This is a genomic window from Methylobacterium sp. C33D (assembly GCF_053345825.1).
In genome coordinates this window covers 55,820-167,832 of the sequence record NZ_JBKFAV010000005.1, presented here as the reverse complement: position 1 = coordinate 167,832, position 112,013 = coordinate 55,820, and the positions used below count along the sequence as shown (strand labels likewise).

Annotated in this window: 100 protein-coding genes, 1 tRNA gene and 2 pseudogenes (2 of these 103 running past the window's edge); 53 read left to right on the top strand and 50 right to left on the bottom strand. The window is 70.1% G+C overall.

Annotated features, from left to right (window positions below; genetic code table 11):
- The 3 genes and pseudogenes from ACLBXO_RS05400 to ACLBXO_RS05390 all read right to left on the bottom strand — a co-directional run.
- Positions 1 to 698, bottom strand: the 5' portion of a protein-coding gene (locus ACLBXO_RS05400; protein WP_447684699.1) for an MFS transporter. 652 nt of this gene lie to the left of the window's left edge; the window shows 698 of its 1,350 coding nt (coding positions 1-698); it begins with the start codon at positions 696 to 698; its stop codon lies beyond the left edge, outside the window.
- Between the two features lie 166 nt (positions 699 to 864).
- Entirely contained in the window at positions 865 to 1,890 is a 1,026-nt protein-coding gene (locus tag ACLBXO_RS05395; RefSeq protein ID WP_447684698.1) for a histone deacetylase family protein, read from the bottom strand.
- A gap of 376 nt (positions 1,891 to 2,266) precedes the next feature.
- A pseudogene (locus tag ACLBXO_RS05390) lies at positions 2,267 to 3,367 on the bottom strand (HD domain-containing phosphohydrolase); the annotation flags it as partial.
- 442 nt (positions 3,368 to 3,809) lie between these two features.
- On the opposite strand from ACLBXO_RS05390, the gene ACLBXO_RS05385 reads away from it, so the two are divergent.
- Positions 3,810 to 4,694, top strand: a complete 885-nt coding sequence (locus ACLBXO_RS05385) for a LysR substrate-binding domain-containing protein (RefSeq protein ID WP_447684697.1) — start codon at positions 3,810 to 3,812, stop codon at positions 4,692 to 4,694.
- Between the two features lie 176 nt (positions 4,695 to 4,870).
- Here ACLBXO_RS05385 and ACLBXO_RS05380 read toward each other — a convergent pair whose 3' ends face one another.
- The gene (locus ACLBXO_RS05380) at positions 4,871 to 5,158 is read right to left on the bottom strand and encodes a hypothetical protein (protein ID WP_447684696.1); all 288 of its coding nucleotides are present in this window, start codon (positions 5,156 to 5,158) and stop codon (positions 4,871 to 4,873) included.
- A gap of 122 nt (positions 5,159 to 5,280) precedes the next feature.
- On the bottom strand, positions 5,281 to 5,703 hold the full coding sequence (locus tag ACLBXO_RS05375) for a DUF1236 domain-containing protein (RefSeq protein WP_447684695.1): 423 nt from the start codon (positions 5,701 to 5,703) through the stop codon (positions 5,281 to 5,283).
- A gap of 204 nt (positions 5,704 to 5,907) precedes the next feature.
- Between ACLBXO_RS05375 and ACLBXO_RS05370 the strand changes: the two genes are divergently transcribed.
- Positions 5,908 to 7,596: a thiamine pyrophosphate-binding protein gene (locus ACLBXO_RS05370; RefSeq protein ID WP_331318759.1), complete on the top strand. Its 1,689-nt coding sequence runs from the start codon at positions 5,908 to 5,910 to the stop codon at positions 7,594 to 7,596.
- A gap of 20 nt (positions 7,597 to 7,616) precedes the next feature.
- Here ACLBXO_RS05370 and ACLBXO_RS05365 read toward each other — a convergent pair whose 3' ends face one another.
- Complete coding sequence (locus ACLBXO_RS05365) at positions 7,617 to 8,945, bottom strand: Nramp family divalent metal transporter (protein WP_331318757.1); 1,329 nt, start codon at positions 8,943 to 8,945, stop codon at positions 7,617 to 7,619.
- Positions 8,946 to 9,116: 171 nt separating this feature from the next.
- Here ACLBXO_RS05365 and mntR point away from each other — a divergent pair, with 171 nt between their 5' ends.
- A complete protein-coding gene (gene mntR / locus ACLBXO_RS05360) occupies positions 9,117 to 9,578 on the top strand; it encodes a manganese-binding transcriptional regulator MntR (RefSeq protein WP_012318602.1) in 462 nt (153 codons plus the stop codon).
- 137 nt (positions 9,579 to 9,715) lie between these two features.
- On the opposite strand, the gene ACLBXO_RS05355 is transcribed toward mntR, so the two are convergent.
- The gene (locus ACLBXO_RS05355) at positions 9,716 to 10,912 is read right to left on the bottom strand and encodes a zinc-binding metallopeptidase family protein (protein WP_447684694.1); all 1,197 of its coding nucleotides are present in this window, start codon (positions 10,910 to 10,912) and stop codon (positions 9,716 to 9,718) included.
- Positions 10,913 to 11,106: 194 nt separating this feature from the next.
- On the opposite strand from ACLBXO_RS05355, the gene ACLBXO_RS05350 reads away from it, so the two are divergent.
- Genes ACLBXO_RS05350 through ACLBXO_RS05340 form a run of 3 tightly spaced genes read left to right on the top strand, consistent with a single transcriptional unit; the run spans position 11,107 to position 17,853 of the window.
- Positions 11,107 to 14,406, top strand: a complete 3,300-nt coding sequence (locus tag ACLBXO_RS05350) for a transglutaminase family protein (protein ID WP_447684693.1) — start codon at positions 11,107 to 11,109, stop codon at positions 14,404 to 14,406.
- Positions 14,407 to 14,419: 13 nt separating this feature from the next.
- Complete coding sequence (locus ACLBXO_RS05345; protein WP_447684692.1) at positions 14,420 to 16,957, top strand: circularly permuted type 2 ATP-grasp protein; 2,538 nt, start codon at positions 14,420 to 14,422, stop codon at positions 16,955 to 16,957.
- Positions 16,954 to 17,853 carry a transglutaminase family protein gene (locus tag ACLBXO_RS05340; RefSeq protein ID WP_331318950.1) on the top strand — a complete coding sequence of 300 codons (900 nt, stop codon included), beginning with the start codon at positions 16,954 to 16,956 and terminating at the stop codon, positions 17,851 to 17,853. The genes ACLBXO_RS05345 and ACLBXO_RS05340 overlap by 4 nt, the downstream gene beginning before the upstream one ends.
- A gap of 45 nt (positions 17,854 to 17,898) precedes the next feature.
- Here the strand turns inward: ACLBXO_RS05340 and ACLBXO_RS05335 are convergent, their stop codons facing one another.
- The 5 genes from ACLBXO_RS05335 to ACLBXO_RS05315 form a co-directional block, all read right to left on the bottom strand.
- Positions 17,899 to 18,510 carry a pyridoxamine 5'-phosphate oxidase family protein gene (locus ACLBXO_RS05335; RefSeq protein WP_331318766.1) on the bottom strand — a complete coding sequence of 204 codons (612 nt, stop codon included), beginning with the start codon at positions 18,508 to 18,510 and terminating at the stop codon, positions 17,899 to 17,901.
- 7 nt (positions 18,511 to 18,517) lie between these two features.
- Positions 18,518 to 20,224: a lysine--tRNA ligase gene (locus ACLBXO_RS05330; protein WP_331318764.1), complete on the bottom strand. Its 1,707-nt coding sequence runs from the start codon at positions 20,222 to 20,224 to the stop codon at positions 18,518 to 18,520.
- A gap of 123 nt (positions 20,225 to 20,347) precedes the next feature.
- Complete coding sequence (locus ACLBXO_RS05325) at positions 20,348 to 20,626, bottom strand: type II toxin-antitoxin system RelE/ParE family toxin (protein WP_331318763.1); 279 nt, start codon at positions 20,624 to 20,626, stop codon at positions 20,348 to 20,350.
- Positions 20,623 to 20,850, bottom strand: a complete 228-nt coding sequence (locus tag ACLBXO_RS05320; RefSeq protein ID WP_447681772.1) for a hypothetical protein — start codon at positions 20,848 to 20,850, stop codon at positions 20,623 to 20,625. Before ACLBXO_RS05320 ends, ACLBXO_RS05325 begins: the two co-directional genes overlap by 4 nt.
- 79 nt (positions 20,851 to 20,929) lie before the next feature.
- The gene (locus ACLBXO_RS05315) at positions 20,930 to 21,877 is read right to left on the bottom strand and encodes a transporter substrate-binding domain-containing protein (protein WP_447684691.1); all 948 of its coding nucleotides are present in this window, start codon (positions 21,875 to 21,877) and stop codon (positions 20,930 to 20,932) included.
- Positions 21,878 to 21,922: 45 nt separating this feature from the next.
- Between ACLBXO_RS05315 and ACLBXO_RS05310 the strand changes: the two genes are divergently transcribed.
- Positions 21,923 to 22,147, top strand: coding sequence for a hypothetical protein (locus ACLBXO_RS05310; protein WP_447684690.1), 225 nt, complete (start codon positions 21,923 to 21,925; stop codon positions 22,145 to 22,147).
- Positions 22,148 to 22,384: 237 nt separating this feature from the next.
- Here the strand turns inward: ACLBXO_RS05310 and ACLBXO_RS05305 are convergent, their stop codons facing one another.
- Together ACLBXO_RS05305 and ACLBXO_RS05300 are read right to left on the bottom strand one after the other, a co-directional pair.
- The gene (locus ACLBXO_RS05305) at positions 22,385 to 23,737 is read right to left on the bottom strand and encodes a hypothetical protein (protein WP_447684689.1); all 1,353 of its coding nucleotides are present in this window, start codon (positions 23,735 to 23,737) and stop codon (positions 22,385 to 22,387) included.
- On the bottom strand, positions 23,738 to 24,520 hold the full coding sequence (locus ACLBXO_RS05300; RefSeq protein ID WP_447684688.1) for a hypothetical protein: 783 nt from the start codon (positions 24,518 to 24,520) through the stop codon (positions 23,738 to 23,740).
- A 171-nt stretch (positions 24,521 to 24,691) separates the two neighbouring features.
- Between ACLBXO_RS05300 and ACLBXO_RS05295 the strand changes: the two genes are divergently transcribed.
- Complete coding sequence (locus ACLBXO_RS05295; protein WP_447684724.1) at positions 24,692 to 25,237, top strand: recombinase family protein; 546 nt, start codon at positions 24,692 to 24,694, stop codon at positions 25,235 to 25,237.
- Between the two features lie 157 nt (positions 25,238 to 25,394).
- On the opposite strand, the gene ACLBXO_RS05290 is transcribed toward ACLBXO_RS05295, so the two are convergent.
- Positions 25,395 to 26,261, bottom strand: coding sequence for a hypothetical protein (locus ACLBXO_RS05290; RefSeq protein ID WP_447684687.1), 867 nt, complete (start codon positions 26,259 to 26,261; stop codon positions 25,395 to 25,397).
- Between the two features lie 109 nt (positions 26,262 to 26,370).
- Here ACLBXO_RS05290 and ACLBXO_RS05285 point away from each other — a divergent pair, with 109 nt between their 5' ends.
- Positions 26,371 to 26,985 carry a cyclin-dependent kinase inhibitor 3 family protein gene (locus ACLBXO_RS05285; RefSeq protein WP_447684686.1) on the top strand — a complete coding sequence of 205 codons (615 nt, stop codon included), beginning with the start codon at positions 26,371 to 26,373 and terminating at the stop codon, positions 26,983 to 26,985.
- A gap of 567 nt (positions 26,986 to 27,552) precedes the next feature.
- Here ACLBXO_RS05285 and ACLBXO_RS05280 read toward each other — a convergent pair.
- From ACLBXO_RS05280 to ACLBXO_RS05270, 3 genes are all read right to left on the bottom strand, one after another.
- Positions 27,553 to 28,782 (bottom strand): hypothetical protein, encoded by a 1,230-nt coding sequence (locus ACLBXO_RS05280; RefSeq protein WP_447684685.1) that lies wholly within the window; start codon positions 28,780 to 28,782, stop codon positions 27,553 to 27,555.
- A gap of 91 nt (positions 28,783 to 28,873) precedes the next feature.
- On the bottom strand, positions 28,874 to 29,386 hold the full coding sequence (locus ACLBXO_RS05275; RefSeq protein WP_447684684.1) for a hypothetical protein: 513 nt from the start codon (positions 29,384 to 29,386) through the stop codon (positions 28,874 to 28,876).
- A 2,567-nt stretch (positions 29,387 to 31,953) separates the two neighbouring features.
- The gene (locus ACLBXO_RS05270; protein ID WP_447684683.1) at positions 31,954 to 33,219 is read right to left on the bottom strand and encodes a tyrosine-type recombinase/integrase; all 1,266 of its coding nucleotides are present in this window, start codon (positions 33,217 to 33,219) and stop codon (positions 31,954 to 31,956) included.
- A gap of 87 nt (positions 33,220 to 33,306) precedes the next feature.
- On the opposite strand from ACLBXO_RS05270, the gene ACLBXO_RS05265 reads away from it, so the two are divergent.
- From ACLBXO_RS05265 to ACLBXO_RS05245, 5 genes are all read left to right on the top strand, one after another.
- Entirely contained in the window at positions 33,307 to 35,040 is a 1,734-nt protein-coding gene (locus tag ACLBXO_RS05265) for a glycosyltransferase family 2 protein (protein ID WP_447684682.1), read from the top strand.
- A 516-nt stretch (positions 35,041 to 35,556) separates the two neighbouring features.
- Entirely contained in the window at positions 35,557 to 35,793 is a 237-nt protein-coding gene (locus ACLBXO_RS05260; RefSeq protein ID WP_447684681.1) for a hypothetical protein, read from the top strand.
- 72 nt (positions 35,794 to 35,865) lie between these two features.
- Complete coding sequence (gene mazG / locus ACLBXO_RS05255) at positions 35,866 to 36,795, top strand: nucleoside triphosphate pyrophosphohydrolase (RefSeq protein WP_447684680.1); 930 nt, start codon at positions 35,866 to 35,868, stop codon at positions 36,793 to 36,795.
- 154 nt (positions 36,796 to 36,949) lie between these two features.
- Complete coding sequence (locus ACLBXO_RS05250; RefSeq protein WP_331318747.1) at positions 36,950 to 37,327, top strand: hypothetical protein; 378 nt, start codon at positions 36,950 to 36,952, stop codon at positions 37,325 to 37,327.
- 333 nt (positions 37,328 to 37,660) lie between these two features.
- Complete coding sequence (locus tag ACLBXO_RS05245; protein ID WP_331318745.1) at positions 37,661 to 37,990, top strand: hypothetical protein; 330 nt, start codon at positions 37,661 to 37,663, stop codon at positions 37,988 to 37,990.
- 29 nt (positions 37,991 to 38,019) lie between these two features.
- Here the strand turns inward: ACLBXO_RS05245 and ACLBXO_RS05240 are convergent, their stop codons facing one another.
- The 6 genes from ACLBXO_RS05240 to pabB all read right to left on the bottom strand — a co-directional run bounded on the left by ACLBXO_RS05240 (position 38,020) and on the right by pabB (position 42,315).
- Entirely contained in the window at positions 38,020 to 38,565 is a 546-nt protein-coding gene (locus ACLBXO_RS05240) for a YciE/YciF ferroxidase family protein (RefSeq protein ID WP_447684679.1), read from the bottom strand.
- A 115-nt stretch (positions 38,566 to 38,680) separates the two neighbouring features.
- On the bottom strand, positions 38,681 to 38,854 hold the full coding sequence (locus ACLBXO_RS05235; RefSeq protein WP_331318741.1) for a hypothetical protein: 174 nt from the start codon (positions 38,852 to 38,854) through the stop codon (positions 38,681 to 38,683).
- Positions 38,855 to 38,980: 126 nt separating this feature from the next.
- On the bottom strand, positions 38,981 to 39,499 hold the full coding sequence (locus tag ACLBXO_RS05230) for a DoxX family protein (RefSeq protein ID WP_447684678.1): 519 nt from the start codon (positions 39,497 to 39,499) through the stop codon (positions 38,981 to 38,983).
- On the bottom strand, positions 39,496 to 40,347 hold the full coding sequence (locus tag ACLBXO_RS05225) for an aminotransferase class IV (RefSeq protein ID WP_447684677.1): 852 nt from the start codon (positions 40,345 to 40,347) through the stop codon (positions 39,496 to 39,498). Before ACLBXO_RS05225 ends, ACLBXO_RS05230 begins: the two co-directional genes overlap by 4 nt.
- Complete coding sequence (locus tag ACLBXO_RS05220) at positions 40,334 to 40,948, bottom strand: anthranilate synthase component II (RefSeq protein ID WP_447684676.1); 615 nt, start codon at positions 40,946 to 40,948, stop codon at positions 40,334 to 40,336. The genes ACLBXO_RS05225 and ACLBXO_RS05220 overlap by 14 nt, the downstream gene beginning before the upstream one ends.
- A complete protein-coding gene (gene pabB / locus ACLBXO_RS05215) occupies positions 40,945 to 42,315 on the bottom strand; it encodes an aminodeoxychorismate synthase component I (protein ID WP_331318736.1) in 1,371 nt (456 codons plus the stop codon). Before pabB ends, ACLBXO_RS05220 begins: the two co-directional genes overlap by 4 nt.
- Before the next feature lie 371 nt (positions 42,316 to 42,686).
- On the opposite strand from pabB, the gene rimO reads away from it, so the two are divergent.
- The 3 genes from rimO (at position 42,687) to ACLBXO_RS05200 (ending at position 45,697) form a co-directional block, all read left to right on the top strand.
- Complete coding sequence (gene rimO, locus ACLBXO_RS05210) at positions 42,687 to 44,033, top strand: 30S ribosomal protein S12 methylthiotransferase RimO (RefSeq protein ID WP_447684675.1); 1,347 nt, start codon at positions 42,687 to 42,689, stop codon at positions 44,031 to 44,033.
- A gap of 206 nt (positions 44,034 to 44,239) precedes the next feature.
- Complete coding sequence (gene dinB / locus ACLBXO_RS05205; RefSeq protein WP_331318733.1) at positions 44,240 to 45,322, top strand: DNA polymerase IV; 1,083 nt, start codon at positions 44,240 to 44,242, stop codon at positions 45,320 to 45,322.
- A 150-nt stretch (positions 45,323 to 45,472) separates the two neighbouring features.
- Positions 45,473 to 45,697, top strand: a complete 225-nt coding sequence (locus tag ACLBXO_RS05200) for a hypothetical protein (protein WP_447684674.1) — start codon at positions 45,473 to 45,475, stop codon at positions 45,695 to 45,697.
- A gap of 48 nt (positions 45,698 to 45,745) precedes the next feature.
- Here the strand turns inward: ACLBXO_RS05200 and ACLBXO_RS05195 are convergent, their stop codons facing one another.
- The 3 genes from ACLBXO_RS05195 to ACLBXO_RS05185 form a co-directional block, all read right to left on the bottom strand.
- Entirely contained in the window at positions 45,746 to 45,946 is a 201-nt protein-coding gene (locus tag ACLBXO_RS05195; RefSeq protein ID WP_020093291.1) for a hypothetical protein, read from the bottom strand.
- A gap of 99 nt (positions 45,947 to 46,045) precedes the next feature.
- The gene (gene pncA, locus ACLBXO_RS05190; RefSeq protein WP_331318732.1) at positions 46,046 to 46,672 is read right to left on the bottom strand and encodes a bifunctional nicotinamidase/pyrazinamidase; all 627 of its coding nucleotides are present in this window, start codon (positions 46,670 to 46,672) and stop codon (positions 46,046 to 46,048) included.
- A 9-nt stretch (positions 46,673 to 46,681) separates the two neighbouring features.
- Positions 46,682 to 47,659: a quinone oxidoreductase family protein gene (locus ACLBXO_RS05185; protein WP_331318730.1), complete on the bottom strand. Its 978-nt coding sequence runs from the start codon at positions 47,657 to 47,659 to the stop codon at positions 46,682 to 46,684.
- Positions 47,660 to 47,849: 190 nt separating this feature from the next.
- On the opposite strand from ACLBXO_RS05185, the gene ACLBXO_RS05180 reads away from it, so the two are divergent.
- The 7 genes from ACLBXO_RS05180 to ACLBXO_RS05150 all read left to right on the top strand — a co-directional run bounded on the left by ACLBXO_RS05180 (position 47,850) and on the right by ACLBXO_RS05150 (position 57,112).
- Entirely contained in the window at positions 47,850 to 48,146 is a 297-nt protein-coding gene (locus ACLBXO_RS05180; protein ID WP_331318728.1) for an FAD assembly factor SdhE, read from the top strand.
- A gap of 25 nt (positions 48,147 to 48,171) precedes the next feature.
- Positions 48,172 to 48,402, top strand: coding sequence for a hypothetical protein (locus tag ACLBXO_RS05175; protein ID WP_192709131.1), 231 nt, complete (start codon positions 48,172 to 48,174; stop codon positions 48,400 to 48,402).
- A 399-nt stretch (positions 48,403 to 48,801) separates the two neighbouring features.
- On the top strand, positions 48,802 to 52,398 hold the full coding sequence (gene mfd / locus ACLBXO_RS05170) for a transcription-repair coupling factor (RefSeq protein WP_331318724.1): 3,597 nt from the start codon (positions 48,802 to 48,804) through the stop codon (positions 52,396 to 52,398).
- Between the two features lie 59 nt (positions 52,399 to 52,457).
- Positions 52,458 to 53,798, top strand: coding sequence for an AmpG family muropeptide MFS transporter (locus ACLBXO_RS05165; protein WP_331318722.1), 1,341 nt, complete (start codon positions 52,458 to 52,460; stop codon positions 53,796 to 53,798).
- A gap of 187 nt (positions 53,799 to 53,985) precedes the next feature.
- Entirely contained in the window at positions 53,986 to 55,362 is a 1,377-nt protein-coding gene (locus ACLBXO_RS05160) for a DUF2778 domain-containing protein (protein ID WP_447684673.1), read from the top strand.
- Between the two features lie 142 nt (positions 55,363 to 55,504).
- Positions 55,505 to 56,554, top strand: coding sequence for an HpcH/HpaI aldolase/citrate lyase family protein (locus ACLBXO_RS05155; RefSeq protein ID WP_331313847.1), 1,050 nt, complete (start codon positions 55,505 to 55,507; stop codon positions 56,552 to 56,554).
- Positions 56,555 to 56,758: 204 nt separating this feature from the next.
- Positions 56,759 to 57,112, top strand: a complete 354-nt coding sequence (locus ACLBXO_RS05150; protein ID WP_331313848.1) for an endonuclease domain-containing protein — start codon at positions 56,759 to 56,761, stop codon at positions 57,110 to 57,112.
- Between the two features lie 12 nt (positions 57,113 to 57,124).
- On the opposite strand, the gene ACLBXO_RS05145 is transcribed toward ACLBXO_RS05150, so the two are convergent.
- Positions 57,125 to 58,068, bottom strand: a protein-coding gene (locus tag ACLBXO_RS05145; protein ID WP_331313849.1) for an IS630 family transposase whose coding sequence is annotated in 2 segments (ribosomal slippage) — positions 57,125 to 57,732 and positions 57,732 to 58,068 — 945 coding nt in all. Because the reading frame shifts where the segments join, the coding sequence is not laid out codon by codon here.
- Between the two features lie 259 nt (positions 58,069 to 58,327).
- Positions 58,328 to 59,311 carry a GlxA family transcriptional regulator gene (locus ACLBXO_RS05140; RefSeq protein ID WP_447684672.1) on the bottom strand — a complete coding sequence of 328 codons (984 nt, stop codon included), beginning with the start codon at positions 59,309 to 59,311 and terminating at the stop codon, positions 58,328 to 58,330.
- 53 nt (positions 59,312 to 59,364) lie between these two features.
- On the opposite strand from ACLBXO_RS05140, the gene ACLBXO_RS05135 reads away from it, so the two are divergent.
- From ACLBXO_RS05135 to hspQ, 3 genes are read left to right on the top strand one after another with little or no spacing between them, the layout of a single operon-like run.
- On the top strand, positions 59,365 to 60,087 hold the full coding sequence (locus ACLBXO_RS05135) for a DJ-1/PfpI family protein (protein ID WP_331313851.1): 723 nt from the start codon (positions 59,365 to 59,367) through the stop codon (positions 60,085 to 60,087).
- A 10-nt stretch (positions 60,088 to 60,097) separates the two neighbouring features.
- Complete coding sequence (locus ACLBXO_RS05130) at positions 60,098 to 60,496, top strand: nuclear transport factor 2 family protein (protein WP_331313852.1); 399 nt, start codon at positions 60,098 to 60,100, stop codon at positions 60,494 to 60,496.
- A gap of 47 nt (positions 60,497 to 60,543) precedes the next feature.
- Complete coding sequence (hspQ, locus tag ACLBXO_RS05125; RefSeq protein WP_012318638.1) at positions 60,544 to 60,882, top strand: heat shock protein HspQ; 339 nt, start codon at positions 60,544 to 60,546, stop codon at positions 60,880 to 60,882.
- Positions 60,883 to 61,220: 338 nt separating this feature from the next.
- Here the strand turns inward: hspQ and ACLBXO_RS05120 are convergent, their stop codons facing one another.
- A complete protein-coding gene (locus ACLBXO_RS05120; RefSeq protein WP_447684671.1) occupies positions 61,221 to 61,991 on the bottom strand; it encodes an invasion associated locus B family protein in 771 nt (256 codons plus the stop codon).
- A 475-nt stretch (positions 61,992 to 62,466) separates the two neighbouring features.
- On the opposite strand from ACLBXO_RS05120, the gene ACLBXO_RS05115 reads away from it, so the two are divergent.
- Both ACLBXO_RS05115 and ACLBXO_RS05110 read left to right on the top strand, forming a co-directional pair.
- On the top strand, positions 62,467 to 63,789 hold the full coding sequence (locus ACLBXO_RS05115) for an AMP-binding protein (RefSeq protein ID WP_447684670.1): 1,323 nt from the start codon (positions 62,467 to 62,469) through the stop codon (positions 63,787 to 63,789).
- A gap of 161 nt (positions 63,790 to 63,950) precedes the next feature.
- Positions 63,951 to 64,295, top strand: coding sequence for a hypothetical protein (locus ACLBXO_RS05110; protein WP_447684669.1), 345 nt, complete (start codon positions 63,951 to 63,953; stop codon positions 64,293 to 64,295).
- Positions 64,296 to 64,582: 287 nt separating this feature from the next.
- Here ACLBXO_RS05110 and ACLBXO_RS05105 read toward each other — a convergent pair whose 3' ends face one another.
- Both ACLBXO_RS05105 and ACLBXO_RS05100 read right to left on the bottom strand, forming a co-directional pair.
- Positions 64,583 to 65,797 (bottom strand): UbiH/UbiF family hydroxylase, encoded by a 1,215-nt coding sequence (locus ACLBXO_RS05105; RefSeq protein WP_447684668.1) that lies wholly within the window; start codon positions 65,795 to 65,797, stop codon positions 64,583 to 64,585.
- Positions 65,798 to 66,079: 282 nt separating this feature from the next.
- Positions 66,080 to 66,988 (bottom strand): alpha/beta fold hydrolase, encoded by a 909-nt coding sequence (locus ACLBXO_RS05100; RefSeq protein WP_331313853.1) that lies wholly within the window; start codon positions 66,986 to 66,988, stop codon positions 66,080 to 66,082.
- A gap of 87 nt (positions 66,989 to 67,075) precedes the next feature.
- Between ACLBXO_RS05100 and recG the strand changes: the two genes are divergently transcribed.
- Entirely contained in the window at positions 67,076 to 69,292 is a 2,217-nt protein-coding gene (gene recG / locus ACLBXO_RS05095) for an ATP-dependent DNA helicase RecG (RefSeq protein WP_447684667.1), read from the top strand.
- Between the two features lie 309 nt (positions 69,293 to 69,601).
- Entirely contained in the window at positions 69,602 to 69,925 is a 324-nt protein-coding gene (locus ACLBXO_RS05090) for a hypothetical protein (protein WP_012318646.1), read from the top strand.
- A 211-nt stretch (positions 69,926 to 70,136) separates the two neighbouring features.
- Here the strand turns inward: ACLBXO_RS05090 and ACLBXO_RS05085 are convergent, their stop codons facing one another.
- Both ACLBXO_RS05085 and ACLBXO_RS05080 read right to left on the bottom strand, forming a co-directional pair.
- Positions 70,137 to 70,976, bottom strand: coding sequence for a DUF502 domain-containing protein (locus ACLBXO_RS05085; RefSeq protein WP_447684666.1), 840 nt, complete (start codon positions 70,974 to 70,976; stop codon positions 70,137 to 70,139).
- Between the two features lie 121 nt (positions 70,977 to 71,097).
- Entirely contained in the window at positions 71,098 to 72,033 is a 936-nt protein-coding gene (locus tag ACLBXO_RS05080; RefSeq protein WP_331313855.1) for a sugar kinase, read from the bottom strand.
- Positions 72,034 to 72,839: 806 nt separating this feature from the next.
- On the opposite strand from ACLBXO_RS05080, the gene ACLBXO_RS05075 reads away from it, so the two are divergent.
- On the top strand, positions 72,840 to 73,793 hold the full coding sequence (locus ACLBXO_RS05075; RefSeq protein WP_331313856.1) for a PAS domain-containing protein: 954 nt from the start codon (positions 72,840 to 72,842) through the stop codon (positions 73,791 to 73,793).
- Between the two features lie 215 nt (positions 73,794 to 74,008).
- Here ACLBXO_RS05075 and ACLBXO_RS05070 read toward each other — a convergent pair whose 3' ends face one another.
- Entirely contained in the window at positions 74,009 to 74,437 is a 429-nt protein-coding gene (locus ACLBXO_RS05070) for a MucR family transcriptional regulator (protein WP_447684665.1), read from the bottom strand.
- Between the two features lie 617 nt (positions 74,438 to 75,054).
- On the opposite strand from ACLBXO_RS05070, the gene ACLBXO_RS05065 reads away from it, so the two are divergent.
- Positions 75,055 to 76,470 carry a DUF4105 domain-containing protein gene (locus ACLBXO_RS05065; protein WP_331313857.1) on the top strand — a complete coding sequence of 472 codons (1,416 nt, stop codon included), beginning with the start codon at positions 75,055 to 75,057 and terminating at the stop codon, positions 76,468 to 76,470.
- 48 nt (positions 76,471 to 76,518) lie between these two features.
- On the opposite strand, the gene ACLBXO_RS05060 is transcribed toward ACLBXO_RS05065, so the two are convergent.
- Entirely contained in the window at positions 76,519 to 77,748 is a 1,230-nt protein-coding gene (locus tag ACLBXO_RS05060; protein WP_447684664.1) for a serine hydrolase domain-containing protein, read from the bottom strand.
- A 337-nt stretch (positions 77,749 to 78,085) separates the two neighbouring features.
- On the opposite strand from ACLBXO_RS05060, the gene ACLBXO_RS05055 reads away from it, so the two are divergent.
- Both ACLBXO_RS05055 and ACLBXO_RS05050 read left to right on the top strand, forming a co-directional pair.
- Positions 78,086 to 78,412: a DMT family transporter gene (locus ACLBXO_RS05055; protein WP_331313710.1), complete on the top strand. Its 327-nt coding sequence runs from the start codon at positions 78,086 to 78,088 to the stop codon at positions 78,410 to 78,412.
- 139 nt (positions 78,413 to 78,551) lie between these two features.
- Complete coding sequence (locus tag ACLBXO_RS05050) at positions 78,552 to 79,178, top strand: cell wall hydrolase (RefSeq protein WP_331313711.1); 627 nt, start codon at positions 78,552 to 78,554, stop codon at positions 79,176 to 79,178.
- Positions 79,179 to 79,253: 75 nt separating this feature from the next.
- On the opposite strand, the gene ACLBXO_RS05045 is transcribed toward ACLBXO_RS05050, so the two are convergent.
- Positions 79,254 to 79,550 carry a hypothetical protein gene (locus ACLBXO_RS05045; protein WP_331313712.1) on the bottom strand — a complete coding sequence of 99 codons (297 nt, stop codon included), beginning with the start codon at positions 79,548 to 79,550 and terminating at the stop codon, positions 79,254 to 79,256.
- An 87-nt stretch (positions 79,551 to 79,637) separates the two neighbouring features.
- Here ACLBXO_RS05045 and ACLBXO_RS05040 point away from each other — a divergent pair, with 87 nt between their 5' ends.
- Positions 79,638 to 79,829 carry a hypothetical protein gene (locus tag ACLBXO_RS05040; RefSeq protein WP_331313713.1) on the top strand — a complete coding sequence of 64 codons (192 nt, stop codon included), beginning with the start codon at positions 79,638 to 79,640 and terminating at the stop codon, positions 79,827 to 79,829.
- A gap of 197 nt (positions 79,830 to 80,026) precedes the next feature.
- Complete coding sequence (locus ACLBXO_RS05035) at positions 80,027 to 80,431, top strand: hypothetical protein (protein ID WP_331313714.1); 405 nt, start codon at positions 80,027 to 80,029, stop codon at positions 80,429 to 80,431.
- Between the two features lie 256 nt (positions 80,432 to 80,687).
- On the opposite strand, the pseudogene ACLBXO_RS05030 reads toward ACLBXO_RS05035, so the two are convergent.
- The 3 genes and pseudogenes from ACLBXO_RS05030 to ACLBXO_RS05020 form a co-directional block, all read right to left on the bottom strand.
- Positions 80,688 to 81,232, bottom strand: a pseudogene (locus tag ACLBXO_RS05030) (transglycosylase SLT domain-containing protein).
- Entirely contained in the window at positions 81,192 to 81,596 is a 405-nt protein-coding gene (fliK, locus tag ACLBXO_RS05025; protein WP_331313715.1) for a flagellar hook-length control protein FliK, read from the bottom strand. Before fliK ends, ACLBXO_RS05030 begins: the two are co-directional and overlap by 41 nt.
- A gap of 1,092 nt (positions 81,597 to 82,688) precedes the next feature.
- Entirely contained in the window at positions 82,689 to 83,819 is a 1,131-nt protein-coding gene (locus tag ACLBXO_RS05020; protein ID WP_331313716.1) for a chemotaxis protein, read from the bottom strand.
- Here ACLBXO_RS05020 and ACLBXO_RS05015 point away from each other — a divergent pair.
- The gene (locus tag ACLBXO_RS05015) at positions 83,805 to 84,632 is read left to right on the top strand and encodes an EscU/YscU/HrcU family type III secretion system export apparatus switch protein (protein ID WP_331313717.1); all 828 of its coding nucleotides are present in this window, start codon (positions 83,805 to 83,807) and stop codon (positions 84,630 to 84,632) included. The two genes, ACLBXO_RS05020 and ACLBXO_RS05015, sit on opposite strands and share 15 nt — an antisense overlap.
- A 572-nt stretch (positions 84,633 to 85,204) precedes the next feature.
- On the opposite strand, the gene ACLBXO_RS05010 is transcribed toward ACLBXO_RS05015, so the two are convergent.
- Entirely contained in the window at positions 85,205 to 87,367 is a 2,163-nt protein-coding gene (locus tag ACLBXO_RS05010; protein ID WP_331313718.1) for a malate synthase G, read from the bottom strand.
- A gap of 140 nt (positions 87,368 to 87,507) precedes the next feature.
- Between ACLBXO_RS05010 and ACLBXO_RS05005 the strand changes: the two genes are divergently transcribed.
- Positions 87,508 to 88,407, top strand: a complete 900-nt coding sequence (locus tag ACLBXO_RS05005; protein WP_331313719.1) for a LysR family transcriptional regulator — start codon at positions 87,508 to 87,510, stop codon at positions 88,405 to 88,407.
- Positions 88,408 to 88,630: 223 nt separating this feature from the next.
- Here ACLBXO_RS05005 and ACLBXO_RS05000 read toward each other — a convergent pair whose 3' ends face one another.
- The 7 genes from ACLBXO_RS05000 to ACLBXO_RS04970 form a co-directional block, all read right to left on the bottom strand.
- Positions 88,631 to 89,431: a class II aldolase/adducin family protein gene (locus ACLBXO_RS05000; protein WP_331313720.1), complete on the bottom strand. Its 801-nt coding sequence runs from the start codon at positions 89,429 to 89,431 to the stop codon at positions 88,631 to 88,633.
- 249 nt (positions 89,432 to 89,680) lie between these two features.
- Complete coding sequence (locus tag ACLBXO_RS04995; RefSeq protein WP_012318703.1) at positions 89,681 to 89,935, bottom strand: hypothetical protein; 255 nt, start codon at positions 89,933 to 89,935, stop codon at positions 89,681 to 89,683.
- Between the two features lie 408 nt (positions 89,936 to 90,343).
- Positions 90,344 to 91,627, bottom strand: coding sequence for an amidase (locus tag ACLBXO_RS04990; protein ID WP_447684663.1), 1,284 nt, complete (start codon positions 91,625 to 91,627; stop codon positions 90,344 to 90,346).
- 66 nt (positions 91,628 to 91,693) lie between these two features.
- Complete coding sequence (locus ACLBXO_RS04985; protein ID WP_331313722.1) at positions 91,694 to 92,473, bottom strand: SDR family oxidoreductase; 780 nt, start codon at positions 92,471 to 92,473, stop codon at positions 91,694 to 91,696.
- 206 nt (positions 92,474 to 92,679) lie between these two features.
- Positions 92,680 to 92,817, bottom strand: a complete 138-nt coding sequence (locus tag ACLBXO_RS04980; protein WP_447684662.1) for a hypothetical protein — start codon at positions 92,815 to 92,817, stop codon at positions 92,680 to 92,682.
- A 268-nt stretch (positions 92,818 to 93,085) separates the two neighbouring features.
- Positions 93,086 to 93,577 carry a hypothetical protein gene (locus ACLBXO_RS04975; protein WP_447684661.1) on the bottom strand — a complete coding sequence of 164 codons (492 nt, stop codon included), beginning with the start codon at positions 93,575 to 93,577 and terminating at the stop codon, positions 93,086 to 93,088.
- A complete protein-coding gene (locus tag ACLBXO_RS04970) occupies positions 93,574 to 94,083 on the bottom strand; it encodes a hypothetical protein (RefSeq protein ID WP_447684660.1) in 510 nt (169 codons plus the stop codon). The genes ACLBXO_RS04975 and ACLBXO_RS04970 overlap by 4 nt, the downstream gene beginning before the upstream one ends.
- A 270-nt stretch (positions 94,084 to 94,353) precedes the next feature.
- On the opposite strand from ACLBXO_RS04970, the gene ACLBXO_RS04965 reads away from it, so the two are divergent.
- The 3 genes from ACLBXO_RS04965 (at position 94,354) to ACLBXO_RS04955 (ending at position 95,631) form a co-directional block, all read left to right on the top strand.
- Entirely contained in the window at positions 94,354 to 94,719 is a 366-nt protein-coding gene (locus ACLBXO_RS04965) for a hypothetical protein (protein ID WP_447684659.1), read from the top strand.
- A gap of 39 nt (positions 94,720 to 94,758) precedes the next feature.
- A complete protein-coding gene (locus ACLBXO_RS04960) occupies positions 94,759 to 94,977 on the top strand; it encodes a hypothetical protein (protein WP_447684658.1) in 219 nt (72 codons plus the stop codon).
- A 153-nt stretch (positions 94,978 to 95,130) separates the two neighbouring features.
- Positions 95,131 to 95,631, top strand: coding sequence for an STM3941 family protein (locus ACLBXO_RS04955; protein ID WP_331313723.1), 501 nt, complete (start codon positions 95,131 to 95,133; stop codon positions 95,629 to 95,631).
- A gap of 356 nt (positions 95,632 to 95,987) precedes the next feature.
- On the opposite strand, the gene ACLBXO_RS04950 is transcribed toward ACLBXO_RS04955, so the two are convergent.
- Positions 95,988 to 96,062: transfer RNA gene (locus ACLBXO_RS04950), tRNA-Val, on the bottom strand.
- 487 nt (positions 96,063 to 96,549) lie between these two features.
- On the opposite strand from ACLBXO_RS04950, the gene ACLBXO_RS04945 reads away from it, so the two are divergent.
- The 10 genes from ACLBXO_RS04945 to ACLBXO_RS04900 all read left to right on the top strand — a co-directional run bounded on the left by ACLBXO_RS04945 (position 96,550) and on the right by ACLBXO_RS04900 (position 110,689).
- Positions 96,550 to 97,593: a hypothetical protein gene (locus ACLBXO_RS04945; RefSeq protein WP_331313724.1), complete on the top strand. Its 1,044-nt coding sequence runs from the start codon at positions 96,550 to 96,552 to the stop codon at positions 97,591 to 97,593.
- Positions 97,593 to 99,779, top strand: a complete 2,187-nt coding sequence (locus tag ACLBXO_RS04940) for a glycosyltransferase family 2 protein (RefSeq protein ID WP_447684657.1) — start codon at positions 97,593 to 97,595, stop codon at positions 99,777 to 99,779. The genes ACLBXO_RS04945 and ACLBXO_RS04940 overlap by 1 nt, the downstream gene beginning before the upstream one ends.
- Before the next feature lie 167 nt (positions 99,780 to 99,946).
- Complete coding sequence (locus ACLBXO_RS04935) at positions 99,947 to 101,278, top strand: MFS transporter (RefSeq protein WP_331313726.1); 1,332 nt, start codon at positions 99,947 to 99,949, stop codon at positions 101,276 to 101,278.
- Between the two features lie 139 nt (positions 101,279 to 101,417).
- Positions 101,418 to 102,647 carry a ubiquinol oxidase subunit II gene (gene cyoA, locus ACLBXO_RS04930; protein ID WP_331313727.1) on the top strand — a complete coding sequence of 410 codons (1,230 nt, stop codon included), beginning with the start codon at positions 101,418 to 101,420 and terminating at the stop codon, positions 102,645 to 102,647.
- A 75-nt stretch (positions 102,648 to 102,722) separates the two neighbouring features.
- Complete coding sequence (cyoB, locus tag ACLBXO_RS04925; protein ID WP_331313728.1) at positions 102,723 to 104,723, top strand: cytochrome o ubiquinol oxidase subunit I; 2,001 nt, start codon at positions 102,723 to 102,725, stop codon at positions 104,721 to 104,723.
- A gap of 4 nt (positions 104,724 to 104,727) precedes the next feature.
- Positions 104,728 to 105,360 carry a cytochrome o ubiquinol oxidase subunit III gene (gene cyoC, locus ACLBXO_RS04920; RefSeq protein WP_020093234.1) on the top strand — a complete coding sequence of 211 codons (633 nt, stop codon included), beginning with the start codon at positions 104,728 to 104,730 and terminating at the stop codon, positions 105,358 to 105,360.
- Complete coding sequence (gene cyoD / locus ACLBXO_RS04915; RefSeq protein WP_331313729.1) at positions 105,357 to 105,752, top strand: cytochrome o ubiquinol oxidase subunit IV; 396 nt, start codon at positions 105,357 to 105,359, stop codon at positions 105,750 to 105,752. The genes cyoC and cyoD overlap by 4 nt, the downstream gene beginning before the upstream one ends.
- Before the next feature lie 14 nt (positions 105,753 to 105,766).
- The gene (locus tag ACLBXO_RS04910; RefSeq protein ID WP_331313731.1) at positions 105,767 to 106,552 is read left to right on the top strand and encodes an SURF1 family protein; all 786 of its coding nucleotides are present in this window, start codon (positions 105,767 to 105,769) and stop codon (positions 106,550 to 106,552) included.
- A gap of 105 nt (positions 106,553 to 106,657) precedes the next feature.
- Positions 106,658 to 108,823: a methylmalonyl-CoA mutase gene (gene scpA, locus ACLBXO_RS04905; RefSeq protein WP_331313732.1), complete on the top strand. Its 2,166-nt coding sequence runs from the start codon at positions 106,658 to 106,660 to the stop codon at positions 108,821 to 108,823.
- A gap of 231 nt (positions 108,824 to 109,054) precedes the next feature.
- A complete protein-coding gene (locus ACLBXO_RS04900; protein ID WP_331313733.1) occupies positions 109,055 to 110,689 on the top strand; it encodes an alpha-D-glucose phosphate-specific phosphoglucomutase in 1,635 nt (544 codons plus the stop codon).
- A 127-nt stretch (positions 110,690 to 110,816) separates the two neighbouring features.
- Here ACLBXO_RS04900 and ACLBXO_RS04895 read toward each other — a convergent pair whose 3' ends face one another.
- Positions 110,817 to 111,296, bottom strand: a complete 480-nt coding sequence (locus ACLBXO_RS04895) for a GNAT family N-acetyltransferase (RefSeq protein ID WP_331313734.1) — start codon at positions 111,294 to 111,296, stop codon at positions 110,817 to 110,819.
- Between the two features lie 193 nt (positions 111,297 to 111,489).
- Here ACLBXO_RS04895 and rpsD point away from each other — a divergent pair, with 193 nt between their 5' ends.
- Positions 111,490 to 112,013: the 5' portion of a 30S ribosomal protein S4 gene (rpsD, locus tag ACLBXO_RS04890; protein WP_010686187.1), read on the top strand. 94 nt of this gene lie beyond the right edge of the window; 524 of the gene's 618 nt are visible here — the first part of the coding sequence; it begins with the start codon at positions 111,490 to 111,492; its stop codon lies beyond the right edge, outside the window.

The window sequence follows — 112,013 nt, the reverse complement described above, 5'->3', positions numbered from 1 at the left end:
GCATCCTCCGCGGTGGCCGCCCAGCGCTGCGCCTTGAGCGCCCGCATCCACTGCTCGGATTCCTCCAGCGCCCGGCGCAGGTACAGGCACACGAAGGCCGGCAGCGCGCCCAGCGCGAACAGGATCCGCCAGGATTCCGCGCCCAGGGGCTCGGTGGCCGCGAGCACGGCCCACACGATGGCGGCGAGCACGGCGCCGCCGCCGAAGCCCGATTGCAGGAAGCCGCAGCCCTTCGGGCGCGCCCGGTTCGGCCAGGTCTCGGCCACGAGGGCGATGCCGGTGGACCATTCCGAGCCGATGGCGAGCCCGGTGATGAAGCGCAGCAGCGCGAGCTGCGTGAAGCTCTCCGCGAAGGCGGTGAGCCCCGTGAACAGCGCGTAGCCCAGGATCGACAGCATCATCATGCGCTTGCGGCCGATATAGTCGGCCGCGATCCCGCCGATCAGGCCGCCGATCCCCCAGCCGAGCAGCGTGATGCCGATGGCGAGACCCACGTAGAAGGCCGGCGCCTGGGCCTGCTCGGGGGTGAGGATCGAGGCCAGGGCCGGGCGCAGGGCGTAGACCAGGGCCACCGCCTCGTAGCCGTCGAAGATCCAGCCGAGATAGCTGCCCCACAGGATCCGCCAGTGGCGCCGGGTGAGACCCGCGTGCCACGGTGCGCCGGCCGCCTCGCGCATGCCCACGTCGCCCGCGTCCATCGCCCGCTCCTCCCGCCCGGGACGCGTCTGCGGCGCCCGGCCCGCCCTGATAGGTCGGTTGTGGCATCGGGTCGACCATATCCGGGCAGCCGATCCGGCGCCCCGGCGATCACGATCGCATCACGCCTTCACATCGCGCCTTCACATCGCGCCCGCGGCGCGCGGCTCAGCGCGCGGCGTCGAAGGCGGCGAGGAAGGCCGCGAGGTTGTCCGGCAGGGCCGCGCAGAGGTAGCCGCCCTCTTGGACCAGCGCCGTGGGCAGCCCGGCCCGGGCGATCCGCTCCGCCGCGCCGGCGAAGCCCGCCCGGGTGACCGCGAGGGCGCCGATCGGATCGTCGGCCGCGGCGTCGAGGCCCAGCGCCACCACGAGGGCCCGGGGCCGGTGCGCGGCGATCGCCGCGAGGCCCGCCGCCATGGCCTCGAGCCAGGGCGCGTCCCCCGAGCCCGGCGGCAGCGGCAGGTTGCGGTTGAACCCCGCCCCCGCCCCGGCGCCGGTCTCGTCGGCGTAGCCGGCGAAGAACGGGAAGTAGTCGGACGGGTCGGCGTGGACCGAGACGGTCAGGACATCCGGTCGGGCGTAGAAGATCCCCTGCGTGCCGTTGCCGTGATGGACGTCGATGTCGAGGATCGCCACCGGGCCGCCGGTCGCGGCGCGCATCCGCTCGGCCGCGATGGCGCTGTTGTTGAGGAAGCAGAAGCCGCCGGCGGAATCCGCGTAGGCGTGGTGGCCGGGCGGGCGGCACAGGGCGTAGGCGTGCCCCGCCGCCAGCGCCGCGTCTGCGGCCGCGACCGCGCACTGCGCCGACCCGTAGACCGCCGCCCAGGTGCCGGCGCGGATCGGCGTCGAGGTGTCGGCGGTGTAGAGGCCCAGGCGCCCGAGGAGGCCGGGGGGCTTCCGGTGCATCTGCGGCCGGGCGAAGGACCCGGTCAGGATCTCGTCGCCGATGCCGGGGATCTCGTCCCGGCGCGCCCAGGCCTCGGCGAGGAACGCCACGTAGTCCGGGTCGTGCACCGCCCGGATCGGGCCGAGGCCGTGATCGGCCGGCTCGGCGAGGTCGTGGCCGCCCCGGACGGCCGCGTCCCGCAGGATCGCGTAGCGGGCCGCCTGCTCGGGATGCGGGATCGGCGCGCCGCGCCGCATGTAGCGTTCGGGATCGTGCCGGCTCGAATCGGGCGTGTGGACGATGCGCATGCCGGCAGGTTAGGGCCCGCCGGGACGCGCGTCATCCGCCCGGGACGGACTCGCGGGACGCACCCGCACGGGGCGCACTCAGATGAGGTAGACGGTGCCGTCCGCGCGGAACACCTTCGGACAGTTGGCCCCGTCCACGAGGCGCTGGGCATCCTCCAGGGAGATCCCGTGCGCCAGGGCGATCTCCGGCAGCGTCTTCCAGGTCGGGGTCATGGTCCGGCTCCGTCCGTGATCCGTGCGGGTCGGGGAACAACGGCGCAAACGCCTCCGGGTTCGCCGGCTGGTCCGGGGAGGCTGCCGGAAACGCGGCCGGGGACGCTCGCAGGAGCGTGTCGAGGGTGTCGGCGCCCCGCCCCGCGGGGACCGGCGCGGCCGGGGCGGCCTCGCGCAGCAGGGTCGGGACCCGGGCCCAGGGTTCCGTGACCGGCCCGGCGCTCGGCCGCACCGCCGCCCGGTTCCGCCCGCCGGCGACGCGGATGTCCGCGAAGCGCGCGCAGAACGCCGCCACGCAGTCCGGGTCGAAATGGCGGCCGCTCTCGGCGCGGATGCCGTCCAGGGCCGCGTCGAAGGGCATCGCGTCCTTGTAGGGCCGCGCCGTCGTCAGGGCGTCGAACACGTCCGCCACCGCGACGATCCGGGCCGACAGGGGGATGGCGGCGCCCGCCAGCCCGTGCGGGTAGCCGCCGCCGTCCCACCTCTCGTGGTGGAACTCGGCGATCTCCGCGGCGAGCCGGATCAGCTCGGAGGCGCTCCCGCCCAGGATGCGCCGGCCGATCGCCGGATGCGTCTTGACGAGGTCGAACTCGTCGCGATCGAGCCGGCCGGGCTTCAGCAGCACGCCGTCCGGGATGCCGACCTTGCCGACGTCGTGCAGCGGCGCCGCGAGGTAGAGGTTGCGGCAGGTCTCCGGCGCCAGCCCGAGCCCCTCGGCCACGATCTGGCTGTAGCGGGCCACCCGCCACGTGTGATCGCCGGTGTCGTTGTCGCGGTACTCGACCGCCAGGGCGAGGCGGAAGATGATCTCCTCCTCGCGCTCGCGCATGTGGCGCAGGGCGGCCTCCACCTCGCCGTCGAGCCAGGCCGCCTGCTCGGCCAGCCGCCGCACCGCCCGAGCGAGCCGGATCATGTTGCGCAGGCGGACCGTGAGCTCGACGCCCTGCATGGACTTGTCGAGGAAATCGGTCGCCCCGGCCTCCAGGGCGGCGAGCCGCACCGCGTCCGAGATGTCGCTGGTGACCATCACGATCGGCACCTGCGCGTAGTGCGGGATGGTCCGCATCTGCCGGATGAAGGCGATCCCGTCGATGTCGGGCATGTGACAGTCGACCAGGACGAGGTCGAAGGCCCGCATCCGCGCCTCGACCATGGCGGCGACCGGGTCGCCGTGATCGGTCACGGACACGTCGGGCTTGGCCTCCAGCAGGAGGCGCAGCCGCATCCGCATGGTGGCGCTGTCGTCGACGAGGAGCGCGTCCATCAGCGGCTCCCGGGCCGGCGCAGGCGATCCCGGGACGGTCGCCGGACCGGGTATGTCGACACAGGAACCATCGCCGCGACGCCTCGCAAGACTGTCGAGCAGCATTGGGGGATGCGGCATTAACGGGCGGTAAATCGTCGTCCAACGCTATATTGAGTAGATTTGCTTTATTCAGTGAAGTGTTGCGCGTGAATTCGTGTCCTCGTTTGTTGGAGACAGGTCGAGCCGCGGCGATCGACGCGCGGAGAGGCGGCCTCGTCCGGTCCCGGGCGCCTGAAGGATCGGCGCGTCTGTCACCGCGCGCGCCGCGGCCGCCCCGGCCCGGCCCGGGGACGAAGGGTTGACGCGGCCGCGCAGCCCCCCGACGGAGACCCAGACCAGGACGGGTCCCGGGCAGCCCGGAGCGCGCCGGCCGGCCGGCGCGACGGGAGGCGCCTTCGCGATGATGCGGTTCGATCTCGTCGATCTCGGCCTGTTCCGGCACGTGGTCGCGGCCGGCTCGATCACCCACGGGGCGGCGCGGGCGAACCTCGCCCTGGCGGCGGCCTCGACGCGGATCCGGCTGATGGAGGAGTCCCTGGGCGCCGCCCTGCTGACCCGGGGCCGGCAGGGCGTCAGCCCGACCCCGGCCGGGCGCGCGCTCCTCGTCCATGCCCGGGAGGTCCTGGCCGGGGTGGAGCGCCTGCGCGAGGAGATGGCGGCCTTCTCGGGGAGCGCCTTCGGGCAGATCCGGGTGCTGGCCAACACCAACGCGCTGACCGAATTCCTGCCGGCGGCGCTCTCGGCCTTCCTGGCCGATCACCCCGGGATCGGCGTCGAGATCGACGAGCGCACCTCCGAGGAGATCGTCGGGCTGGTGGCCGAGGGGGCGGCCGATCTCGGCATCCTGTCCGGCACGGTGGATACCGGCTCGCTGCGGACCTTCCCGTTCCGGGAGGACCGGTTCGTGCTGGTGGCGGCCCGGGATCATCCCCTGGCGGCGCGCGGGACGATCCCGTTCGCCGAGGTTCTCGGCCACGACCTCGTCGGCCTGGACCGGCGCAGCGCCATCAGCCGCTTCCTCGTCGCCCAGGCGGTGCGCGAGGGGCGGCCGATGCGCCTGCGGGTCCAGCTCCGGGACTTCGACGCCGTCTGCCGGCTCGTCGAGGCGCGGGTCGGGCTGGCGATCCTGCCGGAGAGCGCCGCCGCCCGCGCCGCGCAGGGCCTCGCCCTGGCGGTGGTGCCCCTCGCCGACGCCTGGGCGCGGCGCGACCTGACCCTGTGCCTGCGCGACCTCGACGGGTTGCCGCCGTTCATCCGGGCCTTCGTGGCGGAGCTGCGCGCCTGAGCGGAGCCCGTCCCGGGCCCGCGCGATCCTCGGGGCCACGGTCCACCCCGCCGCGGACGGGCCGCGGACGGGCCAGGGACGGGCCAGGGACGGGCCAGGGACGGGCCACGGCGTCCCCGGCGCTCAGCCGCGCGCCGGGGCGGCCCGACCGCCGGGCCCGCCCGCGCGCGGCGACGTCAGCGCCACCGCTCGTCCGTGCAGGCCAGCAGGTAGACGACGTGCATACAGCGCGCCTGGGCGGCCTGCGAGGGCGCGTCGCCCATGCAGGCGCGCATCCCGACGGAGAGCAGGTCGCGATCGACGTCCTGATCCCGCGCGCAGGTGAAGATCGGCTGGAAGCCCTCGAACCGGCTCACCTGCCAGAAGATGACCATGACCGCGAGCAGGCAGAACGTGCAGACCAGGATCCGGCTGTCGTAGAACCAGTGCCGCCGACCGGCCTCCGCGGCGTCGCGGGCGCTCATCGCGTCACCGGGCGCGTCACCGGGGCCGCCGGCAGGGTCGCGGTCCGGACCCCCTTCGCTCTCCGCATCGGCTCGCCCCCTCCGTCGCGCCGGAGTCCCGGCCGCGCCGCCCGCCCGGGCCGTCAGTCGATCACCTCCACGACCCGGCGGGACCCCGGATCGACGAGAACCGGGTGGTCGTTGACGATCGTGTAGCTGTAATCCGGCAAGGCGAACTCCCGCGGGACATCGTAGTACACGATCCCGTCCTCCGGGAGCACCGTCCCGACCCGCACGGGGCCGGCGAGCGCGACGGAGGGGCGGCGCTCGCCGAGGGCGTAGATGCGGAACCGCTCCCGCCGGTCGACGCCGAGGATGCCGTTGGCCGTGCCCACGGCCGCACCGATCGCGCCGCCGACGATCGCCCCGAGGGGCCCCGCCATTTCCTCGCCGCGCGAGGCGCCCTCCTGGGCCCCGCGCTCGAGCCCCTGCGCCCGCGCGCCCGCGGCGAGGCCCAGGGGGGCCGCAAGTGTGGCGAGGAGCGCCAGAGAGGCCGCGATCCGCATGCTGTGTCGTCCTGGTCGGTGGCGTGGATCGTCGGGCCTGCGCCCGGGGGCGCGGGCGCGTCCCGGCCGGAGGCTACGCCGAAAAGGCTGCCGATCGGTTGCCGCCCGACGCGGGGCGGTGCCGCCCGACGCGGGGCGGTGCCGGCATTGCCCCGGTCCGCCCATGGGGTAGCCTCCGGCTGATTCCGTCGGAGAGGACAGGGCATGCCGATCGAGACCGTGGAGACCGCCGGCCGGCGCCGGGGCGCCGACCTGCTGGTGGAGGTGCTGCGCTCGGAGGGCGTGCGCTACATCTTCGGCAATCCCGGCACCACCGAGCTGCCGCTCATCGACGCGCTCACCGAGGCGCCCGACATCGCCTACATCCTCGCCCTGCAGGAGGCGACCGCCGTCGCCATGGCGGACGGCTACGCGCAGGGCGCCCGCCGGCCCGCCTTCCTCAACCTGCACACGGCGGGCGGCCTCGGCCACGCCATGGGCGGGCTGGTGAATTCCCAGGTCTCCGGCACGCCGCTGGTGGTCACCGCCGGGCAGCAGGACCTGCGCCACGCGCTGACCGACCCGCTGCTGATGGGCGACCTCGTCGCCATCGCCGACCCGGTGATGAAGTGGGCCCGCGAGGTGACGAGCCCGGACCAGATCCCGATCCTGCTGCGCCGGGCCTTCCACGACGCGGGCGCCGCCCCCTCCGGGCCGGTCTTCCTGTCGCTGCCCATGGACGTGATGGAGGCGATGAGCGCGGTCCCCGCGGGCGAGACCTCGACCATCGACCAGCGGGCGGTGGCGGGCTCCCTCGACCGGCTGGCGGAGAAGCTCGCCGCCATCGCGCCGGGCCGCCTCGCCCTGATCGCGGGCGACGAGATCGACGCCTCGGACGCCTCGGCGCAGATGGTGGCGCTCGCCGACCTGCTGGCGGCGCCGGTCTACGGCTCGTCCTGGCCGGCCCACATCCCGTTCCCGACCGCGCACCCGCTCTGGGCCGGGAACCTGCCGACCCGGGCGGACGCCATCGCCGACATCCTCGGGCGCTACGACGCGGTGTTCGCGCTGGGCGGCAAGTCGCTGATCACCGTCCTCTACTCGGAGGTCTCGGCGGTGCCGCCGGGGGTGCAGGTGTTCCAGCTCTCGGCGGACGTGCGCGACCTCGGGCGGACCTACGCCACCTGCCTGTCGACGGTCGGCGACATCCGCGCCTCGCTGGACGCCCTGCTGCCGCTGCTCGGTCCCCGCCTCGCCGACCGGGCCGACGCCTTCGGGCAACTGCGTGCCCGGGCGGTGACCGCCCGGGCCGAGCGCCGGGCGAAGCTCGCGGCCGCCGCCGACGCGGCCTTCGAGGATCCGGTGATCGCGCCGCTGGTCGCCGCCCGGGAGGTCGCCCGCGCGGTCGGCGCCGAGACCACCATCGTGGACGAGGCGCCCGCGACGCTCACTCACCTGCGCACCTTCCTCGACAGCCCCTCGGCCCATCAATACGCGGCGATGCGCGGCGGCGTGCTCGGCTGGGGCATGCCGGCCGCGGTCGGCTTCTCCCTGGGTCTCGACCGGGCGCCGGTGGTCTGCGTCGTGGGCGACGGGGCCGCGCTCTACTCGCCCCAGGCCCTCTGGACGGCCGCGCACGAGAAGCTGCCGGTCACCTTCGTGGTGATCAACAACGCCGAGTACAACATCCTCAAGACCTTCATGAAGGGCCAGGCGCACTACGCCTCGGTGCGCGCCAACCGCTTCATCGCCATGGACCTCACCGACCCGCGGATCGACTTCCCGGCGCTCGCCGCCTCCATGGGCGTGCCCGCCCGGCGGGTGACCCGCGCCGCCGACATCGCCCCGGCGATCGAGGCCGGGATCCGCTCGGGGGGCGCCAACCTCGTGGAGGTGGTGGTGCGGGCGACCTGAGCGGGGCCGTCGGCCGGGGGTCACTCCAGCCCCGGCACCGGCACCCCGAAGGCCGCCGCCAGCAGCACCATGTTGAGCCCGAGCACCACGGCCGCCCCCGCCACGGCGGCGGCCTGGGTGAGCGGCCCGTTGGCGAACGGCCCCATCACGCTGCGGCGCCGGGTGAACACCACCAGCGCCACCATCGGGACCGGCAGGGCCAGCGACAGCACCACCTGCGACAGGACCAGGGCCCGGGTCGGGTCGACCCCGATCGCCACCACCGCGAAGGCCGGCAGCATGGTCACGAGCCGGCGGGCGAGGAGCGGGATGCGCCAGCCGGTGAAGCCCTGCATCACCAGCTGCCCGGCGAGCGTGCCGACCACCGAGGAGGAGATCCCGGAGGCGAGCAGCGACACCAGGAAGGCCGCTCCCGCCGCCGGGCCGAGCAGCGGCGTCAGGGTCCGGTAGGCCTCCCCGATCTCGGCGACCTCGCTGTGGCCGAGATGGAAGGCCGCCGCCGCCATGATCACCATCGCCATGTTGACGAGGCCCGCGAGCATCAGGGCCACCACCACCTCGCGGTTCGAGTAGCGCACCAGCAGGCGCCGGTCGGCCTCGCTGCGCGGGTTGCCCCGCCCCTGGGTCAGGCCCGAATGCAGGAACAGCGCGTGCGGCATCACGGTGGCGCCGATGATCCCGACCGCGATGGTGAGCGCCTGCGCGTCCGGGATCCGCGGGGTGACGAGGCCCCTGGCGGCCTCGCCCCAGGCCACCGGTGCGACCAGGAGTTCGACCGCGTAGCAGAGGCCGATCGTGCCGACCATCGCGCCGATGGCGATCTCCAGCGGCCGGAAGCCCTCGTGCTCCAGGAGCAGGATCGCGTAGGTGACCACCGCGGTGATGCCCATGCCGGCCATCAGCGGCATGCCGGTGAGCAGCGACAGGCCGATGGCGCCGCCGAGGAACTCCGCGAGGTCGGTCGCCATGGCGGCGACCTCGCTGATGCCCCACAGGGCGAGGCGCACCGGCCGCGTCGTCGCGTCCCGGCAATGCTCGGCGAGGTTCTTGCCCGTCACGATCCCGAGCTTGGCCGAGAGCGCCTGGAACAGCATCGCCGTCAGGTTCGCGAGCAGCACCACCCAGAGCAGGCCGTAGCCGTAGCGGGCGCCGGCCTGGATGTTGGTCGCGAAATTGCCGGGGTCCATGTAGGCGATCGACGCCGTCACGGCGGGGCCGGCGAACAGCAGGAACCGGGCCCGGCCGCCGGGACGGCCGTCGAGGACGTCGCGGATGGCGCCCTCGGTCCGCCGGCTCATCGCCCCGGGCGCGGCGCGCCCGGGGGCCGTCGCGGCGTTCGGCGCCACCATACTCACCCTCTCCTCAAAGATATAGCGGATGCTATATTCAGGGTTCGTCTCCGGGTTTCAAGGGGCTGGCAGCGGCCGCCGGTATCGATCCCGCGGGACTCCCCTCCCCGGGGCGGTGTTTGCTAGACAGGGGGCGGGGCGGCCCGCGCGGGCCGTGGTGGGGGAGAGCCGATGCAGGAACCGTCCGAGCCGGGCTCGCCCGAGACCGTGCTGGTCGATCCCGAGCGCCACGTGGAGAGCTTCCGCCAGGCGCGCGAGGCCCGGCGCTCGGAACTCGTGGAGGACTACGTCGAGCTGATCGACGACCTGATCGGCGACGGCGGCGAGGCGCGGCAGGTGGACATCGCGGCCCGGCTCGGCGTGGCGCAGCCGACCGTCGCCAAGATGCTGAAGCGCCTGTGCGAGGACGGGTTCGTCCAGCAGCGGCCCTATCGCGGCGTGTTCCTGACCGAGGCCGGCCGCCGGCTCGCCGCCCAGGCCCGGGAGCGCCACCGCATCGTCGAGCGCTTCCTGTGCGCGCTGGGGGTGAGCCCCGAGACCGCCCGGCGGGACGCGGAGGGGATCGAGCACCACGTCAGCGCCGAGACGCTCGCGGCGTTCCGCGCCTTCGCGGAGCGGCACGGGGGGGCGTAAAGGCGGCCCGCCCGCCTCTGGTCGTCATCGAGCGCAGCGAAGCGACCCAGGGCAGCGCGACGTCTGCGAGCGTGGCGCCGACTGGATGGCTTCGCTGCGCTCGCAAAGACGGCGCGTCTGCCGCAGCCACCCCGCCCTCACACCGTCGGCGCCGCCACCTTCTGGCGCAGGCCCATGATCACCGCCCGGAGCATCTCGGCCCCGGCCTCGCCGGCATCCGGCAGGGTACCGGTGCGCGAGGCGTAGATCCGCTCGTGGACGAAGGCGAGCTTGGCGATCACGGTGGGCGTCAGCTTGAACGGGTAGAGCGCCGGCTGGCCCATGCTGTGGGACAGCGAGTTGATCGCGTAGGTCAGCGGCAGCCACGCGGCGATCAGCCGGTCGAGGTCGAGGGTGTTGTAGGGGTCGAAATCGATCACGGTCGGCGCCGCCGGCCCGGACTGCCCCCGCTGGCGCAGGCGCGGGCGCACGTGCAGCTCGAAGGTCGAGGCGGTCTCCACCGTGTCGACGATGTGCAGGTAGTGCGCGAAGGTCTCGGCGAAATCCTCCCAGGGATGGGCGGTGGCGTAGGCCGAGACGTAGGATTCGTCCCAGTCGGCCGGCGCGCCCTTCGCGTAATGGTCCTGCAGGGCCTGGACGTAGTTCTGGCGCTCGTCGCCGAACAGCGCCCGGAAGGGCTCCCAAGAGGGGCTGTTCAGCACCAGCAGGTACCAGAAGTAATGCCCGATCTCGTGCCGGAAATGGCCGAGCAGCGTGCGGTAATGCTCGCCGAACAGGATCCGGCGGCGCTCCCGCTCGACGTCGTCGGCCTCCGCGATGTTCATGGTGATCAGGCCGTTGATGTGGCCCGTGAGCACCGGCGGCCCGCCGGAGAAGCTCTCCGACGGGTCGACCAGGAAGTCGAAGGCCAGCCCGTCCGTGTACTGGGCGCGGGTGGCGAGCGGCAGTTCCAGGCGCAGCAGCGAGTAGAACAGCCGGTGCTTGGCCGCCTCGATCGGGCGCCAGCGGGCGAGGTTCCAGGGCTGCGACAGGTCCGGCACCACGCGGTTGTGGCGGCAGGCGGTGCAGTAGATGTCGGGGCTGTCCTCCGGCACCAGCCAGTTGCAGGCCTGCGCGAGGGCGTTGTTGCACAGCCGGTAGCGCCGGCCGGGATCCGCGTAGGCGTGGAAGACCTGCGCTCCGCCCATCAGCGGGTGGGCCGAGAGCCCCTGCGGCTCCAGCGCCGAGACCTCGTGGACCGCGCAGGCGTAGCCCAGCGGCCGCGCGCAGCTCTCGCAGGCGGTCGCCTCGAAGGTGACCGGCTGGTCGCAGGCCTGGCACTGGAAGATCTTCATCGCGCGGTCCCGGGCCGGCGGCCGACCCACTGCCGGTCAAGCGGGGCCGGGCGGCAAAGTTCCTGCCAGGCGACCGGGGGACGGCGCCGCACGGAAATTGCTTGCCGGCGGGGCAGTATCGCATAACCGTGCGGTGGGCGCCGGCGCCAGGGACCGGCAGCGCGACCGCGTTCGATCCTTCCGACGGAGTCATCGTGTCGATCAGAGCCGCCCTGCACCACGTCACGCACTACCGCTACGACCGGCCGATCAGCCTGGGACCCCAGGTGATCCGCCTGCGCCCGGCCCCCCACGCCCGCACCAAGGTCCCGGCCTACGCGCTCACGGTGACGCCGGCCAACCACTTCCTGAACTGGCAGCAGGATCCGAGCGGCAACTGGCTCGCCCGCCTGGTCTTCCCCGAGAAGACCGACGAGCTGCGGATCGAGGTCGACCTCACCGCCGACATGGCGGTGATCAACCCGTTCGACTTCTTCGTGGAGGAATACGCCCAGGTCCGGCCGTTCGCGTACGACCCCGCCCTCGCCGAGGAGCTGGCCCCCTACCGCACGCCCGTCGACGCGGATTGTCCCGAGATGGAGGCGCTGCTGGCCCGTCTCCCGGAGGAGCCCAACACGGTCCAGTTCCTGGTGGCGCTGAACGGCCTGATCGCCCGGGAGACCGCCTACGGCGTCCGCATGGAGCCGGGCGTCCAGACCCCCGCCGAGACCCTGCGGCTGAAGAGCGGCTCCTGCCGCGACTCGGCGTGGCTGCTCGTGCAGGTGCTGCGCCGGATCGGCCTCGCCGCCCGGTTCGTCTCCGGCTACCTGATCCAGCTCGTGCCCGACACGACCGCGGTCGATGGGCCGACCGGCGCGTCGTCGGATTTCACCGACCTGCACGCCTGGGCCGAGGTCTACCTGCCGGGCGCCGGCTGGGTCGGTATGGACGCCACGTCGGGCCTGCTCACCGGCGAGGGCCACATCCCGCTCGCTGCGACGCCGCACTACCACTCCGCCGCGCCGATCTCGGGCGCGATGGAGCCGGCCGAGACCGCGTTCGACTTCGCGATGACGATCACCCGCGTCGCCGAGACGCCGCGGATCACCAAGCCGTTCTCGGAGGACGTCTGGGCCGCCATGGACGCCCTGGGCGAGCGGGTCGACGCCGACCTCGCCGCGCAGGACGTGCGGCTGACCATGGGCGGCGAGCCGACCTTCGTGTCGGTGGACGATTTCGAATCGCCCGAGTGGAACATCGCGGCCGTCGGTCCGACCAAGCGCGGGCTCGCCGACCAGCTGATCCGGCGCCTGCGCGACCGGTTCGGCCCGGGGGGGCTGCTCCATTACGGCCAGGGCAAGTGGTACCCCGGCGAGAGCCTGCCCCGCTGGGCCTTCGCGCTCTACTGGCGCAAGGACGGCGAGCCGATCTGGCGGAACCCGGACCTGATCGCCCCGGAAGCCGCCCCCGGGGAGGCCGGCACCGCCACCATCGCGCAGGCCCAGGCGCTCGCCGACGCGCTGGCCCGCCGCCTCGGCCTCGCCGACTACGTCTTCCCGGCCTTCGAGGACGGGGAACTCTGGGAGCGGAAGACCGCGGAGCTGCCGGTCAACGTCACGCCGGCCGACGCCAAGTCGGGCTCGGTGGAGTTCGACGCCCGGATCCGGCGGGTCTACGCGCGGGGCCTCGGGGAGGCGGCCGGCTACGTCCTGCCGCTGGCGAGCCTGCCCACCGGCAAGGATGGCAGGGACGGCGGGGCCGACCGCGTCTGGATCTCGGAGAAGTGGGACTTCCGGCGCGGTGCCGCCTTCCTGGTGCCGGGCGATTCGCCGGTGGGCTTCCGCCTGCCCCTGTCGTCCCTGCCCTACGTGCCGCCGGAGCACTATCCCTACTACCAGCCGCAGGACCCGCTGGAGCCGCGCCCGCCCCTCCCCGACGGGCACCCCGAGGGCCATCCCGGCGCCGCCGTGGTCAACGGCTCCGGCATCACCGGCGTCGCGGTGCGCACGGCCCTGTCGTTCGAGCCCCGGGACGGGGTGGTGCGGGTGTTCATGCCGCCGGTGCAGCGCGCCGACGAGTATCTCGAACTCGCGGGCCACCTGGAGGCGGCCGCCGCCGCGCTGAAGCTGCCGATCCACCTCGAGGGCTACGAGCCGCCCTACGACCCGCGGATCGGCGTGATCAAGGTGACGCCCGATCCGGGCGTGATCGAGGTGAACGTCCACCCGGCCGCCTCGTGGCGGGAGGCGGTCGCCATCACCACCGACTTGTACGCTGAGGCGAGGCAAACCCGGCTCGGCGCGGAGAAGTTCATGACCGACGGGCGCCACACCGGCACCGGCGGCGGCAACCACGTGGTCATGGGCGGCGTCACGCCGGACGATTCGCCGTTCCTGCGCCGGCCCGACCTGCTGAAGAGCCTCGTGCTCTACTGGCAGCGCCACCCGGCGCTCTCGTACCTGTTCTCGGGCCTCTATATCGGCCCGACCAGCCAGGCGCCGCGCATGGACGAGGCCCGCCACGACGGCCTCTACGAGCTGGAGATCGCGCTGGCCCAGGTCCCCGCCCCCGACGCGCCCAACATCCCGCGCTGGCTGGTCGACCGGATCTTCCGGAACATCCTGGTGGACGTCACCGGCAACACCCACCGGGCCGAGATCTGCATCGACAAGCTCTACTCGCCGGACGGGCCGACCGGGCGCCTCGGCCTGCTGGAGTTCCGCGCCTTCGAGATGCCGCCGGACGCGCGGATGAGCCTCGCGCAGCAGCTCCTGCTCCGCGCCCTCGTGGCCTGGCTGTGGCGGGAGCCGCAGACCGGCGGCTGTGTCCGCTGGGGCACGAACCTCCACGATCGGTTCATGCTGCCGCATTTCCTCTGGTCCGACTTCCTCGCGGTGCTGGAGGATCTCCGGGCGGCGGGGTACGATTTCGATCCGGTCGCCTTCGAGGCGCAGGCCCTGTTCCGGTTCCCGGTCTTCGGCACGGTCGAGCAGGGCGGGGTCCGGATGGAGCTGCGCCAGGCGCTGGAGCCCTGGCACGTGATGGGCGAGGAAGGGACCAGCGGGGGCACCGTGCGCTTCGTCGACAGCTCGGTCGAGCGGCTGCAGGTCAGGGTCGAGGGCTTCGTGCCCGAGCGGCACGTCATCGCCTGCAACGGCCGCCGCCTGCCCATGACCTCCACCGGCCGCGGCGGCGAGGCCGTGGCGGGCCTGCGCTTCAAGGCGTGGCAGCCGGCCTCCTCCCTGCACCCGACCATTCCGGCCCACTCGCCGCTGACCTTCGACATCCTCGACGCCTGGAGCGGGCGCTCCCTCGGCGGCTGCCGCTACCACGTCGCCCATCCGGGCGGGCGCAACTACGAGACCCATCCGGTCAACGCCTACGAGGCGGAGGGAAGGCGCCTCGCCCGGTTCCAGCCGAACGGCCACACGCCGGGCCGGGTGGACATGCCGCGCCCGGAACCGAGCGCCGAGTTCCCGCTGACCCTCGACCTGCGGACGCCGGCCCCGCAATGACCGGGGATCCGTGATGGAGGCGGCGCTCGCGGGCAGCCGCGGCCGGGCCGAGCGGCCGGAGGGCGCGCGGGAGCGCGTCGCCCGCTGGTGCGCGGGCTACCGCCCCGCCCCCGGAAGGCCGGACGAGTTCCTGGGCCCCGACGGCGCGCCCCGCGGGGCGTGGCCGCGCCTGCTCGACCGCCTCGGCGGCCTCACCGAGCCGGAGATCATGGCCCGCTTCGTCGCGGCGGAGCGGCACATCCGGGACGCGGGCATCTCGTTCCGCATCGCCGGCGACCAGCGCGAGCACCCCTGGCCGCTGGGCTGCCTGCCCCTGGTGATCGAGGGACAGGAATGGGCGGCGCTCAGCGCCGGCATCGTCCAGCGCGCGGAGCTGATGGAGGCGATCCTCGCCGACGCCTACGGCGCGGGCCGGCTGGTCGCCGAGGGGCTGCTCCCCGCCGCGATCGTGGCCGGCACGCCCGAGTTCCTGCACCCGCTCCACGGGGTCGCGCCCCCCGGCGGCCACTACCTCAAGCTCTACGCGGCCGATCTCGGCCGGGGTCCGGACGGGCGCTGGCAGGTGCTCGCCGACCGGACCCAGGCGCCCTCGGGCCTCGGCTGGGCGCTGGAGAACCGCATGGTCCTGGCCCGGACCTTCCCGGACTTCTTCCAGGACCTCCACGTCGAGCGCCTGCCGGCCTTCTTCCAGGCGTTCCGCGACGGCCTGGCGCTCGGTGCCGAGCGCGCCGACCCGCGGATCTGCCTGCTGACCTCCGGCCCCTACAGCAGCACCTACGTCGAGCAGGCGGCGCTCGCCCGCTACCTCGGCCTGATGCTGGTGGAGGGCGACGACCTCGTCATGCAGGACGGGCGCCTGCACGTGCGCACCGTCTCGGGCCTGAAGCGGGCCGACGCCCTGTGGCGGCGGATCGACGCCGACTTCCTCGACCCCCTGGAGCTGAACCCGGCCTCGCGCCTCGGCGTGCCCGGCATCCTCGACGCCCTGCGCAACGGCTCCCTGGTGATGGCCAACATGCCGGGCGCGGGCCTCGTCGAGTCGGCCGCGCTCGCCCCCTATCTCGACGGCATCGCCCGGCGCGTCCTCGGCGAGCCCCTGCGGCTCGGCCACCCGCGGACGTGGTGGTGCGGCGACCTCGAGGGCCTGGCGCACGCGCGGGCCAACCTCGACAGCCTGACCCTGCGCCCGGCCGCCACGCCCCAGCGCGGGGCGGGGCGCGACGCGATCCTGGCCGGTCCGGTCCTGGCGGCGGAGCGGGAGCGGGTCGTGGCGGCCCTGCGCGACCGGCCCTTCGACTACGTCGCCCAGGAGGCGGCGCCACTCTCGACCATGCCGGGCTGGGAGCGCGGCCCGGACGGCCTGTTCCTGACACCCCGCCCCTTCGTGGTCCGCGTCTTCGCCACGCGCACGCCGCTCGGCTGGCAGGTCATGCCCGGCGGCTTCTGCCGGGTCTCGGAGCGCGAGGACGTCGACCCGATCGAGCTGCGGCTCGGCATCCGCTCCGCCGACGTCTGGGTCCTGTCCGAGGAGCCGGTCGCCGCGCCCCTGATCGGCGCGCAGGCGGCCCCGCGGGTGCGGCGGGTCGGCGGCCACCTCCCCGCCCGGGCCGCCGACGGCCTGTTCTGGCTCGGCCGCTACCTCGAGCGCGGCGAGGCGGTGATCCGGCTGGTGCTGGCCCACCTGCGCAGCGTCGGCGACGCCGTCGGGACCGACATCTCGGGCGCCCTCGACACGCCGGCGGCCCTGGCGCTGCGGGCCCTGCTGCACGAGTGGGGCGCCGTCAGTGCCGCCGACCTGCCCACCGCCCGCCTCGCCCAGGAGGCGCTCTCCGGGCGCGACCGGCCGGGCTCGGCCCGGTCCCACGTCCTCGCGGCCCGCCGCAACGCCGCCGCGCTCCGCGCCCGCCTGTCGGGCGAGGCGTGGCGGGTGCTCGCCGACCTGTACGAGTTCCTGTCCCTCGACCCCGAGCGGGCCTGCACCGAGTCGCAGCTCGCGGGCCGCGCCGAGCGGGCCCTGAGCCAGCTCGCGGCGCTCGCCGGCCTCGCCCACGAGAACATGAGCCGGGCCGAGGGCTGGCACTTCATCGAGCTCGGGCGGCGGATCGAGCGGGCGATCAACACCGGCGCCTTCGCGCTGGCCTTCGCCAACGACGAGGCGACCCCCGGCTGCCTCGGGGTGATGCTGTCCCTGTGCGACTCGCAGATCAGCTACGGCCGGCGCTACCTGCAGGGGGCGGCCCTCGATCCGGTCCGCGACATGGTGCTGCTCGATCCCTACAACCCGCGCTCGATCGCCTTCCAGGCCGAGGCGATCAGCCGGCACCTCGCCGACCTGCCGGCGCTGGCCGCGGACGGGATCCCCGAGCCGCAGTGCCGCCTCGCCACCCGGATCCTGGCGGAGCTTCGCAGCGGCGAGGCCGCGGATTTCGACGCCGTGCGCCTCACCGCGCTCGCGACCGACCTCGAGCGCCTCGCCGACGGCATCGCGGCCCGCTACTTCCCCACCGGGCCGAACGCGCTGCGCCCCGAGAAGCTGACGGGGCTCGCGTGATCTACACGCTGCGCCACCGCACCGCCTACCGCTACGGCCGGCCGGTGCACTTCGCCCGCTGCACCCTGCGGCTCAAGCCGCAGGACGGCGAGGGCCAGAGCGTGCTGGCGAGCGCCGTCACGATCGACCCGAGCCCCGCCCGCGCGGTCATGCGGCGCGACTATCTCGGGATCGACGCGGTGGCGATCACCCTGGAGACGCCGCACACCGCCTTCAGCGTCGAGGCGCTCTCCACCGTGCGTGTCGAGCGCCCGGCCCCGCCGCCGCCGGAATCCGGGATGGCCTGGGAGCGGGTCCGCGACGCCGTCCTGGCCGGGCGCGACCTCGGCGGCCGGGCGCCGGTGCACTTCCTGTTCCCGAGCACCCGGGTGCCGCTGCTGCCCGCGATCACCGACTACGCGCGGCCGAGCTTCGCCGCGGGCCGCAGCGCCTACGGGGCGGCCCACGACCTGATGCTGCGGATCGGCCGGGATTTCCGCTTCGATTCCAAGGCCACCACCGTCTCGACGCCCCTCGCCGAGTCCTTCGCGCTCCGGGCCGGGGTCTGCCAGGACTTCGCCCACGTGATGATCGCGGCCTTACGCGGCATGGGCGTGCCGGCCGCCTACGTCAGCGGCTACCTGCGCACCGTGCCGCCGCCGGGCCGCCCGCGCCTGCGCGGGGCGGATGCGAGCCACGCCTGGGTGGCGGTCTGGTGCGGCGCGGGCTGGCTCGGCCTCGACCCGACCAACGGCGTCGCGGTCCGGGATGACCACATCGTGGTGGCCCGCGGCCGCGACTACGGCGACGTGGCGCCGGTCGACGGCATCGTCAGCGGCTCGGGCAAGCAGCGCCTCAAGGTCGAGGTCGACGTCATCCCCGACACCGAGACGCAGGATCTCGCGCTGGTGGGGTGAGGTGGCGCTCCGCTCGCGAAGGTGGGGGTGTCGTGGACGCCACGCTCACCACATCGTCTTGGCCGCCCGCTCCGGCCAGTCCGCGTCGTAGCGCTCACCGCCGACCGCGCCCGCGGTCAGCGCCGCCAGGATCGCCCCCGGGCTCGGCAGGCTCGCCGGGTCGACGCGGGAATCCGGGTCCCACAGCCCGGCCCGGATGATCGCCCGCGCGCACTGGAAGTAGATCTCCTCCACAGTGATCACGACCGCGGTGCGCGGCGCGTGTCCGTCCACGCTGAACGACGCGAGGAGATCCGGGTCCGCCGAGATCACCGCCCGCCCGTTCACCCGCAGCGTCGTGCCCGAGCCGGGGATCAGGAACAGCAGCGCCACCCGCGGGTCGCGCACGATGTTGCGGAGCGAGTCGATCCGGTTGTTGCCGCGCCGGTCCGGCAGGATCAGCGTGCGCGGGTCGGCGACCCGCACGAAGCCCGGCCGGTCCCCGCGGGGGCTGCAATCGAGCCCTTCCGGGCCGGCGGTCGCCAGCACCGCGAAGGGCGCGGCCGCGATCAGCGCCGCGTAGTCGGGCGTGACCGCGGCCGCCACCTTCGCCGTGGAGGCGGGCGCCAGGGGCGCGCGGTAGAGCGCCTCCAGCGCGGCGAGGCTGTCGACGATCATCGCGCCCTCACGCGGCCGGGGCGGCCTTGCCGGCCGCGAAGGCTGCGTGCTCGGCGACCAGCGCCCCCGACAGCGCCGCGGCGATCAGGCCCCGGGTCTCGTCGACGCCGTAGAGGGCCACGAAGGAGCCGAACCGGGGGCCGCGCGCCTCGCCGAACAGCACGTTGTAGAGGCTCGTGAACCACGCCTGCGACACGCCGGGCCGCCCGTCCGGGCTCTTGGCCTTGCCGGACGTGTCGGGGAAGTGGCGCCGGCCGACCTCGTAGACCGCCGCCTGCAGCGCCTCCGGGTCGGTGGAGCCGGCATGCTCGGCCAGCGTCTCCGACAGGTCCTCCAGGGCCGCCCGCTCCTCGGGCGTCGGCGCCCGGTAGGTCTTGGCCGGCCGCACGAAGTCCGAGAAGTACTTCAGGGCGTGCTTCACCAGCCGGTCGAGGCCCGGATGGGTCTCCGGCCCGGTCCGCGGCGCGTAGCGGCGGATGAAGCCCCACAGCACCGCCGGATCCTCGGTGTTGGCGACCGCCGCGAGGTTGAGCAGCATCGCGAAGGTCAGGCTCGCGCCCTCGACCCGCTCGGGCTCCGGCGGGGTGCCGGCATGGAGGTGCCAGACCGGGTTGCCCAGACGCAGCTTCGCGTCCTGGCCGGCGTAGCGGTCGAGGAAGCCGATATACTCGTCCACGTGCCGCGGGATCACGTCGAAGAACAGGCGCTTGGCCTCGCGCGGCTTGTTGTACATGAACAGGGCCAGCGATTCCGGCGTGCCGTACCTGAGCCACTCGTCGATGGTCAGGCCGTTGCCCTTCGACTTCGAGATTTTTTGTCCCTTTTCATCCAGGAAGAGCTCGTAATTGAACCCTTCCGGCGGCTCGCCGCCGAGCGCCCGGGCGATCTTGCCCGAGAGCTTGACCGAGTCGATCAGGTCCTTGCCGGCCATCTCGTAATCGACGCCGAGCGCCACCCAGCGCATCGCCCAGTCGGGCTTCCACTGCAGCTTGGCGTGGCCGCCGGTCACCGGGGTCTCGTAGCGCTCGCCCGTGGCGGGATCGCGCCACACGATCGTGCCGCTCTCCGCCCGCACCTCGTCGATCGGCACCTGCATCACGTGGCCGGTGACCGGGTGGAGCGGCAGGAACGGGGAGTAGCTCGCCGAGCGCTCGGCCCGCAGCGACGGCAGCATGATCTCCATCACGGCATCGTAGCGCTCGAGCACGCGCAGCAGCACCGTGTCGAACACGCCCGCGCGGTAGCACTCGGTCGCCGAGCGGAACTCGTAACTGAAGCCGAAGGCGTCGAGGAAGCGGCGCAATTCGGCGTTGTTGTGCGCCCCGAAGCTGTCATGGGTGCCGAATGGGTCCGGCACGCGGGTGAGCGGCTGGTTGAGATGGTCGGCCAGCATCGCCCGGTTCGGGACGTTGTCGGGGACCTTGCGCAGCCCGTCCATGTCGTCCGAGAAGGCGATCAGCCGGGTCGGCACCGCGTCGCGGGTGAGCACCCGGAAGGCGTGGCGCACCATGGAGGTGCGGGCGACCTCCCCGAACGTGCCGATATGCGGCAGGCCCGAGGGGCCGTAGCCGGTCTCGAACAGGACCTCGCGCTTGCCGGATTTCTCCAGCCGGGCCACGAGCTTGCGCGCCTCCTCGAAGGGCCAGGCGGCGGCGTTGGCGGCGGCCTCGACGAGGTCGGGGTCGAGGGTCAGGGCTGGGGGGGCGGCTGGCATGTCTTCTGGGATGTACGCGAATTGGACGCGCGCACCCTAGAGCGGTTCGCACCGGAGCGGAACGCCCGGTCGTGCAAGGCGCTGATCCATTCGTCCGCACGCGCTCCATTGCGGGCATGTCGCTCAGGCTAGAGGCCGCTGCGCCGCGTGCCGGATGGTGCGCACGACGACCTCATCGGCAGTGACGCGATAGGTCATGATGTAGGGGTAAGGCGACACCGCGATGCGCCGAATGCCGCGCCGGTCGGTCATCTGGCCCGCATAGGGATGGCGGAGAAGGAGTTCCAAACACGCGCCGATCCGCAGCAGGACCGCGTCGGCACCCGATGGGTTATGGCGCGTGATGTCGGCCAGCACGTGGTCGAGCTGGCGCGCGGCGGTGCGGGTCAGCCGCAGCCTCACAGGCCATACTTCGCCCAGATGGCGCGCACCTCCGCCTCGGTGGCATACTCACCACGCGCCTCCTCGGCGTCGGCTTCGTCCTGCTCCGCCGCCTCCTCCGGGCTGAACCGGTAGACCGATCCCTCATCCCCCACGAAGGCCAGCATGAGGCGGGCAATCTCGTCCTGCATCTCCGGTGCGAGGACCCGTGCCTTCGCCACGGCCTTCTCGAGCAGATCGGTCATGCGCCGCTCCTGATCCATGGAGATCCGACGCCGTGCAGGATCCCCGATTCGCGCGTCTGGTGGAAGCCTTTCGCCCCTGTCAGAACGGGCTGACGGGGAAGAACCGCAGGTACAATTCGGTGTACTTGCCGTCGTCCCAGACACGCTGGAGCGCGTCGTCCAGCGCCCGGGAGAGGGCCGCGTCCTCCGGGCGGGTGATCAGGCCGATCCCCTCCCCGAAATAGCGGTTCTCCAGGTAGTCGCCGCCGGTCAGCGCGCAGCAACTCTCCGCGTCCTGGCCGCCGACGAAGAGGGCGAGGTTGAGGCCGTCGGCGAACAGGTAGTCGATCTCGCCGCGCTTGAGCGCGCTCTCGGCCGCCGTGAGATCGGTGAAGTCCTTCGGCACGGCCTTCGGGAAGAACGCCTTGAGGTAGGCCGCGTGGGCGCTGCCGGCGATGACCCCGACGCTACGGCCGGCGAGCGCCGCCGCGGAGGGGACCGGCAGGCCCTTGTTGGTCCGGGCCGCGAAGCGCGCCGGCCAGCGGAAATACGGCCGCGTCGCCAGGAATCTCGACCGCAGGGACGCGGTCAGCGGGATGGCGGCCGCGACCACGTCGCCCTGCTTGCCGTCGAGGGCGTCGAGCAGGGTGTCGAAGCGGCGCGCCTGCACCGTGCAGGTGATCGTCAGCTTCTCGCAGACCGCCCGGGCGAGCTCGACCACGAAGCCCGTCGGGTTGCCGTCGGGGCCGGCGAAGTGCAGCGGCGGGAACTCGTCGTCCGTGAGGAAGCGGACCGCCCGGCCGGTCTGCGGCGCCTCCACGCGCTCGCCCCGGCTGCGCGGGTTCCAGAAATCCGGGATCGTGACGGCGGGCGTGGCGGTGACGCCCGTGGCCGGCGCGGCCGGGGGCGCCGCGGCGGCGGCCGGCCCCGCGAGGAGCGCCGCGACCGCGGCCGCCGCGATCCGGGATGGGATGGCTGTCCTATCGCCTCTTGACGACGGGGACGGGGCGGTGCTCCTCTCGGAGCGCGGGGGCGGGGACTGGCTCACCCCCCTCCTCTACCACGTCCTCGGGCCGCCGGGGGAGCGCGCGGCGTGTCGTCCCAGCGCCCGCCCGCGGGGCCGGAGGGCCTGCCGCCGGAGATCGCCTTCCTGCTGGACGAGGGCGTCGACGCGACGCGGCTGCTCCGGGCCGCCGCCGCGGCGGCCGCGGCCGGGACCGACGCGGCGACCGCGCTGATGAATGCCGGCCTGATCGCGGAATCCGCCTACTACGGGGCTCTATTCTTAATGGCCGCAATGACTTATTGTGCGAAATAGCGGCAGTAGAGACATTCAATAGAGGCAGTAACCCGCCAGGATCGTCAGAGACATATTGCCGCACATACGAGGGTGCGGTAGTCTGGATCAGACAGCGAGAGTGATGTCAGCAAACGATAATGGTACGTCGATTAAAGCCAAGATTATCGGCGCCCGTGATGCCGGAGCGCCCGAATGAATAGTTATGAGAAAAAGCAGAAACGCTAGTATTATCCGAAGAAAATTTTCGGTTTTGCTTTATAACAGATACTCGCCACTTGACTGGTTGGATATCTCCAACGCCAATTCTACGTCAAGCCCTCTGTCAAAGTCTGCGCAATAGTCTAGCCACTTCTCCCGTACAGTTTTGATTATGAAGTATGGGACAAATCTTCCAGACCTCCTGAATTCAAAAATCTCCAAGGCGTCGGACTTTTTTATAATTTCATGATTTACCATGAAAGTTACCATTGATATTGGCATCAGAAAGTCGACGCCATATGCGCCTTGCGATGAGAATAGAAATTCTCTGACGGCAGCGGCAGCCGTGGTATCGAACATTTCGATCTTGATATGGTAACAACAAACATGAAGCTTAAATTGTGACGACAATCTCGCTTCGTATACATCGCCAAACGTCCAGACACGGAAAAGCATAGCGCTAATTGTCGAGACTGTTTCGAGTTCCACGATCTTACGGGCCGTCGGCATTGAAAGCGGCTCGAATGGAAGCTTGGTACTTGTTAGATGGCTAACTGCCCATGATGCATTCCGCCTTACACGGTAATAATACCTCGCAGCTTCGGGCACGACTATAAGAGATTCGCGCATGGATATGTTCTGCCAATGATTTGGCAGATCAAACATTTCCGGATCAAATTCAAATTTTCCTGATTTTATGGTCGTTAATTCCGCCGCAATTTCATCAAGCTGTCTCGCGCTATGATCAAATGAAAGATCAACCGAAGTACTTTTCGTAAACTTTCTATATAGATCTGTAACTTTTTTACCTAGTTCTTGTCTGGCCTGTCCATCGGTGTTGTCTGGAACGGAGATTAATATGCGCGACTTCTGAATATCGATCTTCATCTTTCTGACTATCGAGCGATAGTCAGATGGCATGATCGACTCTAACTCCTCTCTAATAATATTATTCTCAAGGAAGTACTTTTTGGTCTTTAGCGCACTGTCTGAGATTTCGTTGAACAGTTGATGTTTAAAGTCACCAACCTTGTCGCGACTATTAAGCATCTTTGCCACAGTCAACCCAAACGCAGGAAACTTGTCAAAGAGGCCAGAGTCAAGATAAGTTAACATTGTTGCATCGAAATTGGCGCGATCCTGAAACAATATCGGCCTTCCATCCACTCTTATACTATACAGAGCGTCATCCCCAACTCTGCGTATAACTTGCCCTGATGTGGCGATTGTCTGGTAGCCAGTTGATATTGGTTCAAAGCCGACAATTTTATCGTCAGGTCCGGTCACTTGAATTACATGTTGATCTGTATCCAGATCAATAAACACAGGCATCACGAAAGTTGGCGAATCCATTCCGCCATCTAAGTACCCGATAAGACGGCAGATCAGATCTGACGTGTCGATTTCCATTTAAATTGACTGCCGTTTGCCTTGAACAAAATTGTACAGCTTTTCATATATGGTATTCATCAGTTCCGAAGGACGGTACGATGCCGGCATATCATATACTATGACTGTCGCATTGAACTCCTTTTCAACTTCAGCGACAATTTCTTTGCTATAGAATCGTGACGGAATGATAACAGCCTGAAGGTTGCCGACGATTTCAATGTCTTTATCGAACTGGACTTCTATCGAGTTTACACGCTCGTCTTGCGCTGAGTTCGACCGGTGATGCACGAGATGATAATATGCTTCGACATAATGCTTCTGTTCGTTTTGTATTTCTGTAATTGTTGGACCGTCGGTTTGGGGTGAATTTTCCAGATATGCTTGCTCGCTTCCATAAAAGCACCGTATCAGCTTCATGGGAGACTCGGGGCTTACTTCCAATTCGAATTTTTCTCTTTCCATTCGCTTGTGTATAGTTTCTTTTAGCATCCCAGCGGCATGTGCCCCGGAGTCAAAGGGCATAATTCGGTATGCTGTATTGAGTAAATCTCTATCAAAAACTAGACAAACTGGCGCAAAGAATGATGCTGTTGTGTGCTTTACCTCGCTGTTGACCCTGAATGATGGCCGGCCGTAGAACATATATATGAGACTTTCGCCAGGATAGACCTTGTCTTCTGTAACTTTGATTTGAGAACTGTCGCGAATTGCCTGCAGAGTAAATCTGTCAGTTGTGTGAACTAGAGGTAAGGATCCTCCTTCGCCTGCGAACTCTGCGACAAAGTCTTTCAATTCAGACATTCAGGTTCTCTCTACAGGCAGGAATACTGACTAGTATCGAATAGGTATACCCTTGCGAGACGACAGCGCGAGACATCATCACGGCGGCAACGATGTCTCATTAAGATCGACATCGGCATTTCGAGACGGTATGTTGGGTGGGTCTAGAAGCTAACAAGACAGGAGGTCCCTATCGCCACCTACGGTTATGCGCGCGTCTCGAGCGTGTCACAAAGCTTAGCGATCCAGCACGAGGCTTTGCAAGCTTCAGGTTGTGACATCATCCGATCTGAAACGCAGACGGGAACCAAGCTGGAAGGCCGGACGGAACTCGAAACGATAATCCAGTTCACCAGGGCCGGGGATTCGCTCTCGGTCACCCGTATCGACAGGCTCGCACGTTCGGTTGGAGACCTCGCGACCATCGTGCAGCGGCTGGAGGCGAAGGGCGTGTCCCTTAAGGTCCTTGAACAACCCGTCGACACGTCAACAGCCGCTGGACGGTGCTTCCTTGGGATGCTCGGAGTTTTTGCCGAGTTCGAAACGGCCATCCGGCGAGAGCGTCAGATGGAAGGCGTAGCGAAGGCCAAAGCCCAAGGGGTGTATAAGGGGCGCAAGCCAACCATCGATCCTGAACGGGTCAAAGCCCTCGCCGCCAGTGGAATGGGTGCCAGTGCTATCGCCAAGGAACTGAAGGTGGGGCGGGCGTCGGTCTACCGCATATTGCATAGTGCTTAGGACAAGCGACCAATAATAATATCGTCTGAAGTGGTCGAGCACCCATTACATACAATTATACTCATTGAAAAACAGTGCCTTTTCTAGTTGTTCTACGAATGGGCGATGCGCTGATTGATCATCCGCCCATTCGACCAAAGTCGCGCCCTTACCTTACTTAAGCCTTGCCTTTGATATTGGCCGATGTCCTCGGGCACATATGCTTGAACTGATCCTCAATTGACGGTGTTCCGGCAGCGGAAGAATAACCAACTTCGCGGCCCTTGGCGTCGTAGATTCTCAAGCTATCGGTTTCATCTCTGCCAACGATACGATACAGACCACCGAAATTGGGCGAAATAGTTTGCGACTTGCAGTCCGCGGTTGACCGAAATACTTTACCCGCTGTTTGATCTAGAGTTCTTTCGACGCAAGATTGCATCGCTTTAGGTTTAAGGCCATTGCCGCCAGGCGAGTTTCGTTCACATTCTTCCGCAGCGTCTTCGCGCGTGACCGTCCCTAACATAATAGCGTTGGAAGTGTCGGAACCCGTCAAAGACGTTATTGTTGCGCTGTAACCATGGCTCGAAAGTGAAAAGGATCCAGATTCGAACTTAGTGTTTCTTGCTACCGTAGTGCTGATGCTTTTCTCGGATTGCTGGGATTCGGGGCATCGTACATAGTTCACAGCAAGCGCACGTCCCTCTATCCATTTGATTTCCGACGCCGAGACAATTTGAATTCTGACGTTAGTGGTGTGTCGAGCACCTTCCGATTTGCAGGAATTCTTGAACGCGATGGACGAGCCATAATTCTTAATATTGCTGGCAGCGCATTGATCCTCGGCGCTTCCGTTCTTTCCATCCCGTGAAATTCGGAGACGATCATCATAATCTGGCGTTGATAGTTTGCAAGCTGCTCTGTCTAGAGCCCAGATACCAGAAATAGTTGTCAGATCTTCGGCATAGGATTTACCTACAAATCCGTCGTATAGTAGAATGGATGCCGACACTGTGAAAATGGCGCAGTACTTATGATGTGTCATGTTTCTTCCGAAAAACAGAAAACCAGATCGTCGAAGAGTGCGCACCACGGCATATCGGCCAATTTGTATTCGCGCTGCTATGATGATATATTAGACCAAAGGAATTCTGATGATGACAGATGGTGGCTGGTACGCTAAATCGTCAGCCTTTGGATCACACCGCCCAGCAACTTTGAAGGCTGCGGCGCGCACTTCGCGAAGCCATCCACTGGAAGTTACGTGCATATCCGTATGCGCGAACGGTGGGAGGATCGGAATTACATTCTGTCCCGGCAAGCAGGGGCCATCCGTCTTCGGACCTTCTTGGGATCGCGACCTGACGGCAGACATAGAGGTCATCCGGGCTTGGGGGGCGTCATCCGTCCTTACGCTGCTCGAAGCCCATGAGTTCGACCTACTAAATGTGCGCGGCTTACCAGCGGCCGTTAGGGATGCGGGCATGATCTGGCACCATGCCCCGACTCCTGATGTCAGCGTTCCAGGGCGGGCCTTCGATGCAGCATGGCGCACCATAGGGCCTCGCCTCGTCGCACAGTTACGTCATGGGCAGTCGGTCCTGGTCCACTGCCGGGGTGGCCTAGGGCGTGCGGGGATGGTCGCTGCCGTGCTCGTTATTATAATGGGCGAGGATCCGAGACGGGCGATTGAACGGGTCCGGGCAGTCCGGCCAGATGCAATAGAGACGGCGGCCCAAGAAGCCTACGTTCTGACACATAGACGATAGGACGATAGAATAGAGAGCCGGGAGCTGTTGATTATGTTTCAAACAGTGCTGTTCTAGCACCGTTCTTGTATTTGAACTATTCGTAACCGGCAATCCAAAGAGATATCTGAAGAGGCAATCGATTACATTGTAATAAAGATTATAAATTCCGTTGTCTACAAAACTTACAAAACGATAGAAGTAAAGTCTAAATTCAATGTCTAGAAGCGATCTGGACGGCTTGAGAGAAACCTCGTAAATTTTTTGTGGGATTTAAAATACCGATAGCCATCAGCTCCAACTGTTTCTACACCGCCATTATCCGTCTTCTGGAACTTTACACCCGGCGGCCCACACTCCCAACTGTCGGTCTCAATCCGGAGCGCAGCAAGTATCCTAGTAATACGATCAAGATATTTCGAAAGAACGACGCATATCAATATTCCCAACCAAACAATCAGACCTGGGATTAGCTCAACCATAATACGTCCTCGGCATGTGGCAGGCTCGTCTAAGCATCAAGTGATCATTCTTTGATGGAGTGTTAGAAGAAACTGCAAAGGTCTATTTGAATCACTTTTCGAAGAATCACTCGTCACACGTTAGTTGATCTATAGCGGAATTACTTTTGATAAAGCTTTTGATTTGCCCGCTACCGATTGGGAACGAATTCTCACCCTGCCCCATGAACTGCCCTGTTGCTCCATCATCTCTTGTTCGCCATCCATAAAAGTAATGAATAACTGAATCCGTTGTCAAGTAATATCCGGAGTCGTCTTTTAGGGATCGTTTTGAATACGGAGATAAAACTCCACCATAAATAGTTGACCATTTGCCATCGGTTGCGCGGTTGTACCGGACATAGACCTTGACCGGAGTTGAACATTTATTTTCGATTGTGATATAGTTCCGTTTTTGCGAACAGGAAGATAGGTTCTCGATCTGATATTTGCTCAAGGGGGGAACGGCGGCAGGCACTGAATAGCTTTCAATTGTCATTCTGTTTATAAATTTGCTACCATATACCGAAGGAGAAATGTTCCGAATACCTACCCCCGCGTCTATAAGGATGTTAGCGAGTTTTTGTAACGCCGTAATATCCACATCAGGTGTGCAGGTAATTGTATCTGACACCCCACCATTCTCTCCAGCTCTCGTACTGAACACAACATTGTTCGAACTGAGTGCTGTCGATACAACACCATCATCGCTCGGTTTCTCGAAATAAACTATATCTGCATTTTTAAGTTCAGATGGACCTTTAGCGCGTTTCGCCTCTGCATCGGCTCTACGCTTATCAGCTCGCGCCTTTTCTTCCGCAGCTGCTTTAGCTTGCGCCTCTGCATTACGCACTGCTTCGGCCGTTGCTTGAGCAGCTTCGTCTGCCTTCTTCTGTGCGGCTTCCAATTGATCGGCTTGCTGTTTCTTTTTCTTCAATAGATCTTCAGGATCCGCCGCAATTTCATAATCCCCACCGGGAGGACAGTATCCCTTAGGTTCGTCGAATACTAATTTCCAATTACTTCTGCTGCCATCGCCTAACCAGGTTACTCTATAATAGCATTCACGATCTTCAGCAAAAAAACCAAAGTTTGAGTTCCCTTTCGTGCTCTCTTTAACTCGCCCAACAAGTCCTTTTGAGAAATTCGATGAAACACTTCCAAATTTGGAAATTTCTACGTTCGTCTGTGTAGATTTATCATACCAATTGCCGACCAAAAGCTCGAACATACTTTCTTGAGCCGGTGCAGGGGAGCCGGCAGCGACATGTAAAAGTAACACTGATGCTAAAGCGGTGATCTGTTTCGAACGGTGCACCGTCTTCCTCCCCCGTAACGATCGATATCTGATCAGCGACCGATCACGACAGCGTAATTACAACTGCTAAAATCGTGGCAGAAGCCGCAAGTCAGAATAACTTGGCTTTAAAGAAAAGGCCGCGTACGCAGTTTTTTGAGCGATCCACTCCAACTGGCCGAAAATAAATCTGCCCGTCAGACAAAGCCTCTACATCGTAGAGACATTTCAAGTCCTTTGATTTGAGCTCAAAGTTTGCGCCCGACTGTGTTGATGTGGCATAGTCGCCCGCGCCCATAGTCTTTGAATCGAATTTGTTGTCGTCACCAAAAATTATAGTGTTTCCATCATCCTTGGATACCCACTTCCCGAGCAGCATCGTTGCTTTAGACCATGCGGTTTCGGTAGAATGGATCGAAGGATACTCTTTAGAGCCCGACTCTATATTATCGGTCTTTACACTCGAGTTTGCTTTTTGAATGGAAATAAGGTAATCGAGCTTGTCTTCTATGTTTTGCATTCTTCGCTCAAAGGACGTCTCTGCTGACAAAGCTTTTACAGATATGTATGGCTGCATTACGAGTACAGCTGTGCCGCAAACTGCAAAGCTTTTGATGTACGACATTTCTATCAAATCCTTCTATTTCGCTTTATACTTATTGATTATCCTTGGCCCGCGAAATCACTGCAGTTTAAATCGGGCGCGAGAAATCTTTTGCTGTGCTAGTTTGAGTTGAGAACTGGCCGCAGAAATGATTCGCCGCGCCCGGCGGAAATCAATCAAAAGTTCTTTACTCTACTGAAATCGCCTTCAGGGCACACTCCGGGAGTACTGATCCGATCGATCACCCGCCATTGCGCATGGATGTTATCTGTCGAAAAGCTGATGTCGTATATGCAGCGATAAAGTCTCCCGTCGAACTCGCCCTCGAAAGCGAAATTTCCTCCACCGCGCCAAGTTTCTGCGACGCGTCCTTGTAAGCTTCCATTCCTAGTCGATACATTTCCAAATTTGCTGATAGTTAGTCCGCGTCCTTCAGAGGACCAGGTACCTATAACTTCGGGGAATATGCTTTGCTGTGCACGCGCGGGACAACTAAAGCTGACTGCGACTGCAATCACGAGCGGGATAGATCTAAATTTCATGCCAGTCTCCTTAGTGGCGCGGAATCTAACAAGACAAAATAAATTACCCAAGTCTGCGCAAGTCAACCGCCTTCTGCTACATCTAAGCAGCTGGGCTACGACTTTTGATCCTAGGAGCGCTGTCACTTTTGATGAGAATGCACGTCGTCGTTGATTGTTGACCGAAGGCCCCCTATATGATCACAACATGATTCGTGAGGATGGCTCTGTTAATACATAGTTTATAATGCTAGAGTTTATAAGATTAAACTTTCTGTCTGTATTGGTTTCTTGATGGCAAAGAACATTCTTCAATGCAAACGATCATCTTGTTATTATACTGTATTGATGTATCAGGTTCGGCGATGCCATCATCCTCACTGCTTCCATCGGATCTCGGTCATAATATTCAGCAATATTGTTAAGTATTATTCGATGATCCGCATCGTTATTGAATGGCAAGACATCAATAATGACTGGTTTGATGGGCTGTACCTAATGATAACGATAAAATCGATTGTTAGATTTAATTAGGATTGAGCTAACCGCATGGATCGATAACGAGGTCGTTGAAACGACGGGACGCATATCAAAGACCTGATACCTCTTTATCGACACGTTTGAGTCCGTCGGAGAAGTCGGGCTGATCGAGCCGTGCGACGTCCTGTTATCGGGCTACGTGACTGATAGCTTGGAATGTGCTGTAAGGTATGTGGCTGAAACGGCGACCTGCCGAGATGCCGTCCTTGTTGCAGTAAACCTAGCGGATAATGCAGACTGGGTTAGGCTCGATCACCGGCCAGATAGCAGGGGCAACGTACGGGTGTCTTCGATCCCAGAGGAATGGTTCGCCCAACTGGCCTGGAATGCTCGGCTGGCCACCACCGCAGAACAGTTATTCGAGGCCAGTATCTCGGAACGATAACGGGACCCATGGACGGATGATGGGGGCACCAAAGTGGGCTACCCCCTGTCCGATGCGTCAGGCCTCTACCATCGCCCCCTGACACTCCGGGCATACGTCACGAGTCAGGTACGCCATGAAATTACGATAATTGGCAGTCGTCTCGGCGTAATAGATACTGGCAATTTTGGATCTCTGCAATCATCGCAAATAGGTGCTTTACTCGGATCCTTTTCCTCTAACAACGTTCTATCTACCTTGAAACAAGTCTATAATCGCAAATTTAATAGCACCTTCCGATACAGAAATTGGCTCGTGGACATGCAAGTTTCGACCACACATAGGCAATAACGGCTGAGAAGACGAGAATTTTTCAGTCGCTACACACGAATTTCAATAAGGCCATTACATTTTCTCAGGAGTCACCCGGTTAATCAATTTTGCCTTGTTATTATTTTGTCGAAGGGATGAAGTAAGTGGTCTGCTTCAAGCCTGGTTTGATATAAGACTGCAGAGACGATTCTATATCTTGTAGATTATGATCAGTATCTATAGATAATCTATAGTTATTGCCTACGGCAACACGCTTTGCGTGTCTGTTGTATGTTTCGATTGTTCATTTAATAAATTGGATTTATTATAGAAGGTGAATGGACACACTTCTACCTATCAAGTAAAAGCGTGCATTATAGGCGGAGCCATGTGCACACGTCCCTATAGAGCGACCCATCATCAAATAATTCGACAAGATGATGGGGAGGGGCGGTTTGCCTGTCTCCCTTTATGCTCTGTTCTAACAAACGGTTACGCTGCGACGGCCATAGGAACCGACCACGACGATCATCAAATTACTAAAATGATCGATGTCACAACGTATGAAGGTACTTCGCCTTCATCGTGACTCTAACGCTGAGTCTTACGTGTATACTCTGCCTGACATTTTCCGTTGGCAATTAGAACCTGAATCTAAGCAAACTCGTCAAGCTGCCTTCAAATGGCAGTATACCTGTTATGGCAGTCCCCGGATGTCAACTCGCAGACTGTAAAGGTATTTATATCATTTTTATGGTGCCGAGTCAATATGATTGCGGGGCGAAAGGTGAATATTATATGGTTGTAACGTCAGATGTGCTGGTTAATATCCTGAATATTATCGTCCGAAACTAATATGATACTTGATCTATCGCCTCTTTCAGAATGTCTAGCGGTGATCCGTTGCCATACCCTCTGGCGACAGTAAGCACTTCGTGCCCTAGGAGTTCGTATTGTAATTCTAGAGGGCAGCGCGAGGCTCTTAGCCTGTCCTTCGCTCGATGGCGCAGTGAATGAACAACTTTGGATCTATTCCCTGTTTTGGCTTCGTTATCATAACTGATCTCCAGCCTTCTTAGAAAACCAAGCAACCGATGCGAGGCTGCGGCTGGGCGACCGTCGAATACACTGGATGTGATCGGACCTTGCCCAAAATCGATTACCGCTTGTGGTATCGGTATCCGTCTCCGGCTGCTTTTGGTTTTGGTTCCGACGATGATATATCTAATGCTGTTTTCTTCAAATTCTTCTGTGATCTGGAAGGCTTCGCTTAGCCGCATTCCAGTACTCGCGAGCCACACCCATAGTAATTGATCGTGTTCTGTGAGAATTCCAAGATTTTGGCGTGCCTTAATCATGTCGGCTGCACTTAATGGAAGCCGCTGCAGCGAGTCGTCTTTCCTTAACGGGATGCGCACAAATGGGTTGCTTTTCATCTTATTGTCATCGACTGCAATATTGCAAGCGGCTCGTAAGAATGACAATTTTTTTGCGACGGTAGCCGATTTCATGCCGTTGTCAGATAGATAATTTGCGAACAATTTTACTTCAGTACGATTGCAGTCCGAAATGTCTTTGCCCTTGATGAATGATATAAATTGCTCGTATGTGCGCCTACCATCTTTGGCTATTCGCGCGCTTACATTATTTTCTTTTACCCAGCTGGTGATAATATCGTTCGGTGTTTTGACGGATTGGCCTGTCTCGCCCATGAAACGGTTCACCAGCTTTCGCTCGTTATCATTCTCGGGTGTGGCCTGATACACAACTATCTTTTCGTTGGGCTCGCTTTTCACGAAGGTGCCGTTTCGATCATAGATCTTTGCAACTTTCTCGTCCGCAATAATTGTGCTTCCGTCTGAAAGTTTGATCATTTTATTGATGTCGTACTTTAAGCGGTGCTCGTATCTACCGTTATTCGACTGCTTCTTTGTGAACAATCTAATCCTATGTTCGTAAATAAGCTTGTCGGCTCTTATGCGTGCTAAGTCGACATCTGGTGTGCCAAGGCTCTTCTCAAAACTTTTATATACGTGACCATTTATCTCGACGTTTTGTAGCCGCACGTACCAATTCTGTGATTGCCTTCGTTTGAACAGGTACTTTTTGTCGGGCATTTTGGTGTCCCAGCGGCATAGGTTACCAGCAGCCATTTGGCGGCATCGATAGCGGCAGTCTAGGCTAGCGAATTCAATGATTTAGGCGTGTTAAGAACGCCGCTAGCGCCCTACTACGCGGCCCTGGCCCGGGCGCTCGGCGCCCCCTACCTCGGTGGACCGATCCCGTTCGGCCTGGGCCTGCGCTTCCCCGACAGCCTCGTGGCCGGCCTCGCGCCGCTGGCGCCGGGCGCGGTGGCGCCCTGGGTGCTGGCGCCGCGCGGGCGGGCGATCGCGGACCTCCTCGAGGCGGCCGGCCGCGCACCCGGCCGCGCCGCCGTTCCGGCGATCACCAGCCCCACCCGCCTGCGCGAGGCCGTGTTCGCGTCCGTGCCCGGGCAGGTGGCGGATCACGTGGCGCACGACCTGCGGCGGCACAGTTCCGAGCGGGCGGCCGCCCCCGAGCCGGCGCTCCGCTGGCTGCTGGTCCTCGCCCTCGCCGTCACCGCGGCGCTCTGCCTGTGCGCGGCGCTGCCGGCCCCGCTGGCGCGCGCGGCGGTGGCGGCCGGGCAGGTCCTGTTCCTGGCCATGGCGGCCCTGCGGATCGCGGCCCTCGCCATCGCGGCCCCGGTGGCCGCGGAGGCGGTGGTGCCCCTCGCCGAGGCCGACCTGCCAGTCTACACGATCCTCGTCCCCCTCCACCGCGAGGCGGCGGTTGTGCCGGACCTGCTCAGGGCGCTCTCCGCCCTCGACTATCCGGCCGCCAAGCTCGACATCAAGCTGCTGCTCGAGGCGGACGACGCGGAGACCGCCGCGGCGATCCCCCGCGACACCCTCCCGGCCCGGTTCGAGGTGATCACGGTGCCGCCGGGCGGCCCGCGCACCAAGCCGCGGGCGCTCAACGCCGCGCTGCCGCTCGCCCGCGGCACCCTGATCACGGTCTACGACGCCGAGGACGTGCCCGATCCCGGGCAGCTGCGGCTGGCGGCCGCCCTGTTCGCGCGCCTGCCCGCGCGCACCGCCTGCCTCCAGGGGCGGCTCGTGATCGACAATGCCGGCGATTCGCGCCTCGCCCGCGCCTTCGCCCTGGAATATGCCGGGCTGTTCGACGTCCTGAACCCGGCCATCGCCCGCTGCGGCCTGCCGGTCCCGCTGGGCGGCACCTCGATGCACCTGCGCACCCGCGTGGTGCGGGCGCTGCACGGCTGGGACGCCCACAACGTCACCGAGGACGCGGATCTCGGCCTGCGCCTCGCGCTGGCGGGTTACACCGTCGGTGACCTGCCCAGCCCCACCTTCGAGGAGGCGCCGGCCCGCCTCGGGCCCTGGCTCGGCCAGCGCACCCGCTGGCTGAAGGGCCTGGTCCAGACGAGCCTCACTCACGGGCGGTGCCCGCTGGCCAACGCCCGCAGGCTCGGCGGCCTGGAGACGCTCTGCGCCGCCGCCCTGGTCCCCGGGACGGTGGTCTCGGCGCTCGCCTACCCGGTCTGCCTCGCCGCGGCGGCGTGGTCCTTCCTGGTCCGGGACATCCCGGCCGCCCCCGTCTTCCTGGACAACCTCTCCACGGGGCTCGCCCTCACGCTGTTCGGGACGGGGCTCGCCGCCCTGGTCCTGCCCGCCCTGGTCGGCTGCGCCCGGCGCGGCTGGGGAGATCTCGCCCGGTCGGTCCCGTGGATGCCGGCCTACTTCCTGCTGGTCAGCCTCGCCGCGTGGCTGGCGCTGATCGAGCTGGTTCGCGCGCCGCTGCGCTGGAACAAGACCCGGCACGGCCTCGCGCGGACCTCCCGCAGCGGCCGCCGGCGCCGGGCGTACCCTGCGACAGCCTGCGACACCGGGACGTGACCGGGCGGCGGCGGATGCGCGTCGGCTTGATCTGGATCAGTCGCGGGCCCGCGCCGGGCCGCTAGCTTGGCCAGCCGGCTCCCGCCCGCGCCGCGGGCGGCCGGTGATTCGCCTCGCGTGGGTTCAAGCGATGCCGGCCTATCACCTCTGACGCACCCTCGAGCACGCGGACGCCCGCTGCGGCCTCGCCTTCGCCAGCGACTGCCTGGAGGCGGACGACGTCGAGGCGGCGATCCGCAGCGCCCGCGACCGGTGCCGGGCCGCCGCCAACATGCTCCTGACCGGGGCGGTGCTGACGGATTCCGTCGGCCGGATCCTGTGGTCGTTCACCCTGGCGCTGGCCCGGGAGCCGCTCTGCGTCCGGCCGACGAGCTGAGGGCCGCGGCGGAACCCCGCGGATGGGCGCGCCGTGCAACGCCCGCGGCCCGCGCGCCGTTGTCCCGCACGGGCGCGGCCCGGCGGGGCGCCGCGACAGGCGCCGTGAGGGGCGCCGCGCGGGGTGCCGAGAGAGGGGCCATGAGCACGATCGCGATCCTGATCGGCACGCAGGCGGGCGCGCGCCTGCTCGCCGCCGCCTCGGAGCGGGAGGCGGCCCTCTCGGCCGAGGCCTTCCTGCTGCGCCTGCCCATCCGCGCCCTCCCCGCGCCCCTCTGGGTGCAGTGCGCCGATCCGGCGGTCAGCGGCCGCCTCACCGGCTACCTGAACGGGCTGCAGGCCGAGCAGGTGCGCGAGCGCGACCCAAGCCGCGTCTGAGACCCGGGTCTGAGGCCCGGCGATCCGCGGGACGGATTTCCCTGCGCCGCGCCATGCTCTAACGCCGTCGTCATGAGCGAGACACGCGACGCGGGCCGGTCCGGGGCGAACGGGGTGCGGGACGACGATCCCGCCGCGGAGGCGCCCCTGGGCCGGCTCCTGCGCCTGATGGCGGTCCTGCGCGATCCCGTCGCCGGCTGTCCCTGGGATGTGGCGCAGAGCTTCGCCACCATCGTTCCCTACACGATCGAGGAGGCCTACGAGGTCGCCGACGCGGTGGCGCGGGGAGACCTCGGCGACCTGCGCGACGAGCTCGGCGACCTGCTGCTCCAGGTGGTGTTCCACGCCCGCATGGCCGAGGAGCAGGGCGCCTTCGCGTTCGACGACGTGGCCCGCGCCATCGGTGACAAGCTGGTCCGGCGCCACCCCCACGTCTTCACCCCGGACGGCGCGCCCCTGCCCGCCGGCTCGGCCCTGCGCGATCCCGCGGCGGTCGAGGCGCAGTGGGCGGCGATCAAGGCGGAGGAGCGGGCGGCCCGGCAGGCGGAGCGGCGGGGCGCGGGGCTGGCGCGTGACTTGGCGCGTGACTTGGCGCCCGACCCCCTCGGCGGCGTCGCGCGGGCGCTGCCGGCCCTCGCCCGGGCGGAGAAGATCTCCCGGCGGGCGGCCGCCCACGGCTTCGACTGGGACGACGCCGCCCAGGTCGTCGACAAGGTCCGCGAGGAGACCGACGAGGTCGCCGAGGCCCTGGCGGCGGGCGACCCGGAGGCCCTGTCGGAGGAGATCGGCGACCTGCTGTTCGCGGTGGCCAACCTCGCCCGGCACGCCGGGATCGACCCGGAGACGGCCCTGCGCGACGGCACCGCCAAGTTCGAGCGCCGCTTCGCCGCCATGGCGCGCCATCTCGCGGCGTCCGGGGGCGCCCTCGGCCGCTCCGACCTCGCCGCCATGGAGGCGGCGTGGCAGGCGGCCAAGCGCGACGAGGCGGCGGGCGGGTCCTAGCGGAGCGTGGCCCGGATCCGAAGCGGGCGACCGCCTCGCGAGATCCGCGACCGGGACCTTCTCGCCCGTCCCCGTTCGGGCGGCGGATCCGCCGGGCTCCGCAACGGTGATCCGACGCGTTGGCGTTGCGGCCGCCGGGCGTTAAACCCGTGCCATGTTCGACGATGCAGCCGCTCAGCGCTATCTCGCGGGACTGGCCCCCGTGGCGGCGGGATCGGTGCGCTGGCTCATCTACGATCACGACCGGCAATGGGTCTCGGTCGTTGACGGCAATCTCGCGTCCCTGCGGCAGGATTGCCTGCATGTCCTCGGCGCCTCCGCGGAGGCGGACGCCACCGCGTCCCTCGTCGACGCGATCCGCGACTTCCTCGCCGAAGGGACGGATCGCACCCCGCAGATCGTCGCCCTCTCGTGCGCCGTGCTGATGCAGAGCGTCGGGGATCTCGACGCGGTGTTCGATCGGATCCGGTCCGGCGTCATGGCAACCCTCGTCTACGCCGAGGACGTCGTGGTCAGGCCCGTCGCCGCCTAGAGCGGACCGGCGCGTGCCCGGCACGCCGGCGACCGCGGCCCTCGCGGCGGCCCTCGCGGTGTCAGCCGGGGGCGGCTTGATCCCGCGAGGCGACGGCGTTCCCGACAGAGGGCTTCCGGGCGCGCGTCGGCGGCCGCCGATGCCGGGATTCCCGCTCCGGACGCGCCGGCTCGCATGGAGGGAACCTTCCCCGTCCAGGTTCCGAGGCCGGGCGCTGCCACGGTCCTGATCGACCGCGCCGCGACCCGCGCCGGGTTTACCCGCGGCGATCCTCCGCGGCTCCCCCGCGCCCCGAGGGCTCGACACGTCGCGGCGCGCGGATATGTTCCGCGCATGCGCCTCGCCCTGCCCGTCCTCGCCGCCCTCGCCGTCACCGCCGCCCTGTCCCGGCCCGCCGCGGCCGAGACCGTCCTCCAGGAGCGGTTCGGCTGCCACACCCAGGAGGTCACGGACCGCCTGTTCAAGCTGGTCATGGCGGGCGACGAATCCGGGTTCGGCCAGCTGCTGCAGGGCAGCCTCGCCAGCGGCGAGTGCCGGTCGTTCAAGCCCGGCGAGGAGGTCCGGCTCGAGTCCCGGACGATGAGCTACGGCTGCCTCGCCGTGAAGGACACGCAGGACCGCTGCTACTGGACGCCGCTGAGCGCCATCGAGAAGGCGAACTGACCGCGGCCCGCCGCGCGGCCGGAATGTGGTCAGGCGGCCTTCTTGCTCCTGCCCTTCGACGGCTCCGTGTCCGGTTCGGCCCCGCCGGGCTCGCCCGCGGCGTTGATCGACTCGGCGATCTTCGAGAGCAGCGCGTCGGTCCGCTTCTCCTCCTGCAGGGTCTCGTCCAGGAGCTTGGCGGCGTCCGCGTAGCCGAGCTGGGCCGCCCAAGTCTTCAGGGTGCCGTAGCGGGCGATCTCGTAATGCTCCACCGCCTGGGCGCAGGCGGCCAGCACCGCGTCGGCGGCCGGGCTGTCGGCGAAGTCGTCGAGATCCTCCTCCATCTCCGAGACGATGCCCTGCATCGCCTCGCAGGTCTTGGCCCGGGCCGGCTTGCCGATGATCTCGAAGACCTGCGTCAGGCGCTCCACCTGCTGGGCGCTCTCCTCGGCATGGGTCTCGAAGGCCTGGCGGAGGTCGTCGTGCTCCGCCGCCTTGGCGGATTTCTTGAGGGCTTTCACCGACTGCTTCTCGGCGTAGTAGACGTCCTTCAGGGTCTCGTAGAAGGCGTCCTGCAGCGTCTTCTGCTTGGCCATTCGGTCTGTCTCCGTTGGGAGCCGCACTCGGTGTCGGCGGCGTCCTCCGGGGAACTCCGGTCCGGCCGGCCGTATCCGGACGATATCTTCGCCCTGTGGAGGAACCTTTCGCGGCTCAGCGGCCGGCCCCGTCCGGGCGCGGCTTCCGTCCGGCCCGCGGGGCGGCGGCGCCCGGTTTCGGCCGCAGGCGGTCGAGGACGGCCTCCAGGGCGCGCTCCACGGCGTCGCGGTCCGGCACGCTCTCCGGCGGGGGCGGGGTCGATCGGCCCGGGTCGCGGCGCTTCGGCATGTCGTCCGCCCGTATCGGCGCCGGGCCGACCGGTCTTCCGGCCCGCGCGGCGGCTTCCGGCCGGTCGATCGGCCAGGATCCCGTGATCAAAGCCTGCCGGGATCCGGGGATCCCGGGATCCTGTGATCAAGGTTCGCGGATGGTTGCTGGCGCGTCGGGACCCGGACCTTTCGGCGGCCGTGCCGGATCACCGGAGATCTCGGTCGCGGCCTCGGCGGATCTGCGGCCCCCGCCGAACGGCGAGTCGATCAGGCCGCCGGCCCAGAGCGCCGCCCAGACGAAGACCGGCTGAAACGCGAGGCGCGGCCCGTGGTACCACCAGGAATCCGGGATGCCGTCGACGTGGACGTGGTCGAAGGCGTGCTTGAGGTTCGCCGGGTAGACGCAGACCGCGTAGAGGGCGAGGCCGAGCGCGGCCGCCCGGCGGAACCGCCCGGTGACGAGGCCGATCGCCCCGGCGATCTCGCACAGGCCGGTCGCCAGGATGACGAGCCGCGGCTGCGGCACCCAGTCGGGCATGAGCGGCAGCATCGCGTCGGTCGCCACGAGGTGGACCACGCCGATGAACAGGTAGATCGCCGCGAGGGCGTAGCGCAGGCGCCGCCGCCAAGTCTCGATCGGCCCCTCGATCGGCCCCTCGATCACGCGACCATGTCCTCGGCCACGCCGCAGGCCTGCGCCACGCGGGCGCGCAGGGCCGCCACGAGGCGGCTCACCGCCGGGTGGCCGGCGCCCGGGAACGCCGTGTCGCCGACGGCCGTCACGGGGGCCAGGAGCCGCAGGGAGTTGGTCAGGAACACGGCCTCGGCGCCGAGCAGGTCGGGCAGGCCGAGGGACCGTTCCTCGGCCCGCAGCCCGCATCCGGCGGCGAGGCCCAGCACCTCCGCCCGCACGATGCCGGCGAGCACGCCGTCCTCGAGCGGCGGCGTGACCAGACTGGTACCGACCAGGGCGAAGAGATTGCCGGTGCCCGCGCAGGCGACGCGGCCCCGGGTGTTGCGGAACAGCGCCTCGTCGAACCCCGCGGCGGCGGCCTCCCGGGCGGCCAGCACCGCGTCGAGATAGCCCAGCGTCTTCAGGCGGCTGGCGGGGGAGGTGTCGTTGCGGGCGATGGCCGTCGGCCACAGGCGCAGGGGCGCGAAGGCGACGGCCCCGGGGCTCGCGGCCGCGGTGGCGAACAGGGTCCGGTTCGGCGCGTCCGGCGGCTTCAGGCCGCGCGGGCCGGAGCCGCGGGTGAGGGTGGTGCGGATCGCGAGCCGCTCCCCCTGCCCCGCGAGGTCCCGCACGGCCGCGCGGATCCGCTCGGGTTCGGCCGGGATCCCCAGCGTCGCCGCGGAGGCCGCGAGCCGGGCGATATGGGCGTCCTCGAAGGCGACCCGGCCGCCGAGCGCCAAGGCCGTGTCGAAGAGGCCGTCGCCGAGCGTCAGGCCGCGGTCGGTGTGGTCGAGGGGGGCCGTGGTCCCGGGAACGAGCGCCCCGTCACGCCACAGCATCGCGGCGCCCCTCCGGCCGTTCCCGCCACGCGCGGGCCAGTCCCAGGAAGTTGGCGAACAGGGCGTGCCCGCCCTCGGTCAGGACCGATTCCGGGTGGAACTGGATGCCGTAGGTCGGGTGGGTCCGGTGGGAGAGCGCCATCACCTCCCCCTCCTGCGAGACCGCGTCGACCGAGAGGTGTTGTTCCATGTCGGGGCCGGGATTCACGACCAGCGAGTGGTAGCGCCCGACCGGCATCGGCGCCGGCAGCCCGGCGAACAGGCGCTCGCCCGTGTGCGCGATCGGCGTCATCTGCCCGTGCAGGGGGCGCTGCGCCCGCGCGACCGTGCCGCCGAAGGCCGCGCCGATCGCCTGGTGGCCGAGGCAGACGCCGAGGATCGGCACCGCGCCCGACAGGTCCCGGATCGCCGGCAGGGAGATCCCGGCCTCCGCGGGGGTGCAGGGCCCGGGCGAGACCACCAGGGCCTCCGGCTCCAGCGCCCGGATGCCGGGCACGTCCAGGGCGTCGTTGCGCACGACCCGGACCTCCTCGCCCAGCTCCTCGAAGTAGCGGACCACGTTGAAGACGAACGAGTCGTAGTTGTCGAGGACGAGGATCATGCGAAGGCCTCGAACACGCGGGCGGCCTTGGCCAGGGTCTCGTCGTATTCCGGGCCCGGCTCCGACAGCAGCGTCACCCCGCCCCCGGCCTGCAGGACCGCCTGCCGGTCGTCCATGAACACGGTGCGGATCGCGATCGAGCTGTCCATCGCCCCGTCGAAGCCGATCCGGCCGATGGCGCCGCAATAGAGTTCCCGCGCGTCCCCCTCGATCTCCGTGATGATGTCCATGGCGCGGATTTTTGGGGCTCCCGTGATCGAGCCGCCCGGAAAGGTCCCTTCCAGGAGGTCGAGGGCGTCGAGCCCGTCGCGGAGTCGTCCGGTCACCACCGACACCAGATGGTGGACGTTGGCGTAGGTCTCCAGCCCGCACAGGGTGGGCACCGCGACGCTGCCGGGCTCGCACACCCGCGACAGGTCGTTGCGCAGCAGGTCGACGATCATGACGTTCTCGGCCCGCTCCTTCACGTTGGCCTGGAGGGCTTCGGCGACCCGTCGGTCGGCCTCCGGATCGTCGAGGCGGCGGGCGGTGCCCTTGATCGGCCGCGTCTCCACGTGCCGGCCGTCCAGCCGGATGAAGCGCTCGGGCGAGGACGAGGCGATCGTCAGCCCCTCCCACTCCAGATAGGCCCCGAAGGTCGCCGGGTTGGTGGCGCGCAGGCGCCGGTAGAGGGCGAAGGCGTCGAAATCCGCCGGCAGGTCGGCGCTGAAGCGCTGGGCGATGTTGGCTTGGTAAATGTCGCCGGCGCGGATATAAGCGCGGACCTTTTCGACAGCATCCTCATAGGTTTGCCGGTCGAAGTTCGAGCGCCACGTGAGCTGTTTTCCGGATCGGCCCGGGGCCTCTGCCGGTTCGCTGCCGAGCCGGTCTGCGAAGGCCGCCAGCCGCGCCTCCGCGCGGGCCTGCCGGGCGGCGGGTTCCAGCGCGGGGAAGCCGGTGGCGACGAGCCGGGCCGTGCCGGCGGCCTGATCGATCACCAGGGCCGTATCGTAGAGGTTCAGGGCGATGTCGTCGGTCAGCCCCGCCCGTCGGGCCGGCGCCGCGACCCGCTCCAAAGCCGCGCCGAGATCGTAGGCGAAGTAGCCGATCGCCCCACCGGGGAAGGGGTTCTCGGGGTCGGGCGCGATCCGGTAGGGCGCGAGGCAGGCGCGCAGGGCCGTGAAGGGGCCGCCCGGAACGCGAGTGCCATTCAGGGTCGCGACCCCGTCGCGGAAGCGGAAGCGCGCGAACGGGTCGGCGGCCACGATCGCGTAACGCCCGAGCGGGTCGTGCCGCATGGCGCTGTCGAGGAAGGCGAGCCCCGGCAGGGACCGCAGCCGGGCGGCGGCCGCGACGGGATCGATGAAGGGGATCTCTCGGGTCCACATGACCGGGTTCGGGGCCGTATCCTCGGGCTGTGCGTCATGCTGCCGTCGCACAGGCGGTGCCGCGGGGGAAGCGGCAGTTCCACGCAGGCACACGCCGTGAGGTGCAGGCTGGACGCGTCCCAGGCGCAGGGCGACCGCACCGAGTCTTGATGTTCTGCCTCAGGTTCGTCCGACAAACTTCTGCGAGATCGTCACATTTCTGCTTTTCGGAAAGCCTCGCGGTCGCGGCTGGCCACCCCTGCGGCTGCCGGCCTCGCGCGGGCGGCCTGGAACCGCTATAGGAGCGGGATTCCGAATTCTCGTCCTCGCGCTCCGTGTGGCTGTCTCACCGGCCACGCGCGCGGGTGGCGTCCGACCCGTCGAATGCGCCCATGACTGCCACCTCCCTTCCCCCATCCGCCCCGAAGGCCTCGGCCCCGAAGATCTCGTTCGTCTCGCTGGGCTGTCCGAAGGCGCTGGTCGATTCCGAGCGGATCCTCACCCACCTGCGCGCGGAGGGCTACGAGCTGGCCCGCCGGCACGACGGCGCCGACGTGGTGATCGTCAACACCTGCGGCTTCCTCGACTCGGCCAAGGCGGAGTCGCTCTCGGCGATCGGCGAGGCCATGGCGGAGAACGGACGGGTCATCGTCACGGGCTGCATGGGCGCGCAGCCGGAGGAGATCCGCGAAAAATATCCCGACCTGTTGGCGGTGACCGGGCCGCAGGCCTACGAATCGGTGGTGGCCGCCGTTCACGAGGCGGTGCCGCCGGCCCACGACCCGTTCCTCGACCTCGTGCCGCCGCAGGGGATCAAGCTCACCCCGCGCCACTACGCCTACCTGAAGATCTCGGAGGGGTGCAGCAACCGCTGCAGCTTCTGCATCATCCCGTCGTTGCGCGGGAACCTCGTCAGCCGCCCGGCGGCGGACGTGCTGCGCGAGGCCGAGAAGCTCGTGAAGGCCGGCGTGAAGGAGCTGCTGGTCGTCAGCCAGGATACCAGCGCGTACGGCGTCGACATCCGCTACGCTGAGAGCCCCTGGCAGGACCGTCAGGTCCGCGCGAAGTTCTACGACCTCACCAACGAACTCGGCGAGCTCGGCGCCTGGGTGCGGCTGCACTACGTCTACCCCTACCCGCACGTGGACGAGGTCATCCCGCTGATGGCCGAGGGCAAGGTGCTCCCCTATCTCGACATGCCGCTCCAGCACGCGAGCCCCTCCGTGCTCAAGCGGATGCGCCGGCCCGGCAACCAGGAGCGGCAGCTCGACCGGATCCGGAGCTGGCGGCAGACCTGCCCGGAGCTGGCGATCCGCTCGACCTTCATCGTCGGCTTCCCCGGCGAGACCGAGGCCGAGTTCGAGGAGCTGCTGGCCTGGCTGCAGGAGGCCAAGCTCGATCGGGTCGGCTGCTTCGAGTACGAGCCGGTGGCGGGCGCCACCGCCAACGCGCTGGGCGACCTCGTGCCCCCGGCGGTGAAGGCCGAGCGCAAGCGCCGGTTCATGGAGACGCAGAACGGCATCGCGCTGCGGCTTCAGCGGGCCAAGGTCGGCAAGCGGCTCCCCGTGATCGTCGATGCCGTCGAGGGCGGGGTCGCGCGGGGCCGGTCCAAGGCCGACGCGCCGGAGATCGACGGCACCGTCCACGCCGCCTTCCGGCGCCCGGTCCGGGTCGGCGACATCGTCACGGTGAAGATCGACCGGGCCGAGGCCTACGACCTGTACGGCAGCGTGGCGTAAGGCGAACCCCGTCCTCGCGAGCGCAGCGAAGCCACCCGGCTGGCTACGCTCACGGACGTCGCGTTGCCTGGGTCGCTTCGCTGCGCTCGCGACGACGGGCGTGGGCCGGACTCCTGTTGAGCCCTGGCCGACACGCCTTGACCCCGCTGCCCCGCCGCGCTCATTCAGAACAGAGCAGGAACCGAGGGCGGATCTCCGAGGCGGCGATGGATCCGGAGGTCGCGCTCCGAAAAATCATCCACATCGACATGGACGCGTTCTACGCTTCCGTGGAGCAGCGCGACGACCCCGCCCTGCGCGGCCGGCCGCTGGCGGTGGGCGGCTCCCGGGAGCGCGGCGTCGTGGCGGCGGCGAGCTACGAGGCGCGCAGATTCGGCGTCCGCTCGGCCATGCCGTCGGCCACCGCGCGGCGGCTGTGCCCGGACCTGCTGTTCGTGAAGCCGCGCTTCGAGGTCTACCGGGCAGTCTCCGAGGAGATCCGGGCGGTCTTCGCCCGGCACACGGCCATCATCGAGCCGGTGGCCCTGGACGAGGCCTATCTCGACGTCACCGAGAACCTCCTGGGGCTGCCGACGGCGACGGCCGTGGCGAAGGCGATCCGGGCCGAGATCCTGGAGCGCACTGGCCTGATCGCCTCGGCCGGGGTCTCGTACAACAAGTTCCTCGCCAAGGTGGCGTCCGACCACCGCAAGCCCGACGCCCTGTTCGTCATCACCCCCGCCATGGGGCCGGACTTCGTGGCCGCGCTGCCGATCGGCCGGTTCCACGGCGTCGGCCCGGTCACCGAGGCGAGGATGAAGCGGCTCGGGATCGAGACCGGGGCGGATCTGCGCGCCTGGACGCCGGAGCGCCTGCGCGAGACCTTCGGCTCCGCGGGCGCCTACTACCACGCGGTTGCCCGCGGGATCGACGCGCGGCCGGTCCGCGCCCACCGGGTGCGCAAGTCGATCGGGGCGGAGACCACCTTCTCGGACGACACGGCCGCCTTCGAGGTCCTGGCCGCCCGGCTGGCGCCGCTGTTCGACAAGGTCTGGGCGGGGGCCGACGCCAAGGGCATGCGCGCCCGGACCGTGACCCTGAAGCTCAAGTTCTCGGATTTCGCCCAGGTCACCCGGGCGCGGTCGCTGCCCGTCCCCGTCGCCGACCGGGCGGGGCTGGAGCGGATCGGCCTCGACCTGCTCGCCGGCCTGTTCCCCCTGCGGCGCAGCGCGCGGCTGATCGGGGTGTCGCTGTCGGGCTTCGCGCAGGACGCGCCCGAGGCGCCGCTCCAGCTCGGGCTGGCGCTCTGACGCGGCCTCCGGGGCAAGCGCCCGCTCGGTCAGGCGCGGCACGGCGCCTGTGCGGTTCCGCACGTCGGGCAGGTGAGATCGGTCCCGGAGCGGAGCGATCCGGCACGGATCGGGGTTGTTCGAGCCCGCGCGCGCACGAGGACCCTGCCCATGCCGAAGTACGCCCTCCTGGCCCTGGCCGCCGCGCTTCTCCCGGTCCTCGCGGCGGCCGCCGCCCGCGCCGACGGCACATCCGCTTTCGGGGCCGCCGACGCGGCTCAGCTGCGCGGCTACACCGCGAGCCCGGCCCAGATCTACGTTCCGGCAGGCGGCCCGAGCGCCGGGCCCGCAGCCCCCGCTCCGCGGCGGCCGAAGGCGCCGGCGCGCAGTCGCTGAGATCGGCCCGGGCCGCGCCGGCCCGGGCATCCGGTCACACGTTCTCGGTCACGCGTTCTTGCGCGGCCGGTGGTCCGGGTCGATGCCGCCGTCGAGCTTCGTCTCGTTGTCCACGTCGCCCTCGAAGGTCGAATCCGCCTGCAGATCCGCCGGGTCGGCGCCGCTCATGCCCTTCGAGGTGCCGATCCCGGGATTGCCCTTGAGGTCGGCGTCGGTCGGGGTGTCGGTCTTCGGGTGCTTGGACGACATGCGGGCTCCTGTCGGATGCTGATGTCGGGCCAACGCACCGGGGCGGGGACGGTCTCCCGCGCGGCGTGCGGCGGTTCGCCTCCCGGTCACCGCAGCGCCTCAGCCGATCTCCGCCGCCGCGATCCGGCGGACGCCCGCCGCCTCCATCTCCGCCCAGGCCTGCGCGAGGGATCCGTCCACGTCGATCCCGCGCACGGCATCCTCCACCACCCAGACGTCGAACCCCGCGTCGCGCGCGTCGAGCGCGCTCCAGGCGACGCAGAAATCGGTTGCGAGGCCGCACACGGCGACGCGGGCGATGCCGCGCTCCCGGAGCGCCCCCGCGAGGCCGGTGCGCGTGGCCCGGTCGGCCTCCAGGAAGGCCGAGTAGCTGTCAACCCGGGGATCCAGCCCCTTCCGGACCACCAGGCTCGCCCGGTCGGTGGCGAGGCCCGGCGCGAAGGCTGCGCCCGGGCTGCCCTGGACGCAGTGGCGCGGCCACAGCACCTGCGGACCGTAGGGCAGCGCCACGGTCTCGAACGGGGCCCGCCCCGGATGGGTCTCGGCGAAGGAGACGTGGTCCGCCGGATGCCAGTCCTGCATCAGCACCACGTGCCGGAAGCGGTGCTGGAGGTCGTTGATCGGGCCGATCACCGCGTCGCCCCCCGGGACGGGGAGCGCCCCGCCCGGCAGGAAGTCGACCTGCACGTCGACGACGAGGAGCAGGTCGGCGCTGCCGGGCGTCACGGCCGGTCCCTACGGCAGCATCACGGTCGAGCCGGTGGTCTCCCGGCCCGCGAGGTCGCGGTGCACCTGCTGCGCCTCGGCCAGCGGGTAGGTGGCGTTGACGGCGATCTTCACCGCGCCGTCGCGGACCACCTTGAACAGGCGGGCGGCCGCCTCCTCCAGGGTGGCGCGGTTCGACGAGAAGGTCGCGAGCGTCGGGCGGGTCACGTAGAGCGAGCCGCGCGGGGCGAGCAGGCCGAGGTCGAGCCCGGTGATCGCCCCGGAGGCCGAGCCGAAGCTCGCCAGCAGGCCGAGCGGCGCGAGGCTGTCCAGCGAGCCCATCAGGGTCGCCTGCCCGACGCCGTCGTAGACCACCGGCACGCCCTTGCCGCCGGTGATCTCGCGCACGCGCTTGGCCACGTCCTCCTCGCGGTAGAGGATGACGTGGTCGCAGCCGTTCCGCTTGGCGAGTTCCGCCTTCTCGGGGCTGCCGGCGGTGCCGATCACGGTGGCGCCGAGGTGCTTGGCCCACTGGCAGGCGATCAGGCCGACGCCGCCGGCGGCCGCCTGCCACAGGATCGTGTCGCCGGGCTTCACCGCGTAGGTCCGGTGCAGCAGGTACTCGACGGTGAGGCCCTTGAGCATCATGGCGGCGGCGGTCTTCTCGTCGACGCCGTCGGGGATCGGCACGGCCGCGGAGGCCGGGATCACCGGCTCCTCGGCGTAGCAGCCGTCCGCCACCGAGCCGTAGGCGACCCGGTCGCCGGGCTTGAACTGGGTGACGCCCTCGCCCACCGCCGTGACGGTGCCGGCACCCTCCTTGCCGGGGGTGTAGGGCATGTGCGGGGACTTGTAGGCGCCGGTGCGGAAGTAGATGTCGATGAAGTTGACGCCGATGGCCGCCTGCCTGACCCGGATCTGCCCGGGGCCCGGCTCGGCCAGGGGCACGTCCTCGAAGCGCATCACCTCGGGACCGCCGTACTCGTAGACCCGGATCGCCTTCGGCATCGTTGGACTCCCGCTCGCCGCCCCGTCCGGGGCGTTGCAGCCCGAGATAACGGACCGCCCGCCGGAGGCAATTCGTTTTTGGCCCCTCGCCCGCCGGTTGTAACCCGCCCGGCCGCGGCCCCGTTCTGGATCCGCCGGTCCCGGGCGCCTATCTAGGCCCTGCCATTCCCTGAGCCGAGGTCCGACATCCATGTCCGGCACCACCCGCACGAGCGCCGACCTCGATCCGCGCCGCCGCCGCCTCCTCTACCGCGCCTGGCACCGGGGCATCCGCGAGATGGACCTGATCATGGGCCGCTTCGCCGATGCCGAGATCGGCGAGCTCTCGGAGGCGGAGCTCGACCAGTTCGAGGCGCTGATCGAGGTGCCGGACCGCGACCTGTTCAAGTGGCTGACCGGCGAGGTCGAGACGCCCTCGAACTACGACACGTCGGTCTGGCGGCGGGTGCGGGCGTTCCACCGGCACGACGCGCCGATCCACTCCTGAGAGCGACCGGTCGAGAGAGCCCGCGATGGACGAGCCCAAGCCCAACTACGACCACCCGGCCCGGTCGATCGCCACCGAGCTGGTGGTGCGCATCATGCTGGAGATGATGGAGCGCTCCGATCCGGCGCTGCGCGCCGAGATCCTGCGGCAGGCGACGGCGCGCGCCGCCGCGATGACCGAGCCCATGCCCAACGCGGACTTCTTCCGCGGCCGGGTCGAGGCGGCGCTGGCGGAGATCGTCGGGCCGGATGCGTGAGGGGCGCCCGAGGGGCGTAGGCGTAAGCCGCGGGCTTCCGTCGCATCCGATCGGAGCGCTCGGCCGATGCGGCCCGCTCCGTCATCACGAGCGCAGCGACGTGACCCAGGGCAGCGCGACGTTCGAAGGTGCGGCGCTGCTGGATTGCTTCGCTGCGCTCGCAGAGACGATGGGGCCGTCTCTTCCGCCCTGGGAGAGGCTGATACCCAAGGTGCTCTGGGCCGGGCCATGCGTGTCCCCGAAGCGCGGCCGAACAGCCGTTCCATGCCGCGGCAGAACCGCCATATAGGGTGCGTTCGGCCGTGACCGCGGGGACGCTTTATCGCGGCGGCCCGATCGGCTAACGCCACCCGACCTCCTCCCCTGACGCGCCCGGCGGGATTTCCCGCGAAAGACCCGATGGCCAAGCCTCAGCCGAAGCCCCCCGCCCCCGCCGCCAAGCCGCAGGTCGCGCGCTTCGCGCTGCCGAAATCCTCCGCGCTCGCCCGGGCCATCGACGCCCTGAAGCGCGGCGACAGCCCGGTCCTGGCGAACGCCCCGGAGGGCTTCGACGCGCTGGCGCTCGCCGACCTCGCCCGCGCCCTGGCGCCCACCGTCGACGCGCCGGCGGTGCTGGTCCACGTGGCGCGCGATTCCGGGCGCTCGGCGGCGTTCCAGGCGGCGCTCGGCTTCGTCGCGCCCGAGATGGACGTGATGAGCCTGCCGGCCTGGGACTGCCAGCCCTACGACCGGGTCTCGCCGACCACCGCGGTCGCCGCCGCCCGGATGACGGCGCTCGCCCGCCTCGCCCGGACCCGCTCGGCCGAGGACAGGCCGCGCATCCTCTGCACCACGGTCAACGCCCTGGTGCAGCGGGTCCCACCCCGCGCCCACATCGCCAAGGAGGCGTTCTCGGCGGCGATCGGCAACGTCGTGTCGATGGACGACGTGGTGGCCTGGGTCGAGGCCAACGGCTTCCTGCGCACCGGGACGGTGCGCGACACCGGCGAGTACGCCGTCCGCGGCGGCATCCTCGACCTGTCGCCCCCGGGCCTGCCGGCGCCGATCCGCCTCGACTTCTTCGGCGACACGCTGGAATCGATCCGCGCCTTCGACCCGGAGACGCAGCGCACCACCGGTCAGCTCCGCTCCCTCGACCTGATGCCGATGAGCGAGGTCCAGCTCACCACCGAGACGATCCGGCGCTTCCGCCAGAACTACATCCAGAGCTTCGGCGCGGCGACGCGGGACGACCGGCTTTACGAGACGGTGAGCGAGGGGCGGCGCTACGCCGGCCTCGAGCACTGGATGCCGCTGTTCTACGACCACCTCGACACGCTGTTCGACTATCTCGGCGGCGTGCCGCTGGTCTTCGACCCGCAGGTGGAGGATGCCGCCGCCGAGCGGATCAGCCTCGTCCAAGACTATTACCAGGCCCGTGAGGGCGCGATGAAGACGCCGCAGGCCGGCGTCGCCCCCTACAAGCCGCTGCCGCCCCGCGCCCTGTACCTGATGCCGAACGAGCTGAAGGAGCGGATCGCCACCGCCACCGTGGCGCGGCTGACCCCCTTCGCGCAGCCCGAATCTTCGGAGCGCGCGGTCATCGATTGCGGCGCCAAGGCCGGACGGAGCTTCGCCCCCGAGCGGGCCGACGAGAACACCAGCGTGTTCGACGCCGCGGTGGCGCATATCCGCGACCTCCAGGGATCCGGTCATCACGTGATCCTGGGCGCGTGGTCCGACGGCTCCCGCGACCGGCTCTGCGGCGTGCTCACCGATCACGGCCTGAAGAAGCCCGTGGCGATCACCCGGCTCACCGATGTCTACGCGCTGAAGCGCGGCACCGACGCGGCGGTGGCGGTCTGGGGCCTGGAGGCGGGCTTCACCGCGGGCGAGCTCGCCGTCGTCTCCGAGGGCGACATCCTGGGCGACCGGCTGGTCCGCCAGAAGCGCAAGGCCAAGCGGCCCCAGGACGTGATCCTGGAGGTGCAGGCGCTCCAGCCCGGCGACATCGTGGTCCATGCCGACCACGGCATCGGCCGGTTCGTCGGGCTCAAGACGATCCACGCGGCCGGCGCCCCGCACGATTGCCTGGAGCTGCAATACACCGGGGGCCTCCTGCTCCTGCCGGTGGAGAACATCGAGCTCCTGACCCGCTACGGCTCGGAGGATGCCGAGGTCGCCCTCGACCGGCTCGGCGGCGGCGCGTGGCAGGCCCGCAAGGCCAAGATGAAGCGCCGCATCCTCGAGATGGCGGGCGAGCTGATCAAGGTCGCGGCCCAGCGCTTCGTCCGCAAGGCCCCGGCCCTCAAGGCGCCGGAGGGGCTCTACGGCGAGTTCGCCGCCCGCTTCCCGTTCGAGGAGACCGAGGATCAGGCCAACGCCATCGACGCGGTGCTGGACGACCTCAACGCCGGCCGGCCGATGGACCGGCTGGTCTGCGGCGATGTCGGCTTCGGCAAGACCGAGGTGGCGCTGCGCGCCGCCTTCGCGGCGGCGATCTCCGGCAAGCAGGTGGCGGTGATCGTCCCGACCACCCTGCTCGCCCGCCAGCACTTCCGGACCTTCGCGGAGCGCTTCAAGGGGCTGCCGGTCCAGGTGGCGCAGCTCTCCCGCTTCGCCTCCGCGGCGGAGATGAAGCAGACCCGGGCAGGGCTCGCCGCCGGCACGGTCGACATCGTGGTCGGCACGCACGCGCTCTTGGCGAAGAACATCGCCTTCAAGGATCTCGGCCTGATCATCGTGGACGAGGAGCAGCATTTCGGCGTCGCCCACAAGGAGCGGCTGAAGGCGCTCCAGGCCGACGTCCACGTGCTGACGCTGTCGGCGACGCCGATCCCGCGCACGCTCCAGCTCGCCATGACGGGGGTGCGCGAGCTCTCGATCATCGCCACGCCGCCGGTCGACCGGCTGGTGGTGCGCACCTTCGTGACGCCGTTCGACCCGCTGACCATCCGGGAGGCGCTGCTGCGCGAGCGCTACCGCGGCGGCCAGTCCTTCTACGTCGTGCCCAGGATCGAGGATCTGGCGGAAGTCAAAAAGTTCCTCGACGCCGAGATGCCCGAGATCAAGGTCGCGGTCGCCCACGGCCAGATGGCGGCGGGCCAGCTCGAGGACGTGATGACGGCCTTCTACGAGGGCAAGTTCGACGTGCTGCTCTCGACCACGATCGTGGAATCGGGCCTCGACATCCCCACCGCCAACACGCTGATCGTCCACCGGGCCGACATGTTCGGGCTGGCCCAGCTCTACCAGCTGCGCGGCCGGGTCGGGCGATCGAAGGCGCGGGCCTACGCGCTGTTCACGACCCCGGCGAACCGCCAGCTCACCGCCCAGGCCGAGCAGCGCCTCAAGGTGCTCCAGAGCCTCGACACGCTGGGCGCGGGCTTCCAGCTCGCCTCCCACGACCTCGACATCCGCGGCGCCGGCAACCTGCTCGGCGACGCGCAGTCCGGCCACATCAAGGAGGTCGGCTACGAACTCTACCAGCAGATGCTGGAGGACGCCGTCACGGCGCTCAAGGCCGGCATCGAGGACGTGCCCGAGGAGGCGTGGTCGCCGACCATCGCGCTGGGCGCACCCGTGACGATCCCCGAGGATTACGTCGAGGATCTGGGCGTCCGGCTCGCCCTCTACCGGCGGCTCGCCACCATCCAGGACGATGCCGAGATGGAGAGCTTCGGGGCGGAACTCATCGACCGGTTCGGGCCGCTGCCGCCGGAGGTGGAGCAGCTCCTCAAGATCGGCACGATCAAGATCCTCTGCCTCAAGGCCAACGTCGAGAAGGTCGAGGCCGGGCCGAAGGGCGTGGTGGTCCATTTCCGCGACAAGTCCTACGCCAACCCGCAGGGGCTGGTGGCGTACGTGGCCGAGCAGGCCTCGTTCGCGAAGGTGCGGCCCGACATGAGCGTCGTGTTCGTGCGCGAGCTGACCACCGTCCCGGCGCGGCTCAAGACCGCCACCGAGGTGCTGCGCAGCCTCGTGAAGATCGCCGAGCGGGCGAAGAAGGCGGCGTGAGGGGCGCTGCGCCCCGGCAAGACCCCTCATCCTGAGGGGCGGCGTGAGGAGACGCGTGGATGGCAAACCCGGCGCCGATCACCGGCGCGCCCGAGCCGGTGAAGGCCGCGCCGGGCGCCTTCCTCACGCCCCTGTTCACCGACCGGCGCGTCGCCGCGGTGCTCGGGCTCGGCTTCGCGCAGGGCATCCCGTTCCTGCTCGTCTACGCGACCCAGTCGGCGTGGCTCGTCCAGGCGAAGGTGCCGCTCGCCACAATCGGGCTGATGAGCGAGCTCACCATCGCCTACAAGCTCAAGTTCCTCTGGGCCCCCTTCCTCGACCGGCACGACGCGCCGCTGCTGGGCCGCTGGCTCGGGCGGCGCCGGGGCTGGATCGTCGCCACGCAGATCCTGGTGGCACTGGCGCTCGCGGGCGTCGCCTTCGGCGACCCGGCCCACTGGCTCGCCTGGACGGTGGCGTTCTCCCTGGCGCTCGGCGTCGCGGGCGCCACCCAGGACGTGGTGATCGACGGCTGGCGCATCACCGCCGCGCCCGCCGAGCAGCAGGCGCTGATGTCGTCCTGGTCGGAGATCGGCTACCGGGTCGGCAACCTCGCGGCGGGGGCCGGCGCCCTCTACCTCTCTGACGCGTATGGCTGGCGCGCCGCCTACCTGTGCATGGCCGCCCTGATGGCCCCCGGCACGGTCGCGGCGCTGCTGGCCCCCGAACCTCCCGCCCCCGCGACGCCCGCCACCGGCGGCTTCGTCGAGACCGTCTGGGCGCCGATCCGCGACCTCCTCGCCCGGCTCGGGCCGCTCGCCCTGCCGGTGCTGGCGCTGGTCGCGGGCTTCCGGATGCCCGGCTACGTCTCGAACGCCATGGCGATCCCGCTGTTCAAGACGCTCGGCTACTCGAACACCGACATCGCCACCGTGACCAAGCTGTTCGGCTTCTGGATCGCGCTCGGCGGCACCTTCCTGGCGAGCGCCATCATCCCGCGGATCGGCATGATGGCGAGCCTGCTGATCGGCACCGTGACGGCCTCGGCCTCGCACCTCGCGCTGGCCTACCTCGCCTGGCACGGCGGCCACGGCGGGGCGGCGTTCTGGACCTTCGCGCTGACCGTCGGGATCGACGGCTTCGCCTACGCCTTCGCGTCGATCGTGCTGATCACCTACATGTCGCGGCTCTCGGCGACCGCCCACGCGGCGAGCCAGTACGCCCTGCTGACCTCGCTCTGCGCCCTGCCCGGCAGCCTGCTCGCCGGGTTCTCGGGCTTCGTGATCGAGTGGACGGGCTTCGCGTGGTTCTTCGTCGGCACGTCGCTCATCGGCGTGCCGGTGGCCCTGCTCTGCCTGCTGGTCGCGCGCCGGCACGGGCCGATGGAGGTTCCGGCGGAGGCCCCCGGATCGGCGACCTGAGGCTGTGTCCCAACACGGGAACGCGCGCGGAAACTGTCCCTTTAGCGGGGATTAACCACACCGCGGCTTAATGGGGTGGACGGTTGATGTCCTCCCCAGACGGGCGACCCGGACCACGTGCGCGAGAACGGCTCTCGCGGGCGAACGGCGCCGGCTGCCCAGGGGAAGCGCGTACGCGAGTTCCCGAATGGCCCAGGCTGCGTTGTCCCTCGCCGCGTTCCAGACCGTGTATCCGAGCGCGGAACCCCGGCGACCGGCGCCCCCGCGCCCCACCTACGTCGAGACCGCCTACGATCCGGTCGTCCGCACCCGGGCGCCCTACCCGAGCGCCATGCGGCGCGCCCGGCGCCGCGCCCGGCTGACGGCGCTCATCGCCCTCACCGGCGTGAGCCTCGCCGGCTGGGCCGTGTTCAGCCACCCGCAGGGGCCGGCCCGCCCCGAGGCCGAGACCGAGGCCGCGACCGTCGCGGCGGCCGGGCCGGCCGCCGCCCCGGTCCCGCAGGCCGCGGCGGCGCCGCGGACGAGCCTCGCCTGGATGCTCGACCGGAGCCCGGCGCTGGGCGCCGGCACCGCCACGGCGTTCGGGGGCGAGGCCCCGCCGGCCGCCGGCTTCCAGGTCGCCGCCGCCGCCCCGTCCCCGGCGGTCCGGGAGATCGCCCGGCAGGTCGCGCAGGCGGAGCGGGCGCGGGCCGCCCAGGTCCGGATGGCCCAGGCCAGGGCCGAGGACAGAGCGGCGGACAAGGTCGGCGAGAGGGCGGGCGAGAAGGGCGGCGAGAAGGGAACGGGGGCGCCGGTCCGGATGGCCGCGGCCGAGCCCACGCCCGCCGCCCTCGCCCCCGCTCTCGCACCCGCCCTCGTGCCGCTGCCGGTGGCCCGCCCGGCCGAGCTGCGGCGCGCGCCGGCGCCGCCCGCGCGGGTGGCGAGCCGCGCCCTGCCCCGGACCCGCGACGTGTTCCGCGCCGCGATGGCCGAGGAGCCATCCTTCTTCGAGAAGCTGTTCGGCGTCGGCGCCGCGGCGCCGCGCGAGGAGGCCCGCCAGGAGCCCCGTCAGGCGCTGGCCTATGCCAGCCCGGACGCCCTGCCGCAGGAGGCGCCGCGCACCCGGATCAGCCCGGAGCCCGATTCGGTGGTCGGCACGGCCGTCTACGACATCACCGCCCGCACGGTGACGCTGCCCTCCGGCGAGGTGCTGGAGGCCCATTCCGGCCTCGGCGAGGCCATGGACAACCCGCGCTACGTCCACCTGCGCATGCGCGGCTCGACCCCGCCCGGCACCTACACGCTGACCGAGCGCGAGCGCCTGTTCCACGGGGTCCGGGCGATCCGCCTCAACCCGGTGGGCGGCAGCGCCGCGATCCACGGCCGCGACGGCCTGCTGGCCCACACCTACATGCTGCGGCAGCCCGGTGCCTCGAACGGCTGCGTCTCGTTCCGCGACTACAACCGCTTCCTGCAGGCCTTCCTGCGCGGCGAGGTCCGGCGCCTCGTGGTGGTGGCCGGCAGCGAGGCCGGCGGCATCCTCAACCGGATCGGCCTCGCCGGGCGCCGCGGCGGCCGGGGCTGACGATCCGCGGGCTCTGCGGCGCGCCGTGCCGGACGTCCGAGAGTCACGAACGTCCGGGATCACTTCCGCGCGGCGCGGCTTTACGCGCCCGCCCCAGCTGCCTTAACGGGGCTCGGACGCCAGCCCTGACAAGAGGCACCCGATGAAACTGCCCCGCCGCTTCTTCCAGCCCCTCGCCACCGGCGCGCCGGCCCCGTTCCGCGAACTGCCGGTGCGGCTGGAGCGGATGATCCACTTCGTGCCGCCCCACAACGACAAGGTCCGGGCCCGCGTGCCGGAGCTCGCCGGGACCGTCGACGTGGTGCTGGGCAACCTGGAGGACGCGGTCCCGGCCGACCAGAAGGAGGCGGCCCGCAAGGGCTTCGTCGCCATGGCCCAGGCCACCGACTTCGCCGCCACCGGCACCGGCCTCTGGACCCGGATCAACGCCCTCAACTCGCCCTGGATCTTGGACGACCTGTTCACGATCGTGGCCGAGGTCGGCGACAAGCTCGACGTCGTGATGGTGCCCAAGGTCGAGGGTCCGTGGGACATCCACTACATCGACCAGCTGCTCGCCCAGCTCGAGGCGCGCCACGGCGTGACGAAGCCGATCCTGGTCCACGCGATCCTGGAGACCGCCGAGGGCGTCGCCAACGTCGACGCCATCGCGTCGGCCTCGCCGCGGATGCACGGCATGAGCCTCGGGCCGGCGGACCTCGCGGCGTCCCGCGGCATGAAGACCACCCGGGTCGGCGGCGGCCACCCGGATTACCGGGTGCTCAGCGATCCCTCCGGTGACGCGCCCCGCGCCACCGCCCAGCAGGACCTCTGGCACTACACCATCGCCCGGATGGTCGACGCCTGCATGGCCAACGGCATCAAGGCCTTCTACGGCCCGTTCGGCGACTTCTCCGACGGGGATGCCTGCGAGGCGCAGTTCCGCAACGCCTTCCTGATGGGCTGCGCCGGCGCCTGGACGCTGCACCCGAGCCAGGTGGCGATCGCCAAGCGGGTCTTCGCGCCGGACCCGGCCGAGGTGGCCTTCGCGGCCCGGATCGTCGAGGCCATGCCGGACGGCACCGGCGCGGTGATGCTCGACGGAAAGATGCAGGACGACGCCACCTGGAAGCAGGCCAAGGTCATCGTGGACCTCGCCAGGCTGGTCGCCGCGAAGGACCCGGAGCTGGCGGCGGTCTACAAGCTGGGGTGAGCGGGTTGCCGGGGCCGCGTGTGGCGGTCCCGATTCGGCGTCCGCGAGTCGCGACGCGCCCCCTCTCCCGCACGGGAGAGGGGACCCGCGTGCCGTTCTGAACCGATGAGGCCGCGGAGCCGGACAATTCGCCGGGTCAGGCCCGCGCAAGCGACGCCCCCGTATCATCCACCGGGTCCGCAACGGCGTTGCCGGAACCGTGCGGTGAGCCGATCGATCCCGCGCGCCCGCAGCCTGCGGCGCGCGCAAACAAGCGCCGAGGCCGAGCTCTGGCGCGTGTTGCGCAATCGCGCGCTCAACGGCTGGAAGTTCCGCCGCCAGCACCCGATCGACCGGTTCGTCGTCGACTTCGCCTGCGTCGAGGCCAAACTCATCGTCGAGGTCGACGGGGCAACGCATGCGACCGCCCACGCGATCGCCCGGGATGCGACGCGCACCGCGATCCTCGAATCGCTCGGCTTCGCCCTGCTCCGCGCCCCGAACGCCGACATCCACGAGCATCGCGACGGCGTGCGCGAGACGATCCCGGCGGCCCTCGAGCGCCGCGACACGGTCTAGAGCGGTTTCGGTTTAATCGGGGTCGTATCCTGCCGCGACGAAGAAGTTTGCGGCCTCGTCGGGCGTGACGGCATCGACGAGCCGCCCGATTGTGGTCCAGAGCCCTTCGCGCGTGCGCTCGGCGGCCTTGCGCAGCCCCGCCTTCAACTTCGAGAACGCCATCTCGATCGGATTGAAGTCCGGCGAGTAGGGCGGGAGGAACAGGAGCCGCGCGCCCGCCGCCTCGATCGCCGCGCGCACGGCCGAGCCTTTGTGGCTGCCGAGATTGTCCATGATCACGATGTCCCCGGGTGCGAGTTCGGGCACCAGGACCTGATCGACGTAGACTTGGAAGGCGTCGCGGTTGATCGGCCCGTCGAGCACGAACGGCGCGGCGATCCCGGACAGGCGCAGGCCCGCCACCAGGGTCGTGGTCTTCCAATGACCGTGCGGGACGGGGGAGCGCAGCCGCTGGCCGCGGGGACAGCGCCCGCGGGTGCGGGCCATGTTGGTGGCGGTCCACGTCTCGTCGAGGAACACCAGCCGGTCCGGGTCGAGATCGGGCTGGCTCTCGAACCACGCTTCCCGGGCGGCCTTCACGTCCGACCGATCCTGCTCTGCGGCGTGGGCCGTCTTTTTTTGTACGTCAGGTCGCGCGCGTCGAGGAAGGCCCACAGCGTGCCGAGCCCGACGGTGAGGCCATGCTCGTCCTGCAACCGGGCGCGCATCTCCTCCAGGGTGATGTCAACCTTCTCGTCGATCAGCGTACGCAGGAACGTCTCGTACGGGTCGAGCTTGGAGCGGCGGGCACGCCCCTGCGGCCGGGCGGCCACCGTCCCAGTCGCGGCGAGCGCCGCCATCCAGCGGATCGCGGTTGCCTGGCCGACCCCGAAGCGGGCGGCCGCCTGACGGCGCGAGGTCGCCGCAGCCGCGGTCACCACCCGCTCGCGCAGGTCCAAGCTGTAGGGGCGGCCCATGCATCACTCCGGCTGTCGACCGGCCTAGTGAATCAGCCTCCCAGCGCCGCGTGAACCCCACCAAGCCGACTCAGCCCAAACCGAAAACGCTCTAGAGCCGTTCCCGATCGGGTTGGGACGGAGGCGATCGGCGAGCCCGTGCCGAACGAGGCGCGGGTCCCCTCTCCCGTGCGGGAGAGGGGGCTTGGCGCGGCTGGCGAGACCGGGCTCGCCGTCCTTCCCGACCGTTGCAACATGGTCGGATACGGCTCTAGGCCCCTCACCCGCCGAACCGCGCCCGGTACTCCTGCGGCGTCGCCGCGACGTGCCGCAGGAAGCTGCGTCGCATCGTCTCCTCGGAGCCGAAGCCGCAGGTCCGGGCGACGCGCTTGACCGGCTGCGCCGTCTCGGCGAGCGCCCGCCGGGCCGCCTCGACCCGCAGGCGCTCCACGGCCCTGGCCGGGGTCAGGCCGGTCGCCTCGCGATAGTGCCGGCTCAGGCTGCGCGCGCTCATCCCGGCCGCCGCGGCGAGCGCCGGCAGCGACAGGTCGCCGGACAGGTTGTCGGCGATGTGGGCGTGGAGTCGCCCGAACCGCTCCTCGCCCGCCTGCAGCGCCAGCGCCGCGCTGAACTGCGCCTGCCCGCCGGGGCGCTTGAGGAACATCACGAGGTGGCGCGCCACCGTCAGCGCGGTCGCGCGGCCGAGATCCTCCTCGACCAGCGCCAGGGCCAGGTCGATGCCCGCCGTCACCCCCGCCGAGGACCAGACCGGGCCGTCGCGCACGAAGATCGGGTCGGGCTCGATCCGGGCGCGCCGGTAGCGCGCGGCGAGTGCCCCGCAATGCTTCCAGTGGGTCACGGCCCGCCGCCCGTCGAGGAGCCCCGCCGCCCCGAGCAGGAACGCGCCGGTGCAGACCGAGGCGACCCGGCGGGCCCGACCCGCCCGGGCCCGCACCCAGGCCACCAGGGCGGCGTCGTCGCAGGCCGCGACGACGCCGGGGCCGCCCGCGATCACCAGCGTGTCCAGAGGCGCGTCGGGTTCCGGCAGCGGGTCGGCCACCAGCCGCAGTCCCGCCGAGGCGGTGAGCCCCGGGTCGCCGGCCGCGATCACCCGCGGCGCGTAGGGCATGCCGGCGCCGCCGTGCTCGTTGGCGGTGGCGAAGACCTGGAGCGGCCCGGCCACGTCGAGGAGCTGCACCGACGGGAAGGCCAGCACCTCGACCGGGCGCGGCGGATCTGGCGAGAAACGAGGGCTCTTTGGCATTTCAGCCAGATCCTGACGCGCTAGGATCGCCCTGTCCACCACGGAGGCCCGGCATGATCCCGCCCGACACCCACCTGCAGATCGGCTCGCTCCTGTTCGAGGGGCTGGACCAGATCGACCTCACCGGCCCGTTCGAGGTCCTGTCCCGGGTGCCCAACAGCACCTACCGGGTCTACGCGCCCGGCCCGGAACCCGTCCGCGACGTCCGCGGCCTCCGGATGCTGCCGGATGCCACGCTCGCGGAGGCCCCGCGGCTCGACGTGCTGCACGTCCCGGGCGGCACGGGCCAGGAGGCCCTGATGCGGGACCCGACCGTGCTCGGCTGGATCCGCGACCAGGCGGCCGGGGCCGGCCACGTCTTCTCGGTCTGCACCGGGGCCCTGATCCTCGGCGCGGCCGGCCTGCTGGTCGGGCGGCGGGCCACGACCTACTGGAACGCCGTCCACCTCCTCCCGTTCTTCGGCGCCGAGCCGGTGGACGCGCGCGTGGTGATCGACCGTGACGCGGACGGGCGCACCTGGGTGTTCGCGGCCGGCGTCACCGCGGGCATCGACGGGGCGCTGCAGCTCGCCGCGGCGCTGCGCGGCGAGGAGGCCGCCCGGACCATCCAGCTCGGGATCCAGTACGCCCCCGAGCCCCCCTTCGACAGCGGCACGCCCCGCACGGCCTCTCCCGACACCGTGGCGCGGGTGCGGGCGGCGGCGGCCGACATCACGGCCCGGCGCGAGGCCACCGCCCGGGCGATCGCGGCCGAGCTCGGCATCCGGATCCCCTAGGAGACCTCCGATGGACCTCACCCACGTTCGCGCCTTCGCGGCCGCCCTGGCGGCGAAGGACCGGGACGCCATGCTGGCGCAGATGACCGAGGCGGTGGTGCTCAACACGCCGCTCGCCGCCGAGCCCCTGCGCGGGAAGGCGGCGATCCGGCCGGTGGTCGACGCCCTGCTGGCGGCGGTCGACGCCTTCGAGATCCGCGAGATCCTGGAAGGCCCCGCGCACGTCGCCGCCTTCTTCGGCGCGACGGCCGGCCCGCACCGGCTCGACGGGATGGATTACTGGCGCCTCGACGCGGCCGGGCGCATCGCCGAGATGACCGTCCTGTGGCGGCCGCTGCCGGAGGCGATCGCCGTCCGGGACCGCCTGGCCCGAGTCGCGGAAACGCCGACTTCCGCGGCGACCGGGTGACACGATCCGTCATCGGACCTATCTGTCCGATCTGGACGGGTTGAACCATGTCGGACGTGACACTGAGAACCGCGAAATTCGCGATCGGCGCCGTGGTGCGCCACCGGATCTACCCGTTCCGGGGCGTCGTGTTCGACGTCGACCCGGTGTTCGACAACACCGAGGAATGGTGGCTGTCGATCCCCGAGGAGGTCCGGCCGCGCAAGGACCAGCCGTTCTACCACCTGCTCGCCGAGAACGCCGAGACCGAGTACGTGGCCTACGTGTCGGAGCAGAACCTCCTGCCCGACACGTCGGGCGAGGCCCTGCGTCACGCCGGCATCGCCGAGATGTTCGAGCGCGACGCCGCCGGCGCGTACCGGATGCGCGACCGCGCCACGAACTGAGCGGGGCGGGGTCGTCAAGATCCTCGCAAGATCTCGGCATGATCCTGGCAATCCCGCCGCGATAGCCGCCCGTGACGGCCGGTATCGTCGCGCGCGTGCGCCGCCAGATCCGGCCCGCGCCAGCGACAGGGCCGCCGAGCTCGAGGCCGGCGGCCGGTGCTCCGGCGCGAGTCCGCGATCGTCCCGGCTCTGGCTGAGTCGTGAACTCCGTCGCCGCGCGATCGGGCGCCGCACCCGGTCCGGATCTCCGAAACGCGAAGGGCCGGACCATGCGGCCCGGCCCTCATTGGGCCCGCCGCGCAGGCGGCGGGCCGATATCGAACGGTCGCGCGATCCGCTTACTTGGCGGCCGGGGCCGCGGCGCCGGCGGCCGGAGCCGCGCCGGCGGCGCCACCCTGCTGCTCGAGCTTCTTGCGCATGTCCTCGGAGCGCTTCTCCAGCTCGGCCTGGAGCTTCTTCTGCTGCTCCTCGAGGACCTTCGGGTCGATGGCCGGGCCGTCGAAGGCCTTGCCGAAGCCGGCCAGCGGCACCGCGAAGGTGACCTCGCGCTGGGTCTGGTTCTGGACCGAGACGTTCAGGGTCGTGCCCTTCTTCATCGCGGCGATCACGCCGGCATCGACGCCGCCGGCCTCCGCGAAGCAGCCGTTCGGGAAGCAGACCGCGAAGCGGCCGGCGGTCGCCGCCTGGCCGTCGACGCTGAAGCGGATGCCCGGCTGCAGCAGCAGGCCGAGCGGCAGCAGGTAGCGCACCACGCGCACCTCCTGCTTCTGGGCGGGGTTCTTCATCTCGTAGACCGCCACGGCCAGCACCGGCTGGCCCTGGTCGGACACGAAGTCGCGGGTCGTGTAGCAGATGTCGGTGCCCGAACCCTGGTCCTTGCCGCAGACCTTGGTCCAGTCGGCCTGGCTCGGCTCGGACTTCACCGCGACGATCTGCGGGCCCGTCTGGGCGGCCGGGGTGTTGGCCGCCGGGGTGCCCGGGGCGGTCGGCGCCGGGGCGGCCGGGGCGGGCTTCTTCGGCTGCGCAAGGGCCGGCGCGGCCGCGAGGCCGAGGCCCGCGAGGCCGAGGAGGGCGGCGCGGGCGAGCGTCGCGGTGCGGGTGAAGGACATCGGCTCTGACCCCTTGGAAGAGACGTGGTGTGGCTGGCAGGATGCGGAGCCGGCCTGGCGGCAGGTCCGCCGGAGCGTCCGGCTGCCCGCCGCGTTGGCGCGCCGCCCGGAACTCCGGATGAATCGGTCCGGCCATCGGGCGGGACGGGCGCCGTCTGCGCGCATCCCTCTCCCCGGCGACCGGGCGGCCTGCCTTTCCCCTGGAATGAGGCGAAGGCATGACACCGCGGCCGGGGAGGCTGTCGGAACCGTCCTGGCCGCGCCCGGCCCCCGATAGGCTCCCATCCGCCCGGCCGCAAGCGCGACGTTGCGCGGCCGCGAGGCACGAGCGCGTGATCGCGCCGCGCCGCCGGGCACCGCCGGCCGGCCTCCGGCGGCGTCCGGCGGTGCCCGGCGGCGCGGCCCTCTTAGCGGTCGGTTAACCCTGCCGGGCCGAGATGATAGGAGTTCTGCAGGATCGGCGGGGGCGGCGGGTTTGAGCGCGTTGGCGGTGGCGGAGTGGGCGGCCGACGCCGCACCGGACGCGTCCGCGCGATCCGGGGACGCGCCCGAAGGCCGGGCCGACGCGCCGTTCGGAGGCGTGTCCGGCGCCCTGTCCGACGGTCTCGCGACCCGCCTGTTCGCCGCCGCCCTGTCGGGCCCGCAGCGCACCCTCCTGCGTGATTCGGGGGACCGGGTCGCGTGGTGCGGGCGCCCGTCCATCACCTGGACCTACGCGGCCGCCGCCGAGATCGTCGGGCGGCTCGCCCGCGGGATCGCCGCGTGGCGGCTCCCGGCCGGCAGCCGGATCGGGCTGTGGTATTCGGGCGGTGCCGAATCGGCCCTCGCCCACCTCGCCGTCGAGGCGGCCGGCCACCTGCCCTGCGCGATGCCCGCCCTCTGGGACGAGGCGGAGCTCTCCGCCGGCATCGAGGCGGCGGGTCTCGTGGCCGTGCTGACGGAGGGCCGCCGCGGCGCGCGCCGGCCCGCCGAGGACCTCACCCGCGCGGCCATGCGCCATTTCGGCCTGCGCTACCTCGCGGCCTTCGGCCCGAGCGTGCCGGACGGCGTGATCAGCCTCGACGCGATGGCCCTGGAGCGGGGCGTGGTCGATCCGGCGCCGAGCCGCGGCCTCGTCACCTTCGCGGGCGGCGATCCCGGCCGCCCGGTCTACCGCACCGCCGCGGCCCTGGCGGCAGCGGTGGCCGCCCATCTCGACGCGCTGCCCCTGACCGCGGACGAGCGGGTCCTGACGCTCCTGCCCGGACACGACCTGCGCGGCCTCGTGACCGGCCTGGGCACCGCCCTGGCGGCCGGCGCCGGCCTGGAGACCGTGCTGCCCTTCGACGAGGCCGGGTTCCGCGCCGCCCTGCTGCGGCCGGTGCCGACCCGGCTGGTGGTCCCGGCGCGGGTCGAATCGGCCCTCGCCGCCCTGCCCCTGCCCTGGACCGTCCGGGTCCTCGACGTGGTCCACCGCGCGCCCGCCCGGCTGATCCCGCCGGGCGCCGGGCCCGCGGGCCCGCAGCGCATCGATTCGCTGGTCTTGGGCGAGGCGCTGGTGCTGACCCGCCCCGGCCCGGACGACCTCGCCGCGACCCTGGCCGAGCCCGGGCAGGCCTTCCTGCCCCGCGACCTCCTGGATCTCGCCGCCGGCGCCGACGGCGACCTCGCCTGCCGGGGAACGGCCTGCGCGGCGGCCCCGATCGCCCGCGGCGAGACCCCGGCGCCGGATCCCCGGGCGTGGCGGAGCACGGGCTTCCGGCCGCTCCGCGCGGACGGGACGGTGACGGCGATCGCCGCGACCGTCCCGTCCGCCTGAACGGCGGACGGTCGTCGGTTCATCCGGCACTCAGGCGGCGCGGATAATCTCGCATCTGCACACGAACCGACGGATCCGATCCGCCTGTTCGCGGGTTCTGCATCGGATTGTCGTGACGGCTATCTTTCCAAGCCGTCCCGGATGGAGTACCGCTCAAGCTTATGGGTGCGCTGCAACAAGTGCTCGTGGTCGACGACGGCGTCCGCGCCGTGGACCGGTCCCTCTCGGGCGAGCTGGCCAGCCTCGGATACGCGAGCGTGACCGCCTCGATGGAGGCGGCGGACGACGTGCTGACCGTGATCGCCCGCCCCGCCGCCGTGCTGCTCCAGGCACCCACCCGCCGGGACCCCACCTACGCCCGCCGCGCCGCCCGCCTCCGCGGCCAGCTGCGCGAGCGCGGTATCCCGGTGATTCTCATCGGTGATTCGGGCGAGGCCCGCGCCGGCGGCCCGGTCGATCTCGCGACCCGGCTCGGCGCCTACGTGGCCGCTCAGCCGGATCTCTGAGGTCTGTCCTCAGCGCGCGCTGAGGGCGCGGCGTCCGGGCGCTCGCGCCGGGACGGAGGCTGCTCGGGGCAATGGCCGTTCAATTGCACCGCGTCATGCGGAGGTGATCCGCGTCGCCGCGCCTCGAAGGCGCCCGCAGGGCCTCCGCTCGCGCTCCGGAACTTCGGGACCGGAGGGCCGTGGCCCGGGACGGGGTCGACAGCCGATCCCGTCCCGGACGAGGCGCGGGTCCCCGCTCCCGCACGGGAGAGGGCGCGCGTCTGTCGCGAGACGATCGGGCCGCGGTCCTACCGCGCCGCGCGCATCAGTTCCGGCGCGCCGATCCGGGGCAGCACGCCCTCCCGCATCACCAGGCGCCGCAGCGGCCCGAGCTGCGTCATCGCCAGCAGGCCGAGACCGCGCAGCGCGTCCACCGGCAGGAGGTCGCTGAGCAGGCTGCGGTTGAGGAGATCGACCGCGGCGGTGCGCGCGGCCGTGTCGACGCGGCGTGCCCGCGCGTAGCCGTCGAGCACGGCGCGGGAGCCGGGATCGCGGCGGTCGCGGGCGGCGGCCAGCACCGTGTCGCGCAGGGTCGCGGCGTCGCGCAGGCCGAGATTGAGCCCCTGCGCGCCGATCGGCGGGAAGACGTGGGCCGCCTCCCCGATCAGCGCGAGCCGCGGGGCGACCGGGGTCGCCACCGCGAGGCCGCGCATCGGCACGAGGCCCCGCGGGCCGTCGACCCGCATGGCGCCGAGCATCGCCCGGGCCTGCCGCTCCACCGCCTGGCCCAGCGCCGCGTCGTCGAGGGCGGCGAGCCGCCGGGCCGCCCCCTCCCCGGTCACCCAGACGAGGCTCGAGCGGTGACCGCCCGGCAGCGGCACCAGGGTGAACGGCCCCGACCGGGTGTGGAACTCTGTGGAGACGTCGCGGTGCGGGCGCGCGTGGGCCAGGATCGTGGTGATGGCGCTCTGCGGGTAGGTCCAGTCGCGCACGCGGACGCCGCTGGCGGCCCGCAGCGGCGAGCGGCCCCCGTCGGCCCCCACCACGAGCCGGGCCTCGACGCTGGTCCCGTCCGCCAGCGCGACGCGCGCGGCCGTCTCGCCGGCCACGGTACCGGCGGCGTCCGCCTCGACCAGGGTGAGGTTGTCCTGCGCCCGGGCGCGGGCGCGCAGGCTCTCGACCAGGCGGGCGCTCTCGACGTTCCAGCCGAAGGCGTCGAGGCCGATCTCGGCGGCGCGGAACTGCGCCGGCGGCGGCCGGAACAGGCTGCCGGTATCGTCGACGATCTGCAGCGTGCCGAGCGGGCTCGCGTGCGGCGCCACCGCCTCCCAGGCGCCGAGCGCGTCCAGGAAGCGCACCGACCCGTCGAGGAGCGCGACGGTCCGCCCGTCCGCCACCGGGGCGTGGCGGCCGACCAGCGCCGTGCGGATCCCCTCGCGGGCGACCGCCAGCGCGGCGGCGAGCCCCGCGGCCCCGGCCCCGACCACGGCGACGTCGAAGACGGTGTTAGTGTCCTCCGGCATGGTGTCCTGCACGATCGACGCGTCCCACTCGGGACAGTGTGGCGTCGGGCTTCCCAGGGTTCCGGTCGATGTGCGGCCCCGTCATCGCGAGCGGAGCGAAGCGACCCGGGGCAGCGGGACGTCAGGACGCGTGGTGCCCCGGGTCGCTTCGCTCCGCTCACGAGGCGGAGGTGTCGCATTCATCAACCGGGGACGCTGGTCGCGAGCCCGGCACGTCCCGTATCTGCGCTTTTCAACGGATCTGCCAAGACCAGCGACGCGGGGCCACGGAGCCGCAGCCCGTCAATCCAGGAACGCCGCCAGCTCCGCGAGAACCGCGTCCGGCCGCTCCTCCTGGAGGGTGTGGCCGCAATCCAGCGCCCGGCCCGAGACGTCGGTCGCCTTCTCGCGCCACGTCTCCAGCACGTCGTAGGTCCGGCCGACCACGCCCTTCGCGCCCCAGAGCGCCAGCAGCGGCGCGGTGATCCGGGCCTCGGCATCGGCCGCGTCGTGCTCCAGGTCGATCCCGGCGGCGGCCCGGTAATCCTCGCAGATCGCGTGGCGGCAGGCCGGGTCGGAATAGCAGCGCAGGTACTCGGCGAAGAGTTTTGGCGGCGTCGAGCCGGGGGTCTTGGACTGGCCCTCGACGTGGTGGCGCAGGAAGAATTCCGGATCGGCCCCGATCAGAGTCTCCGGCAGCGGATGGGGCTGGATGAAGAAGAACCACCAGAAATAGCGGGTGGCGAAATCCTTGTCGGTGCGCGCGTACATCGTCGCGGTCGGCGCGATGTCGAACAGGGCGATCCGCTCCACGGCTCGGGCGTGATCCAGGGCGAGGCGATGGGCGACGCGCCCGCCCCGGTCGTGGCCGACGACGGCGAAGCGCTCATGGCCCAGCGCCCGCATCACCGCCACCGCGTCGGCCGCCATGGCGCGCTTGGCGTAGTTCTCATGGCGCGCGCCGCCCGGAGGTTTCGACGAATCGCCGTAGCCGCGCAGGTCCATGGCCACGACGGTGTGGCGCTCCGCCAGCCGCGGGGCGACGTGGAGCCAAGTCGACAGGGTCTGCGGGTGGCCGTGCAGCAGCAGGACCGGCGGCCCGGAGCCGGCCGAGCGGGCGTGGATCGTGACGCCGGGGGCCGTCTCGATCCGGTGTCGCGCGAAGCCCGGCAGGAAGTCGCTGGCGAAGTCACTGGCGAAGTCACTGGCCATGGGGATCCGGTCTCCATCCTGCCGCACTGGCGCGCCGGGATGCACCGGATGATAAGGCGCCTCCGGCACCATGTCCGCCGAACCGCCATGACAGATGCACGCGCGCCTCAGGACCCGGCCTTGAAGGACTCCGCAGCCGACGAGGCGCCGGAGGAGGGGGCTGGCCGTGCGCCCGCGGCACCCGCCCTGCGGCCGAGCATCCTCGACCCGCTCTTCGCGCCGGCCCGCGCCCTGCCGGGGATCGGCCCGAAGATGGCGCCGCTCATCGAGAAGCTGCTCGGCACCCCCGAGCGCGAGGCCCGGGTCGTGGACCTGCTGTTCCACCTGCCCCAGGGCGGCGTCGCGCGGAAGCTCATGGGCTCGATCAGCGAGGCCCCCACCGGCGAGCCGGTGACGATCGGCGTGACCGTGGTGGCGCACCGCCCCGCCCAGGCCGGGCCCGGCCGGCGCCCGCACCGGGTGCTGGTGGAGGATGCCTCCGGCGACATCGCACTGGTGTTCTTCGGCATGCCCCGCGCCCGGGTGGAGAAGATGCTGCCGCTCGGGGCGCACCGCTACATCACCGGCCGGATCGACCTCTGGGACGGCACCCGCCAGATGGTCCACCCGTCCCGGATCGTGGACGAGGCGGGCTTGGCCGAGCTGCCCGCCGTCGAGCCGGTCTACGGCGCGACCGAGGGGCTGACCTCCCGGGCGATCAACAAGCTCGCGGTCGCGGCCCTCGACCGGCTGCCGGTCCTGCCGGAATGGCAGGACCCGGCCTGGCTGGAGCGGAACCGCCTGCCGCCCTTCGCGGACGCGCTCCGCCTCGAGCACCGCCCCGAGGCGCCGCCGCCGAAGGCCGAGGATCCGCTCCAGCCGCCGCCCGCGACGCCGTCCCGGAAGCGGCTGGCCTACGACGAGCTCCTCGCCTCGCAGCTGGCGCTGGCGCTCCTGCGCGCCCGCCAGCGGCGCAAGGCCGGCCGGGTCAATGCCGGGGACGGGGCCCTCAGCGGCCGCCTCGAGGCCGCCCTCCCCTTCGCGCTGACCGGCGCGCAGGGCCGGGCGGTGGCGGAGATCCGCGCCGACCTCGCGGCGCCCCGGCGGATGCTGCGCCTGCTCCAGGGCGATGTCGGCTCGGGCAAGACCGCGGTGGCCCTGCTCGCCATGGCCTCGGCGGTCGAGGCCGGGCGTCAGGCCGCCCTGATGGCGCCCACCGAGATCCTGGCGCGGCAGCATTTCGAGCGGCTGAGGCCGCTGGCCGGCCCCCTGCGCCTGCGCCTGATGACCGGCCGCGACCGGGCCGCGGAGCGCAAGGCGACGCTCGCCGACCTCGCCGCGGGCGAGATCGACATCCTGGTCGGCACCCACGCGCTGTTCCAGGAGGCGGTGACGTTCCGCGATCTCGGCCTCGCGGTGGTGGACGAGCAGCACCGGTTCGGCGTCCACCAGCGGCTCGCGCTCGGCGCCAAGGGCGAGGCGGTGGACTTCCTGGTCATGACCGCGACGCCGATCCCCCGCACCCTGGCGCTGACCTTCTTCGGCGACATGGACGTCTCGATCCTCGACGAGAAGCCCGCCGGCCGGCAGCCGATCCGCACGATCACGCTGCCGACCGAGCGGATCGACGAGGTCGTGGCCGGCCTCGCCCGGGCGATCGCCGGGGGCGAGCGGGTCTACTGGATCTGCCCCCTGGTGGAGGAATCGGAGTTCGTCGACCTCGCCGCCGCGGCCGAGCGCTTCGACGACCTGCGGAAGCACTTCGGCGACGCGGTCGGGCTGATCCACGGCAAGATGCCGGGACCCGAGAAGGACGCCGCCATGGCGCGGTTCGCCGCGGGCGAGACCAAGCTCCTGGTCTCGACCACGGTGGTGGAAGTCGGCGTCGACGTGCCCGAGGCGACCATCATGGTGATCGAGCACGCGGAGCGGTTCGGGCTGGCGCAGCTGCACCAGCTCCGCGGCCGGGTCGGGCGCGGCTCGAAGGCCTCCTCGTGCCTCCTGCTGTACCGGGGCCCGCTCGGGCAGGTGTCCCGGGCCCGGCTGGAGATGATGCGCGCGAGCGAGGACGGCTTCCGCATCGCCGAGGCCGACCTGAAGCTGCGCGGCGAGGGCGAGGTGCTCGGCACCCGGCAATCCGGCATGGCGGCGTTCCGGCTGGCGCGGCTGGAGAGCGACGCCGCCCTGCTCGAGGCCGCCCGCGACGACGCGCGGATGATCGTGGAGCGCGATCCCGGCCTCAGGAGCCCGCGGGGACAGGCGCTGCGGGTGCTGCTCTACCTGTTCGAGCGGGAGGCCGCGATCCGGCTGATCGGGGCCGGATGAGCGGTTTCCTGAACGGTTTCCTGAACGCTCTCGTTCAGGAAAGTCCGGCCTGCCTGAACGGCCGGATCGGGAATCGTCGCCGCGCGACCGGATCGGTCGTCCGATGCGGCAATGTCACAGGCGCCCTGAAAAGATGATTGTTTCGAGGGGCTTGGCGGGATTGTGCGGAAGCTTGGCGGCGCCGGGCGGGCGGTCCGGCAGGGTCCGGACAGGCTCCGTGACCTTGCATCAGCCGTATTCTTCCCTTAACTGCAGATGAACGAATGGCCCGGTAAGCCGGGACATCACGGACGAATCTGGAGGACGGACATGTCGAACGGACTGTTCCAAGGCCTGCCGGGCTCCCACGAGATGGCCGGTGCCCACGCCCTGCCGACCGAGCCCTGGCTCCTGCCGATCTCGGATCGCGCCGCCGAGGCGGCGGGCAAGACCGCGGACGAGCTGCAGGCCGCCGTGCGCCGGGCATCCCGGCCCTTCTGGCTGGCCGCCAACGGGCTCTGCATCGCGCTGGGATTGGCCCTGACCCTGCAATGCGCGTCCGGCTGGGGCCCGACGGCGCCCCGCAGTGCCGTGACGGTCGCGCAGGCGACGCCGCCGACCATCGCGCCGCAGACCGCCTCGCTGCAGCGCTGAGCCGAACAGCAGCCTGACTGTCAGAGGCCGTCCCGCGCCTGCGGGGCGGCCTTTCTCGTGGACGATCGCCGCCGATCCCGCTGCCTCCCTCGACCCGAGGGACGGTGAGATCGGCGCGAAGGAGGCCGGGATCGCGCGCCGGCGCCTCGGCAAGGCCCCTTGAGCGGACCGGAGGTCGTCCCCGCTTCGACGGTTCCGGTCGACGCTGCCGTCATCCCGGGCACAGCGAAGCGACCCAGCGCAGCGGGACGTCCTGAGCCGTGGCGTGACACGGGTTCGCTTCGCTCCGGCCGCCGGCCTGCTGGGCCGTCCGCAGGGTGGCCGCCATGGCGTTGAGGCGGCCCTGCGGGTCTTCCGGCTGGATCACCCCGGCCGACATCACCAGCTTGGCGGCGTCGTCGACGCTGATCGCGAGTTCCACCACCTCCGCGCGCGGCAGGTAGAAGAAGAAGCCCGTGGTCGGGTTGGGCGCGCAGGGCAGGAAGACGCCCACGAGGTCGTCCGCCGATGCCCCCCGCGCCCGCAGCGCCCCCTCGACCTCGTGGGCCGCCGGGGCGGACAGGAACACCACCGACCACGTGCCCTTCACGGGGAACTCCACGAGTCCCACCGTGCGGAACGAGGTGCCGTTGGCCGAGAACAGCGTCTCGAAGATCTGCCGCAGGCCCTTGTAGAGGCCGGAGATCACGGGGGTCCGCGCCAGCAGGACCTCGCCGAACTCGATGACCGAGCGTCCGACGAGGTTGGCCGTGAGGAAGCCCAGCAGGGTCACCGCCAGGAACGCGATCACGAGGCCGAGGCCCGGGATCGAGAACGGCAGGTAATGGTCCGGCAGGTAGCTCGCCGGCACCAGCGGCTTCACGAACGAATCGATCAGCGCGATGAACCACCACGTGATGTAGGCGGTGATGGCCAGGGGACCGGCGACGATGATGCCGGTGAGGAAATAGGTGCGCAGCCGGCCGCGCGCGCTGACCCGCGTCTTCGGGGTGCCGCCCGCCGCGGCGGCGTCGGGCTCGGGAACCTGGATCGGCGGGGGAATCGGCGCCACGGGTGCCCTCTCGGCCGCACCGCGCGCGGCGATGACGCTGCGGGGGCCGTCCCCCACTGGCAGAGAGGTAGCGGTTGCGCTTGTCCGCCTCAAGGGCGGCCCGGTCTCCCTCGGGCGGCCCTCAGGCGTCCGGGGCGGGCGGCCGGGCGGCGGGGACCGGCATCGCGTCCCGGGGAATCACGGCGCCGCGATGCCCGATCACCGCCCCGGCCAGGCGGTGCGCCTCGGCGGCGGCGGCTTCCGGCGCCAGACCGGCGATGCGCGCCGCGAGGTAGCCCGCCGCGAAACTGTCGCCCGCCGCCGTCGTGTCGACGACCCGCGCGGCGCGCCCGGCCGGCACCGCGGTGTCGGACGGGCCGTGCAGCACCCGGGCGACGGGGCCGGATCCGCCCGAGGCCTTGAGCACGATCTCGGCCCGGCCGCGGTGGCGCAGCACCTCGTCCTCGCCCGCCGGGCCGAAGAGCCAGTCCAGATCCTCGGCCGAGGCGAAGATCACGTCGGCCAGGGCGAGGGCCGCGCGGAAGGCCGCCCAGGCCTCGTCCCGGTCGGGCCAGCCGCGGGGACGGTAATTGGTGTCGAAGGCGACCTGGCCGCCCCGCTCCCGCAGGCGCGACAGGGTCTCGAACAGGGCGGCGCGCCCGGTCTCGCCGTAGAGCGAGAGGCTGATGCCGGACAGGTAGACGAGGTCGTAGCGCTCCAGCTCCGCCTCCGTCTCGGCGGCGCCCGGCTCTGTGAAGAGGTCCCGGGCCGCGGCCCGGTCGCGCCAGTAGTGGAAGCTGCGCTCGCCGTCGGCGTCCGTGCGGATGATGTAGAGGCCCGGCATCCGGCCCTGCAGGCGGCGCACCCGGTCGAGGCCGATGCCCTCGCGGCCCCAGGCCGCCGCCATCTCGTCGCTCCAGATGTCGTCGCCGAGGGCCGTCACGTAGTCCACCGCGACGCCGAGGCGCGCGAGGTAGAGCGCGGTGTTCAGCGTGTCGCCGCCGAAGCCCCGGACCAGATTCCCGTCCGGGCGTTCGGACAGTTCGACCATGCACTCGCCGATGCAGGCGACCCTCATGCGGTTCCTCCCGGTGCGCGACCCCGTCTCCCCGCATTGTTCGACCCGCCCTGTCAATCACCCGCCCTGTCCATCGCCCACCCTGTCCATCGCCCACCCGTCCCGGTCTGCCGGGCCGATCCGGCCGCGCGCGCTGCCCCGTCGCGCGCCGGGCTTCCGGGGCTCGGCGATCTCAGGTTTCGCGCGACATTCCGACCCGTATCCGCATCCATTGTGCTGTAATCATTCAGATATATATGTCTTTAGATCAGACAATGAAATATATTACGAACTATTATCGATAAAATAAGACAGCAACATATAGATTTTTCGGCCGGATTGATGCGCGCGTTTCGCTCGAGGGCCGTTATTCTGCCGATCGATTTAAAGCGAGAACCGAAAATCACGATTCTGAAACACCGTAAGACCAGAACGGCCTTCCGACAGTCCGCGCGAACGTCGCGGGCCGGTCGCGTTGCAGTCACGGCGGTGCGTGCCGAACGCGCGGAGGGGCCAGATACGGTCGAGGATCTCAGGACCCTCCATTCGCGGCGCGGCAGACGTGGACTCGTGTAGCAGGGAGCACATCGCGTCGCTGCAGGCTGTTTTCGGTGGCTTTTGTCCGGCTGCGGTCGGACTGACGGACGGATCTGCGCCGGACTGGAAAGATGATCGGCTGAATTCTGAATTTTTATGCTGGAAAAATTCTCGTGGCCACGGGGCGGGAGCGGTGATAGAGTTCGATCGGTGCTAAGATGTTCCATACAGCTTTAAGCGCTCTGACTTTCTCGTCGGGAGAGTTCCTGACTCTGACGGAAAGTCGGGGCATGAGCGGTGCCTGGAGCTGGATCTTCGCGGGCGAGGAGCAGGTCTGGTCGCCCGGGTTCTACCGGCTGCTCGGGCTCGTTCCGAACGCCGCGAAGGCGCGCTACGACCTGTTGCTGAGCCTGGTCCATCCGGAGGACCGGCATCTGATGCCGGCGCTGGCCGATATCCGGCAGGGGCATGTCCCCCGCGAGGTCATCGTCCGGGTGATCCGGCCGAACGGCACGGTGCGCACCCTCTCGCTGACGATGGAGGTGCGCGTCTCGGCGGAGGGGCGGCCCGTCGCCCTCAACGGCACGGCGCTCGACGTGAGCGACCGCGAGCAGCTGGCGCGTCTGCGGCAGGAGGAGCGCCGCCGGCAGAGCGCGCTCTACCTGACGGAGCATATCGCGACCTTCTCGATGGGGCTCGACCGCGTCCGGGACATCCCGTTCGCCGTCGCCCAGGTCCACGGGCTCCCGCTGGAGGAGATCTGCGCCGACCCGTATCTCCTGATCGTCCCCGAGGAGCGCGCGGGCTTCCGGGCGGCGGCCCTGGAGCAGATCGAGCGGCGGGCGTTCTTCCAGGGGGACGCCCACGAGTGTCTCGCCAACGGCGAGCGCTGGCACTTCCGGATCCTCACGATGCCGGTCTGGGACCCGGACGGGACCTATCTGGGCCGCTGCGGGCTCAAATACCCCGTCCGCAACCACGCCCCGCACCCGGTCGGCCTGCACGAGGGGCTGGAGCATGCCGTGAGCGGTCACCACCTGCGGGCCGCGCGGGCTCTCCTCGACTGGTCGATGATGGAACTCGCTCAGGCGAGCGGCCTGTCGCATTCCACGGTGCGGCGTCTGGAAGAGGACAGCGAGCATCGGGGAAGCCGGTCCCGCCTGCACGCGGTCGAGGCGCTGCGCCGGGCGGGCGTCCGCTTCGTCCCCATCGACGACGGGATCCTGGCGGTCGCCCGGGCCTGAGCGGCCCGCGCCCCGGGCGGACGCTCGCGGGATTCGACCCGCCCTGCCGCGCCGGTCCATCATGGACGGTCTCCGCGCTGGCCCCCCAGGGCCCCCGATCCCAGCGCGGAGACCGGGACGGTCGGACCGGTCGGTCCGCCGTCAGGCGTGTCCCCGCCCGTGTCCCGCGGCGGCCCGGACGGGGCCGCCGATCCAGGCCGGTGCGGGACGGGCCCTCAGGCCGCCTTGTGGCCGAGCTGGATCGCCTTGGCGATCTCCGAGCGCTTGGCGGCGTAGCCCGGGGCCACCATCGGGTAGTCGGCCGGCAGGCCGTACTTCGCCCGGTAGCGCTCCGGCGTGAGGCCGTGCGCCGTCAGGTGACGCTTGAGGGTCTTGTAGGACCGGCCGTCGATGAAGCTGATCAGGCCGTCCTGCTGGATCGAGGCCTCGATCTGCGCCGCTGTCGGCCCGGTCCAGCCGGGGCCGGAGCCCGAACCGCCGCCCTGCAGCACCGATATGGCCGTGTGCACTTGGTCGATCAGAACCGGCAGGTCTCCCACGCCCACCGCATTCCGAGACACGTAGGCCGCGACCAGTGATGCCGTGCACTTGATCAGGTCTGTGTTCGAATCCGAGGTCTTTTCGTTCAAATCGATGGTGTTCATGAATCCCCCAGTACAGAGATTCGAAGCTTGAAAACCGGCGCATCGATAAATCTGACGCATTGATCAGCTTTTACCGCCCAAGCATGCGCCGAATTGCTTCGAGTCTGCCAAGATTGGCGCGTAACTATACAAAAACTGTCTATTTTGTATACGGTTTATCTTAGGATGTTCTTTGAGCATTTTCTGTTCTTGCGAAGCAACATGAGGTTGCTGTGCTCGCGAAGCGTCGCAAACAATGCGCAGTTTCGGCATCCGGTCCGACAGCCTGTCGGCGATGACTTCGAACCGCCGCGCGATGACAGGCTGCAGGCGCGCGAATCAGTGGCGGAGACAGGGACCGATCACGGATGCCGACCCGTTACGGGTTGATCGGGCCGTGACCCGCGCCCCCGCCGAACCCCGGTGGGGGTGCGCGCGGCGGGATCGCGGGCGCGGTTATCCGCGGGCGCTGGCGCCCGGACCCGGCCGCGATTAACAAAGTTCTCAGGCAAGGCGTGGATCTTGCGCCCCGGGCGCCTCGCGAAACGCTCGCTTGTCGGGCGCCTCCTTCCGGCCGTGACGGCACGGCGGCATCCGTGCGAGAGGCTCGACGACGCGCGCTATCGAGGGCGACCCCTATGTCCGGACCCTGTGCGACCTCAATCCCGCGCGCGCTCTCCGCGCTCGAAGCGCCCGGCCCGGGCGCCGCGGACGCGGTCGGCGGCCGGATGCCGCCGCTCTGGATGCTGCTCGTCGGCCGGGCCGCGGTCCGCCGCCACTGGCATCTCATCGTCGCCACCGGCCTGCTGTGGTCGTCCCTCGGCATCTTGGTGGCGATCGATTCCCTCGACGGCGCGCTCCATGTCCCGGACCGGTGGTTCGGCCTGATCCTCCTGGCCGAGGGCGTGAGCTCCCTCGTCGTCGGGGTGTCGGCGGTCGGCACCGCCCGCCGCCTGCGCTTCGCCAAGGGCGCGCTGCTGTCGGTCATGGCCGTGCTGATCATGATGGCCACGAAGCACAGCACCTTCCTGCTCGCCATGATCTTCGGCGTCGCCTTCGTGGTCGACGGCTTCGTCCGGATCACGATCGCCGGCCTGCTGAAGTTCTCCGGCTGGCGGATGTCGCTCGCGCTGGGCGGCCTCAGCATCGCCTTCGGCCTGTTCCATCTCCAGCCCTGGCCGACTTGGTACGCCGGCACGGTCGGCTACTGCATCGGCATGTTCCTGATCCTGAACGGCGCCAACCTCGCGCTGGTCGGGCTGCGCACCCGGCGCCTGGGCACCGCCGAGCCGGTTGCCTCCGGTGCCGGCGCGAGCGAGCCCGGCAGCCTGACGGTCTATGTCTGGACGCCCACCGGGCAGGCCACCACCCCGGCCGGCCAGCGGCTGATCCGGCGCTACGTCGCCTCCGTCGACAAGGCCGGGCGGTTCTCCACCGGCCACGCGGCCCTGCAGCAGGGCGACGACCTCTACGTCAGCCACTATCCCGCGGTGGAGATCGACCGCTCCCCCGCCAATCTGCGCTCGAGCCTGCGCGCGGGCCCGGAGAACGACGTGCCCGGGCGCTTCCTGCCCTCGCACGCCGCGGAGGTGGCGGATTGGTGCCCGGCGACGGTGGCGGTGACGCTGAACGGCATCGACGCCGCCCGGCTGCGGGCGTTCTGGGCTCAGTACAGCCGCGACACCACCTACAACTTCATCAGCCGCAACTGCTCCACCACGGTTGCGCGGGCGCTGGACATCGCCGTGGAGGGCGCGTTCAGCCGCGGCGGCCATCCCTGGCGGCAGCTCGCGGCGGCGCTGACCACGCCGGAATTCTGGGCGGCGGCCTTCCTGCGCAACGGGGCGCGGTCCATGACCTGGACCCCGGGCCTGGTGCTCGACTACACGCGGGCTCTGAGCGCCCTCGTGGATCCGGCCTCGCCGGTGCCGTCGATCGCCTGGAAGCGGGTCGGATGGCGGCTGCTGCGCAACTGGCGGGCGCGGGACCTCGCGCCGCTGAGCCCGATCGCCCGGCAGCCCTCCGTGCCGGGCGCCGGCCCGTCCGAGGCCTGATCGCGGCCTGATCGCGACCGATCGGAATTCAGGGGCGCGGTCGCCCGCTCACGGGTCCTTGCGGGCGGCTGGGCGGCCCGCGGCGAGATCGGCCGCGATGGCCTGCATCACCGCCAGCGTGTCGACCTCGTCCTGCTCGGCGCCGTGGTCGCTGAGCTTCACGATCACCGTGCCGGTCGCGCGGTTCACGTAGATGTACTGGCCGTAGACGCCGATCGCCGAGATGTCGTCGTCCTCGCCGCCCGGGGCGTGCCACCACTGGGCCGAGTACTGCCAGCCGTCGACGTCGCGCCGGGCCGGCGTCATGATCCGCTCGATCCAGCGGCCCGGGATGATGCGGTGGTCGCCCGACCGGCCCTGGTCGGCCACCAGCAGGCCGAGGCGGGCGAAGTCGCGGGCCGTCGCGTTGATGCAGCAGAACGCCTTCTCGATGCCGCCGGGCCGGTCGAGGTTCCAGGTGGCGTCGGCCTGGGCGCCCATCGGCTTCCAGATCCGCTCCGACAGGATGTCGGCGAGCGGCTTGCCCTCGACCCGGGCGAGGATCAGGCCGAGCAGCTCGGTGTCGATGCTGCGGTAGCGGCCCTTGGTGCCGGGCTTGAAGGCCAGGTGGGCGTTGTCGCGCACGAAGGCCGTGAGATCGCGCGTCAGGTACATGCCGGCGGTGCCGGTCAGGGGGTGCCGGGGATCGTAGTTCTCCGGCACCGCGATCCCGCTCGCCATGTCGAGGAGGTTGCGCACGGTGATCTGGCCGAAGACCGCGCCGTTCCGCAGCTCGGGCAGGAGCGCGGAGACCCGGTCGGTCTCGGCGAGCTGGCCCCGCGCCACCGCGGCGCCGACCAGCAGCGAGACGACGGACTTCGCCACCGACCATGAGGGAAACAGCGTCTCCGGCCCGGTGCCCGCGCGCTGCCACTCGTGGATCAGGACGCCGTCCTGCACCACCAGGAACGCGTTGGTGTGGGTCGCCTCCAGCACCGCCATCAGCGGGACCGTCTTCCCCTTCCAGGGGACGCGGTCGAGGATCGGGCGCGGCCGCGCCGGCAGGTCGCTCGCCCGGGCCGGGGCCTGGACGATCCGGCTCGGGAACCACGTGCCCACCGACGACGGCTCGATGACCGCGAGCGCCGCCAGGGTGACGGGATCGGGGACGTTGATCAGCGCCGCGGCGGTCCAGGCGCAGCCCGCGATGGCCGCGCCGCCCGCCGCGGCGATCGCGCCCCAGCGGCGGCCCCGGCGTGTGCGGGCCGGGGACTCCGGGATCGCCAAGGACGCGGTCATGCTGGATCTGTGTCGCTCTGGATCGTCGCTGTCGCGCGGCCGGCCCCGGGACGGGACGGCGCGCCGTCACCATGATCAGGAGGCATTAACGAAAGCCCCAACCGGCCCGGGCGCGGGGCCGGTCCGTCGCCGGCGCCGCGGCGGGGGACCGGTTCGGAAATGTTCATGGATCTGTGGCCTTGTGTCCGGCGGCCGCCGACGGCCCGCGGCCGTTTTGACGCGGATCCGGGCCGGCCCGGCGCCGCCCCGTCCGCTCGGGCGTCCGACGCGAATCTGATTCTACACGCCGCGACCGCCCCTTTCACCCAGCCCGCGCAGCCCGAAAGTCCGCCGTGCCATGAATCCGTACCTGATCCTCGGGCTCGCCATCGGCGCGGAGGTGACCGCGACCCTGGCGCTGAAGGCCGCCGAGGGCCTCACGCGCCCGGGCCCGACGGTGATCGTGGCCCTCGGATACGGCACCGCCCTGTGGCTGATGTCGACCAGCATGGACATGCTGCCGATCGGCGTCGTCTACGCGATCTGGTCGGGGATCGGCATGATCGGCGCGGCCCTCGGCGGCGCGTGGCTGTACGGCGAGGCGCTCAACCCGACGATGCTGGTGGGCATCGGGGTGATCGCCCTGGGGGTGACCATCCTGGCCGCCGGCCAGGGCCAGCACTGAGGCTCCGGTTCGGGGCCGGTCCCGAAACGGGACGCCCTCGCCACATCCTCGCCGCGAACGTGCCGTCAAGCTTGGCCTTCCCGGTCGGAGCGGAACACCGCCCGGCTGGTCAGGCTGGAGGAGCACGGAGCGCCGATGCATGCGGGGTAGCGAGAGGACGAAGGTCGGTCCTGCACTGATCGTTCTGGCGGCGGCGGGCGGCCTGGGGGCCTGCAACACCGCGTCGCCGGTGCTCACGACGGGATCGATCCCCGACCGCAAGCCGCCGATGGTCGTCAGCGACGCCGAGCGCGATTGTCTCGGCCGCGCCATGTACTTCGAGTCGAATCGGAGCGACAGCGACGGGCTGGTCGCCGTCGGCACGGTCGTGATGAACCGGCTCGAGAACGCGATCTTCCCGGGCGGCATCTGCGCGGTGGTCGGGCAGCCGGGCCAGTTCGCGCCCGGCGTCCTCACCAAGCCGATGCAGGAGAAGGACCTGCAGAAGGTCGCCGACGCCGCCGATGCCGTCCTGGCCGGCGAGCGGCACCCGAAGGTCGGGAAGGCGATGTACTTCCACACCGCGGGCCACCACTTCCCCTACACGAACATGCACTACGTCGCCGTCGCCGGCGGCAACGCCTTCTACGAGAAGCGCGACAGGCGCACGGCCAAGCTGGAGAAGCAGGAGAGGCCGACCCCGCAGGACAGGCTGGCCACGCCGGCCCTGCCCGCGACGGCCCTGACCTTCGCGGCCGTACCGGCGCCGCCTGCCGCGAGCCCCTGATCGGGACGGCCCGATTCGACCGGAGCGCGCGGCGATCCGCTCGCCGCGCGCCGGAATCGGCACGGCGAGCCCCGGTCAGCCGGCCGCCGCATCCTCCGCGCGGATCGTCCGCGGGGTTCGGGCCTCCTGCCGGGCCTCCCGCCGGGCCTCCTGCCGGGCCTCCTGCCGGGCGGCGGCCAGCACCCGCTGCCAGCTCACCGGCTCCCGCAGCGTTTCCCAGAGGCGGAACAGCTCCAGCGTCGGCAGCGCGTCGCGATCCGGAGACGCGCCTCTCCCCGCGGGCCCGAACTCGGCGAAGAAGATCTCGACCGGGCTGCCCAGGGCCTCGGCCAATCTCCCCAGCAGCGCGTCGGCCTGGACGGTCGGGATCATGGGAAATCCTGTTTCTGCGCGGGCGGTCGAACCGGATCCTTACCTTTAAGTTGTATGCTCGGCATTCAACCAGGTTACTGCGCCGCCATGCCCGACGACGACGGTTTTGACCGCATGGTGGAGACGACCATCCTGGCCCATCAACTCGTGGCCGCGCACGGCACGGCGACGATGCAGCTCCTGTCCCGGTTGCTGCTCATGGAGATCGGCACGGAGATCGCGGCGCGGCGCGACGCCGACACGGCCGCCAACGACAATCCGGATGCCGTGGAGGAGTAGAGCGCGCCGCGCCGCGCCGGCGTCGCGGCCGGGCCTCGACGGAAGGGCCGGCGCGCCCGCAATCCTTCGGGCGATGCAATGGAGCGTGCGGCAAATCTGTTGATCGGCCCATCGATCCGACCAGACGGCGTTTACAACGATGGATAACGGCCTAGCTTCTGGGTAGAAACTACCCACGAATCACGGATCCTCCGCCGATGATCGCCAAACGGGTAGCACTCGCTGGTGCGCTCCTCCTGCTGAGCATCACGCCCGCGGTCTCCCAGCTGCGCCGTCCGATGACCTGTACGGTGGAGGCGTCGACCGGCCTCGATGTCGCCGCCGACGGGGCGAAGCCGCAGCCCCACAAGGCCCGGACCTTCTCGCTGGTCTCCAGCGGCGGTCTGCTGACCGTGATCTCGGCCGGACGCTCCGACTACTACGAGTGCCAGACGGCCTCGCCCCGGCTGAACGAGCGCACGCCGCGCAACGCGATCAAGTGTCAGAACGGCGTCTACTTCCTGCTGATCGACCTCAACAAGATGAACTTCGTCGAGGCGCAGCTCAACCCCGAGGAGCGCGGCGACATCAAGGTCAGCTACGGGAACTGCCGCACTCTGTAGTGCCCGCCTCCGGGCGATCTAGTCCATGTGGATCAGGACGTAGGCGGCGGCGACGACGGCCGTGAGGGTGAGGACGACCAGCAGCGCCGTTTTCCCGGACGGTCCCTCCGGCGGGTCTGGGGCGTCGGTCATGCGGCTCCTCCGGGCCGGTGACGGGGCCTCTGCCGAAAGACCCCGGTCCTCCCGTTGGTTCCCTGGCCCGCCCCGGGCCGCGGGCCGCCGTCCCGGCCGGCCGGGACGCTCACCGGGAGAACCATCACCGGCAGAAACGCGCCGCGGCCGGCGTCCACTGGCCGAAGCCCGTCGCGACCATGTTGGCCACGACCCGGCAGATGTAGATCTTCTGCGCCGCGTCGTTGTGCGGGCCGGCGTGATAGCGCGCCACGGCCATCGTCCAGCTGCCCTCCCGCTGCTTCAGATCGCGGAGGAATTGCGTCGCGTAGTCCACGTTCGCGCGCGGGTCGATCATGGCCTCGACCGAGGCGAATTTGCCGCCGTGATAGTGATGGTTGATCTGCATGCAGCCGAGATCGATCAGGCGCGCGCCCCGGCGGCGCGCCGCGGTGAAGTGGGCCAGCACGTCCTGGGGCCCGGTCGCGAAATAGGCCGTCCCTTCGATGTTCAGGCGTAGGGCTGGAGCGAGCCGCGCTTGCCCGTCTCCGTGAGGCCCACCGCGTAGAGCACGCCGAGGGGCACGCCGTAGCGGGCCGAGGCACGGCCCATCTCGGCCTCGCACACGGTCCCGGCGACCGGCGCGGCGCTACAGATAAACGCCGCCGTCGCGAGGACGTACCGTCTCATCCATCCGCTCCCCGTCGCGTCTGCCGATCGCCGGCCGCTGCTCCGCGCGCTGCTGCTCTGACCGCCGCTGCCCCTCCCCGCCGGGACCCGGCCGGCCCCCCCCGTCGGTGTTGGCGGATTGGCCCTGTGACGGTGACCCGCCCGCGGAAGACCCGGCTTCGGTCGGGCGAACGGGCCCGACGGTGATCTCGGGCCGGTAATGGGCCTGCTTCATCAATTCGGTGAGGATCGCCGAATCCCGCTGCAGCATCGCCGCCGTCTCGGGGCGCGAGGCGCGCAGATGGGTCTCGAGATGACCGTCGGTGAGCCGCAACTCCACCGTGACGATCCCGAGATTGTCCGGCCGAAGCTGGATCTTGAGCACCCGCAGCGGCCCGTCCGGAGCCGGGGGGATCGCCGGGTCGGTGCTGACGCGACCCTCCGGTCCGGCCGCGGCCGCGCGCTCGATCTCCTCCTTGATGGCCGCCGCGATCGCCGGCAGGGCGGCGGCGGCCTGGCCTGGCCTGGCCCGGACCGGACCCGGATCCGCCGGCCGCGTCCTGGTTCGGGCCGCTCGGCGGCTCCTGGCGGCCGCTGGAGGCGGGTTGGACCCCGGCGATTCCGGAGCGGGACCGGTTGTCCTCGCGCGCCGCGAGCTCCCCCGGCCCATCGATCCCCGACGCAGCTTCGCGGGCCGTCGCCTCGCCGGATCGGGGCTCGGGATCGGTCGCGCCGGCGATCGCCGCCCTCGGCGCCGCGGCAGCGAGCTTGGCGGCGACCTCGGCGGCCGGCGCGATGCGGGCAGTCCGGGGCTCGGCGACCGGATCCGCCGATCCGGGGTGAGGCCGCGCGTCCGCCGCGTTCGGGTCGGTCGTCGACGGGGACGTGGCCGGTTCGGGGAGCGCGCGCCGGGCCGCATCGGGGAGGACGGGCTTGAAGTGAACCGCCCGGTCGAGCACCGCGACCGGCGGGAGGGCCCCCTGGGGGAGGCTGCCCGGCCCCGGCCCGGCGCGCGGCGACGCGTCCGGACGGGCCGCCTCGCCGTCCTCCGCGCGGGGGATCTCCGGGACCGCGCCGGGGCCCACCGGGGCGGCTGCGGCGGCGGTCGGTCCCGGGGCCTCGGTCCCGTGTCCCGCGGGGGTGTTCGGCGCGGCCGGCCGGGAAGCGGCACCCAGGATCTCGGCGAGCACTGCGGCGGCGTTGCGGGGATCGACCGGTGCCGGCGGCGTTTCGGGCGATGCGCCGGCCTCGTCCGTCGGATCCTTCGCGGTCGCGTCGTCCGGTTCGTCGGCCTCGCCCGCGTCCGCGTCGGATCGGTGCGCGGTTGCGCGCTCCGAGACGGCGCACAGAGCCAGGTCGAAGGCGCTCCGCACCCCCGCATCCGGCAGCGCCGGAAGGTCGCCCGCCGGATGCGGGGACGATGCGACTTTCCGATCGGGTGCGGAGGCGGGTTTCGGGAGCGCGGCGGAGATCGTGTTCACGGGGTCGCCTTGCTGAGCATCAGATCGATCCGGTCGATCGCGGCCTGCGCCTTCGGGATCAGGTTCGCGGGCCCGTCGGCGGGACCCGGGGCGGCCTGCGCCGGCTTCGCGGCGCCGTCGGGCTCCGGCGCGCCGGGCCGCCCGGCGAGCCCGCGTCCGATCGCCTCGGCCGTCGACAGGGCCGTCTCGAGGAGGAGCAGGTCGTCGGCCGCGAGCTTGGCCCTGTCGAGGGATCTCAGCGCGCGCAACCCGGACTGGAACGTGCCCAGGCTCACGATCTCGGCGGCCGCCCGGTAGAGCTGGGCCCGGATCGCCTCCGCGCTCCCGGGCGGACTGAGCGCGAGGGCCCTCTCGCTGGCGCGAAGCGCCCCGGCCGTCTTGCCCGCCTGGATCGCCGTCTCGGCGACCAGGAGATACAGGTCGCGTCGGCTCTCGGGACGGAGTTCGTTCAGGATCCTGTTCAGGGTCGCGAACCGCTCCGCGTCCTGGCCGACATCGAACTGCGTCAACTGATAGGCCAGGCGCTGCCGGAAGTTGCCCGCGTAGACCGAGTGCGGGAAGCGGCGCAGGTACTGGATCGCCAGCGCCTCGAACGCTTTCAGCTCGCCGATCTGACCGAGGGTGAAGATCTCGCGGCGCAGGGCGCCCTCCTCGGTCAGGGTTCCCGGCAGCAGCACCCGGACGCGGTCGAGCAGGGCGACCGCCCGGGCCGGCTGGTCGGGCACGGCGAGCGAGGCCTGCGTCAGGCCGATCGCGCCCGCCAGCGTCGGCGGCAGGCCCGTCGTGTCGACGTCCTGGAGCAGGCGCTTCGCCTCGGCCTCCCGCCCCTCGAGATAGGCGAGCGCGCCGCGCGCGAGCGTCGCTTCGGGCTCGACGAGGCCGTCCTGCGCCGTCAGCCGTCGCAGGACGACCGGACCGCCGCCGATCAGGGCGAAGGTGATCGCGGACCGGAGATTGTTCCGGCGGTTCCAGATCTCGGGCGGGGCGGCCAGGAGATCCGCGTTGATCCGGGCGATCAGGAGCGGCTGGCTCTCGTGGGCGGCCAGGGAGCCGGCGGCGACGCGATCCTGGAGCAGCCGCGCAACTTCAGCGTGGAGACCAGCCGCGACGCGATGCGCCTCGTCCACGCCCTCGCCCTGGAGATGGGACGGTTCTTGCTGCCGGCGCTGGTCATCCTCCTCGTGGCCGGTATCGCCGCCTCGATCTTCCAGAATGCACCGCGCGTCGTGTCCGATCGAATCCAGCCGAAATGGTCCCGCATCTCTCCCGTCGCCGGCTGGAATCGGCTCTTCAGTCTGCAGGGATTCATCGAGTTCGGGAAAAATCTGTTCAAGTTCTTCGCGATCGGCGGCATGTCCTACATGGTCCTGCACGCGGACCGCCACGAGATCGTCAATGTCATGTTCGTGGATCCAGTCGGGTTGCCCGAATTCCTGCTGACCCTGTCGGTGCGCCTCGTCTCGGCCGTGAGCGTCGCGACGATCGCGCTGGTCGCCGGCGACCTGGTCTGGACCCGCGTGCGCTGGCAGCGCGATCTGCGGATGTCGCGGCAGGAGGTGAAGGACGAGTTCAAGCAGCTCGAGGGCGATCCGCTCGTGAAGGCGAAGATGCGCTCGCTGGCGCAGGACCGGCTGCGCAAGCAGATGATGGCGGCGGTGCCCCGCGCCACCATGATCCTGGCGAACCCGACGCACTACGCGATCGCGCTCCGCTACGACCAGAGCGAGAACGACGCCCCGATGGTTCTGGCCAAGGGGGCGGACCTGATCGCCCTGCGCATCCGCGAGATCGCCGAGAAGCACCGGATCGAGGTGGTCGTCGACAAGGCGCTCACCCGGGCGATGTACGACCATGTCGAGGTCAACCAGGTGATCCCGGCGGAGTTCTACCGGGCGGTGGCGAACCTGCTGGTCTACGTGATGACGCGCAAGCGCCGCTGACGGACGCGGACGCGTCGCCGTGGCGTTGGCCGACCTGCTCGTTCCGACCGACCGGCAGAGGCTGGGGACCTCGGCGGGACTGCTCGACAGGGCTCTCGAGCGGAGGCCGGGCGCGGCGAAGGAGCCCCTCGCCGCCCCTCGCCGCCCGTCCCGCGCCGGGTCTGCTGCCTCTCGCCTCGCAGATCCGCGTCGCGGCGTCTCAGACCCAGGAGGCGGTCTGCCTGCTCGGCGGGCAGGCGCTGCCCGGCCGGCTCGTGCGGGGCGTCCCCGAGAGCTGGGACGTGCGGGACAGGCCCGGCACGGTCGCGGCGGCGACGGCGCGTCTCGCGCAGGCGCTCGCCGCCCTCGATCGTCCGGACGGCCTCGCCTTCGACCCGGCGGGCGCGTCCGACCGGCGGGACTGGGCGCGACCGCGATTCCATGTTGACCCGGTCAGCGCCTCCGATCCTGCGGAACCGGAGTATCGCCATCGGCATCGGCATGGCCGATGACGGGTCGCACATGCTCGCGTATCGCCGGGCCGTCGGGGCGGATCCCGGGGGGCGGCGCGCGCCCGGGATCCGGGAGCGGCCTCAGGCCGCCCGCACGTGGGCCTCCAGGCGCTTCGCCTCCCGGCGGAACTGGTGCAGCACGAACTCGGTGTAGCCGTTCGGCTGGCCGGCACCCTCGAAGACCAGGGCCTCGGCGGCGCGGAAGGCCGGACCGTCGAAGCCCGGGGCCATCGGACGGTAGGCCGGGTCGCCGGCATTCTGGCGGTCGACGATCTCGGCCATCCGGCGCAGGGCCGCGGCCACCGCCGCGCGATCCACGATCCCGTGGCGCAGCCAGTTGGCGATGTGCTGGCTGGAGATCCGCAGGGTGGCGCGGTCCTCCATCAGCCCGACCTCGTGGATGTCCGGCACCTTGGAGCAGCCGACGCCCTGGTCGACCCAGCGGACCACGTAGCCCAGGATCCCCTGGCAGTTGTTGTCGAGTTCCTCCCGCACCGAATCCGGCGCGAACGCGCCCTCGGCGAGCGGCAGGGTCAGCATGGCGGCGCGGGTCGCGGGCGCCCGGCCGGCGAGGTCCGCCTGGCGGGCGCGGACATCCACCTGATGGTAGTGGAGCGCGTGGAGCGTCGCGGCGGTCGGCGACGGCACCCAGGCGGTGTTGGCGCCCGCCTCCGGGTGGGCGCCCTTGGCCTCGAGCATCGCCGCCATCCGGTCGGGGGCGGCCCACATGCCCTTGCCGATCTGCGCGTGGCCCGGCAGGCCGCAGGCGAGGCCGGCATCGACGTTGCCGTCTTCGTAGGCCTTGATCCAGGCGGTCGCCTTCATGGAATCCTTGCGGACCACCGGACCCGCTTCCAGCGCGGTGTGGATCTCGTCGCCGGTCCGGTCGAGGAAGCCGGTGTTGATGAAGAACAGCCGGTCCGACGCCGCGGCGATCGCCGCCTTGAGGTTCAGCGTCGTGCGCCGCTCCTCGTCCATGACGCCGATCTTGAGCGTCCGCGGCGCGAGGCCGACCAGCGCCTCGACCCGCCCGAACAGCGCCACCGCGAAGGCGACCTCGTCGGGGCCGTGCAGCTTGGGCTTGACCATGTAGACCGAGCCGGTCCGGCTGTTACGGAGCGGACCGGTCCCCTTCAGGTCGTGCAGCGCGATCAGCGCGGTGACGGCCGCGTCGAGGATCGTCTCCGGGATCTCGGCGCCGTCGAGGGTCACGGCGTCGGTGTACATGTGGTGGCCGACATGCCGGACCAGCATCAGCGACCGTCCCGGCAGGGTCAGGCACCCCCCGTCGGGGCCCGTGAAGGTGCGGTCCGCGGCGAGCCGCCGCTCGACCGTGCGGCCACCCTTGGACAGGGTGGCGATGAGGTCGCCGCGCATCAGGCCGAGCCAGCTCCGGTAGACCGCGACCTTGTCGGCCGAATCCACGGCCGCCACCGAATCCTCCATGTCCATGATGGTCGACAGGGCGGCTTCCAGCACCACGTCCGCGATGCCGGCCGGGTCGGTGCGGCCGATCGGGCTCGTGCGGTCGACGACGATCTCGATATGCAGCCCGTTGTGGCGCAGCAGGAGCGCGGTCGGCGCCGCGGCGTCGCCGGTGTAGCCCGCGAAGGCGGCCGAGCCGGTCAGGCCGGCGCTGCGGCCGGCGCCGAGGTCGACGGCGAGGCGGCCGTCCGTCACCGAGAAGCCCACGGCATCGGCCCAGGAGCCGACGCTGAGCGGCGCGGTCGCGTCGAGGAACGCCTTGGTCCGAGCCACCACGGCGGCGCCCCGGGCCGGGTTGAACCCGGTGCCGGGCGCGCGGTCGCCGTCCTGCGGGATCGCGTCGGTGCCGTAGAGCGCGTCGTAGAGGCTGCCCCAGCGGGCGTTGGCGGCGTTCAGCGCGTAGCGGGCGTTGGAGATCGGCACCACGAGCTGCGGTCCGGCGATCGCGGCGATCTCCGCGTCCACGTTCTCGGTGGTCACCCGCACGGTCTCGGGCTCCGGCTGCAGGTAGCCGATCCGCGTCAGGTAGGCCGCGTAGGCCGCCGGATCGTGCGGCTGGCCGCGATGGTCACGGTGCCAGGAATCGATGTCCGCCTGGAGAGCGTCGCGCCGGTCGAGCAGGGCCCGGTTGTGCGGTGCGAGATCGCGGACGAGCGCGGCGAAGCCCGACCAGAACTGGTCGGCCGAGAGGCCGGTCCCGGGCAGCGCCTCCTCGGACAGGAAGGTGCGGAGATCCTCGGCGACGACGAGATTCGACATGGCGATCCTCTGGGATACAGGCCCGCGCGTCAGAAAAAATCGAACGCGCCGTGAAAAATTTTTGATGACGCATCGATAGATCGCTTGGCTTCCGCGAGAAAGGCAGCAAAAGGGATTTGATTTTTTCCGCAGCGTTGAGAATGCACGACCAGAGCGACCTGGAGATCTTCGCCCGGGTGGTCCGCACCGGCAGCCTCACCCAGGCCGGGTCGGAGCTCGGCCTGTCGGTGGCGGTGGTCTCGAAGCGGCTGAAGCGGCTCGAGGAGCGGCTCGCCGTGCGCCTGCTGCACCGCACCACGCGGCGCGTCGCGCCGACGGATGTCGGCGCGGCCTTCTTCGAGCGGATCGCCCCGATCGTCGACGCCATCGCGGAGGCCGAGAGCCTCGTGTCGCAGACGGCGACCCGGGCCCGGGGGACCCTCCGGGTCACCGCGCCGAGCTCCTTCGGGCGCCTGCACATCGTCCCGCACCTGCGGGCCTTCTTCGCCCTCCATCCCGGCATCGTGCTGAACCTAGAGCTGAGCGACGATTTCGAGTCGATCGTCGAGCGCGGCTACGACCTCGCGATCCGGGTCGGCGCGCTGGAGAGTTCCGGGCTGACGGCGGTGCGCCTCGCGCCGGTGCAGCGGGTCCTCTGCGCGCGGCCGAGTTACCTCGACGCGGCCGGGCGGCCGCAGAGCCTCGATGACCTGCGCGGCCACGTCTGCCTCGCCACCGAGAACCAGAATCCCTGGCGGCTGGTCGGGCCGGAGGGACCCTGCACGGTCGGCGCGTCGGGGCCGCTGCGCACCCATTCCAACGAGGTGGTGCGCGAGGCCGTGATCGGCGGCCTCGGGATCGCGCTGCGATCGACCTGGGACGTGTACGCGGAGCTGCGCGACGGCCTGCTGGAGGTGGTGCTGCCGGCCTACGCGGCGGCGGCCTCGGCGGGCATCTTCGCGGTCTACCCGAGCCGGGCCTTCGTGCCGGCCAAGACGCGGGCCTTCATCGCGTTCCTCAAGCAGACCTACCGGTCGAGCGGCGCCTGGGCGGAGGGGTGAGGCCGGTGCTGCGGCGTCCCGCTCCTGCGGAGAGCGAGCACCCGAGTGGCGTCTCATCCCCTCTCCGATCGATGAGAGCGGCACCGCCGTCCTCGCGAGCGGAGCGAAGCAGTCCAGCGGCGCCAGCTGACCGGAATCGCGCTGCCCCGGGTCGCTTCGCGCCGCTCGCGAGGTCGGAATGGGGCCTATCGACCGAACGGGTCAGCTGGCGACCGGTCCGCCCTCAGCCCTGCGCGAAGTCCGGGTCCGTCCGCGCCAGCATCCGCTTGAACGCCGCCCACTCGTTGTCGGGCGCCCCCTGGATCACGACGCGGTCGTAGCCGGCGGCGTACTGCCCGGCGGTCTTGGTGGCGACGGCGGAGGAGGGCCGGATCACCGGTGCGCCCGCCGCCTGAATCGCCAGCTGCGCCCGGCACGAGCGCTCCATGTTGTGCATCAGCCGGAACGCCTCGCCGACCGTGCGCCCGCAGGTCAGCAGGCCGTGGTTGCGCAGCACCATCACGGGCTTGTCGCCGAGATCGGCCACCAGCCGCTGCCGCTCGTCGAGGTCGAGGGCGATGCCCTCGTAGTCGTGGTAGGCGACGCGTCCCGTGAACTGCATCGACCACTGGTTCAGGGGCAGGAGCCCCTCCTCCTGGCAGGAGACCGCCACGCCCGCGACCGTGTGGGTGTGCAGCACGCAGATCGCGTCGTGGCGCGCGGCGTGGATGGCGCTGTGGATGGTGAACCCGGCCGGGTTGATGCCGAGCCTCATCGGATCCTCCAGCACCTTCCCGTCGATGTCGACGGTGACGAGGTTCTCCGGCGTCACCTCCTCGAAGCGCATCCCGTAGGGGTTGATCAGGAACCGGTGCCCGGCGCCCGGCAGCCGCGCCGAGATGTGGGTGTAGATGCTGTCGTCGAGGCCCAGCCGGTGGATCAGCCGGTAGGCGGCCGCGAGGTCGACGCGCATCGCGCGGATCGCGGCGTGATCGGCGGGACCCGCGTCCCGGTCCGCGGCGATCGACGGTGTGGCTGCGCTCATGCGACGGCTCCCTGCCGGTCGGCCCTGTCGGCCCTCCGGGATCGCCGCCCGGCGCAGGCGGTCCCGCGATTCCTGAGGCGGTCCGGGACGAGGACCGGGCCCGGGAATCGCCGGCAGGGTGCACCACGGCGCGCGGTCCGGCAATGCACCGGGCCGCGCGTGCGCGGACGCGGCCGAGTCGGGGCGGCGAGCGCCGGTGGCGCGGGGCCGACCCTGCCGTCGACGGTCTCGCGTCGGTCCGGCGCGCTCCTAGAAGCGCTGATCGGTGCGGCCGGGGTTGGGGCCGCGGCTATGATAGGACGCCATGCACAGGTGCCAGATCTGCGAGCCGAGGTCGTAGAGGCTGAGGTTGTTCGGGTTGGGATAGCTGAAGATCTGGGCCCGCGCCTGCTCGCGGCAGGCAGCGTCCTGCGGGCTCTGGATGGGCGGCTCCGGAACGGATTGCGCCGCCGCCCCCGTCGTCAGGGCGATCACGATGGCGAGGGGGGTGATGAGGGGGCGCATCGTCACAGGTCTCCGGATACGGCCTTGGGTCGGCAGCCGCTTTGCCGGCCGCGGATGGGCCACGAGATGGACAGCACGGGGGCCCGGACCGGGCCGTCTAGACCGCCGCCCGTGCGGCACCCGCCGAGTTCGGGCCGCTCAACCCGAGGGTCACGACCCGCACCACCCGCATGAGGCGCGCGGCGTGTCCCTCCCGCGAGCGACGCGTCCTTCGCGCCCCGATCCTGTGGCACGCTGCTTATGAACGAAGATTGATGTCAATGGTGCGCATTCAACGAATGACTGCATCGTTCGCGCGTCGGCATTCGCGCATCGCGCGAGGTTCGTCGTGTATTCCACCGTCATCACTGCTCGCGGCGCAGCCCCGCGCAACCTGCACAGGCGGCGCGCCGGCGGATGGATGATCGCTCACTCCGCCAGCGCGGCCTCGACCCCGGCCCCGATCGCCAGGAGCCGGCGGTCCTGCCCGTGCCGAGCCAGCAGCATCAGGCCCGCCGGCCGGGGCAGGCCCGGCATCGGCAGGGACAGGCCGGTGAGATCGAAGAAGTTGCCGAAGGCCGTGTTGCGCAGCATCAGGCGATTGGCCGCCAGGAAGGCCGCGTCGTCCGCCGCCAGGGGGGCGGTGAGCGGCGCTGTCGTGGCGGTCGCCGGGAGCGCCAGCACGTCGAGCGGGCCGAGGTGCCGGTCGAGGGCGGCGATCAGCGCGGCCCGCCGGCGCACCGTCCGGATGTAGCCCGCGGCCGTCGCGCCCCGGCCGGCCACGATGCGGCGATGGACCCGCGGATCGTAGCGGTCGGCCGCGCTGTCCAGCCAGTCGGCGTGGATCGCCGCGGCCTCGATCGCCGCGAGGGAGCCGTCCGGGAGCGCGGCGTCCATGGCGGCGAGGTGGTCGTCGATCGGGTGATCGGCGATCCGGGCGCCGGCGCCGGACAGGCGGGACAGCGCCCGCTCGAAGGCCTCGGCGACGGGCGCCTCCGTCTCGGTGAACAGCAGGCCCCGCGGCACGCCGATCCGCAGACCGGCGACGGCGAGCGCCTCCAGCGGCGCGGGCTCCGCGCCCGCCATCACGGCGTCGGCGGCCGCGCAATCCGCGACCGTCCGGGCGAGCGGCCCCAGGGAATCGAGGGCGTAGGACAGCGGGAACGCCCCCTCCAGCGGCACGCGGCTTGCGGTCGGCTTGAAGCCGACGACGCCGTTCAGCGAGGCCGGGATCCGGACGGAGCCGCCCGTGTCGGACCCGATCGCGATGTCGCTGGTCCCCTGCCCCACGGAGACCCCGGCGCCGGAGGACGAGCCCCCCGGGATGCGCGCCGGATCGGCGGCGTTGCCGGGGGTGCCGTAATGCGGGTTGAGGCCGAGCCCGGAGAAGGCGAACTCGGACATGTTGGTCTTGCCCAGGATCACCGCCCCGGCGCAGCGCAGCCGGGCGACCACCGGGGCGTCGGTGCGCGCGGGTGCCGCGTCCGCCAGCAGGATCGAGCCGGCGCGCGTCGTCTCGCCCGCCACGTCGAACAGGTCCTTGATCGAGACCATCGCGCCGTCGAGGGGGCCGAGGCAGATCCCGTCCCGGCGGCGCGCATCGGCGGCGTCCGCCGCCGCGCGGGCCTGTTCCGGGTACAGGCGGGTGAAGACCGCCGGGTCCTCCTCCGCGATCCGGGCCATCCGGGCCTCGAGGGTCTCGCGTACGCTCATGGTCCTCACCGCGCGCTGTGATCCGGCCCGCTCCTGCAAGCGGAGGGCCGGACGGGCCGGTCCGCGTCAGAACGTGCCGGGATAGGCGCCGCCATCCATCAGCAGGTTCTGCCCGGTGATGAAGCCCGCCTGCTGGCTGCACAGGAACGCGCAGGCGGCGCCGAACTCGTCGGGCTGGCCGAACCGGCCGGCGGGGTTGTCGCGGGCCCGCGCCTCCAGGAACGCCTCCACGGTGGTGCCGGCCTTGGCGGCCCCCGCCGCGGCGTTGCTGCGGATCCGGTCGGTGTCGAAGGGGCCGGGCAGCAGGTTGTTGATCGTCACGCCGTGCCGCACGGTCTTGCGCGCCAGCCCGGCCACGAAGCCCGTCAGCCCCGAGCGGGCGCCGTTCGACAGGCCGAGATGCTCGATCGGCGCCTTCACGGCGCCGGAGGTGATGTTGACGATCCGGCCGAACCTGCGGCCGATCATCCCGTCGACCGTCGCCTTGATGAGCGCGATCGGCGCCAGCATGTTGGCGTCGAGCGCCCGGATCCAGGCGTCGCGGTCCCACTCGCGGAAATCGCCGGGGGGCGGGCCGCCGGCATTGTTGACCAGGATGTCGGGCTCGGGACAGGCGGCGAGCGCGGCCGCCCGGCCGGCCTCGGTGGCGATGTCGCCCGCGACGGTCGTGACGGTGACGCCCGTCGCGGCGCGGATCTCGTCCGCGGTCCGCTCCAGCGTCTCCGCGGTGCGGGCCGTGATCGTCACCGCGACGCCCTCCCGGGCGAGCGCCAGGGCGCAGCCCTTGCCCAGACCCTTGCTCGCCGCGCAGACGAGCGCCCGGCGCCCGCTCAAGCCGAGATCCATGGGAAGCCTCCGTGAGCCGGCCCTCGCCGCGAGGGCGTCCGGCGCGTCATAGCGCGCGGGGTGCCGTCCCCGGAAGCGGCCCGGGGCAGGGCACGGAGCGGCGTGACGTCACCCGGGAGGCGCCGTTCGGCGGCGGGCGCCTCGCGGCCGGAACCGGGATCCGCGCCGGCCGCGCCGCGACCGGACGCCCGGCCGGCGGCCGGCGCTCACCACGTGCGCAGGTCGCGGGCGCCCGGCGCGTCCGGGCGCTCCTCCCGCTCCGGAGCGACGAACCCCGCCCACAGCAGGGCCACCGCACCGGTGAGGAGCGGAAGGGACGTGCTGAGGACGAGGCTGAGGGTCACGGCGATCCTGCCAGGCGGACGGTGTCGAGGCGACGAGATCAGAATCCAATATCCTGAGAATTGTTTTCGACGGCTTAAGTGAGTGCTCGTAATTGCAGTAGCCCGGCGAAAATCCGCGCGGCGTGCCTCGCGCCGGCGTGGCCACCGCGCGTCCATTGGCGGCGACCGCGCGGCTTGGCGGCATCGTACGCTCGGCGGGGGTCGACGGATGGCGGGGCCGCGCGATCCCGCGCCGGACGTCCGCCCGACCGGGGCCGAGCGCGCCGGCTCAGGTCTGATCCGCCGCTCCGGACAGGGCGCCGAACTCGTTGACCATGCACTCGTGCATCCGGCGCAGCCACGCCCGCGCCTCCGCCCGCTGGGCCTCCGCCCGCTCGGCCCGCTCGTCCGAGGCGCGGGCCCGCGCCTCTGCCTGCTCGGCCCGCGCGAGCGCGGCCTGCAGAAGAGCCTCGGCGTGCCGGGCCCGCTCCTCCGCCGCGCGGAGCGCCGTCTCGGCCGCGCGCACGGAGCTCTGGGCCTCCCGCACGGAGTCGCGGGCGCTCGCCTGCAGGGCGCGCACCCGCGCCGCGGCGCCGCGCACGGCGGTCAGGGAGGTCGACCAGTCATCCTCGGCCGCGGGAGGGGCGGGCATGACCGGGGCGGTGCCGGAGAACAGCGCCACGACCCGGTCGATCGGCGCGGCGGCGCTGTTCTCCGGCGCCGCCGTGTCGGACAGGGGGTGGGGCGCCGTCGGCTCTGCCCACGCGCGGGCGGCGCTCATGCCGCGGCCTGCTCGGTGAGGTCCGAGAACTCGGACAGGATCGCCTGCTGGACACGGTCCAGCCATTCCTCGGCCTGCCGGGCCCGGTCCTCGGCGGCGCGGGCGCGGGCCTCGGCCGCCTTGGCGCGCTCGTCGGCGGCCAGGACCTGCGCCTCGGCGCGCAGCTGGGCCTCGCGCGCCTGCATCTCGGCCATCCGGGCGCGCTCGTTGGAGGCGTGGATCTCCTCCCGGACCTGATCCAGCACCTGCTCGATGCGCACTTCCCGCTCGCGCGCCTGGGCCTCGATCACGCGCGCCTGGCGGGCGGCGGTCTGTACCCGGTGGATGAGCGCGTCCCAGTCCCGCGGCGCGGCCGGCGGGGTCGAGGACTCGGGCCGCGCCTGCAGCGACGCGACGACCCGCAGGACGTTGCCGAGGTCGGGTTCGGGCGCGGCACCGGCGGCGCGCTTGGCCTTGTCCGCGGGCCGAAACCGAGGATCGCTCAGAAGCCGCTGCAGCTCGCTCACGGATCCCCCGCTCCCTGTGGACGCAATTCTGATCCGACTAAACTGTTTAGAATGGTTAACGAAGCATTAAACGATGCGCGACGGTGTGCCGGACTATTAGGACGCCGGCCGCGGCCGGCTCTGGCGGAGGCGTTCCGCCACCTCTGGGCCGCCGGCAGGATCGCCGGCGCGCTCGCCGGATGTGTTGTTTGATACAGAATTCGCGCCGGGAATGGCCCCGTATTCAGCCCAGCGTTGCGGGTTGAAATGGTCGTTCTTCGGGAGATCGCGATGGCCGGGAACCGCTCGGAAGAGGCCTGGAGGCCAGCCTTCAAGACCGGACAGATCTTCTTCGGGCAGCCGCAGGAATGCTGTGACTGCCTCATCTGGGAGCTGAGGACATCCGGCGCGCGGATCGAGGTCCGGCCGGACGCGGTGCCGCCGCGCACCGTCCGGCTCGTCTCCATCGCCCTGCTGCTGAACCAGGCCTGCGAGGTCGTCGCGCGCGAGGGCCGGACGATCGAGCTGCGGTTCTCCGCCTGTCCCGACATCGAGGGCGCGACGGCCGCGCCGACGGGCGCCGGAGCCGCGCGCGGGGCGCCCGACGCGTCGCGGCCCGTGCTCGGCCGCACGCAGGTCCCGCCGCACCGGCCATAAGTCTTCCGCATCACCGCGAAGCACCCGAGGAGGTGCGTCATGACCGCCCCGCAAGTCATCGCAACGATCTTCTTCCTGGTCTCGGTCGGTTCGGCGACGTCGCTGGCCCTGATGGCGGCGGCCTCCGCCGTGCTGGACGCGGTGGCGGAAACCTGCGACCGCCCGCGGCCGGGCGCGGGACGGGACCGGACGCGCCCTGTCTCCGAGGTCGCCTGTCGGCTGCGCCGCGCGGCCCTCGCCCGCGCCGCGACCCCGTAGGAGCCCGGTCGCGCCGCCGGCGCGTCGGTCGCCGCGGCCGAGACTGCCGCCGAGACTGCGGTCGAGACCGGCCCGGCGGGGTGCCGGCCAGCCGCGCCTTCGCTATGAGACCGGGGTCCGCGCGGGGCCGGAGGCAGGCGGGAGCGCATCGCCTTGACCGTCGTCGAGATCCATCGCTCGCCCTGGAGGGCGGCCGGGCTGTTCGGAGCCGCCTGCGGCTTCGTCCTCGCCTGCGCCTGGCTGCTCGCCGACGATCCCGGACGCTTCGCCGGAACTGCGGCCTGGCTCGGGATCGGCGTGTTCGGGCTGTGCGCGGCACGCGTCCTCCGCACGCTGTTCCAGCGCGGTCCGGTGGTGTCGGTCGGGCCGGGCGGGATCTTCGATCGGAGGCTCTCCACCGACTGGATCCCCTGGACGGCCGTGCGCGGCATCGCGACGGTGCAGGTCCGGCGTCAGCGCATGATCGCGTTCGAGGTCGATCCCCGGATCGCGGCGTCCCTGCCCTGGACGAAGCGCGCCCGGCGCGTGGCCCGGTTGAACCGGGTCCTCGGCGACCACCGATACTGGATCGCGTCCGTCGACCTGCGCGGCGGCTTCCCGTGCCTGTCCGACGCGGTCGCACGCGGCTGGTCCGGGTCTCACAGATGCCTGTGAGGCGCCTCACCGCGCTCTGCGCGCGCGGCTCGCCTGCGCGATCGCCAATCGAGCATCGGCGCCGCGCGGGCTGTCGTGCGACCTCGCGCTGTCCGATCGCGGCAGGATCGCTCTCGACGACCCGACACATCGCCTCCCGCACGAGGGGCGTCACCGTGTCGATGACGCGCACGCTCAGGCCTCACCGTCGCGCAACGCGGGACGGGTCGACGAGCGAGGATGGGATGGCGTGGGCGGGCAAGCGCGTCGGCGGAGGCCGCGTCAGGTTCTGCAAACCCCTCTCGGGTCGGCGATGCGGCGATGACGTGTGTCCGGGACGCTCACTCTGGAAGAGCCAGAACTCTCACAGCGTCGAATGGTGGAGACGACAGGGATCGAACCTGTGACCTTTCCCATGTCAAGGGAATGCACTACCGCTGTGCTACGTCTCCGTATCGACCGCCATCGGGTTCGCCGAACCCGAAGCTATCGAAATAGTCCAGACTGTTCAGTAGCTTATGAGGGGTGTCGACCACCCTGTCAAGGTGGTGCTCTCCCGCTGAGCTACGTGCCCGGGCCGGTGCCGTTCGGGCTCCGGTGGGCGGGGCCTATAGCGGCTGCCCGGCGCGCGCGCAAGCGGAACCTGCGTGCCGCGGCCGACCGGTCGCGTCCCCCGCCGGTCCGGCCGGGGTGCGCGCCGAGCCGGTCGCCCCGCAGCGCTGTCGGGCCGCCGTCGGATAGCGCATGCCGCATCATTGCCTTAGAGACGGTGGCATCGAGCCGGCCGGGTCAAGCCGCGGGGATCGGTCTCCGGGCCGGACGCGCCCTGGTGCACGCCGACGGAAAAATGCGCTATGGCCCTGCCGCTCGGCATCCGGCCGCGCCGCGACACATGGCGGACACTTGGCGCCGGCATGCCGCCGCCTCACGCTTCGGGACATGCGCTACTTCATCGACCACGATCAGGGCGATTCGATCCGCGGCTGGATCGTGCCGGACAATCCCCTCGCCATCAGCCGGGTCGTGGTCGCGGTCGACGGACGGCGCGTGGCCGAGGTCCCGGCCAGCGTCATCGACGAGGCCTTCAAGCGCAACGGCTGGCACGCCACCGGCCAATGCACCTTCGTGGTCAGCGAGGCCGAGGTGCCGGGCCTGTCCGAGATCCCGCGGCTCGAACTCTACGATGCCGACACCAACGTGCTGGTCTACCGGCGCATGCCGGCCGAGGGGCAGATCCGGCAGCGGGCGATGCTGATCAACACCGGCATCGAGCCCGAGATCGTCCTCCAGACGGCGCTCTTCCCGTATTTCCAGCACTGCTATTTCGGCATCCACAAGTTGCCGGACGAGATCCTGAGCTGCGTGCTGGCCGGCCCGGCCGCCCCGTCGGCCTTCCTGTCGGGCGCCGTGACCATCCCGCGCTACGAGAACTTCATGACGCCGGACCTGATGGTCACGGCCATCCTGCTCCAGGAGCCGCAGATCGAGATGGCGGCCCGGATGCGCTGGCTGAAGGCCCGGGCCGCGGATGCCGCCGATCCCACGCGCAGCTGGCGCCTGGGGCCGCTGGCCGAGGCCGCCGCCTTCGCGGACGGGTACGACTTCTCCGACGTGAAGAGCCTCAAGCGCTTCTTCCGCATGCTGCCCGAGCCCGCCTACCGGCTGCTCTACAACCCGCTGACCCGCCAGCTCGGGACCCGCATGCCGGACGACCGGCTGCATCCCGGCAACTCGATCGCGGCGATCGAGATTCTCGCCCGCGTCGGGATCGTCGGCCACAAGACCCGGTTCCCCGCCTTCGCGTCGACGCTGTTCGATCGCCTCGGGATCGGCACGCCGATCCCGGCCCTGCCGCCCGTGCCGGCCGAGACGCTGGCGCTGGCCGAGCGCCTGAAGAGCGTCAAGGCGGTCGAGGACATGATCGTGTTCGACGTGGCCATGTCGGATGCCGTGAAGGCCTCGGTCGACAAGAGCTGGAGTTGATGGTGCGTTCGACCGGGCCGGCGGTGCCCGAATTCCGCCTCCCGACGGCGCAGGTCACGGGGCTCTGGGGCAAGCGGCGCGCCCTTCCGGCGCGGGCGGCCTCCGACGGCTTGCGCGTCGCGCTGCCGGATCTCGCGGGCCGCTGGGTCGAGATCATCCTGTCCAACGACCCGGCCGAGGCCCGCGACACCCTCCCCGACATCAGCTTCGTCGGTCCCGACGGGCGCCCGGGCACGCTGCTGCCCCAGGAGGCCCGGGGCGGCGGCGCCTTCGCGTGGATCGGCTGCCTGCCCGAGGACGTCGTCGAGCTGCGCGTCGCCGACCCGGCGGGGCGGGTGCCGGTCCGGCTGCGCCGGATCGCGGTGCGCCGTCTCGCCCGGCCGGTCCTGGCGGCCCGCGGGCTGCTGCGCGATCCCGGCCTGACCGTGCAGGCCTTCACCTGGCGGATCCTCGGCAAGAAGGTGCGCGCGCGGGGCTTCCTCGGCCGGGCGCTGCGCCACCGGCGCGTGAGCGGCTACGAGGCCTGGCTCGGCACCCACACCCTGCGCCGCGCGGAGCGGGACGGCATCGCCGCCGAGATCGCCGCCTGGACCGATCCGCCGCTGATCTCCGTGCTGATGCCGGTCCACAACCCGGATCCGAAGGTGCTGCGGGCGGCCCTGGCGTCGCTGCGCGCGCAGCTCTACCCCCACTGGGAATTGTGCGCCGTCGACGACGCCTCCACGCGCCCCGAGATCCCGCGGATCCTGAGCCGGGCGGCCGAGGCCGACCCGCGCATCCGCGTCCTCGCCCGGACCGAGAACGGCCACATCGCCCGGGCGACCAACGACGCGCTGGGCATGGCCCGGGGCGCGGTCTGCGCCTTCATGGACCACGACGACGCGCTCACCGAGGACGCCCTCTACGAGGTCGCCCGGGCGCTCCGCCGCGATCCGGGCCTCGTGCTGATCTACAGCGACGAGGACAAGATCGACGGGCGCGGCCGGCGGTTCGACCCGCACTTCAAGTCCTGCTTCGACCGCGAGCTGCTCTACGCCCAGAACTACATCAACCACCTCACGGTCGTGCGCACCGACGCGCTGCGCGCCGTCGGCGGCCTGCGCCCCGGCTTCGAGGGCAGCCAGGACCACGACCTGCTGCTGCGCCTGACCGACGGGCTCGACCCCGCCCGCATCCGCCACATCCCGCGGGTGCTCTATCACTGGCGCGCCGCGCAGGGCTCAGGCACCTTCTCGGACCGGTCGCTCGCCCGGGCGGAGGCCGCGCGCCTGCGCGCCCTGGAGGAGGTCGTGGCGCCCTGGGGCGGGCGGGCGGAGCGCGGTCCCGGCGGCTTCAACCGCCTGGTCCGGCCGCTGCCGGCGCGGCCGCCGCGGGTCTCCGCGGTCATCCCGACCCGGGACCGGGCCGAGATCCTGTCGGTGACCCTCGACGGCCTGCTCGGCGCGACCGACTACCCCGACATCGAGGTGATCATCGTCGACAACGACAGCCGCGAGCCCGAGACCGCCGCCCTGTTCGCCCGCTACCGGGACGATCCGCGGGTGCGCGTCGTGCCGGTGCCCGGCGCGTTCAATTTCTCGGATCTGTCGAATCGCGGGGCGGCCGCGGCCACCGGCGCGGTGCTGCTGTTCCTCAACAACGACATCGAGGTGCTCGAGCCCGGCTGGCTCGCCGAGCTGGTGCGCCACGCGGTGCGGCCGGAGATCGGGGCCGTCGGGGCCAAGCTCCTCTACCCGGACCACACGATCCAGCACGGCGGCATCGTCCTCGGGATCGGAGGGGTGGCCGGACACAGCCATCTCGGCCTCGCCGACGCGGATCCGGGCTATTTCTGCCGCATGGTCATCGCCCACGAGGTCTCGGCGGTCACCGGCGCGTGCCTGGCCATGCGGGCGGACGTGTTCGCGGAGGTCGGAGGCTTCGACGCGCAGGCTCTGAAGGTCGCCTTCAACGACGTGGATCTCTGCCTGAAGATCCGCCGGGCCGGCTACCGGATCGTCTGGACTCCCTTCGCGAAGCTGATTCATCACGAGTCGAAGAGCCGCGGGGCCGAGGACACGCCGGAGAAGCAGAAGCGCTTCGAGGGCGAGGTGCTGACCATGCTCGACCGCTGGGGGCCTGAGCTGCGCGCCGACCCCTATTACAACATCAACCTGTCACGGAATTCGGCGCATTACCGCGTGTGAGCGGTCCTCGCCCCTGACCCCGCCGGTGGCCGCGACCGCGCGGTGCTATGCATGCGTCAGTGGGTGAACTTGCGTCCGGAGCCGGTTGCGATACCTCTGGACATGCCGCAAGAGGCAGTTCCGGCCAAGGCGTCCCGACGGGCGCGCGGCGAGGGCGACAATCAGAGATGAGTGCGAACACCCCTACGGTCACGGGCCTGGAGCGTGACGCCCAGCAGGCGATGGGCGACCACAAGGTCCATCCCAACGAGATCGCCATCGGCGTGGTGATCGGGCGCGCGTCCGAGTACTTCGACTTCTTCGTGTTCGGCATCGCCTGCGTGCTGGTCTTCCCGAAGGTGTTCTTCCCCTTCGTCGACCCGCTCAAGGGAACCCTCTACGCCTTCTCGATCTTCGCCCTCGCCTTCATCGCACGCCCGGTCGGCACCGTGATCTTCATGGCGATCGACCGGCGCCACGGGCGCAGCGTCAAGCTGACCACGGCCCTGTTCCTGCTCGGCGGATCGACCGCGGCGGTGAGCTTCCTGCCGCGCTACGACAGCATCGGCATCTCGGCGGTCTACATCCTGGCCGGCCTGCGCATCCTGCAGGGCCTCGCCCTCGGCGGCGCCTGGGACGGACTCGCCTCGCTGCTCGCCATGAACGCGCCGCGCGAGCGCCGCGGCTGGTACGCGATGATCCCGCAGCTCGGCGCGCCGCTCGGCTTCATGGTGGCGAGCGCCCTGTTCGCCTTCTTCCTGGTCAACCTCGACGAGGCCGACTTCATCGACTGGGGCTGGCGCTTCCCGTTCTACTGCGCCTTCACCATCAACGTGGTCGCGCTGTTCGCCCGGCTGCGCCTCGTCGCCACCGACGAGTTCGCCCGCATGATGGACCTCGACCGGCTGCGCCCGGTCCCGGCCCTGGAGCTGTTCCGCCATCACGCCGGCGACGTGGTCCGCGGCGCCTTCGTGCCGCTCGCCGCCTTCGCGCTGTTCCACCTCGTGACGATCTTCCCGATCGCGTGGCTCGCGCTGAACAGCACCACCCGCTCGCCGGGCGAGTTCCTGATCGTGCAGTTCTCCGGCGCGATCGTCTGTGCCGGCGCGGTGGCGGCCTCGGGGCTGATCGCCGACCAGATCGGCCGCCGCAACTGCCTGATCATGAGCTCCTCGCTGATCGCCTTCTTCGCCGTCGGCAGCATCATCGCGCCGCTCCTGTTCGGCGAGAGCGCCATCGGCCAGACCATCTACGTCACGATCGGCTTCATGCTGCTCGGCCTCGCCTACGGCCAGACCGCGGGCGCGGTGAGCGCCCGCCTCGGCAACCGCTACCGCTACACCGGGGCCGCGCTGACCTCCGACTTCGCGTGGCTGATCGGGGCCGGCTTCGCGCCCCTGGTGGCCCTGTTCCTGTCGCAGCGCTACGGCCTGGCGATGATCGGCGTCTACCTCCTCTCCGGCGCGGTCTGCAGCCTCGTGGCCCTGTTCACCGACCGGTCGGAACTGCGCCAGATGTGAGTCGGCGGCCGGCGGCGCGGGCCGCCCGGCCCGCCCGTCACCGGACAGGAACGCCGCCTCGGGCGGCACGGCAGAAGCGCCGCGGCAGCGGCATGGCAGAAGTGCCGCGCGAGCGGCCTGGGATGACGAGACGCGTGCTGTGACCTCCACGATCCATCGACCGGACAGGACCGACACCGCGACCCGCCGAGGCGGCCGCGGGCGGCGCCTCCTGCCGCTCCTCGCCCTGCCGCTCCTGACCCTGCTCGGCGGTTGCAACTTCGTGGTCCTGCACCCGGCCGGCTACGTGGCCGAGCAGCAGCGCAACCTCGTGCTGGCGGCGACCGGGCTGATGCTCCTGATCATCGTCCCGGTGATCGCCTTCACGCTGATCTTCGCGTGGCGCTACCGCGCGACCAACGAGGACGCGGTCTACGATCCCGAATGGCACCACTCGACCCAGCTCGAGGTGCTGATCTGGACGGCGCCGCTGATGATCATCATCGCGCTCGGCGCCCTCACCTGGATCGGGACCCACACCCTCGACCCGTTCCGGCCGCTCAGCAAGATCGACCCGAAGCGCGACGTCCCGGCCGGCACCGTGCCGCTGGAGGTCGAGGCGGTGGCCATGGATTGGAAGTGGCTGTTCCTCTACCCGCAATACGGGATCGCCACGGTCAACGAGCTGGCCGCGCCGGTGGACCGCCCGATCCGCTTCAAGATCACCGCCACCGACGTGATGAACACGTTCTACGTGCCGACGCTCGCCGGCATGGTCTACGCGATGCCGGGCATGCAGACCCAGCTCCACGCGGTGATCAACCGCGAGGGCGCCTACGAGGGCCGCTCGGCCCACTACAGCGGCGCCGGTTTCTCCAACATGTTCTTCAAGTTCCACGGCCTGACCAACGACAAGTTCGACCAGTGGATCGCCAAGGCCAAGGCCGAGGGCGGCGAGCTCACCCAGGAGGCCTACCTGAAGCTCGAGGAGCCGAGCGAGGCCGAGCCGGCGCGGTTCTACAAGGCGTACATGAAGGGCCTCTACGACCGGATCATCGGCATGTGCCCGCGGCCCGACCAGATGTGCGTCGGCGAGATGGTGAAGATCGACGCGCAGGGCGGTGCCCACGGCGCGGAGGCCGCCGAGAACTACCAGCGGCTGCAGTACGACAACCGCCTCGCCGAGCGCGGCGTGGAGGCGCCCGGCGCGACGGCGCCGGCCTCGGAGACCGGCCCGCACGGTCAGACGCAGCCGCAGGGCATGAAGCCAAGGCCCGACATGGGCAACCCGGATGTCCGGGGCCAGAAGTCGCCCGACAGCCAGGGCAAGGGCCCCGGCGCGGGCCAGAGCGAGGGCGAGCAGATCGCCCCCAAGCAGCTGAACCAGTGAGACCGCGCGTGCTGACAGCGGACTCTACACACACAACCGGCGGTCGCCGTCGAACCCACTGAACGGGCCGATCCCATGTTCGCAAACCTGGACCTACAGCAGCTGCTCGTCGGGCGATTTACGATCGAGCAGATCCCCTATCACGAGCCGATCCTGCAGGCGACGTTCGCCGGCGTGGCCGTCGCCGGTCTCACCGTGCTGGGCGTCATCACCTACTACCGCTTCTGGGGACCGATGTGGCGTGACTGGATCACGTCGATCGACCACAAGAAGATCGGCATCATGTACTGCATCTTCGCGGGCATCATGCTGCTGCGCGGCTTCGCCGACGCGATCCTGATGCGCTCGCAGCAGGCGATCGCGTTCGGCGACCAGCAGGGCTTCCTGCCGCCGCACCACTACGATCAAATCTTCACCGCCCACGGCATGATCATGATCTTCTTCGTGGCGATGCCGTTCGTCACGGGCCTCATGAACTTCGCCGTGCCGCTGCAGATCGGCGCCCGCGACGTCGCCTTCCCGTTCCTGAACAACTTCAGCTTCTGGATGACGGTCGCCGGCGGCCTGCTGGTGATGGTCTCGCTGTTCGTCGGCGAGTTCTCCCGCGCCACCTGGCTGGCCTACCCGCCCCTGTCCGGGGCGGCGATGAGCCCCGGCGTCGGCGTCGACTACTACATCTGGGCGCTGCAGATCGCCGGTATCGGGACGCTGCTCTCGGGCATCAACCTGGTCGCCACCATCGTGAAGATGCGGGCGCCGGGCATGACCATGATGAAGCTGCCGATCTTCGTCTGGTCGGCGCTGTGCACCAACATCCTGATCGTGGCCGCCTTCCCGATCCTCACGGCCGTTCTCGCGATGCTGTCGCTCGACCGCTACGTCGGCACGCACTTCTTCACGAACGACCTCGGCGGCAACGCCATGCTGTACTTCAACCTGATCTGGATCTGGGGTCACCCGGAGGTCTACATCCTGATCCTGCCGGCCTTCGGTGTGTTCTCGGAGATCACCTCGACCTTCTGCGGCAAGCGCCTGTTCGGCTACACCTCGATGGTCTACGCGCTGGTGGTCATCACCATCCTCGCCTACCTCGTGTGGCTGCACCACTTCTTCACGATGGGCTCGGGCGCGGACGTGAACTCGTTCTTCGGGATCACGACCATGATCATCTCGATCCCGACGGGCGCGAAGATCTTCAACTGGATGTTCACCATGTACCGCGGCCGGATCCGGTTCGAGGTGCCGATGCTGTGGGTGGTGGCGTTCATCGTCACCTTCGTGATCGGCGGCATGACCGGCGTCCTCCTGGCGGTGCCCCCGGCCGACTTCGTCCTGCACAACTCGCTGTTCCTGATCGCGCACTTCCACAACGTGATCATCGGCGGCGTGCTGTTCGGCATGTTCGCCGGCGTGACCTTCTGGTTCCCGAAGGCCTTCGGCTTCAAGCTCGACGAGTTCTGGGGGAAGGTCGCCCTCGTGTTCTGGGTGACCGGGTTCTACGTCGCCTTCATGCCGCTCTACGTCCTCGGCCTGATGGGCGTGACCCGGCGCATGCAGCACTTCGACGACCCGTCGCTGCAGATCTGGTTCGTGATCGCCGCCATCGGCGCGGCGCTCATCGCCTGCGGCATCGCCTCGCAGATCGTCATGTTCGTGGTCTCGATCCGGAACCGCGACAAGCTGCGCGACCTCAGCGGCGACCCCTGGGGCGGCCGGACGCTCGAGTGGTCCACCTCCTCGCCGCCGCCGGACTACAACTTCGCCTTCACGCCGGTGGTCCACGATTCCGACGCGTGGTGGGACATGAAGAACCGCGGCTTCGACCGCCCGCTCAAGGGCTACAAGCCGATCCACATGCCCAAGAACACCGCGGCCGGCGCGATCCTGGCGGTCCTGAACTTCATCTTCGGCCTGGCCATGGTCTGGTACGTCTGGTGGCTGGCGATCCTCAGCTTCGTCGCGATCTTCGTCGTGGCGATCGCCCACACCTTCAATTACAATCGCGACTACTACATTCCCGCCGACGTCGTCAGTCGGACGGAAGGTCAGCGGACGCGCGAACTGGAGATGGCGTGATCCGATGATGCACGCGGAGACTGCACCCCCCGGCGCCGCGGCGCCAGTCTTCTACCAGACCGACGAGGAGGGCCATCATTCCGAGGGCTCGACCATGCTCGGGTTCTGGCTCTACCTGATGAGCGACTGCCTCATCTTCGCGACCCTGTTCGCGACCTACGGGGTGCTCGGGCGCAGCTACGCGGCCGGCCCCACCCCGAAGGAGCTGTTCGACCTGCCGGGCATCGCGGTGAACACCGCCATGCTCCTGTTCTCGTCCATCACCTACGGCTTCGCCATGCTGGAGATGGACCGGGACCGGGTGAAGCAGACGCAGATCTGGCTCGCCATCACCGGCCTGTTCGGCGTCGCCTTCGTGGCCCTGGAGATCCGGGAGTTCGTCCACCTGTTCCACGAGGGCGCGCCGCCCTGGCGCAGCGCGTTCCTGTCCTCGTTCTATACCCTGGTCGGGACCCACGGCCTGCACGTCTCGATGGGCATCCTGTGGCTCGTCGTGCTGATGGTGCAGGTCAGCAAGCGTGGCCTGATCGTCGAGAACAAGCGCCGGCTGATGTGCCTGTCGATGTTCTGGCACTTCCTCGACCTGATCTGGATCGGCGTCTTCACCGTCGTCTACCTGATGGGAGTGCTCGAATGAGCGCCGACGTTCACAACGCCGCCGCCGGGCACGGCCACCACGACGCCCACAGCGAGGGCGGGCACGGCACCTTCCAGAGCTACATGACGGGCTTCGTCCTGTCGGTGATCCTGACGGTGATCCCGTTCTGGCTGGTGATGGGCAACGTCCTCGACAACAGCCTCGTCACCACCCTGGTCATCCTGGCGCTCGGCGGCGTCCAGATGGTCGTGCACGTCATCTACTTCCTGCACATGAGCACGAAGTCGGAGGGCGGCTGGACCTTCATGGCGCTGATCTTCACGATCACGCTGGTGGTGATCATGCTCGCCGGCTCGGTGTGGGTGATGTACCACCTCAATCACAACATGATGCCGATGGATGCCCACGACGTCATGAACAACGCCCGCTGAGCGCGCGTCCGGCGATGAGGCCCGCGGGGTCGGGAGGGGGGGCTGATCCGGGATCGGCCCCCTCCCCGGCCCCGCGCGCGTTTCTGCGGCGCGCCGTGTTCGGCGTCGGCGCGGGCATCGTCTTCCTGGTGCTGCTGGGGCTCGGGACCTGGCAGGTGGAGCGGCGGGCCTGGAAGCTCGACCTGATCGCCCAGGTCGATGCCCGGGTCCACGCGCCGCCCGTGCCGGCCCCCGGGCCCGCCGCCTGGGCGCGTGTCGGCCCCGACGACGCCTACCGGCACGTCCAGATCACCGGCACGTTCCTGCACGATCGCGAGACCCTGGTTCAGGCCGTCACCGAGCTGGGCGGCGGCTTCTGGGTGCTGACGCCCCTGCGGCGTCCCGACGGGACCCTCGTGCTGGTCAACCGCGGCTTCGTGCCCGGCGCCCGGCGGGATCCGGCGAGCCGGGCGGCCGGGCAGGTCGCGGGCGAGACCGCGGTCACCGGTCTCCTGCGGCTGACCGAGCCGAAGGGCGCGTTCCTGCGCTCCAACGATGCCAGGGACGACCGCTGGTACTCCCGCGACGTGGCGGCGATCGCGGCGGCGCGCGGCCTGACCGACGTCGCCCCCTACTTCGTGGACGCGGACGCGACGCCCAATCCCGGCGGCCTGCCGGTGGGCGGCCTGACGGTGATCGCCTTCCCCAACAACCATCTTGTCTACGCGATCACGTGGTACGGGATGGCGCTGATGCTGGCGGGCGCGGTGATCTACCTCCTGCGGCGCGGCCCAGGGCAACGGGACGCCGAGGTGCGCTGAGGCGCCTGTGCTGCGCGCCTCCGCGGAAGCTCGACCGATAGGGGAGTAGCCCGCTCCGAGCGGGTCCCTATAATGGCGTGACAAACGCCACAACGAGTCAACGCCATGACCTCCCGCATCCCGAACTTCGCCGAAGTCCCGTTCTCAGGCGAATCGCTCGCGGTGGCGGCTCCGGCGCTCGGCGAGCCCTGGATGACGCCGGAGGGCATCCCGGTGAAGGGCCGCTACGGGCCTGAGGACCGGGAGGGGATCGAGTTCCTCGACACCTATCCGGGGATCGCGCCGTTCCTGCGCGGCCCCTACCCGACCATGTACGTCACCCAGCCCTGGACGATCCGGCAGTACGCCGGCTTCTCCACGGCCGAGGATTCGAACGCCTTCTACCGGCGCAACCTCGCGGCCGGGCAGAAGGGCCTGTCGGTCGCCTTCGACCTCGCCACCCACCGCGGCTACGATTCCGACCATCCCCGCGTCTCGGGCGATGTCGGCATGGCGGGCGTGGCGATCGACTCGATCTACGACATGCGCACGCTGTTCTCGGGGATTCCCCTCGACGAGATGACCGTATCGATGACGATGAACGGCGCGGTGCTGCCGATCCTCGCCCTCTACATCGTCGCCGCCGAGGAGCAGGGCGTGCCGCCCCAGAAGCTCGCCGGCACGATCCAGAACGACATCCTCAAGGAGTTCATGGTCCGCAACACCTACATCTATCCCCCCAGGGGATCGATGCGGATCATCTCGGATATCTTCGCCTACACGTCGAAGAACATGCCGAAGTTCAACTCGATCTCGATTTCCGGCTACCACATGCAGGAGGCCGGGGCGACGAACGATCTCGAACTCGCCTACACGCTGGCCGACGGCGTCGAGTACATCAAGGCGGGGCTGGCCGCCGGGCTGACCATCGACCAGTTCGCCCCGCGCCTGTCGTTCTTCTGGGCGATCTCGACCAACTTCTTCATGGAGATCGCCAAGATGCGGGCCGCGCGCCTGATCTGGGCGAAGCTCGTGAAGGGGTTCGACCCGAAGTCGGAGAAGTCCCTGGCGCTGCGCACCCACTCGCAGACCTCGGGCTGGTCGCTCACCGCGCAGGACGTGTTCAACAACGTCACCCGCACCAACATCGAGGCGATGGCGGCGACGCAGGGCGGCACGCAGTCGCTCCACACCAACGCGCTGGACGAGGCGCTGGCCCTGCCGACCGACTTCTCGGCCCGGATCGCCCGCAACACCCAGCTGTTCCTGCAGCAGGAGAGCGGCACCACCCGGATCGTCGATCCCTGGGGCGGCTCCTACTACGTGGAGAAGCTCACCGCCGACATGGTCGCCCGGGCCTGGGAGCACATCCGCGAGGTCGACGGGCTCGGCGGCATGGCCAAGGCGATCGAGGCCGGCATCCCGAAGCTGCGGATCGAGGAGGCCGCCGCCCGGGCCCAGGCGCGGATCGATTCCGGCCGCCAGACCATCGTCGGCGTGAACAAGTTCCGGGCCGACGACGAGATGGCGATCGAGCTGCTGCGGGTGGACAACGGCAATGTCCGCCGGCTCCAGATCGACAAGCTCAAGCGCCTGCGCGCCGAGCGCGACGAGGCCGCGGTTTCCGCGCGGCTGGAGGCGCTCACGAAGGCCGCCGACGGCGCCGGCAACCTGCTGGAACTCGCCGTCGAGGCGGCCCGCGCCAAGGCGACGGTGGGCGAGATTTCGGAGGCCCTGGAGAAGGCCTGGGGCCGGCACCGCGCCGAGATCCGCTCGATCTCCGGCGTCTACAAGCGCGAGGTGGGGGGCATGTCGCCTGTGGTCGAGGAAGTCCGGGCGCTGGTCGAGGCGTTCGAGGAGAATGACGGCCGCCGGCCGCGCATCCTGGTCGCCAAGATGGGCCAGGACGGGCACGACCGCGGCCAGAAGGTGATCGCCTCGGCCTTCGCGGATCTCGGCTTCGACGTGGATATCGGGCCCCTCTTCGCCACGCCGGCGGAGGCCGCCCGGCAGGCGGTGGAGAACGACGTGCACATCGTCGGCGTCTCGTCGCTGGCGGCCGGCCACCTGACGCTGGTGCCGGAGCTGAAGGCGGCGCTCACCGAGCAGGGCCGCGACGACGTGATGATCGCCATCGGCGGCGTCATCCCGCCGGGCGACTACGAGGCGCTGACGGCGGCGGGCGCGGCGGCGATCTTCCCGCCCGGCACGGTGATCGCCGAGGCTGCCGCCAAGCTGATCCGCGCGCTGAACGAGCGGCTGGGCTACGCGGCCCGGCAGGCGGCGGAGTAGCGGTGCGGAGCGCTTCGATCCTGTCGTCATCGCGAGCGCAGCGAAGCGACCCCGGGCCGCGCGACCTCGATGAGCGCGGCGCTGCCGGATTGCCGCGCGCCGCGCGCAAAGACGCTTCCGTCGCCTGATCCCCCGAAACGCCGTGAAAAAAGCCCGCCCCTGTCGCCGGGGCTGGTGACGCCGCGCCTCCGCGCGGGCATTGAGGCGGGAGAGCCCGGGAGACGCCCGCCTATGACGACCCCGACGACCGTCGCCACCACGCCCTTCCCCGACCAGAAGCCGGGCACCTCCGGCCTGCGCAAGAAGGTGCCGGTGTTCCGGCAGCCGAACTACGTCGAGAACTTCGTCCAGGCGATCTTCGACACCCTGCCCGACAAGGCGGGCGCCACCCTGGTGCTCGGCGGCGATGGGCGCTTCCTCAACCGGGAGGTGGTGCAGAAGACGCTGCGCCTCGCAGCCGGCAACGGGTTCGGCCGGGTGCTGGTCGGGCAGGGCGGCCTGCTCTCGACGCCGGCCGCCTCCTGCGTGATCCGGAAGGCCAAGGCGCTCGGCGGCATCGTGCTCTCGGCGAGTCACAACCCGGGCGGACCGGAGGGCGATTTCGGCATCAAGTTCAACGCCGCCAATGGCGGCCCGGCACCGGAATCCGTCACCGACGCGATCTTCGCGCGGGCCAAGGCGCTGACCGAGTACCGTCTCGTCGAGGCCCCGGATCTCGACCTCGACACGCTCGGCGACACCCGCCTCGGCACCATGACCGTCACGGTGATCGACCCGGTGGCCGACTATGCCGAGCTGATGCGCACGCTCATCGACTTCGACGCGGTGTCGCGCCTGTTCGCCTCCGGCTTCCGCATGCGCTTCGACGCCATGAGCGCGGTGACCGGCCCCTACGCGACGGCGATCCTCGAAGGGATGCTCGGCGCCCCCGCCGGCACGGTGGTCAACGCCGAGCCGAAGGAGGATTTCGGCGGCCACCACCCGGACCCGAACCCGGTCCACTGCCACGACCTGTTCGACCTGATGCAGGGCCCGGACGCGCCGGATTTCGGCGCCGCCTCGGACGGCGACGGCGACCGCAACATGATCGTGGCGCCGGGCCTGTTCGTGACGCCGAGCGACAGCCTCGCCCTGCTCGCCGCCCACGCCCACCGGGCGCCGGGCTACGCGGGCGGGCTCGCCGGTGTCGCGCGGTCCATGCCCACGAGCCGCGCCGCCGACCGGGTCGCGGCCGCCCTCGGCATCAAGGCCTACGAGACCCCCACCGGCTGGAAGTTCTTCGGGAACCTGCTGGATGCGGGCCTCATCACCCTGTGCGGCGAGGAGAGCGCCGGTACCGGCTCGAACCACGTGCGCGAGAAGGACGGACTCTGGGCGGTGCTGCTCTGGCTCAACATCCTGGCCGCCACCGGCGAGCGCGCCGACGCGCTGGTGCGGGCGCATTGGCGCGCCTACGGGCGCGACTACTACGCCCGCCACGATTACGAGGAGGTCGACTCGGACGCCGCCAACGGCCTGATGGACGCGCTCCGCGAGAAACTCGCCGAGCTGCCGGGCACGCGGATCGGCGACCTCACGGTGTCGACGGCCGACGAGTTCGCCTACCGCGACCCGGTGGACGGCTCGATGACCGAGCGTCAGGGCATCCGGATCGGCTTCGCCGAGGACGCGCGGGCGGTGTTCCGGCTCTCCGGCACCGGCACCGCCGGGGCGACGCTGCGGGTCTACCTGGAGCGCTACGAGAACGCGCCGGACCGGCTCGACTCGGCCGTGGCCGAGGTGCTGGCCCCGGTCGCGGCCGCGGCCCGCGCGATCGCCGAGATCGAGCCCCGCACCGGAAGGCCTGAGCCGAGCGTGGTGACCTGAGGGGAGCCGGGCGACGCCCCGTCTTTGCGAGCGGAGCGAAGCGATCCAGAGGCGCCACGCTCGACGGCGGTGCGCGACCCTGGGGCGCTTCGCTGCTCGCGATGACGGCAGGGCCGGCGCCGATTCCTCAAACCAAGTCCTTCACCATGTGCACGGTGACGTCGTCGTCGCGAGTCCGGCCCGGTCCGTCGTAGAGCGCCTCCCGCTCCACCCGGTAGCCCAGCGCGCCGTAGAGGCGCAGGTTCGCCGTGTACTTCTTGTTGGTGTAGAGGCGCAGCCGCGCGAGCCCCGCCCCGGCCGCGACGGCATCCGCGAGACTCATCAGCCGGCTGCCGAAGCCCCGCCCCTGGAAGGCCGGGTGCACCGCGACGTTGACGACCAGCAGATGGTCGGCCTCCGCCCTCGTCTCGATCAACCCGGCGAGATCCGGACCGGCGGGCAGCAGGTCGAAGCGGTTGTCCCGCAGAGCCTGCGCGTAATCCGCCTGCATGGGAATTGGCAGGCGGCCGATCACCGGGATCCACTTGCTGTAGGCCACCTCCACCAGCGCCCGGATCGCCTCCGCGTCCGTCGGCACACCGCGCCGGACCGCCACTGACTCGTCCATCTGACCTCTCACGGTTGACCGCGGCGCCTCCGTCCCCTAAAGACCCGCCCGACGATGGGGCTCCGAGCGGGGCCCCGTCGCGTTTTCACGCGCACCCGTGGGCGGGATCCTCCCGCCCTGTCGTCCCGGACCGCGAAGGGCCGGGAAAAGGAGGGCGCGTTCCTCATTCTCGTCACGAGAGGACGCGAAAGATATGTCGAAGCGGATTCAGGCGAAGCACAAGCTCGACCGCCGCATGGGCCAGAACATCTGGGGCCGCCCGAAGAGCCCCGTCAACCGCCGCGAGTACGGCCCCGGCCAGCACGGCCAGCGCCGCAAGGGTAAGATGAGCGACTTCGGCACGCAGCTGCGCGCCAAGCAGAAGCTCAAGGGCTACTACGGCAACATCACCGAGAAGCAGTTCCGCCGCTACTACGCCGAGGCGATCCGCCTGCGCGGCGATTCCGGCGAGAACCTCGTCGGCCTGCTCGAGCGCCGCCTCGACGCCGTGGTCTACCGGGCGAAGTTCGTCGCGACCCCGTTCGCCGCGCGCCAGTTCGTCAACCACGGGCACGTCAAGGTGAACGGCGTGCGCGTCAACATCCCGAGCTACCAAGTCAAGGCCGGCGACCTGATCGAGGTCAAGGAGTCGTCCCGCCAGCTCGAGATCGTCATCGTGGCGACCCAGCTCTCCGAGCGCGACGTGCCGGACTACATCGAGGCCGACCACGCCAAGAT

Excerpts from the sequence above, each read along its gene's own strand:
- ACLBXO_RS05395 (WP_447684698.1), bottom strand. The coding sequence starts at position 1,890 with ATGCGCATCGTCCACACGCCCGATTCGAGCCGGCACGATCCCGAACGC.
- ACLBXO_RS05385 (WP_447684697.1), top strand. The coding sequence starts at position 3,810 with ATGATGCGGTTCGATCTCGTCGATCTCGGCCTGTTCCGGCACGTGGTC.
- ACLBXO_RS05380 (WP_447684696.1), bottom strand. The coding sequence starts at position 5,158 with ATGAGCGCCCGCGACGCCGCGGAGGCCGGTCGGCGGCACTGGTTCTAC.
- ACLBXO_RS05375 (WP_447684695.1), bottom strand. The coding sequence starts at position 5,703 with ATGCGGATCGCGGCCTCTCTGGCGCTCCTCGCCACACTTGCGGCCCCC.
- ACLBXO_RS05370 (WP_331318759.1), top strand. The coding sequence starts at position 5,908 with ATGCCGATCGAGACCGTGGAGACCGCCGGCCGGCGCCGGGGCGCCGAC.
- ACLBXO_RS05365 (WP_331318757.1), bottom strand. The coding sequence starts at position 8,945 with ATGGTGGCGCCGAACGCCGCGACGGCCCCCGGGCGCGCCGCGCCCGGG.
- mntR (WP_012318602.1), top strand. The coding sequence starts at position 9,117 with ATGCAGGAACCGTCCGAGCCGGGCTCGCCCGAGACCGTGCTGGTCGAT.
- ACLBXO_RS05355 (WP_447684694.1), bottom strand. The coding sequence starts at position 10,912 with ATGAAGATCTTCCAGTGCCAGGCCTGCGACCAGCCGGTCACCTTCGAG.
- ACLBXO_RS05345 (WP_447684692.1), top strand. The coding sequence starts at position 14,420 with ATGGAGGCGGCGCTCGCGGGCAGCCGCGGCCGGGCCGAGCGGCCGGAG.
- ACLBXO_RS05335 (WP_331318766.1), bottom strand. The coding sequence starts at position 18,510 with ATGATCGTCGACAGCCTCGCCGCGCTGGAGGCGCTCTACCGCGCGCCC.
- ACLBXO_RS05330 (WP_331318764.1), bottom strand. The coding sequence starts at position 20,224 with ATGCCAGCCGCCCCCCCAGCCCTGACCCTCGACCCCGACCTCGTCGAG.
- ACLBXO_RS05320 (WP_447681772.1), bottom strand. The coding sequence starts at position 20,850 with ATGACCGATCTGCTCGAGAAGGCCGTGGCGAAGGCACGGGTCCTCGCA.
- ACLBXO_RS05305 (WP_447684689.1), bottom strand. The coding sequence starts at position 23,737 with ATGGAAATCGACACGTCAGATCTGATCTGCCGTCTTATCGGGTACTTA.
- ACLBXO_RS05300 (WP_447684688.1), bottom strand. The coding sequence starts at position 24,520 with ATGTCTGAATTGAAAGACTTTGTCGCAGAGTTCGCAGGCGAAGGAGGA.
- ACLBXO_RS05290 (WP_447684687.1), bottom strand. The coding sequence starts at position 26,261 with ATGACACATCATAAGTACTGCGCCATTTTCACAGTGTCGGCATCCATT.
- ACLBXO_RS05285 (WP_447684686.1), top strand. The coding sequence starts at position 26,371 with ATGATGACAGATGGTGGCTGGTACGCTAAATCGTCAGCCTTTGGATCA.
- ACLBXO_RS05275 (WP_447684684.1), bottom strand. The coding sequence starts at position 29,386 with ATGTCGTACATCAAAAGCTTTGCAGTTTGCGGCACAGCTGTACTCGTA.
- ACLBXO_RS05270 (WP_447684683.1), bottom strand. The coding sequence starts at position 33,219 with ATGCCCGACAAAAAGTACCTGTTCAAACGAAGGCAATCACAGAATTGG.
- ACLBXO_RS05260 (WP_447684681.1), top strand. The coding sequence starts at position 35,557 with ATGAGCACGATCGCGATCCTGATCGGCACGCAGGCGGGCGCGCGCCTG.
- mazG (WP_447684680.1), top strand. The coding sequence starts at position 35,866 with ATGAGCGAGACACGCGACGCGGGCCGGTCCGGGGCGAACGGGGTGCGG.
- ACLBXO_RS05250 (WP_331318747.1), top strand. The coding sequence starts at position 36,950 with ATGTTCGACGATGCAGCCGCTCAGCGCTATCTCGCGGGACTGGCCCCC.
- ACLBXO_RS05245 (WP_331318745.1), top strand. The coding sequence starts at position 37,661 with ATGCGCCTCGCCCTGCCCGTCCTCGCCGCCCTCGCCGTCACCGCCGCC.
- ACLBXO_RS05240 (WP_447684679.1), bottom strand. The coding sequence starts at position 38,565 with ATGGCCAAGCAGAAGACGCTGCAGGACGCCTTCTACGAGACCCTGAAG.
- ACLBXO_RS05235 (WP_331318741.1), bottom strand. The coding sequence starts at position 38,854 with ATGCCGAAGCGCCGCGACCCGGGCCGATCGACCCCGCCCCCGCCGGAG.
- ACLBXO_RS05225 (WP_447684677.1), bottom strand. The coding sequence starts at position 40,347 with ATGCTGTGGCGTGACGGGGCGCTCGTTCCCGGGACCACGGCCCCCCTC.
- ACLBXO_RS05220 (WP_447684676.1), bottom strand. The coding sequence starts at position 40,948 with ATGATCCTCGTCCTCGACAACTACGACTCGTTCGTCTTCAACGTGGTC.
- pabB (WP_331318736.1), bottom strand. The coding sequence starts at position 42,315 with ATGTGGACCCGAGAGATCCCCTTCATCGATCCCGTCGCGGCCGCCGCC.
- rimO (WP_447684675.1), top strand. The coding sequence starts at position 42,687 with ATGACTGCCACCTCCCTTCCCCCATCCGCCCCGAAGGCCTCGGCCCCG.
- dinB (WP_331318733.1), top strand. The coding sequence starts at position 44,240 with ATGGATCCGGAGGTCGCGCTCCGAAAAATCATCCACATCGACATGGAC.
- ACLBXO_RS05200 (WP_447684674.1), top strand. The coding sequence starts at position 45,473 with ATGCCGAAGTACGCCCTCCTGGCCCTGGCCGCCGCGCTTCTCCCGGTC.
- ACLBXO_RS05195 (WP_020093291.1), bottom strand. The coding sequence starts at position 45,946 with ATGTCGTCCAAGCACCCGAAGACCGACACCCCGACCGACGCCGACCTC.
- ACLBXO_RS05185 (WP_331318730.1), bottom strand. The coding sequence starts at position 47,659 with ATGCCGAAGGCGATCCGGGTCTACGAGTACGGCGGTCCCGAGGTGATG.
- ACLBXO_RS05180 (WP_331318728.1), top strand. The coding sequence starts at position 47,850 with ATGTCCGGCACCACCCGCACGAGCGCCGACCTCGATCCGCGCCGCCGC.
- ACLBXO_RS05175 (WP_192709131.1), top strand. The coding sequence starts at position 48,172 with ATGGACGAGCCCAAGCCCAACTACGACCACCCGGCCCGGTCGATCGCC.
- mfd (WP_331318724.1), top strand. The coding sequence starts at position 48,802 with ATGGCCAAGCCTCAGCCGAAGCCCCCCGCCCCCGCCGCCAAGCCGCAG.
- ACLBXO_RS05165 (WP_331318722.1), top strand. The coding sequence starts at position 52,458 with ATGGCAAACCCGGCGCCGATCACCGGCGCGCCCGAGCCGGTGAAGGCC.
- ACLBXO_RS05160 (WP_447684673.1), top strand. The coding sequence starts at position 53,986 with ATGGCCCAGGCTGCGTTGTCCCTCGCCGCGTTCCAGACCGTGTATCCG.
- ACLBXO_RS05155 (WP_331313847.1), top strand. The coding sequence starts at position 55,505 with ATGAAACTGCCCCGCCGCTTCTTCCAGCCCCTCGCCACCGGCGCGCCG.
- ACLBXO_RS05140 (WP_447684672.1), bottom strand. The coding sequence starts at position 59,311 with ATGCCAAAGAGCCCTCGTTTCTCGCCAGATCCGCCGCGCCCGGTCGAG.
- ACLBXO_RS05135 (WP_331313851.1), top strand. The coding sequence starts at position 59,365 with ATGATCCCGCCCGACACCCACCTGCAGATCGGCTCGCTCCTGTTCGAG.
- ACLBXO_RS05130 (WP_331313852.1), top strand. The coding sequence starts at position 60,098 with ATGGACCTCACCCACGTTCGCGCCTTCGCGGCCGCCCTGGCGGCGAAG.
- hspQ (WP_012318638.1), top strand. The coding sequence starts at position 60,544 with ATGTCGGACGTGACACTGAGAACCGCGAAATTCGCGATCGGCGCCGTG.
- ACLBXO_RS05120 (WP_447684671.1), bottom strand. The coding sequence starts at position 61,991 with ATGTCCTTCACCCGCACCGCGACGCTCGCCCGCGCCGCCCTCCTCGGC.
- ACLBXO_RS05110 (WP_447684669.1), top strand. The coding sequence starts at position 63,951 with ATGGGTGCGCTGCAACAAGTGCTCGTGGTCGACGACGGCGTCCGCGCC.
- ACLBXO_RS05105 (WP_447684668.1), bottom strand. The coding sequence starts at position 65,797 with ATGCCGGAGGACACTAACACCGTCTTCGACGTCGCCGTGGTCGGGGCC.
- ACLBXO_RS05100 (WP_331313853.1), bottom strand. The coding sequence starts at position 66,988 with ATGGCCAGTGACTTCGCCAGTGACTTCGCCAGCGACTTCCTGCCGGGC.
- recG (WP_447684667.1), top strand. The coding sequence starts at position 67,076 with ATGACAGATGCACGCGCGCCTCAGGACCCGGCCTTGAAGGACTCCGCA.
- ACLBXO_RS05090 (WP_012318646.1), top strand. The coding sequence starts at position 69,602 with ATGTCGAACGGACTGTTCCAAGGCCTGCCGGGCTCCCACGAGATGGCC.
- ACLBXO_RS05080 (WP_331313855.1), bottom strand. The coding sequence starts at position 72,033 with ATGAGGGTCGCCTGCATCGGCGAGTGCATGGTCGAACTGTCCGAACGC.
- ACLBXO_RS05075 (WP_331313856.1), top strand. The coding sequence starts at position 72,840 with ATGAGCGGTGCCTGGAGCTGGATCTTCGCGGGCGAGGAGCAGGTCTGG.
- ACLBXO_RS05070 (WP_447684665.1), bottom strand. The coding sequence starts at position 74,437 with ATGAACACCATCGATTTGAACGAAAAGACCTCGGATTCGAACACAGAC.
- ACLBXO_RS05065 (WP_331313857.1), top strand. The coding sequence starts at position 75,055 with ATGTCCGGACCCTGTGCGACCTCAATCCCGCGCGCGCTCTCCGCGCTC.
- ACLBXO_RS05060 (WP_447684664.1), bottom strand. The coding sequence starts at position 77,748 with ATGACCGCGTCCTTGGCGATCCCGGAGTCCCCGGCCCGCACACGCCGG.
- ACLBXO_RS05055 (WP_331313710.1), top strand. The coding sequence starts at position 78,086 with ATGAATCCGTACCTGATCCTCGGGCTCGCCATCGGCGCGGAGGTGACC.
- ACLBXO_RS05050 (WP_331313711.1), top strand. The coding sequence starts at position 78,552 with ATGCGGGGTAGCGAGAGGACGAAGGTCGGTCCTGCACTGATCGTTCTG.
- ACLBXO_RS05045 (WP_331313712.1), bottom strand. The coding sequence starts at position 79,550 with ATGATCCCGACCGTCCAGGCCGACGCGCTGCTGGGGAGATTGGCCGAG.
- ACLBXO_RS05040 (WP_331313713.1), top strand. The coding sequence starts at position 79,638 with ATGCCCGACGACGACGGTTTTGACCGCATGGTGGAGACGACCATCCTG.
- ACLBXO_RS05035 (WP_331313714.1), top strand. The coding sequence starts at position 80,027 with ATGATCGCCAAACGGGTAGCACTCGCTGGTGCGCTCCTCCTGCTGAGC.
- ACLBXO_RS05015 (WP_331313717.1), top strand. The coding sequence starts at position 83,805 with ATGCGCCTCGTCCACGCCCTCGCCCTGGAGATGGGACGGTTCTTGCTG.
- ACLBXO_RS05010 (WP_331313718.1), bottom strand. The coding sequence starts at position 87,367 with ATGTCGAATCTCGTCGTCGCCGAGGATCTCCGCACCTTCCTGTCCGAG.
- ACLBXO_RS05005 (WP_331313719.1), top strand. The coding sequence starts at position 87,508 with ATGCACGACCAGAGCGACCTGGAGATCTTCGCCCGGGTGGTCCGCACC.
- ACLBXO_RS05000 (WP_331313720.1), bottom strand. The coding sequence starts at position 89,431 with ATGAGCGCAGCCACACCGTCGATCGCCGCGGACCGGGACGCGGGTCCC.
- ACLBXO_RS04995 (WP_012318703.1), bottom strand. The coding sequence starts at position 89,935 with ATGCGCCCCCTCATCACCCCCCTCGCCATCGTGATCGCCCTGACGACG.
- ACLBXO_RS04990 (WP_447684663.1), bottom strand. The coding sequence starts at position 91,627 with ATGAGCGTACGCGAGACCCTCGAGGCCCGGATGGCCCGGATCGCGGAG.
- ACLBXO_RS04985 (WP_331313722.1), bottom strand. The coding sequence starts at position 92,473 with ATGGATCTCGGCTTGAGCGGGCGCCGGGCGCTCGTCTGCGCGGCGAGC.
- ACLBXO_RS04975 (WP_447684661.1), bottom strand. The coding sequence starts at position 93,577 with ATGAGCGCCGCCCGCGCGTGGGCAGAGCCGACGGCGCCCCACCCCCTG.
- ACLBXO_RS04965 (WP_447684659.1), top strand. The coding sequence starts at position 94,354 with ATGGCCGGGAACCGCTCGGAAGAGGCCTGGAGGCCAGCCTTCAAGACC.
- ACLBXO_RS04960 (WP_447684658.1), top strand. The coding sequence starts at position 94,759 with ATGACCGCCCCGCAAGTCATCGCAACGATCTTCTTCCTGGTCTCGGTC.
- ACLBXO_RS04945 (WP_331313724.1), top strand. The coding sequence starts at position 96,550 with ATGCGCTACTTCATCGACCACGATCAGGGCGATTCGATCCGCGGCTGG.
- ACLBXO_RS04940 (WP_447684657.1), top strand. The coding sequence starts at position 97,593 with ATGGTGCGTTCGACCGGGCCGGCGGTGCCCGAATTCCGCCTCCCGACG.
- ACLBXO_RS04935 (WP_331313726.1), top strand. The coding sequence starts at position 99,947 with ATGAGTGCGAACACCCCTACGGTCACGGGCCTGGAGCGTGACGCCCAG.
- cyoB (WP_331313728.1), top strand. The coding sequence starts at position 102,723 with ATGTTCGCAAACCTGGACCTACAGCAGCTGCTCGTCGGGCGATTTACG.
- cyoC (WP_020093234.1), top strand. The coding sequence starts at position 104,728 with ATGATGCACGCGGAGACTGCACCCCCCGGCGCCGCGGCGCCAGTCTTC.
- cyoD (WP_331313729.1), top strand. The coding sequence starts at position 105,357 with ATGAGCGCCGACGTTCACAACGCCGCCGCCGGGCACGGCCACCACGAC.
- ACLBXO_RS04910 (WP_331313731.1), top strand. The coding sequence starts at position 105,767 with ATGAGGCCCGCGGGGTCGGGAGGGGGGGCTGATCCGGGATCGGCCCCC.
- scpA (WP_331313732.1), top strand. The coding sequence starts at position 106,658 with ATGACCTCCCGCATCCCGAACTTCGCCGAAGTCCCGTTCTCAGGCGAA.
- ACLBXO_RS04900 (WP_331313733.1), top strand. The coding sequence starts at position 109,055 with ATGACGACCCCGACGACCGTCGCCACCACGCCCTTCCCCGACCAGAAG.
- ACLBXO_RS04895 (WP_331313734.1), bottom strand. The coding sequence starts at position 111,296 with ATGGACGAGTCAGTGGCGGTCCGGCGCGGTGTGCCGACGGACGCGGAG.